Source organism: Anabaena sp. EIM26 (assembly GCF_057568715.1).
In genome coordinates this window covers 5042742-5158084 of record NZ_CM172472.1, presented here as the reverse complement: position 1 = coordinate 5158084, position 115343 = coordinate 5042742, and the positions used below count along the sequence as shown (strand labels likewise).

Annotated in this window: 90 protein-coding genes and 2 pseudogenes (2 of these 92 cut by a window edge); 46 read left to right on the top strand and 46 right to left on the bottom strand. The window is 37.9% G+C overall.

Annotation, left to right across the window (positions count from 1 at the left end; translation table 11 throughout):
* Together AC012T_RS22440 and AC012T_RS22435 are read left to right on the top strand one after the other, a co-directional pair.
* Positions 1-2639: the 3' portion of a PAS domain S-box protein gene (locus AC012T_RS22440; RefSeq protein WP_487060905.1), read on the top strand. 556 nt of this gene lie to the left of the window's left edge; the window shows 2639 of its 3195 coding nt (coding positions 557-3195); the start codon falls outside the window, past its left edge; its stop codon occupies positions 2637-2639.
* On the top strand, positions 2632-2823 hold the full coding sequence (locus tag AC012T_RS22435) for a hypothetical protein (protein ID WP_487060903.1): 192 nt from the start codon (positions 2632-2634) through the stop codon (positions 2821-2823). The genes AC012T_RS22440 and AC012T_RS22435 overlap by 8 nt, the downstream gene beginning before the upstream one ends.
* Before the next feature lie 99 nt (positions 2824-2922).
* Here the strand turns inward: AC012T_RS22435 and rnhA are convergent, their stop codons facing one another.
* Positions 2923-3831, bottom strand: coding sequence for a ribonuclease HI (rnhA, locus tag AC012T_RS22430; RefSeq protein WP_487060901.1), 909 nt, complete (start codon positions 3829-3831; stop codon positions 2923-2925).
* Between the two features lie 560 nt (positions 3832-4391).
* Here rnhA and AC012T_RS22425 point away from each other — a divergent pair.
* The 3 genes from AC012T_RS22425 (at position 4392) to AC012T_RS22415 (ending at position 6825) form a co-directional block, all read left to right on the top strand.
* A complete protein-coding gene (locus tag AC012T_RS22425; RefSeq protein ID WP_487060899.1) occupies positions 4392-4949 on the top strand; it encodes a DUF5131 family protein in 558 nt (185 codons plus the stop codon).
* A 207-nt stretch (positions 4950-5156) separates the two neighbouring features.
* Positions 5157-5396, top strand: a complete 240-nt coding sequence (locus AC012T_RS22420; RefSeq protein WP_487060897.1) for a hypothetical protein — start codon at positions 5157-5159, stop codon at positions 5394-5396.
* Positions 5397-5523: 127 nt separating this feature from the next.
* Complete coding sequence (locus AC012T_RS22415; RefSeq protein ID WP_487060895.1) at positions 5524-6825, top strand: hypothetical protein; 1302 nt, start codon at positions 5524-5526, stop codon at positions 6823-6825.
* A 67-nt stretch (positions 6826-6892) separates the two neighbouring features.
* On the opposite strand, the gene AC012T_RS22410 is transcribed toward AC012T_RS22415, so the two are convergent.
* Positions 6893-7144, bottom strand: a complete 252-nt coding sequence (locus AC012T_RS22410; RefSeq protein WP_487060893.1) for a DUF4926 domain-containing protein — start codon at positions 7142-7144, stop codon at positions 6893-6895.
* Positions 7145-7166: 22 nt separating this feature from the next.
* Positions 7167-7904 carry a DUF6883 domain-containing protein gene (locus AC012T_RS22405; RefSeq protein ID WP_487060891.1) on the bottom strand — a complete coding sequence of 246 codons (738 nt, stop codon included), beginning with the start codon at positions 7902-7904 and terminating at the stop codon, positions 7167-7169.
* Between the two features lie 150 nt (positions 7905-8054).
* Here AC012T_RS22405 and ileS point away from each other — a divergent pair, with 150 nt between their 5' ends.
* Positions 8055-10937: an isoleucine--tRNA ligase gene (ileS, locus tag AC012T_RS22400; protein WP_487060889.1), complete on the top strand. Its 2883-nt coding sequence runs from the start codon at positions 8055-8057 to the stop codon at positions 10935-10937.
* An 87-nt stretch (positions 10938-11024) separates the two neighbouring features.
* Complete coding sequence (locus tag AC012T_RS22395) at positions 11025-11630, top strand: Uma2 family endonuclease (protein ID WP_487060887.1); 606 nt, start codon at positions 11025-11027, stop codon at positions 11628-11630.
* A 230-nt stretch (positions 11631-11860) separates the two neighbouring features.
* On the opposite strand, the gene AC012T_RS22390 is transcribed toward AC012T_RS22395, so the two are convergent.
* From AC012T_RS22390 to AC012T_RS22370, 5 genes are all read right to left on the bottom strand, one after another.
* On the bottom strand, positions 11861-12745 hold the full coding sequence (locus tag AC012T_RS22390; RefSeq protein ID WP_487060885.1) for a ParA family protein: 885 nt from the start codon (positions 12743-12745) through the stop codon (positions 11861-11863).
* A 186-nt stretch (positions 12746-12931) separates the two neighbouring features.
* Positions 12932-15586: a DNA translocase FtsK gene (locus AC012T_RS22385; RefSeq protein ID WP_487060883.1), complete on the bottom strand. Its 2655-nt coding sequence runs from the start codon at positions 15584-15586 to the stop codon at positions 12932-12934.
* Positions 15587-15617: 31 nt separating this feature from the next.
* A complete protein-coding gene (locus tag AC012T_RS22380; RefSeq protein ID WP_487060881.1) occupies positions 15618-17672 on the bottom strand; it encodes a P-loop NTPase family protein in 2055 nt (684 codons plus the stop codon).
* Positions 17673-17730: 58 nt separating this feature from the next.
* The gene (locus AC012T_RS22375) at positions 17731-18579 is read right to left on the bottom strand and encodes a transcription factor RcaD (protein ID WP_487060879.1); all 849 of its coding nucleotides are present in this window, start codon (positions 18577-18579) and stop codon (positions 17731-17733) included.
* 244 nt (positions 18580-18823) lie between these two features.
* Complete coding sequence (locus AC012T_RS22370) at positions 18824-19771, bottom strand: glycosyltransferase family 2 protein (RefSeq protein ID WP_487060877.1); 948 nt, start codon at positions 19769-19771, stop codon at positions 18824-18826.
* A gap of 246 nt (positions 19772-20017) precedes the next feature.
* Here AC012T_RS22370 and AC012T_RS22365 point away from each other — a divergent pair, with 246 nt between their 5' ends.
* A complete protein-coding gene (locus AC012T_RS22365) occupies positions 20018-21232 on the top strand; it encodes a glycosyltransferase family 4 protein (RefSeq protein ID WP_487060875.1) in 1215 nt (404 codons plus the stop codon).
* A gap of 593 nt (positions 21233-21825) precedes the next feature.
* Positions 21826-22995, top strand: a complete 1170-nt coding sequence (locus AC012T_RS22360) for a helix-turn-helix domain-containing protein (protein ID WP_487060873.1) — start codon at positions 21826-21828, stop codon at positions 22993-22995.
* A gap of 819 nt (positions 22996-23814) precedes the next feature.
* Here AC012T_RS22360 and AC012T_RS22355 read toward each other — a convergent pair.
* Positions 23815-24195, bottom strand: a complete 381-nt coding sequence (locus tag AC012T_RS22355) for a hypothetical protein (protein WP_015215626.1) — start codon at positions 24193-24195, stop codon at positions 23815-23817.
* A gap of 488 nt (positions 24196-24683) precedes the next feature.
* Between AC012T_RS22355 and AC012T_RS22350 the strand changes: the two genes are divergently transcribed.
* Positions 24684-25916, top strand: a complete 1233-nt coding sequence (locus tag AC012T_RS22350) for a glycoside hydrolase family 10-like protein (protein ID WP_487060871.1) — start codon at positions 24684-24686, stop codon at positions 25914-25916.
* Positions 25917-26021: 105 nt separating this feature from the next.
* Here AC012T_RS22350 and AC012T_RS22345 read toward each other — a convergent pair whose 3' ends face one another.
* Together AC012T_RS22345 and AC012T_RS22340 are read right to left on the bottom strand one after the other, a co-directional pair.
* Complete coding sequence (locus AC012T_RS22345) at positions 26022-27518, bottom strand: site-2 protease family protein (protein ID WP_487060870.1); 1497 nt, start codon at positions 27516-27518, stop codon at positions 26022-26024.
* 346 nt (positions 27519-27864) lie between these two features.
* Positions 27865-30468 carry a PAS domain-containing sensor histidine kinase gene (locus AC012T_RS22340; protein WP_487060869.1) on the bottom strand — a complete coding sequence of 868 codons (2604 nt, stop codon included), beginning with the start codon at positions 30466-30468 and terminating at the stop codon, positions 27865-27867.
* A 500-nt stretch (positions 30469-30968) separates the two neighbouring features.
* On the opposite strand from AC012T_RS22340, the gene AC012T_RS22335 reads away from it, so the two are divergent.
* Positions 30969-32279 carry an efflux RND transporter periplasmic adaptor subunit gene (locus AC012T_RS22335; RefSeq protein WP_487060868.1) on the top strand — a complete coding sequence of 437 codons (1311 nt, stop codon included), beginning with the start codon at positions 30969-30971 and terminating at the stop codon, positions 32277-32279.
* Between the two features lie 79 nt (positions 32280-32358).
* Positions 32359-35526 (top strand): efflux RND transporter permease subunit, encoded by a 3168-nt coding sequence (locus AC012T_RS22330; RefSeq protein WP_487066696.1) that lies wholly within the window; start codon positions 32359-32361, stop codon positions 35524-35526.
* 48 nt (positions 35527-35574) lie between these two features.
* Here AC012T_RS22330 and AC012T_RS22325 read toward each other — a convergent pair whose 3' ends face one another.
* Positions 35575-36405 carry a Uma2 family endonuclease gene (locus tag AC012T_RS22325; protein WP_487060867.1) on the bottom strand — a complete coding sequence of 277 codons (831 nt, stop codon included), beginning with the start codon at positions 36403-36405 and terminating at the stop codon, positions 35575-35577.
* A gap of 515 nt (positions 36406-36920) precedes the next feature.
* Here AC012T_RS22325 and AC012T_RS22320 point away from each other — a divergent pair.
* Positions 36921-37304 carry a hypothetical protein gene (locus AC012T_RS22320; RefSeq protein WP_487060866.1) on the top strand — a complete coding sequence of 128 codons (384 nt, stop codon included), beginning with the start codon at positions 36921-36923 and terminating at the stop codon, positions 37302-37304.
* 9 nt (positions 37305-37313) lie between these two features.
* Positions 37314-38882, top strand: a complete 1569-nt coding sequence (locus AC012T_RS22315; protein ID WP_487060865.1) for a caspase, EACC1-associated type — start codon at positions 37314-37316, stop codon at positions 38880-38882.
* A 112-nt stretch (positions 38883-38994) separates the two neighbouring features.
* On the opposite strand, the gene AC012T_RS22310 is transcribed toward AC012T_RS22315, so the two are convergent.
* On the bottom strand, positions 38995-39762 hold the full coding sequence (locus tag AC012T_RS22310; RefSeq protein WP_487060864.1) for a transposase: 768 nt from the start codon (positions 39760-39762) through the stop codon (positions 38995-38997).
* 48 nt (positions 39763-39810) lie between these two features.
* Between AC012T_RS22310 and AC012T_RS22305 the strand changes: the two genes are divergently transcribed.
* A complete protein-coding gene (locus AC012T_RS22305; protein WP_487060863.1) occupies positions 39811-40119 on the top strand; it encodes a FitA-like ribbon-helix-helix domain-containing protein in 309 nt (102 codons plus the stop codon).
* A gap of 321 nt (positions 40120-40440) precedes the next feature.
* Here the strand turns inward: AC012T_RS22305 and AC012T_RS22300 are convergent, their stop codons facing one another.
* Positions 40441-41028 (bottom strand): Uma2 family endonuclease, encoded by a 588-nt coding sequence (locus AC012T_RS22300; protein WP_487060862.1) that lies wholly within the window; start codon positions 41026-41028, stop codon positions 40441-40443.
* A gap of 534 nt (positions 41029-41562) precedes the next feature.
* Here AC012T_RS22300 and AC012T_RS22295 point away from each other — a divergent pair.
* From AC012T_RS22295 to AC012T_RS22265, 7 genes are all read left to right on the top strand, one after another.
* Entirely contained in the window at positions 41563-41736 is a 174-nt protein-coding gene (locus AC012T_RS22295) for a hypothetical protein (RefSeq protein ID WP_487060861.1), read from the top strand.
* A 33-nt stretch (positions 41737-41769) separates the two neighbouring features.
* Entirely contained in the window at positions 41770-42042 is a 273-nt protein-coding gene (locus AC012T_RS22290; RefSeq protein ID WP_487060860.1) for a hypothetical protein, read from the top strand.
* 322 nt (positions 42043-42364) lie between these two features.
* Positions 42365-43795 carry a dihydrolipoyl dehydrogenase gene (gene lpdA, locus AC012T_RS22285; protein ID WP_487060859.1) on the top strand — a complete coding sequence of 477 codons (1431 nt, stop codon included), beginning with the start codon at positions 42365-42367 and terminating at the stop codon, positions 43793-43795.
* A 127-nt stretch (positions 43796-43922) separates the two neighbouring features.
* On the top strand, positions 43923-44807 hold the full coding sequence (trpC, locus tag AC012T_RS22280; RefSeq protein ID WP_487060858.1) for an indole-3-glycerol phosphate synthase TrpC: 885 nt from the start codon (positions 43923-43925) through the stop codon (positions 44805-44807).
* A 35-nt stretch (positions 44808-44842) separates the two neighbouring features.
* Positions 44843-45055 (top strand): hypothetical protein, encoded by a 213-nt coding sequence (locus tag AC012T_RS22275; protein WP_487060857.1) that lies wholly within the window; start codon positions 44843-44845, stop codon positions 45053-45055.
* Positions 45056-45166: 111 nt separating this feature from the next.
* Entirely contained in the window at positions 45167-45415 is a 249-nt protein-coding gene (locus AC012T_RS22270; RefSeq protein WP_487060856.1) for a DUF5340 domain-containing protein, read from the top strand.
* Between the two features lie 233 nt (positions 45416-45648).
* Positions 45649-46800: a pyridoxal-phosphate-dependent aminotransferase family protein gene (locus tag AC012T_RS22265; RefSeq protein WP_487060855.1), complete on the top strand. Its 1152-nt coding sequence runs from the start codon at positions 45649-45651 to the stop codon at positions 46798-46800.
* Between the two features lie 49 nt (positions 46801-46849).
* On the opposite strand, the gene AC012T_RS22260 is transcribed toward AC012T_RS22265, so the two are convergent.
* The 6 genes from AC012T_RS22260 to AC012T_RS22235 form a co-directional block, all read right to left on the bottom strand.
* Positions 46850-47059, bottom strand: coding sequence for a hypothetical protein (locus tag AC012T_RS22260; protein WP_487060854.1), 210 nt, complete (start codon positions 47057-47059; stop codon positions 46850-46852).
* Positions 47060-47250: 191 nt separating this feature from the next.
* Positions 47251-47478 (bottom strand): DUF2949 domain-containing protein, encoded by a 228-nt coding sequence (locus AC012T_RS22255; RefSeq protein WP_042465138.1) that lies wholly within the window; start codon positions 47476-47478, stop codon positions 47251-47253.
* 515 nt (positions 47479-47993) lie between these two features.
* Entirely contained in the window at positions 47994-48521 is a 528-nt protein-coding gene (locus AC012T_RS22250) for a DUF192 domain-containing protein (RefSeq protein WP_487060853.1), read from the bottom strand.
* 302 nt (positions 48522-48823) lie between these two features.
* Positions 48824-50467: an acetolactate synthase large subunit gene (locus AC012T_RS22245; RefSeq protein ID WP_487060852.1), complete on the bottom strand. Its 1644-nt coding sequence runs from the start codon at positions 50465-50467 to the stop codon at positions 48824-48826.
* Between the two features lie 105 nt (positions 50468-50572).
* A complete protein-coding gene (locus tag AC012T_RS22240; RefSeq protein ID WP_487060851.1) occupies positions 50573-51940 on the bottom strand; it encodes an NAD-dependent succinate-semialdehyde dehydrogenase in 1368 nt (455 codons plus the stop codon).
* Positions 51941-52085: 145 nt separating this feature from the next.
* Complete coding sequence (locus tag AC012T_RS22235) at positions 52086-53705, bottom strand: adenylate/guanylate cyclase domain-containing protein (RefSeq protein ID WP_487060850.1); 1620 nt, start codon at positions 53703-53705, stop codon at positions 52086-52088.
* A 918-nt stretch (positions 53706-54623) separates the two neighbouring features.
* Between AC012T_RS22235 and AC012T_RS22230 the strand changes: the two genes are divergently transcribed.
* Complete coding sequence (locus tag AC012T_RS22230; RefSeq protein WP_487060849.1) at positions 54624-56153, top strand: VanZ family protein; 1530 nt, start codon at positions 54624-54626, stop codon at positions 56151-56153.
* Positions 56154-56177: 24 nt separating this feature from the next.
* On the opposite strand, the gene ylqF is transcribed toward AC012T_RS22230, so the two are convergent.
* The 4 genes from ylqF to AC012T_RS22210 form a co-directional block, all read right to left on the bottom strand.
* Entirely contained in the window at positions 56178-57059 is an 882-nt protein-coding gene (ylqF, locus tag AC012T_RS22225) for a ribosome biogenesis GTPase YlqF (RefSeq protein ID WP_438889169.1), read from the bottom strand.
* A gap of 29 nt (positions 57060-57088) precedes the next feature.
* Complete coding sequence (locus AC012T_RS22220; RefSeq protein WP_487060848.1) at positions 57089-57460, bottom strand: VOC family protein; 372 nt, start codon at positions 57458-57460, stop codon at positions 57089-57091.
* 111 nt (positions 57461-57571) lie between these two features.
* Positions 57572-58306 (bottom strand): Uma2 family endonuclease, encoded by a 735-nt coding sequence (locus AC012T_RS22215; protein WP_487060847.1) that lies wholly within the window; start codon positions 58304-58306, stop codon positions 57572-57574.
* Positions 58307-58387: 81 nt separating this feature from the next.
* Positions 58388-59194, bottom strand: a complete 807-nt coding sequence (locus AC012T_RS22210) for an ADP-ribosylglycohydrolase family protein (RefSeq protein WP_487060846.1) — start codon at positions 59192-59194, stop codon at positions 58388-58390.
* A gap of 887 nt (positions 59195-60081) precedes the next feature.
* On the opposite strand from AC012T_RS22210, the gene AC012T_RS22205 reads away from it, so the two are divergent.
* Positions 60082-61164 (top strand): class I fructose-bisphosphate aldolase, encoded by a 1083-nt coding sequence (locus tag AC012T_RS22205; RefSeq protein WP_487060845.1) that lies wholly within the window; start codon positions 60082-60084, stop codon positions 61162-61164.
* A 155-nt stretch (positions 61165-61319) separates the two neighbouring features.
* Here AC012T_RS22205 and AC012T_RS22200 read toward each other — a convergent pair whose 3' ends face one another.
* Both AC012T_RS22200 and AC012T_RS22195 read right to left on the bottom strand, forming a co-directional pair.
* Positions 61320-62315, bottom strand: a complete 996-nt coding sequence (locus tag AC012T_RS22200; RefSeq protein ID WP_487060844.1) for a serine/threonine protein kinase — start codon at positions 62313-62315, stop codon at positions 61320-61322.
* A gap of 177 nt (positions 62316-62492) precedes the next feature.
* Positions 62493-63380, bottom strand: coding sequence for an alpha/beta fold hydrolase (locus AC012T_RS22195; protein ID WP_487060843.1), 888 nt, complete (start codon positions 63378-63380; stop codon positions 62493-62495).
* Positions 63381-63573: 193 nt separating this feature from the next.
* Here AC012T_RS22195 and AC012T_RS22190 point away from each other — a divergent pair, with 193 nt between their 5' ends.
* Positions 63574-65103 (top strand): S-layer homology domain-containing protein, encoded by a 1530-nt coding sequence (locus AC012T_RS22190; RefSeq protein ID WP_487060842.1) that lies wholly within the window; start codon positions 63574-63576, stop codon positions 65101-65103.
* Positions 65104-65195: 92 nt separating this feature from the next.
* Here AC012T_RS22190 and AC012T_RS22185 read toward each other — a convergent pair whose 3' ends face one another.
* Positions 65196-66203, bottom strand: coding sequence for a mechanosensitive ion channel family protein (locus AC012T_RS22185; RefSeq protein ID WP_487060841.1), 1008 nt, complete (start codon positions 66201-66203; stop codon positions 65196-65198).
* A 517-nt stretch (positions 66204-66720) separates the two neighbouring features.
* Here AC012T_RS22185 and AC012T_RS22180 point away from each other — a divergent pair.
* The 3 genes from AC012T_RS22180 (at position 66721) to AC012T_RS22170 (ending at position 73888) form a co-directional block, all read left to right on the top strand.
* Complete coding sequence (locus tag AC012T_RS22180) at positions 66721-67638, top strand: histone deacetylase family protein (protein WP_487060840.1); 918 nt, start codon at positions 66721-66723, stop codon at positions 67636-67638.
* Between the two features lie 105 nt (positions 67639-67743).
* Positions 67744-72066 carry an AAA domain-containing protein gene (locus AC012T_RS22175; RefSeq protein WP_487060839.1) on the top strand — a complete coding sequence of 1441 codons (4323 nt, stop codon included), beginning with the start codon at positions 67744-67746 and terminating at the stop codon, positions 72064-72066.
* Positions 72044-73888, top strand: a complete 1845-nt coding sequence (locus tag AC012T_RS22170) for a phospholipase D-like domain-containing protein (RefSeq protein ID WP_487060838.1) — start codon at positions 72044-72046, stop codon at positions 73886-73888. Before AC012T_RS22175 ends, AC012T_RS22170 begins: the two co-directional genes overlap by 23 nt.
* Here AC012T_RS22170 and AC012T_RS22165 read toward each other — a convergent pair.
* Complete coding sequence (locus AC012T_RS22165; protein WP_487060837.1) at positions 73885-74580, bottom strand: C40 family peptidase; 696 nt, start codon at positions 74578-74580, stop codon at positions 73885-73887. The two genes, AC012T_RS22170 and AC012T_RS22165, sit on opposite strands and share 4 nt — an antisense overlap.
* Before the next feature lie 575 nt (positions 74581-75155).
* Here AC012T_RS22165 and AC012T_RS22160 point away from each other — a divergent pair.
* On the top strand, positions 75156-76094 hold the full coding sequence (locus AC012T_RS22160; RefSeq protein ID WP_487060836.1) for a serine hydrolase: 939 nt from the start codon (positions 75156-75158) through the stop codon (positions 76092-76094).
* A gap of 70 nt (positions 76095-76164) precedes the next feature.
* On the opposite strand, the pseudogene AC012T_RS22155 reads toward AC012T_RS22160, so the two are convergent.
* Positions 76165-76533 (bottom strand): annotated as a pseudogene (locus AC012T_RS22155) (DUF4351 domain-containing protein); the annotation flags it as partial.
* Between the two features lie 192 nt (positions 76534-76725).
* On the opposite strand from AC012T_RS22155, the gene AC012T_RS22150 reads away from it, so the two are divergent.
* From AC012T_RS22150 to AC012T_RS22140, 3 genes are read left to right on the top strand one after another with little or no spacing between them, the layout of a single operon-like run.
* Positions 76726-79101: a dynamin family protein gene (locus AC012T_RS22150; RefSeq protein WP_487060835.1), complete on the top strand. Its 2376-nt coding sequence runs from the start codon at positions 76726-76728 to the stop codon at positions 79099-79101.
* On the top strand, positions 79098-80159 hold the full coding sequence (locus AC012T_RS22145) for a diguanylate cyclase regulator RdcB family protein (protein ID WP_487060834.1): 1062 nt from the start codon (positions 79098-79100) through the stop codon (positions 80157-80159). The genes AC012T_RS22150 and AC012T_RS22145 overlap by 4 nt, the downstream gene beginning before the upstream one ends.
* A gap of 1 nt (position 80160) precedes the next feature.
* A complete protein-coding gene (locus AC012T_RS22140) occupies positions 80161-81168 on the top strand; it encodes a patatin-like phospholipase family protein (RefSeq protein WP_487060833.1) in 1008 nt (335 codons plus the stop codon).
* Between the two features lie 187 nt (positions 81169-81355).
* Here the strand turns inward: AC012T_RS22140 and dmeF are convergent, their stop codons facing one another.
* The 4 genes from dmeF to AC012T_RS22120 all read right to left on the bottom strand — a co-directional run bounded on the left by dmeF (position 81356) and on the right by AC012T_RS22120 (position 84597).
* Entirely contained in the window at positions 81356-82297 is a 942-nt protein-coding gene (gene dmeF, locus AC012T_RS22135) for a CDF family Co(II)/Ni(II) efflux transporter DmeF (protein ID WP_487060832.1), read from the bottom strand.
* 144 nt (positions 82298-82441) lie between these two features.
* Positions 82442-82798: a type II toxin-antitoxin system PemK/MazF family toxin gene (locus AC012T_RS22130; protein ID WP_015215750.1), complete on the bottom strand. Its 357-nt coding sequence runs from the start codon at positions 82796-82798 to the stop codon at positions 82442-82444.
* Positions 82795-83070 carry a ribbon-helix-helix domain-containing protein gene (locus AC012T_RS22125; RefSeq protein WP_015215751.1) on the bottom strand — a complete coding sequence of 92 codons (276 nt, stop codon included), beginning with the start codon at positions 83068-83070 and terminating at the stop codon, positions 82795-82797. Before AC012T_RS22125 ends, AC012T_RS22130 begins: the two co-directional genes overlap by 4 nt.
* Before the next feature lie 414 nt (positions 83071-83484).
* Positions 83485-84597 (bottom strand): acyltransferase family protein, encoded by a 1113-nt coding sequence (locus AC012T_RS22120; protein ID WP_487060831.1) that lies wholly within the window; start codon positions 84595-84597, stop codon positions 83485-83487.
* 446 nt (positions 84598-85043) lie between these two features.
* Between AC012T_RS22120 and AC012T_RS22115 the strand changes: the two genes are divergently transcribed.
* A complete protein-coding gene (locus AC012T_RS22115) occupies positions 85044-88250 on the top strand; it encodes a phosphorylase b kinase regulatory subunit alpha/beta (RefSeq protein ID WP_487060830.1) in 3207 nt (1068 codons plus the stop codon).
* 41 nt (positions 88251-88291) lie between these two features.
* Complete coding sequence (locus AC012T_RS22110; protein ID WP_487060829.1) at positions 88292-88669, top strand: GxxExxY protein; 378 nt, start codon at positions 88292-88294, stop codon at positions 88667-88669.
* A gap of 47 nt (positions 88670-88716) precedes the next feature.
* Here the strand turns inward: AC012T_RS22110 and AC012T_RS22105 are convergent, their stop codons facing one another.
* Positions 88717-89019: a YkvA family protein gene (locus tag AC012T_RS22105; protein ID WP_487060828.1), complete on the bottom strand. Its 303-nt coding sequence runs from the start codon at positions 89017-89019 to the stop codon at positions 88717-88719.
* A 219-nt stretch (positions 89020-89238) separates the two neighbouring features.
* Here AC012T_RS22105 and AC012T_RS22100 point away from each other — a divergent pair, with 219 nt between their 5' ends.
* The 3 genes from AC012T_RS22100 (at position 89239) to AC012T_RS22090 (ending at position 91282) form a co-directional block, all read left to right on the top strand.
* The gene (locus AC012T_RS22100) at positions 89239-90024 is read left to right on the top strand and encodes a MotA/TolQ/ExbB proton channel family protein (protein WP_487060827.1); all 786 of its coding nucleotides are present in this window, start codon (positions 89239-89241) and stop codon (positions 90022-90024) included.
* On the top strand, positions 90014-90670 hold the full coding sequence (locus tag AC012T_RS22095) for an ExbD/TolR family protein (RefSeq protein WP_487060826.1): 657 nt from the start codon (positions 90014-90016) through the stop codon (positions 90668-90670). The genes AC012T_RS22100 and AC012T_RS22095 overlap by 11 nt, the downstream gene beginning before the upstream one ends.
* Positions 90671-90919: 249 nt before the next feature.
* Positions 90920-91282 (top strand): phage holin family protein, encoded by a 363-nt coding sequence (locus AC012T_RS22090; RefSeq protein WP_438892681.1) that lies wholly within the window; start codon positions 90920-90922, stop codon positions 91280-91282.
* Positions 91283-91335: 53 nt separating this feature from the next.
* Here the strand turns inward: AC012T_RS22090 and psb29 are convergent, their stop codons facing one another.
* Positions 91336-92043: a photosystem II biogenesis protein Psp29 gene (gene psb29 / locus AC012T_RS22085; protein ID WP_487060825.1), complete on the bottom strand. Its 708-nt coding sequence runs from the start codon at positions 92041-92043 to the stop codon at positions 91336-91338.
* Positions 92044-92259: 216 nt separating this feature from the next.
* On the opposite strand from psb29, the gene AC012T_RS22080 reads away from it, so the two are divergent.
* On the top strand, positions 92260-92856 hold the full coding sequence (locus AC012T_RS22080) for a CpcT/CpeT family chromophore lyase (RefSeq protein ID WP_487060824.1): 597 nt from the start codon (positions 92260-92262) through the stop codon (positions 92854-92856).
* A 152-nt stretch (positions 92857-93008) separates the two neighbouring features.
* On the opposite strand, the pseudogene AC012T_RS22075 reads toward AC012T_RS22080, so the two are convergent.
* Both AC012T_RS22075 and hemF read right to left on the bottom strand, forming a co-directional pair.
* Positions 93009-93353 (bottom strand): annotated as a pseudogene (locus AC012T_RS22075) (STAS domain-containing protein); the annotation flags it as partial.
* 285 nt (positions 93354-93638) lie between these two features.
* On the bottom strand, positions 93639-94685 hold the full coding sequence (hemF, locus tag AC012T_RS22070) for an oxygen-dependent coproporphyrinogen oxidase (protein WP_487060823.1): 1047 nt from the start codon (positions 94683-94685) through the stop codon (positions 93639-93641).
* A gap of 327 nt (positions 94686-95012) precedes the next feature.
* Here hemF and AC012T_RS22065 point away from each other — a divergent pair, with 327 nt between their 5' ends.
* The 8 genes from AC012T_RS22065 (at position 95013) to AC012T_RS22030 (ending at position 104810) form a co-directional block, all read left to right on the top strand.
* On the top strand, positions 95013-95525 hold the full coding sequence (locus AC012T_RS22065) for an SRPBCC family protein (protein ID WP_487060822.1): 513 nt from the start codon (positions 95013-95015) through the stop codon (positions 95523-95525).
* 126 nt (positions 95526-95651) lie between these two features.
* Positions 95652-96722: an Mrp/NBP35 family ATP-binding protein gene (locus tag AC012T_RS22060; protein ID WP_487060821.1), complete on the top strand. Its 1071-nt coding sequence runs from the start codon at positions 95652-95654 to the stop codon at positions 96720-96722.
* Between the two features lie 78 nt (positions 96723-96800).
* Positions 96801-98114, top strand: coding sequence for a rod shape-determining protein RodA (rodA, locus tag AC012T_RS22055; RefSeq protein ID WP_487060820.1), 1314 nt, complete (start codon positions 96801-96803; stop codon positions 98112-98114).
* An 81-nt stretch (positions 98115-98195) separates the two neighbouring features.
* Positions 98196-98390, top strand: a complete 195-nt coding sequence (locus AC012T_RS22050) for an NAD(P)H dehydrogenase subunit NdhS (RefSeq protein ID WP_015215765.1) — start codon at positions 98196-98198, stop codon at positions 98388-98390.
* An 83-nt stretch (positions 98391-98473) separates the two neighbouring features.
* The gene (locus AC012T_RS22045) at positions 98474-99130 is read left to right on the top strand and encodes an HAS-barrel domain-containing protein (RefSeq protein ID WP_487060819.1); all 657 of its coding nucleotides are present in this window, start codon (positions 98474-98476) and stop codon (positions 99128-99130) included.
* A gap of 629 nt (positions 99131-99759) precedes the next feature.
* Positions 99760-102021 carry a cation:proton antiporter gene (locus AC012T_RS22040; RefSeq protein ID WP_487060818.1) on the top strand — a complete coding sequence of 754 codons (2262 nt, stop codon included), beginning with the start codon at positions 99760-99762 and terminating at the stop codon, positions 102019-102021.
* A gap of 380 nt (positions 102022-102401) precedes the next feature.
* Positions 102402-103337, top strand: a complete 936-nt coding sequence (locus AC012T_RS22035; protein WP_487060817.1) for a UDP-glucuronic acid decarboxylase family protein — start codon at positions 102402-102404, stop codon at positions 103335-103337.
* A gap of 81 nt (positions 103338-103418) precedes the next feature.
* Positions 103419-104810 (top strand): UDP-glucose dehydrogenase family protein, encoded by a 1392-nt coding sequence (locus AC012T_RS22030; protein WP_487060816.1) that lies wholly within the window; start codon positions 103419-103421, stop codon positions 104808-104810.
* A 117-nt stretch (positions 104811-104927) separates the two neighbouring features.
* Here AC012T_RS22030 and AC012T_RS22025 read toward each other — a convergent pair whose 3' ends face one another.
* From AC012T_RS22025 to AC012T_RS21985, 9 genes are all read right to left on the bottom strand, one after another.
* Positions 104928-105722: an LmeA family phospholipid-binding protein gene (locus AC012T_RS22025; protein ID WP_487060815.1), complete on the bottom strand. Its 795-nt coding sequence runs from the start codon at positions 105720-105722 to the stop codon at positions 104928-104930.
* A gap of 422 nt (positions 105723-106144) precedes the next feature.
* Positions 106145-108367 carry a GumC family protein gene (locus AC012T_RS22020; RefSeq protein WP_487060814.1) on the bottom strand — a complete coding sequence of 741 codons (2223 nt, stop codon included), beginning with the start codon at positions 108365-108367 and terminating at the stop codon, positions 106145-106147.
* Positions 108368-108768: 401 nt separating this feature from the next.
* Positions 108769-109347, bottom strand: a complete 579-nt coding sequence (locus tag AC012T_RS22015; protein ID WP_487060813.1) for a WcaF family extracellular polysaccharide biosynthesis acetyltransferase — start codon at positions 109345-109347, stop codon at positions 108769-108771.
* Positions 109334-109930, bottom strand: a complete 597-nt coding sequence (locus AC012T_RS22010) for a YdcF family protein (protein ID WP_487060812.1) — start codon at positions 109928-109930, stop codon at positions 109334-109336. Before AC012T_RS22010 ends, AC012T_RS22015 begins: the two co-directional genes overlap by 14 nt.
* A gap of 50 nt (positions 109931-109980) precedes the next feature.
* Positions 109981-111159, bottom strand: a complete 1179-nt coding sequence (locus tag AC012T_RS22005; RefSeq protein WP_487060811.1) for a glycosyltransferase — start codon at positions 111157-111159, stop codon at positions 109981-109983.
* A gap of 21 nt (positions 111160-111180) precedes the next feature.
* Positions 111181-112638, bottom strand: coding sequence for an O-antigen polymerase (locus AC012T_RS22000; protein ID WP_487060810.1), 1458 nt, complete (start codon positions 112636-112638; stop codon positions 111181-111183).
* 217 nt (positions 112639-112855) lie between these two features.
* Positions 112856-114028: a glycosyltransferase family 4 protein gene (locus tag AC012T_RS21995; protein ID WP_487060809.1), complete on the bottom strand. Its 1173-nt coding sequence runs from the start codon at positions 114026-114028 to the stop codon at positions 112856-112858.
* Positions 114029-114121: 93 nt separating this feature from the next.
* Positions 114122-115237: a glycosyltransferase family 4 protein gene (locus AC012T_RS21990; RefSeq protein WP_487060808.1), complete on the bottom strand. Its 1116-nt coding sequence runs from the start codon at positions 115235-115237 to the stop codon at positions 114122-114124.
* Between the two features lie 5 nt (positions 115238-115242).
* Positions 115243-115343 carry the end of a glycosyltransferase family 4 protein gene (locus AC012T_RS21985; protein ID WP_487060807.1) on the bottom strand. Its footprint extends 1129 nt past the window's final position, so 101 of the gene's 1230 nt are visible here — the last part of the coding sequence; its start codon lies beyond the right edge, outside the window; it ends in the stop codon at positions 115243-115245.

Genomic DNA, 115343 nt, shown 5'->3' with positions numbered 1-115343 from the left:
ATGTAATTGGTTTATATCACAATTCTGCAACCAATATACTTTGGTTATTATTAAATATTGATCCACAAATATCTGAACAGCAAAAGTTAGAGCGTTTAGTTTGCACTTTCAGCAATATCACCCCAGAAAAACAAGCTCAAGAAGCATTGCGAGAGAGTGAAGCACGATTCACTTTAGCTGTAGAAGGAACTGCTGTTGGCATTTGGGATTGGGATTTACTAACAGGAAAAGTCTATCTGTCGCCTAGTTGGAAAAGCATTTTGGGATATGCAAATCAAGAATTGCCTAATACTATGGAAACATGGCAACAATGCATTCATCCAGATGATAGTCAACAGGTAATGTCGATTTTACGCGACTATCTAGAGAATAAAATCCCTACCTATGAAGTGGAGTTTCGTACCCGACATAAAGATGGTTCTTATCGTTGGGTTTCAGTACGGGGCGCAGCACTAAGAAACGAATCAGGACTACCTTATCGCCTCAGTGGTTCCCATACAGATATTACTGAACGAAAACAAACAGAAGTAGCATTGCAAAAAAGTGCAGAACGAGAAAAAGCATTAGCAATAGCAATTCGGAGAATGCGACAAACATTAGATATCAAAACCATTTTTGCCGCTACCACCTCAGAATTAAGGCAAGTTATCCATTGCGATCGAGTTGTTGTTTATGGTTTTAATTCTGACTGGAGTGGAGAATTCGTTGCTGAATCTGTAGGTATGGGCTGGATTTCTTTATGGGAAGAACAAAATAGTAATCCCCAACTACAGAAAAATTTACTATCAAATGAAAGGTGTATAGTTAGAGATTTTAATAGTAAAAATGAAGATAATGATGCTAATAAAAATTCAGTATTAGTCCAAGATACTTATCTCCAACAAACCCAAGGTGGTATTTATAGCGAAGGAACGAGTTACCGAATTGTAGAAGATATTTATCAAGCAGGATTTGATGATTGTTATATCCAACTCTTAGAGCAATTTCAAGCTAGAGCTTATATTATTGTGCCGATTTTCTCTAGCAACAAACTTTGGGGTTTATTGGCAATTTATCAAAATTCTGTTCCCCGACAATGGCAGGAATCCGAGGTTAATATAGTCGTACAAATTGGTAATCAATTGGGAGTTGCACTGCAACAAGCTGAATTACTAGAACGGACTCAAAAACAATCAATAGCACTGCAACAAGCTCTGTTAGATGCTGATGCTGCAAACCTCGCTAAATCAGAATTTTTGGCGAATATGAGCCATGAATTGAGAACTCCACTGAATGCTATTCTTGGTTTTACACATATCTTGAGCAATGACAATTCTTTATCTACAGAACATCAAGAAGAGATAGGAATTATTAATCGGGCTGGCGAACATTTGCTGACACTAATTAATGACATTCTCGAAATGTCTAAAATTGAGGCAGGTAGAACCATACTCAACGAAAACAGCTTTAATTTAATAGTATTTCTAGAAAATTTACAAAAAATGTTGCACTTAAAAGCTGAATCTAAAGGGTTGCAACTCATTTTTAATTATGATCAATCTCTACCGCTCTATGTGCGTACTGATGAAGGTAAATTGCGGCAAATTTTGCTCAATTTATTAGGAAATGCCATTAAATTTACAGCTAAGGGTAGTGTTGAGTTGAGAGTCAAAGCTAGATTTTTGCAGCAAAAAGAAAATCTCGAAAGTGAAAGATTTGCTAACTCTTACAAAATTAGTTTTGAAGTAGAAGATACTGGACATGGTATTGCAACCGAAGAAATTAACTTAATATTTGAACCTTTTAAACAAACAGTAAAAGGTATCCAATATCAACAAGGTACGGGATTAGGTTTAGCTATTAGTCGCAAATATGTACAGCTAATGGGAGGAGATATTCAAGTTAGCAGTCGTCCAGGTTTGGGCAGTTTATTTCTGTTTGAAATTCCAATTGACGAAGCTGGTGCTAACGAAATTCCCATCCACAAGCTAAATTGTAAACCTATCTCTTTAGCACCTAATCAACCAGAGTACCGCATTTTAATTGCTGATGATGTCAAAGATAGCCGTTTATTATTAGCTAAGTTGTTAAGAGGAGTAGGTTTTAGTATTCGTGAATGTGAAAATGGACAAGAGGCAGTTAATGATTGGCAGAATTGGCAACCGCATCTAATTTTTATGGATATGCGAATGCCTGTGATGGATGGTTTTTTAGCTACACAACAAATTAAAGCTACACCACAAGGTCAAGCTACTAAAATTGTGGCTTTAACTGCCAGTGCTTTTGAAGAAAATCGCCAAACTATTTTAGCTTCTGGTTGTGATGATTTTGTGGCTAAACCTTTCCGAGAGGAAATTTTATTAGAGAAGATTAGCCAGCACATAGGAGTGCAATATATATATGCAAATGATGACGGTGTTGACTCTCGTCATCAAGAAAAAGTTTCAGAAGCACAAGTAGTTTTACTTTTATTAAAAATGTCGAGTGAATGGCGGCAGCATTTAAATCTTGCTGCTTCTCAATGTAGTGATGAAAGTGTTTTAGAATTAATTACACAAATAACTCCAGAAAATCAGGTTTTAGCTACTACTCTGAGGGAATTAGCACTAAATTTTCAATTCAAAAAAATCATGCAATTAACTCAGATTAATAATGAGTAAAATATCTGCAATTAGCTTTCTTCAAAAAGATATTGTCATAGTTGAAGAAACACCGGATAATTTACGGTTTTTATCCAAAATTCTCATTGAGAAAGGTTATTATGTTCGCAAAGCATTAGATGGACAAATAGCAATAGCAGCTAAATCAGTTTTGGATTTACTTGCTTCTGCATCAAAGTGGTGATTAATTACAGTAGATTGCAGATAAATCAGTTGCAGAATCTAAATTCTAAGCCAGAGATCAAGGCAGTTTCACTTCTGACTCCTAACTCCGGCTATATCTTCAGTCAGCTTCATTTTCTACTTGATCACCTCGTTCTAATTCCCAAAGAATTTGATTACCTTCACGTCTTACCCGTGAAACTATCCAATTGCGCCAACGCCACTGGTCTCCTCGACTGGTGACGGCACTGGCGTGGACATCCATCAGGTCTGCTAGTTCTGAACTGGTGATTAAGTAGCCTTTTTCAGAAATTTCGTCAGCAATCCGCAGAGTTTCAACCAAGTTGCGAAGTTGTAAAACTCTCATTTCAGAAGGTTTTTCATCGGTTGTAGTTGCAGCTGATGCTGTAGATGGTTCCATAGTGGTTGTGTCTGATGGAAAAGTACTGCTTTCGGGAATGTTTTTGTTAATTTTTGTAGAGTTTATTGCAGAATCAGATCCTTTTATTACATTTAGTTCCTTCGTATTGGGTAAAGTTTGGTAAACATTTTCAGAGGATAATTGTTGAAGAGATGGGATTTTGCCGCTGGCAAAGGAGCGAGCAATCACATCACAACGTTCGTTACCTATGTTACCAGAATGTCCGCGCACGTGTTGCCATTTTACGAGTCGGCTGTTGAGTTGGTCGAGGGTTTCTAAAAGGTCTTGGTTTTGGACTGGGTTTCCATCTGACTTTTTCCAGCCTTTCTTTTTCCAGCCTGGCATCCATTTGGTAACGGAGTTGATCAGATATTCGCTATCGGTGTAGAGGGTGATGGGTTGAGTTTGTCCAGATGTTTCCAGAAATTCCAAGGCTGCGATCGCAGCTTGCATTTCCATTTTATTATTGGTGGTATGGCTTGATGCATCTCCCATTTCGTGAATTGAGCCATCTTGGAAGTAGACAACCACACCCCAACCTCCGGGTCCAGGGTTGCCGGTGCAAGCACCATCTGTATATATGCTTTGAATTATGGGTTGAGTAGACATGGTAATAGTATGGAATCGCAGAGAAGATAAAGGATTTAGTCAATAATATCCAGGCTATTATACTGACAATCACTCCAGTTAGAATGCTGATGTCAAAGGTGGGGGTGATAATATGGCGGTTCTCGGTTGAGTGAGACACCTGCGATCGCATACAGCGCTTAGTAGGAACCCAATACTTGTCGATTAAGATCAAAAAATGAAACTAAGTAGCCTGGGTTGTTCGCTTTCTTCGTTGCGAAGTCATGGAACAAAACCCAACATTTACAGGCATTTGTTGTGTTTCACTATCGTTCAATCCAACCTACAAAAATTGATGATCGTAGTTTGATTGTTAAGTTTACAAATAATGAAATCAGAAAATTTAATATTAGTACTAGCCCTTTCAAGGTGACTAACGAATATAAGTTGTTTCATTGGTTCGATCTTGAATCTTCCTATCAGATTTTGGTTTTTCTAAAGGTTGGAACTACCAATCTTCGCAGGGTTAGCGCATCTCAAACCCTATTGACAGAGGAATTACAGTAGAATGGCGTACTCCTAGTAGAATCTTTGTTAATTTCATGAGTGATCTTTTCCATGAAAAAGTACCTTTAAACTTTATTCAAAAGGTATTTAAAGTGATTCATGCTACGCCTCATAATATATATCAGATATTAACAAAAAGACCTGAAAGATTAGTTAAATTAGCATCACATTTAGAATTTCATAAAAATATCTGGTTAGGTGTATCAGTGGAAAATCAAAGTTATGTTTATCGTATTGATTTACTTCGTCAAGTTCCTACAAATGTGCGTTTTCTTTCCTGTGAACCATTGTTAGGTTCATTAAATCTTGACCTCACAAATATTGATTGGGTCATTGTTGGTGGAGAATCTGGTCAAAAACATCGTCCAATGAATATTGAATGGGCTGAAGACATTCGTGACCAATGTCAAAAAGCAGAAGTTGCATTTTTCTTTAAGCAAATTGGTGGTAGAACTTCTAAAGCTGGTGGTAAGTTATTAGATGGTAGAATATGGGATGAAATGCCAGAAGCTTGGCAAGAGCATCAAAAAAAATGGGGTCAATCTCCACGAAAATTAGCATTAAAAAAAGAAGATTTGCAACTTACTGCTTAGGTAGAAATGTAACTTTAACAGAATCTGCAAAGGTATTTTTTCTTCGTTCATTAATAGGTGGTTCTGTAGTACAAAACACAATTTTATTTAAAATAAATTTACAGTTAATAAAAAATAAAGTTTTCTTATGAAAGATAAAATATTTGTGATAAAATTAATCTAGTTTTATCAACTTACCAAATTTTTTGATAATGGCGACAAAAAACTATGACTAATCTCTTACAACAAGCTTATGCTGTCGTCTCACGGCTACCTGAAGATGAACAGAATGAAATTGCTCAAATGATTTTCCAGCAATTATCACAGCGTCAACAACTACTGCATTCAAAGAATATAGATTTTATGCAATTTGCTGGTATTGCGAATGCTGAAGAAACTCTACTTTTACAAAACCTCGAACATGAGACTGAAGAACAAAGATTACTAGGAGTAGGTTGGGTTGAATGAAATGAAACCCAACATTAAATTTAAAATACCAATGGTTGATGTTGGGTTTCGTTCCTCAACCCAACCTACATTTGCTACATTTACCAGAATATGATATGGTAATTTGCATTCTTTAAATATGCAGTTTATGTTAGATAATATTGTTGAACTGAGATTAGGAATTAAACCCAACTTAAATGAAAGTAGAAATACTAGCAATGGAAGTACCAGAAATATTATTTGTACATTTAAAGGAGCAGGTGGCAGTATTTCTACATTTGAAAATCGAGTAGGAGATACTACTTACAGTGGGATTATTCCTTTTCAGAAAATTATTGATAATGAATATATCGATAAATCAATAACTCATAATCTATTAGCTTTACAAAATGGTAATGTCTTAGATTTAGGTTGGACGCAAGTTTATAATCATCAAACATATTTGCCTAATAAAATTAGATATAAAATTGATGATAATTATTTGCAATGGGATGATTTAGCATCAGAACTAGAAAGCATAGATGAACAATTAACGCTGAGTTTATATTTTGATATATCCAGAATTAATATCAGTAATTACCAACTTATTCAAATCAGGGAAGAATCGTATTTAAATATAGTTATTAATCCGATTTCATTTGAAATAAAAGAAGAAGTTTATTGGCTTCCAGAAGCAGGAAAAGCTTTACAATTTCCAAGATATGAAGATCCAGAAAGTAATTTTGGTTTTTATGGAAATGATCAACTTTATCCCATACCCAAAAGAATATTAGATGTTGTTTGTAAAGACTATAGTGCTAATACTTTATATTCTACAGATACACCTGAATATGAAATTGGTGATGCTTCAGTTAAAAGAGTTATGTTAGCTTTAGAAAAACTAGAAAATATCACAGCTTATCCCACAGGTGAAAATAGTATTGCTGATATTAAATTCAAATGGGATTTAATTGTGAAAGTCCATGACAAAAATTATCCATTACAAATTAAATCTAGTAAATCTCAAGCTCAAGAAGATTGGCAAATATACAAGGAATTATGGTCAGATAGACAAATTCCATTTCTTCCCGCTATTGTCTGGACAAATTTCGCTTCATCAATAAATGCAATAGCAAAACAATTTGCTCAATTATTTGATGTGGAGTTTAAAAAAGAATTACCCATAGTTAATACTATCAATAGTCAAATAGTTAAAAATAAAAATCAGATACCTGAACATATTGATGAAGTTGGGACTGGAAAAAAAGCACATAAATATTTATTGAAAGCATTGTTTGAAGCTGCTGAAAAAGGAACTTGGAATAAAGCAGTTGAAGATTTATTACAGGAAATTGTTGATAGAGAAAAAAATCCAGCCTATCAGTTAATTAATCATTGTCGCACAATTGTAAAAGCGCGAACTCTTCAAGCTGAATCACTGGAAAATCAGGAACAGAATCAACAAGATTAAAAATTGTGGTTAACTTATGTTTTAGATATTAGATTGGGTTTAGGAAAGAAACCCAACCCACAATTACTTACGCTGTAACCATTTCTGGCACTAAATTAGGGGATGCTGGCTCAAAATGTAACACCATAATTTGCTCTGGACGCAACCCAACAGATTCATAGGTTTGTCCATTACTATCACTAAATTCTACTTCAAACGCAGCACCATCAGCTAATAATTCGACTATTGTACCAACTTGACCACGCAGCAAGTTATATTCAGGTAAATCAACTGTGAGTGCTACTACATCTAGTAGAACGGGTGCAAGAATTTTGCTCATTTTTTATAATCTCCAGGTATTTTTATAATAAAGGATAGCAGGATGTTAATCTTGGAATATCAGAACCAGATTTAATAATCCAACCAGTGCGAATAGTTGCACTTCTATTTTGCCATTCCAGAGTAAAGTCTAGTGTGTAGCGTTGTCCATATTCATCATACCTATTCAAGCTAACTTCTTGAGTTTTGACTTTTTGCAAAATAATCTGGCGCAATTCTTCAGCATTTTCAGCAGTTATACCCAAAATTGATGAAAAGAGACGGGCTTTATCCTTTCCTGTAGAATGATCTCGATTTAGGGAGTAGTCACGCAATTTACGAATGTCAACAACTGCTTTGTCAGCATTGGGCAATAGATTTGAGTTTAATCTGATAATTTCTTCCAAATTGATGCCTCTTTCTTCAAAAATCTGCCTTGACTCAGGGTCTTGCATAAACACAGAGGCAAAAGCCTTGTATAATCTATTGGGATCGAATTTTACTTCTTTCCACAATTCCTCATTTTTTTCAGTTCCAAGAATATCTGCTAACCCCTGATAAAATTCCAATTCATCAATCTCTTTCTGTTTGGCAACGGCAAGATTACCGTCTTTGATATCCTGTTTCATTGCCATGCGTGTTTTTTCAATCTCTTCCTGGAGATGCTGTTTTTCATCTGCTTCGGTAGCTTTATTCAAGCTCTCAAGAGATTGATTAAGATAAAGCATTTTTTGTAAAAGTGCTTTCAGTTTTTCCTCTGGATTTATCATAGTTGTTAACATTTTCATGTATTAGCGGGTTAACTTTATCATAGATTAAGGCTGCATTGCTTAGATATCCCTTTCAATATGAGCAAAAGAGAGAATTTTGGTTTTCATGCCTATCTCTTATAATTGATCAAATAACTGCAAACATATCTTAGGCTTGAAACTGTGACTGAACCCGGACAATACAAAGATACCGTCAACTTACCCAAGACTAACTTCGATATGCGGGCAAACGCCATTAAGCGGGAACCCGAAATCCAAAAATTCTGGGCAGAAAACAACATTTATTCTCGCCTGTCTGAAGAAAACCCCGGCGAATTATTTATACTGCACGATGGGCCTCCCTATGCTAACGGTCAGTTGCATATTGGTCATGCCTTAAATAAGATTCTCAAAGATATTATTAACCGCTACCAATTGCTAAAAGGTCGTAAAATTCGCTACGTTCCTGGCTGGGATTGTCACGGATTACCGATTGAGTTGAAAGTTCTGCAAAATATGAAACAGGCAGAACGGCAAAATCTCACTCCTTTGCAATTGCGACAAAAAGCGAAAGAGTTCGCATTGAAGACGGTTGATGAACAACGAGAAAGCTTTAAACGGTATGGGATTTGGGGTGATTGGGATAATCCTTATTTGACTTTAAAGCCTGAATATGAAGCCGCGCAAATTGGCGTTTTTGGGGAGATGTTCCTCAAGGGTTATATCTATCGCGGTTTAAAGCCTGTACATTGGAGTCCTAGTTCTAAAACGGCTTTAGCAGAAGCAGAGTTAGAATATCCAGAAGGTCACGTTTCTAGGAGTATTTACGCTGCTTTCCCGGTGGTGAAGGTTGCGGAAAAACTAAAATCGGTTTTAGATCCATTCCTGCCGTATTTGGGCGTGGCTGTGTGGACAACTACGCCTTGGACAATTCCCGGTAATTTGGCTGTGGCTGTGAATGGGGCGTTGGAATATGCGGTGGTGGAAGTAAAACCCAAAGACGCAGAGACACAGAGAGGATGCAAGTATCTGATCGTGGCGGCTGAGTTGGTGGAAAGATTGGCTGTGGTTTTGGATGCTGAGTTGACGGTGAAGGTGCGTTTCTCTGGTAAGGATTTGGAAGGGACTATTTACCGTCATCCTTTGTTTGACCGTGAAAGTCCGGTGGTGGTTGGTGGTGATTATATCACTACTGAGTCGGGGACTGGGTTGGTACATACTGCGCCTGGTCATGGTCAGGAGGACTACATTGTTGGTCAGCGTTACGGTTTGCCGATTCTTGCCCCTGTTGATGATAGTGGTAATTTCACTGATGAGGCTGGTAAGTTTGCTGGCTTAAATGTTTTGGGTGAGGGTAATCAAGCGATTATTGATGCTTTGACGGAAGCGGGTTCTCTGTTGAAGGAGGAAGCTTATCCTCACAAGTATCCTTATGATTGGAGAACGAAGAAACCGACGATTTTCCGCGCTACGGAACAATGGTTTGCTTCTGTGGCTGGTTTTCGAGAAGATGCTTTAAAAGCGATCGCATCTGTGCGTTGGATTCCCGCTCAAGGTGAAAACCGCATCACCCCTATGATAGCGGAAAGATCCGATTGGTGTATCTCTCGTCAGCGTTCTTGGGGTGTTCCTATTCCGGTGTTTTATGATGAAGCAACTGGGGAAGTTTTGCTGAATGCGGACACTATTAACCACGTTCAATCTATCATTGCTGAGAAAGGTTCTGACGCTTGGTGGGAGTTGTCGGTTGAGGAGTTGTTACCAGAACAATACCTCAATAATGGCAAGACTTACCGCAGAGGTACTGACACGATGGATGTCTGGTTTGATTCTGGTTCTTCTTGGGCAGCAGTGGCGAAGCAAAGACCAGAGTTATGCTATCCTGTAGATATGTATTTGGAAGGTTCTGACCAACACCGGGGATGGTTTCAATCTTCTCTTTTAACCAGTGTCGCGGTTAATGGCATTGCACCTTACAAAACTGTTCTCACTCATGGTTTCGTCTTGGATGAAAATGGACGGAAAATGAGTAAGTCGGTGGGTAATGTGGTTGATCCTCAGTTGATGATTCAAGGTGGTAGTAATCAAAAACAACAACCTGCTTATGGTGCGGATGTTTTGCGGTTGTGGGTTTCTTCGGTTGATTATTCTGGTGATGTGCGGTTGGGTAATAACATCATCAAGCAATTAGCTGATGTAAGAAATAAGATTCGTAATACGGCACGGTTTTTGTTGGGTAGTTTGCATGATTTTGATCCTCAAAAGGATGCTGTAGCTTTTGATGATTTACCCGATTTGGATAAGTATATGTTACACCGCATTCGTGAGGTGTTTAATGAGGTGACGGAAGCTTTTGATAGTTTCCAGTTTTTCCGCTTTTTCCAAACGGTGCAGAATTTCTGTGTTGTGGATTTGTCGAATTTCTATTTAGATGTTGCCAAGGATAGATTGTATATCAGTTCTGCTGATGCTTTCCGTCGTCGCAGTTGTCAAACGGTGTTACAGATTGCTTTGGAGAATTTAGCCAGAGCGATCGCACCCGTTTTATGTCATACTGCTGAAGATATCTGGCAATTTATACCCTACAAAACAGCTTATAAGTCAGTGTTTGAGGCTGGTTGGGTGCAGGTAAATGAGGAATGGGAAAATGAAGATTTAGCCGAATTTTGGGATACTTTGCGTACACTCCGCAACGATGTTAACAAGGTTTTAGAACAAGCGCGGATAGAAAAATTAATCGGTTCTTCCCTAGAAGCGAAAGCTGTGATTCATATCCCTCACGAACAGTTAAACGATGCTATCAAAGCCTTTAACCCTGTTAGCGGTAACGGTATTGATGAACTGCGGTATTTATTGCTGACTTCCCAAGTGGAAATTTTAGACTCTGCTGAGGGACTCCAAGGATTGAAATATACCGCACAGACAGAAGACTGGACTATAGGCATAGTAAATGCAGATGGTCAGAAATGCGATCGCTGTTGGAACTATTCTACCCATGTTGGCGAATCTGCGGAACACCCCCTATTGTGTGAACGTTGTGTTCCCGCATTAGCTGGGGAATTTTAATATCATGTAGGGGTAGGGGTTTAGCAGTGCTAAACCCTTACCAAAGAGTCAGTTTTTCTGATTATACATACTACAAAAATCAAAACTATGAATACACAAACACCCGTAGTTACAGAAATCTTACCAATGGTGCTGAAAATGCAACCAAATATCATCATGACTGATGATCAATTTTTTGATTTCTGTCAATTAAATCGTGATTTTAGAATTGAACGTAACCATCTTAGAGATTTATTGATTATGTCCCCTACAGGTTCAGAAACAGAAGAACGCAATTTCAATTTAATTGTTCAGCTAGGTATTTGGACAAAGCAAGATAGTACAGGAGTAGGTTTTGGTTCTAGTGGTGGTTTTACCTTACCGAATGGTGCAGTGCGTTCTCCTGATGCAGCATGGATAAAAAAAGCCAGATGGGAAGCGGTACCAGTAGAACAAAGAAAGAAATTTGCACCTATTTGTCCTGATTTTGTTGTTGAATTGCGTTCAGAAACAGATAGTTTAAAAACATTACAAGAAAAGATGCAAGAGTATATTGAAAATGGTGTTAAATTAGGTTGGTTACTTGATAGAAAACAACGGAAAGTATTTATTTATCGTCCTGATCAACTTGTGGAAGAATTAGATAATCCAAAAACATTAAATGGTGAAGATATTTTACCGGGATTTGTTTTAGATTTAAGAGAAATTTGGTGATAAATTATAGCATTTCCTACTCTAATGAAGTACAAAATTATCTGCATACCTCTGCGTTTAATTCTTGATATAGCGTTTCTTCATCATATGAAGGTACATCATAGCCCCCTCATCGCTTGCGGGGAGGGGGTTGGGGGTGGGGTTCTTGTATCTCACTCAACCGAGAAACGCTATATCATATCTTCAATCTTAACAGAGATATTTAATCAAACGTCTCTTTAATTTTAACCTTACAACTTCTGCAACAATTCCTGAGTTAACTGCATAAAAGCCTTAGAACCAGCAGTATTTGGACTCAGCAAAGAAACAGGCATAAAACTATCAACAGCCTTAGCCACATTCACATCAACCGGAATTTGTGCTTTACAGATTTTCTCAACACCAAAATCTTCGACAACCCGGTGCATTACCTGTTTATAATATCTACCATTCAGTAAATTAGAACTGTACATACTAAAGACAATTCCCAACATTTTGATATCTATCTTTGTTTCATGTTCATGACTATCTTTTAATTGGGCAATACGTCTTTCTAACAATTGAATTCCCACCACAGACAACGGTTCTGGTTTAGCTGGGAGAATATAAAAATCACTTGTAGCTAAAGCACTACGAGTCATGAGATTATAACCAGGGGCGCAATCTAAGAGAATAAAATCATATTCATCACGCACAGGTTTGAGAATATCTCTAATTAAAACTCTTTCAAAGCGATTCCAAATAGTTTCAAAGTCATTTTCACCCAAAGCTACAGATTGATTATGTAGCATTTCCGAAACAACAAATTCATCATATAAGTCAATATCACCCGGTAACATATCCAACCCTGGGAGATTACAAACTTGGGGATAAACAATATCATGAATCGTCAATTTAGCATTAGGATCAGGGTTAATAATTTCATCTATTAAATACCTAAAAGTTTTTCTTTGTTTGCGACGTTTAGCAAACTCTACAGGTGACATAACACTGAGTGTGGCACTAATTTGACTATCTAAATCTAAAATAAGTACCTTTTTTCCGTGATTTTTGGCTAAACAAGTAGCGATATTGACCGTAAGCGTAGTTTTACCCACACCACCTTTCATATTTGCAGTTGCAATTACATATCCCATTGGTTAATTCCTCTGCTGACGCTTTCTCATTGAGGTAGCGTACATATTATCTAATAGATTTCAACTTTTGCTAATTTTAGTCTTTTGGAAGATGTGAAAAAGTTATTTTAGCAATATCTGGTCGCTAAAACCTTGGTAGAGAAGTTGTCTGCAACGTCTCTACATTCTTTCTTAGAGATGTTCTATCTAAACTGAAGGTATCCTAATTGTCTGCGCTAACAAGCTTTGTAAACGATGGGATTGAGCGCCGGCTAGGTAAATTAAATCACCTTTACCTAGCAAATAAGCCGCTGTTGTTTGCTTTCCTCCTAACACAATGCTGGAATCTGCTTCGCTGGAGGTACGCAAAGCGATTCTTCCGGGTAAATTTGCGCGAATAATTGGGGTGACAATACCTGCTTCTGGACGTTGGGTGGCAATAATGAGATGTATTCCTGCTGCTCTTGCCATTGCGCCTAAACGTTTGATACTTTGTTCTAATGTTGTGCGAATGTCTTTTTCTGCCATAAAGTCGGCATATTCATCAAAAATGCAGACTATTCGAGGTAAAGGTGAGGAAGAACGCTGATTATAGGTTGTTAAGTCTGCACATTTAGCTTTTTCAAATTTTTGGTAGCGAGATTCCATTTCTATAACTAATTCTTCCATTAGTTCTATCGCGCGATCGCTATCCTTGACAATCGGTGCATATAACCACGACATTTGTTCAAACTCTGGAAATGTCACCCGTTTGGGGTCAACTAGGGCAATTTTGAGATGTTGGGGAGAATGGCGATAGAGTAGACTGAGGAGGAGCGATCGCAAAAACTCACTTTTACCGCTTCCTGTTGTTCCACCCACCAAAAAGTGGCAAGTATTAGGATCAGATAAATCAGCTTCTAACAAATTACCATCAATACCTATTCCCACAGCAATTTTTACAGGTGCGGTTGCTGGTAAAAACTGTTTTTGAATATAATCTTCAAATTTTGCAATTTGCCTATCTTGACGGGGTAAATCAACACTCACATAACCAGCTTGGGGAGCAATAAAAGGTGGATATTCTAACCCCAAATGCACTTGTAAATCAGCCGATAATCTCAGAATTGAACTAACTTTTACACCCAAATTAGGCTTAAGTTTTACACGAATAAAAGCTGGACTAACAGCAGCACCATGATAATCTACACCAACACCAAAAGATTGCAGAGTTGCAACTAAAGTTTCCCCTATTACATCAGCATTAACATTTGGTAAACTCTCCCCTCTTTTTAAGGGGGGTTGGGGGGGATCTGATTCCACATCTGTAACTAAAGATTCCCCTGTTTCATCAGCATTAATAGTTGACGTAGTTATCAACTGATCACATATATCTATCATTGTCTCTATACATTGACTGAGAGTAGCACCAGGATTAAAAAATGTCTGACACTTTTGTTGTTGAGGGCAAATTTCACATAAATAAGGTTGAGTTGTAGCTGGTGGTGGGTTAGGATTTGGAGATTCCCAACTCAACCATTGTTGCATTTGTAATAATTTATGGGGAATTAATTGATGAACCGTATTTTCTAATTGTTCCCAAGAATATTTATATTCTTTAAATTCTGGTAAAACACAATAAACAGCAGTATCAACAGGTGTTTTTTTCTTCTCCCATAACATATAACTATAGAGAGAAACTTGAGCTAATTGTGCTGATGGATCTACAGGTTGATAGGTTTTAAATTCCACCATACAAAGGCGTTTGAGTTCAAAATTAAAAACTAAACAATCAAATTCACCTCTTACTAATTGTTTTGTGCTATCAGGTAAATTAAAATAATGTTCTAAATTGCGTTCTTCATTAATAAAAGTATTTCTAATAACTGTATCAGCACTACAATAGCGGCGATTAATTACCAGTAATTCCGTTAATTGTTTAATAAGTCCTCGTATTCCTTGCCAAACTTGCAATAAAGCAGGTGCTTTATTAGAATCTTGACTGATAGTATCTTGTAAATAAGGGAAAAATTTAACTTGGTAGAATATTTGTTGAATTTCTGAGGCTATTTCATCTACATTTATCCTGCTTGCATCTGGGTTGAATAAAGATTTAATTTTTGGCTCAATCAGAAGTAATTTTATAAAATCATCTGCTAATTTATGAAAAGCGTTACCAACTCCTGATACTACATTTTTAGGAAAGAATATTGCTTTATCACCAAATTTATGGTTAAGGTAAAATAAACGGGGACACTCAAAAGCAACTCTGATTTTAGTAGGAGTTAAAGAAGAGTTTTCAGATTTATGATTTACCATATTAAATATATTACTGATAGCATCAGGGTTAGATATTTCAAGTAAGCGACGATGAACAGCAGCTAGATAAACTGTATCCATTGCTGCATAGTTTAGTTGTTTTTGAGTCAGAGGACGTTTTCCCCAGTCGCTTGTTCCTTCTTCTGCATCTACATTAGAAAAGTGGCAGAGTTCAGCAGCTAAGGTTTTTAGTTTTAAATTGGTAGTTTGTAAAACTTTACGTTTGATTTTTTGGGCTAATTTTAAAGTACAGGTAACATTTTGGGCTTGAGTTTTTCCCAGATATTTTAAATCAAAACCTGCACTATGAAATACTTTTTCAATTTGCGGATTAACCATGATTTGGTTAATAAAATATTCTGTTAAATCAGGTTTATCTAACACATCAAAAAGGTAAGCAAATTCACCTGTGGAATCTGTAGGATCAGCCAATGCCTGAATTAGTGCTAATTTGGGATTATGAGTTTTCCAATCAGCAATTTCTGTATCTAGCCATAGGGTTTTAGATAAGGCTAGTTGAGATATTTGATTGTAGATTTCAGTAGCTTCTGTCAAGTAGTGCATTGGCTGATAATTTCATAAAAGACAAGTAGATTTAAGCAACTAAACAAATTAATTGATCTGGCACTTTAGCTTTTGGGTTAATCAGCTTCACTTTCCTTTCCTGACACAATAGATCAATTAAATGTTGAATATCAGTTTCTTTTGTATCAGAAAACTGATTAGAAGCCTGTGAAATCAAAGTAGGTACTCCCATATAACCTTGGGTTGTAACTAGATTTAATAAAAACTCTTTAACAGGTCTTAAATCTTTCCTGCCATTTCCAGTTGTACTTGGTGGTTTATCTGGTTTAGAAACAATACCTAAATCCTGTAATAAATTACATTTATGCAAAATCTCAGATTCACGCATTAAAGTTTCTAGTCTTTGTAAATTAATCGTTTTACCACTAATTACTAATTCTTGAGACTTGGCAGAATTTACTAAACTTTGGTATGTTGCCAAGTAGTGAATAGAAGACAGACTTGGTTTAATATGAACGTGATTAGTATTTGTGAATATCTGTCTATAAAGTTGATTTCCTGCCAGGTTTGGTTTTCCTAAATCCCCACCACGAATTAAGTACATAGTTTGACAAAGATTTTTTTTAATTACTGTTTGGCAAGCATTCATTATATGAAAAAAGCTATTCATACTTGAATCTTCTGTCCATACTATTCCTACTCTTTCTTGTTTACCAGAATGCTGATAACTCAAGGAATAAGTAGAATGAATTCCGCTTAAAAGTTTAGGTTTAACTCCCTGCATTTGTAAGGCAGATAGAGATTGTTGTAACATCAGAATTAAATCAGATGATGACAACAAAGATATTTTGGTAATTTTTTCCTGAGTTTTGTTATGTTCTTTCAGCCATAGTAATTGAAATTCTGCTTGAGTATCTGGAGGTGGAGAAATAGGAATTATAGGTTTTGGTTTATTGACTATGGGCTTTGGCTTTTCAGTTAATAGCGAAATTTTATATTGCTGATATTCTTCACGACCTAAAACTAATGTGTTTCTAGGCATGGTTTTACCACTCGGAAAGTTTGTGTCTAGAATTTGCTTATTTAAAGGAAAAATATCAGACTCAGGTCTAGGATTGGCTAGTTGATGTAATGGCTTAAGTTGATAAGCCCAAAGAGCTTCTGCTTGTTCTATGTTAATACGTTTTAACTGAATTGTTTTATGTATTCCTGCTTTATCGGCTGGAAGAATCCGGTCAAAATGCCGTTTCAATGTATCTGTAATAACGCTGATAATCACTAAGAAATTTTTGAGATTATCCCCGTGAATTGTTGTGTTGACATTGAAAAAAGGTTGTATATCCAAGAAACCTTCTGGTAACTGGGGCATAGTATCTAAATTATCAAAACATAAAACTATTGGTTGTGTTTGTGTAGATATTCTGCCAAAGTTAGCCAAAATATTTTTCGCTGCATCTTCTGTATCAATACAGTTTTTTACCTTGATTGCTTTCATTGACTCTTCACTTAAGTCATCTCCGCGCAGCCATTCGCAAGCCAAATCATATAATTCTGGATTTGCGAGATCGTGCAGAACTCCAAAAAAGATATCAGGATTATAAATACCTGCTTTTTTATAAGTATCCTTGAGATGTTTAATAAATTTTTGACGATTGCTTTGTAGTGCTTCCCAAAAATTATCATTAAATATTCTTTGTTTTATATCACTTCTTGTAAATGCCGATAAACTTTTGAGCCACAACATTAACTGTGATTCTTGTTCACCTTCGGGAACTTGAATTAAACTATCAAGGGTATGCCGCAAAATATGCCGCCATATATTACTACTATCAGCCCAGTTGCAGAGAATATAGGCGAAAAAGGCTTTGGGGTTAAGAGTACGCTTGAGACGGCCTAGTAAATAACTTTTACCCGAACCAGAATCACCAGCTAATAAAACTGTACGACTACGATGATCTTTACCTACTAAGTCAAGTACGTTTTCAATATCTATTATTGCCTCTTTGTGAATTGACTCAACCATTAGTGTCGAATTTTGCTCGTCAGCCCAAAAATTAGTAGGCTTTAAATTGATAACGTCAAAAGGGTTGACCTCACGTTTAATGATGTTGTTAATGTCTATCATAGATAATACTGAATGAAAGGGCGAACTAATGGGAGGAATAGAAATAGCTGTAATATTCTTAATTGACAGTGAGAAAGAACAATTGACCACCTATATTTTGAGGAATTCCCGCGTCAATTTGTTCTGGTGTGTAAGCACTAACTTCTTGCAATGAACTCAAATCAATTTTGTCAATTCTTTGTAACCGATACAAAGCCTGATCTAATTCATCCCGTGACATGGGAGGTTGTAACTTTTGCCGTAAATGGAAAATTGGTAAATAATTTTCTGTACCCAGTTCCCTATCTAATTTCTCAATAATTTGTAAAATTTCTTCATCACTGGGATTGATAATAGTGTCTAAACCTAACTGTTCACTGGTAGGTAGTGGAGCAGAAACTTGTTCTGGCTTAACCCGCAAATTCTTCCGCAAAAAGCGCAGATAATTACCAAGCAACTCCAAACTAATAACAGGGTTAGCACCTTGATTGGGAATATATTCATCCCGCAAAAACTCAATCCCTCTTTCCGTCAGCCAAACCTCAGCTTTGATTCTTTGAATTTTGATTTCTGCTGATATTAAACCCCGTTCACTCAAGCTTTTCAATATCTCGGCGCGTTCCGCAGCTTTCAGAGAAGTGATTTCACTGGGGGCGATTTTAGCAGTGGCTTTACTGAGTTTATCCAACACCTTACGCTCTTTGTCGGTGATAGGTAACTCGGCTGGGTCTAGTTTCAATAGAGCCTGACCAGGAGGTAAAATTTTAACTGTAGCAATCTCACGTGAATAGTCTACCAGTTCGCGATCGCCTAAATCTCTACAAATTTTGTCTTTTCCCTTAAAAGAGCTAAAAGTGCTAGTCAAGCCAGCACGATAGTTGGGACATCCCAACAGCTTTAAAATGAACTTTAACTCATTTGTATCCATAGGAGTAATCTAGCTGTATATTAACCATGACTACTCTAGCGTGAATGCAAAAAAATTGATACACATCTATGATAGTAACTACAATTAGTAGTATTGCTTATTAGATACCACTCTAACTATCATAGAACTTACGCAAAACAGAACGGAAGTAGGGGTAATTCATGAATTACCCTTACTCAATAATCAGGTTTTGAACTCAATCTTGCGTAAATCCTCGTAAGTCCTAATAGTTTAAAATCTGAATCTACCCCCGCAATTGGCGCACAAAATTAAACCCCCAACCTCTTAACCCAAGAGGTAAAATAGATAAACCTAAACCAGTCCAAGCCTTAGCAGCAGAACAAGACTTACCAGCCAAAACTAACTCTCTTCCCTTTTGCGTTTCACCCTTTTCAATCAAACGCAAACCTAAAAACAACTGAGATTCGGCTAAACGATTTTTCCTAATTTTCTCTAATTTCTCAAATTCAAACTTATAACTTTCTAAATAGCGGATTTTATCATACAAATAAGGAATAGCCCGATTAATACCTTGCTGTTCTGCATGAACCCGATATTCCATTAATAACTCTGGTAAATAATAACCCTTCTTCCCAGCTACAGCTAACCGTACAAATAAATCATTATCTTCACAATTTTGCCAATTAGGCATCATAAAACCTAATTCTTGCAAAGTTTGACGGCGAAACAAAGTCGCCCCAATTTGAAAACTTTGGCGTACAAATACAACTTCCAATAAATTATCTACCATACCTGCTGGTAAATTCTTCCTACCCCAACGGTGAGAATTTTCTTGAGTTGCTTCCTCATCTCGAATGTTATTAATATCAATTATCCAATGGTCTGTACCCACAAAATCTACACTAGAATCTTTTTCTAAAATTGCCGAAGTTCGTGATAAAAATTCAGGTGTTAAACGATCATCATCATCAAATTTAATAAAATATGTACCACTGGCCGCATCAAAGCCAGAACGCATATTATTACTTTTGCCAATATTTTGCGGATGACGAATATATTTAATACGGTTATCTGTGTATTTTGACATTAATTCTGGTGTGTCATCACTAGAACCGTCATCACAAATAATTAACTCAAAATCTTGCTCAGATTGATTGAGGACACTTTCAATTGCGTAAGGTAGGAGTTGAACGCGATTAAAAGTAGGGATACAAACAGTAATTTTAGCCATAAATTTTAAAAATAGATTTTTTTACTTTATTAATTAATAGTTTTTTGTAACAATTGGCTTGGATCAGATTATTAGGAGTGAGAACTTGGGGTTTGACAACATTATTAGCAAAAATGTAAATACCGCAAGATTGCGTGTCACAAATCCTTTGTTTGAGCAAAATGACATCAAGTCTCAATTCAAAGCTATTGTAGTATATTATGTTATTGCTTTACTCAGTAAAATACTAAACTTCACGTCACGTTTATGAAAATCCTTATGCTATCTTCAACCTTTCCCTATCCAGCAACACGGGGGGGAACGCAGGTAAGAACCTTTAATTTACTGAAGTACCTTAGTCAACGCCATCATATTACTTTAGTAACTCAGCGTGAGTCTGATGTCACAGATTCAGAAATAGCAGATTTACGAAATTGCGTAGATAACCTAGTCATTTTTGAACGTCCCCCAGATAGGGGAACAACAGCAGGATTAGTAGAAAAAATCCAGAGGTTGGGTACGTTTTTGCTAAAAGGAACACCCCCAAGTGTCCTCAATCGTTACTCAGTCGAGATGCAAGAGTGGGTTGATAACTTTGTTGAGGCTGGTAAATGTGATGTCATTACCTGTGAACATAGCGTCAATGAAATTTATATTCGTCCCCATTTTCAAAAGTATATAAAAACCCTTGTTAATGTTCATAGTTCGGTTTATGGGACTTGTTTAAATCAATTGGCGACTGGTACATCTGAAAATAAATTTAGAGATAAAATTAATCTGCCTTTATTGCGCCGTTATGAGCAAAGTTATTGTGCAAAATTCTCGAATATTGTAGTTACTACAGCAGAAGATAAGCAACAACTGCAACAGTTTAACTCTAACGCTGGAATAGCTGTTATTCCCAATGGTGTAGACTTAGTTACCTTTCCTAATCGTCCCTCTGATCCAGGAGGAAATCGAATAATTTTCATCGGGGCAATGGATAATCTAGCTAATATTGATTCTGTCTGTTTTTTCAGCAATGAAGTATTACCAGAAATCCAAAAAAAATATCCAGCTACAACATTTGATATTGTCGGTTCTCGTCCTGTAACAGAAGTTTTAGCACTTAAAGAAAAACCAGGTATTAATGTGGTTGGACGTGTACCTTCAATGGCAGAATATTTGCATAAATCGACAATTTGTGTTGTCCCTATGCGGACAGGATTTGGTATAAAAAATAAAACTCTAGAAGCGATGGCTGCGGGTATACCGATAGTTGGGAGCGATCGCGGTTTAGAAGGACTAACTGTAGATGCTCAAACAACCCCACTACGCGCATTACGCGCCAATCAACCCGCAGAATACATAGCTGCTATTTCTCAACTTTTTGAACAACCAGAACTCCGATTTCAACTCTCTGTTAACGCTAGACAACTAGTAGAAACAGAATTCACTTGGGAAATTGCCGGTCAACACTATGAACAAATCTGCCAGGGATAATTTTTAAGTATTATTACGCAGATATAACTTCAATTTTTAAAATTCAGCCGAGAATCTTTGAATCTTGTTTACTCATATGTGTAAGAGAACTCCACAACCGTCCTTGTATTATTATCGGGCAAGATGCCCGCACCACAAGAAATTTTGGGATATTTTTGTAATTGGAGAACTCTAAGGGGTCTGGCTCATCCATATTTAAATTCGGTCGATGCCTATTCTCATACCACTGCATGGAAGTAAGCTATGTAATTAATTTTTGTATGCTATCTTTCCTTTCGGCATTATTTCTTCAGTTTACTTATGATAAATTTACACTTATTGGAGGCAGTACACGGGTAATTTTTTATTAAAATTAACCTAAGTTTCATTAGATGTAGATAAAAATCCCTAACTATAGAACTTCTCTATCAAGGTTTCGGATAACGCATATTTAATTTTCACCGCTATGTCTATAGCTTCTCCCATTCTAGGAAAGAGATTTTATCTCTAACTTAGATTCACATACTTAATCAATTTCCGCAAATGTGACCACTTTGGCTACTTAGAGTATTTGATTAAACCTCTGTCAGCACCAAGTAGGAATGTAAGATCAGGTGAATATACAAAAATTTGTCCAACGCGCAGAAATATTAAACAACCGTTTAGCAGATTTGTACCAGACCGCTAGTGTATTGCCTTTTATTCCCTCTGATCTGCTACCAGAAGCGTTTAAAGACCTATACAGCACCTCAAAAATGGTACAGCTAGCAGTTGAGGAACTTTATCAACAAAATGAAGAACTCATCGAAACACGCAACTTGTTGGAAACAGAACGCCAACACTACCAAGATTTGTTTGAATTTGCACCAGATGCCTATTTAGTCACTAATCCAAAAGGTATCATCAAACAAGCCAACACAGCGGCAGCGCACTTATTCAATATTTCTTCCAATTTTCTAGTTGGTAAACCAATAATTAGTTTCATCAACCGAGAACAACACCTGTACTTTTATGATGAACTGCTCCAAATATCCAAATCCTCAAAAGTCCGAAAATTATTATTACCTTTCAAACCACGAGATGGTGATAATTTTAATGCTTCTGTAACAGTGAAAGCCCTCTCCAATAAGCATAAAAAACTTACTACTTATTACTGGTTAATACGTAAAACTTATGAGCATCAGCAAGAACAATCAACAACTCTTGATAATCACATTGACTTAATTGAAAATCGTCCTGTACATAAATATTCTCAAGGAGACGCTATTCCCCTCTACTCAGAATTAATTTGGTATGTGCGTCAGGGTTTAGTAAAGCTCAATACATTTTGTGAAACAGGTAAAGAAGTGCTGACGGGTTTAGCAACGGCAGGAATGGTTTTTGGCTCTACTATGACATCTCTATCCATTTACCAAGCTACAGCCCTGAAAGATGTGGAATTAGTCTCAATCCACATATTAGAAATCAACGTTTTGCCCAACCTAAGTCACATCCTGCTACCCAAGATTCAACAGCGATTACAACAAACAGAATCTTTTTTATTCATTGCTGGCAGAGGACGAGTACAGGACAGATTACAGCATTTATTAGAACTTTTAAAAGATCAACTTGGGGAACCAGTACCAGAAGGAACCCGGATCACTTTTCGCTTCACTCATGAAGAGATTGCTAGTGCTTGCTGCACCACTAGAGTCACAATTACAAGACTACTCAGTCAATTACAAAAACAAGGGTTTATTAGTTTTGATACTAAAAAACATATTATTGTCAAAAATTCGCCTTAATTAATTTGGTAAGTAGGTGAGCAGAATCAGTAACCCAAACTAAAACCCTTTTTCACCTGAGTTCGACAGAGAACTCCATAAAAAACATGATCCAATAAAGTAGGGGTAATTCATGAATTACCCCTACTTTCGCGGGGGACAAGCTTTAGGGGAATGATATTAAAACAGGATCAATCATTCTATGGAATTCTCACATAAGATAATTTGTGGAAAACTCGCCCCCAGTAAGAGTCTCAAACCCTTATTCTTTCGCTCTTAAAAATCATAACTCCGTTCGCGTAGCGTCTCCGAACTCTGAAATCCGTTCGCGTAGCGTCTCCAAAGGAGAAACTCCGAACTCCGAACTCAGGTTTTTCCCCCTGCTTCCTGTCTCCTGTAAAGAAATTGGGGCGCTCCTCAACGCCCCATCTATGCAATCAAATCTAGTGTTAGCCAATCATCCGAGGTTTTGGCAATTTGGCAGACAAAATTTTTCCGTTACCGTTTTAATGGAAATATCAACAAAGAGAATGAAACAGTTAAGGATAATTCAGAGGGAAAGATTGCCGTCTGCCCTCAGAACTTACACTTAGTCGCCAGTTGTTGATGAAGCACTGTACAACACCCCTAATGTTGCAGCAGTTCATTGATAACGCTTTGCCGTCGCTTCACCACAACTGGCTAAAAATCCCACAGGAAACATATAAATATTTAAGCAGTTCATCCAATGGATACCTCGATTTTTTGAGTAAAGAACTGAATGGTATTGATGACCATTTTTTTGCTTGGCATTGTTTGATTTTGCAAAAAAACTGAAAAACACTTGATATTCATCATTTCTTAATCGCGCAGCATTTGGGATATGATCCTATCCGCTTGTAATCGCTGATAAGTTAAACGGATAATGTTTGCCGCATCAAATAAACCACGGACATAGCAAGCAAAACCCAAGGCATCCAACAACATTAAGGTAGTTACACCTTCTCTTGCTAGGGATGAAATAAATTCTGTAACTCCTGGAGCGCTTGTATCTATTGGCATGGTTGCCAACAAGAAACGTATACAATCAGCTGAGACAATAGTTCCTTCTAATTCTTTGCTATCCGTCGCTAGACGAACAATACCCACCATAATTTGATTTGGTGTCATGCCTTCTTCCATGAGAAGGACAAATAAAGATGCCAGATTATCTGGGGTGTGTTTGTCGAGTTTGATATTCATCATGCTTACATATTTACGTGTAACAATAAACGTAAATTTTTTTGCATATCCGGAAAAATTAGGCAAATTTTTTACTGTCTAGAAGTGAAACGGCTTAGTAATCGGTTTGACAACAATTACTGAGTCAAGGAAAGAAACGGACGTAACTACTAATACTGAAGATATGTTTTTGCTCAAATTAAACTATCAGTGTATTTAAGTAGTCGGACAAAATTAAATTCACTCGTTGAGAGAGGTAATAGGGAATAGGGAACAGGGAATATAAAAATCAGTTGAGTAAGTTCTGTAAGTTTGTACTTTTTACCATATATACTGCAAACGGTTGAAAATTGGACTTATGTCATACTGAGCATAACGTAGTGCAGCGAAGTATCTCGGAGATTCTTCACTTCGTTCAGAATGACACTTTTAACCCGTTTTTAGTATCAGGCAACTTCTTAGCAGTTATGCCAGTCTGTAACTAGAGCTTTTTAGTGTGCTTGTAGGCAATGAGTGAAAATTTTCTCAGGTGGAATGTGCGACAACGGATAAAATCAGGGTTGTTTGCGGCTATGGTTGTGCTGAGTATGGTAGTTGTGGTGATGCTATCTTTACCCTTGAAAGCTCAGACGGCTATTCCCCAGCGGACAACATCAGAATTAAGGGGAGTATGGTTAACCAATATTGATAGTGATGTTTTATTTGAGAGCCAACGCTTGCAGAAATCTCTACAACGCTTAGATGATCTTAACTTTAATACAGTTTATCCCGCTGTTTGGAATTGGGGTTATACACTTTATCCTAGCAAAGTTGCAGCTAAAGTAACTGGTAAATCCGTTGATCCCACACCGGGTTTACAAAAGCGGGATATGCTCAAAGAGATTGTCAGCGAGGGACATAAACAAGGCTTAACGGTTATTCCCTGGTTTGAATTTGGCTTTATGGCTCCTGCTGATTCTTTGTTAGCTAAAAATCGTCCCCAATGGCTCACTAACCGCAGTGACGGTACTAAAATTGTTAAAGAAGGTACGCATGAGCGTGTTTGGCTCAGTCCCTTTCGTCCAGATGTCCAAAGTTTTATTCAAGACTTAATTGTAGAAATAGTCAAAAATTATGATATTGACGGTATTCAATTTGATGACCATTTCGGTTTACCATCAGAATTAGGATATGATGCCTACACTATAGGATTATACAAAAAAGAACATGGTGGGAAAGCGCCCTCCAAAAACCCCAAAGATCCAGAATGGGTAAGGTGGAGAGCTAATAAAATCACCGATTTTATGAAGCGGGTATTTATAGCAATTAAAGCTAATAAAAAAGATTGTTTAGTTTCCGTTGCGCCTAATCCCCAACGTTTCTCTTATGAATACTTTTTAGCAGATTGGCAGAAATGGGAAAGAATGGGATTAGTTGAAGATCTAGTTTTGCAGATATATCGCAATGATTTAAATGTGTTTATCAGCGAATTAGAATACCCAGAAGTGAAAGCTGCAAAAAGCCATATTCCTGTCAGCATTGGCATATTGAGCGGCTTGAAAAATAGATCAGTTCCCATGCAACAGATTAAAACACAAGTAGAGAAAGTGCGCGATCGCAATTTTGCCGGAGTTTCCTTCTTCTTCTATGAAACCCTCTGGAACCTCAGCCAAGAAACAGCCTCAGAACGTCAAGCTGGTTTCCGGCAAATCTTCCCCAAACCCGCAGGTTATCCTAACTTGCTAACAGGCTGGAAACCATAGGGATTTGGGAGATAGGGAGATGGGATAATATTTATCTTTCTCCTGACTCCTGAATCCTAACTCCTGACTCCTGACTCCTGACTCCTGACTCCTGAACTCCTTCTTCTATCCTATTCCCAAACGTCCAGCTAAAGAGGGCGTTAAAGGTAAAAGAGTGCTAATCATCAAGAATAGAGCTAAAAGACCTAAAGCGGCTCTAGCATCATCCGGTTCAGTAACTTCATTTAAACTGGGGCGTTCTGCATCCCTTTGTAAAAAGAAAATGACGATCGCCCAGTACATCGCTAGAGTATTACCCAGAGACACCAATGCCAGCAAAGCTAAAGTCGCAAACGTAGCCCTTCCTGCGGTTTTGCGTCCATAAATTGCCTGCACAATGCGCCCCCCATCTAATTGTCCAGCAGGCATTAAGTTTAAAGCCGTAATCACCAACCCCAACCAACCAATGATCACTAGAGGATGGACATTTACTAAAGGCGCTTTTACAGCCGCACCTAGCACAACCCGCGCCAAGCTACCCACCAAAATCGAGCCTTGGAAAAACTGATTTGGCAACTGAAATAAACTACCTGGGTGGGAAAGCAACAAGCCTGTCACCAACATCAGCAAAGAAACAATACCGCCAAAAGCTGGCCCTGCTACAGCAATATCAAATAACGCCTTGCGATTAGGTAAAAGAGATTCAAATCTGGTAATTGCCCCAAAAGAGCCAATTTGTACAGCGGGTAGAAAAAACGGTAAACTCAAACGGACTTGGTGACGTTTTGCTAATAACCAATGACCAATTTCATGGGCTATTAAAATTGTACATATGCCCAAACCAATAGGTAAAGCTTCAGGAAAACGTGATGGGCTGGAGAATAAATCAAAATTCAGTAATAAACCTGATGCTTCTAGACTGGTAGCAATAGTTGCCACTAACAAAATCACTGCAAATACCTTTTGGGGTAACTGCATGGGACGTGGATCATTGCGACTAGGCAAAACAATCATCACAGGTTTACCGTCTGTGTTTTCAACTAAAAATAGGCGATATTTATCACCCAAACGTCCCTGTAAACTTTTAGTGAGACGGTTGTGAACTTCTTCTGGTTCTCCCCGTAAATTACCTTTGAAAATTGCTCCTTCTTGATAAGGAATAGTTTCGGTAGCAAAAAATGTGTCAATACCAAAAATACCTTTAATTGTATGCAAATCTTCCTCTGGTATTGTCATTTCCTCTGGTTTCAGTTCTGCAACTACTGCTGAATTGTTGCCATTTTTTGTGGAATTTGCTGCTTGGGAGGTTTCAGCCGCTAGTCTTTCTGTGGCTCGTTGCTTGATAATGGCATCTTGACCAGCATCGCGTAACTGTTTACCCAAGAAAATATACACCCCAGTTGAAGCTACCAGCAACAACAATACACCCGCTATATTGATGTAAATACCAGCGGCAAAGCAGCCAAAGAACAGCAGCCAAGGAGCCATCAATACTACCGACTGTAACCAGGCTAAGATTCCCAGCTTACCGAAGGGTTTGGCACGATAAAAGCCCCAACCCAAAATGCCGAAAGCGACTAGCACAACTGCCGCAATTATAGGAGTTTCTGATGAAGTAAACATCTTTAAACCTTTGTTATTGAGACCGAAGCTCGTACAAGTCCGGTTTTGTAAATACGATTAATCACTAATATCTTACGCAGGTTGTAGTTTACCAAAATAATGCTGTTATTTGCAGCCAATCACAATAAATTGACAAATTTAGCGTTTTATGGTTAAGATTTTGCCACATTGGGCAATTGTCACCCAAATAGGTGTCATGTTAATTATATATAAAAATTATGGAAAATTTCACCAAAAAGTATCTTATTTGTGTGTTGGTATTTGGTCAGGATTCAGGATACAGAATGTTTGATATAACAGGGAACAGAAGAGAAAAATATTCTTCTGATTCCTGACTCCTGAATTTTTACGCTATTTGAGTCATAGGAATTTCAATCACAAATTCTGCTCCTTTGCCAAGGGTGGAATAACAATATAAATTACCTTGATGTTTATCTACTATAATTTGGTAACTAATAGAAAGTCCCAAACCTGTACCTTTACCTACATCCTTTGTCGTAAAAAATGGGTCAAATAATTTGGGAATAATTTCCGCAGGAATTCCTAGACCATTATCAAATATCCTGATAGCTAATCGGTGATTATTAATTTGTTCAGTAACAATATGAATTTTTCTGTTTTTATTAACTAGGTCTGCATTTTCTAAAGCATCAATAGCATTACTCAAAATGTTCATAAAGACCTGATTGAGTTGACCTGGATAACATTGAATTAATGGCAAATCGCCGTAATTTTTAATTATCTCTATTTCCGAATAATTGGGTTTGGATTTTAGGCGATTTTGCAGAATCATCAAAGTACTATCAATGCCTTCATGAATATTTACTTCCTTAATTTCTGATTCATCTAAACGAGAAAAATTACGCAATGAAAGGACAATTTCTCGAATGCGATCAGTGCCTACACTCATGGAATTGAGAATTTTGATAACGTCTAATTTGATAAAATCTAATTCTATATTTTCGATTTTTTCTTGAATTTCTTCTGGTGCTTCAGGGAAGTATTTTTGATATAATTCGACCAATTTTAATAAGTCTTTAACATATTCATTTGCTGGTGAAAGATTGCCATGAATAAAATTAACTGGATTGTTTATTTCATGAGCAATACCAGCAACCATATTTCCCAGTGATGACATTTTTTCACTATGAATAAGTTTAATTTGTGTTTGTTTGAGATCCAGTAGAGTTTTTTCTAAATTTTGGGTCTGCTGTTGTAACATTATTTCTGCTTTTTTTCGTTCTGTAATATTTGTAGCTACTCCTAAAATTTGCTTAACTTGACCATTGCTTTGACGATAGAAAATGGTATCTCGACTATATAACCAGCACCATTCACTATTTACATTTTTCATGCGATATTCAATTTCTAAAATTTCTCCATCTTGAGCATTAATAAACCTTTGCCAATGTTCTATAACTTTTTCCCTATCTTCTGGATGGATAATGGAAGACATGAAATCTGCATCAATTTTTTCCATTTCTTGATTAGAGTAACCAAGGAAATCACTAATTGCTTGATTGGTATAAACGTTACGTTGTTCTTCTAAGTCGAAAATATAGAGAAGATTGGGAGAAGAATCGGTAATACGTTGAATGAAATGCTGACTTGCTTGGAGTGCTTCTTCAGCTTGCTTGCGTTCTGTAATATTCAGAGTTGTCCCCACTAGTCTATAAATTCTACCATCACTGTCTTTCAAAGGATTGAGCGTAGTCATCCACCATGTCTGCTCATTTTTAATAGTGAGTAATTCTTCATAGCTGATGCTTGTACCAGATTCTATACAATTTTGGTAGCGTTGACGTACTATTACAGCTTCTACTTCTCCATGTAGATATTCTGGCTTTTTGCCCATAATATCTGCTTGACTTATTCCTGATAATTTTTCTCCTGTAGAATTCCAACCTGCAAAGCAAAAATCATCATTATCTAGAACATCAACGACAAATATAACTTGTGAAATACCTTCATAAATATTGCGGAGGAATTCTTCCTTTTCTTGTAATTGTGCCTCTGCTTGTTTGAGTTCGGTGATGTCAAATAGACAGCCATACCAGAGGATTCCATTATCGGTTTGACGTTCTGGTTTAGCTATTGCCTTTACCCATTTTTTCTGCTTGTTAGGGGTTGTGATACGCCACTCAGTCTGATAGTTTTCTAGGGTTTGAGCAGACTGAAACATTACTGCTTTAATGTTATTAATATCATCAGGATGAGTAGAATTAAATATCAGTGATTCATCTTTCTGAATCTGTTCTGGTTCTAATCCTAAGAGTTCTCGACATCCTGAAGACACATAGGGAAAAGACATTTCGCCATCGGGTGATAAACGAAATTCATACATCATTCCTGGTACATTATCTGCCAATCTCTGTAACCGAGCTTCACTCTGACGCAAAGCGGTTGTACGTTCATTTATTTTAGCTTCTAATTCTTCATAACGTCTTTCACTATCTGCTAAGGCTATTTCTGCTTGTTTGCGAGTGGTAATTACCTCTGTAAACATGATAATGCCACCGATTTCATTGGCTGTTTGATACCAAGGATGTATTTCCCATTTCACCCATTCAATTGTGCCATCAGCACGGGAAAAACTATCCTCTTCACATTTTTCAAATGTACCTGCTAAACAGCGTTGGTGAATTTCTTGCCAATACTGGGGAAGATTGGGTAAAATTTCATAGTGACTGCGGCCGATAATTTCTTCATCGCCTAAGCCATAGTCTTCTCGCCAGCGCCGACTTGCTAATACATAATGCATTTGACAGTCAAAGATAGCGATCGCAGCTGGTGTATATTCCATGAATAAGTCTATCTGTTCATAGTTATACTTCACAGGAGTTGAGAATTGAGTCTGAGTCAAATTTGCAACTCTTTTACGTAGTTCTACTACTTCTTGTTGCAGAGAGTCATACGTACTTTTATCTACAGTGATAAAATCGCTAGTCATTGTCGTTTCGCTTGCCTATCCAGGGTCTGAAATTGACTTTATAGCAGGAGTCAGGAGTCAGAATTCAGGACTAAAACCCTTTTTTAGCAAGATTTTCATCATTTGGTTGATGTCCTAACCACCCTATCCGTTTCTATAATTCTATAGTTCCCAATCATTACCAGCAAAAAGCATGATTGGCATCATCTTTATATCTGATCTCTTTTAAACTTGTTAGTGCGGTGCGTGAGATAGAGAAAATCTCTTGTGTGCTAAATTATCTGGTTTGATGCACCCTACAAGAGCTAAAATCCATAATTTATATTTGATAGATTTTCTCAATGGGTAAGTCCTATAATTAACCTTCCGGTAGATTGTAAAAAATTATAAATCTTGTATATTGAGATGAGCTAACACATAAATTTTTTTAGTACCTCATGCTAAATGAGGAATTTCAAAATCAATATAATACAGTTCCAGATAGAGTTTTAAATATTCCCTCCTTCAACTTTCTATCAGCTATGACATCTCCTGAGCCTCAAACTGATTTTGAAGATATTCCTCAGCCATCATTTGAGCCACCGCCACAATCAAGACGGTGGCTACGCTTATTGTTAGCTCTAGTCTTAGTAATTGGGGGTGGAACGGCTATAGCTTGGAAGTTGCTAACTCCTAACCAAAATCCAGCCGCAGCTAATGCTCAACCCCCAGCAGTAAAAGTCAAACTATCGACAGTGCAAACAGGCACAGTTGAAGATACGACAGAATATATTGCCAGTCTAGAATCTAGACGCTCAGTCAATCTCCAACCCAGAATTCAGGGTCAAGTTGCCCAAATATTTGTCAGATCAGGAGATCCTGTCGTAGCTGGTGCAGCCATTATGCAAATAGATGCCAGACAGCAACAAGCCGCAGTGAATAGTTTGTCTGCTGCTGGTCAAGCTTCTCAGGCACAACTAGAAAATGCTCGCGCTACCCTCAAATCTCTGCAAGCAGAACGTCTCGCTAATGTTGCTGATGTGCGCTTAAATCAGCAGGATTACGATCGCTACTCTGAATTAGCCGCACAAGGAGCAGTGTCTCGTCAAACTAAAGATCAATATGCCAATAGACTGGCTACAGCAAAAGCCCAACTAGGGGCGATAGATTCTCGAATTCAAGCCCAGCAAGCTACCATATCTCAGGCAGAAAAATCCTTACTCCAAGCTGATGCCAATGTTAGACAACAACAAGTAGAACTTCAGTATTACAAAATTACTGCTCCCTTTAATGGTACTGTCGGCGATGTCCCTGTTAAAGTAGGTGATTTTGTCAGTAATTCCACACCATTAGCTACCATTACTCAAAATCGACCTTTAGAAGTTAAAATCCCTGTTCCCTTAGAAAGAGGTTCCCAATTACGTCAGGGATTACCAGTAGAATTAATTAACGCCCAAGGTCAAACCCTGGGTACTACCGAAGTATTTTTTATCTCTCCCAGTATCAATAATAATTCCCAATCAATACTCGTTAAAGCACTTTATAACAATTCCGCAGGTCAACTACGGGCAGATCAATTAATTCGAGCCAGAGTGATTTGGGATCAACGTTCTGGAGTTTTGATTCCCACAACAGCCGTATCTCGGATAGCCGGAGAAAACTTTGTGTTTGTAGCCCAAACAGAAAAATCTCCTGAAGGTGCTTCCCAATTAATAGCCAAGCAAAAGCGAGTGAAGCTAGGCAATATCAAAGGTAATGATTACCAAGTAATTGAAGGGCTAAAAGCAGATGAAAAACTAATCGTCTCCGGAATCCAAAACCTCAGAGATGGACTACCGATAATGCCTGAGTGATTGATTGGGAAGATTAGAAAGATACTCTCTTCACTACTGAACTCCTGACTACTGACTACTCGCTTTCAATTACGAATTAATTATGGTTGATTTCTTTATTAAGCGACCTGTTTTTACCAGTGTCTGCGCTATTATCATTTTGCTGTTAGGTGCAATCAGTATTCCGACTTTGCCCACAGCACAGTATCCAGAGATTAGTCCGACGCAGATTATTGTCAATTCTAATTATGTTGGTGCTAGTGCAGAAATTGTGGAAAGCACGGTTACAACTGTCTTAGAACGTCAGATTAATGGTGTCGAAGGCATTAAATACATGACTTCGAGTAGTAGTAATGATGGCAGTAGCAACATTACTGTCACATTTGATGCTTCGCGGGATAAAGATATTGCCGCCGTTGAGGTACAAAACCGCGTTTCTTTGGCTGAACCGCAGTTACCAGAGTCTGTAAAGCAAACAGGAGTTACTGTCAGTAAGCAGTCGAACAATATCCTGTTGGCGATGGGTTTATATAGTGATAATCAAGAATTTGATACTGTATTTTTAAGTAATTACGCTGATTTGTATTTAGCAGATGCTCTAAAACGCATCAAAGGTGTAAGTGAGGCGCGGATTTTTGGTGAACGCCTCTATGCAATGCGTCTGTGGCTTGATCCTAATAAACTTGCTAGTCGCAACTTAACTACTCAAGATGTTGTTGATGCCATCAATGAACAAAACTTACAGGTGGGTGCGGGGCAAATTGGACAGCAGCCAGCACCAGATGGGCAGATGTATCAAATTGACTTGAGGGCGGTTAGTAGACTGACAGAACCGGAGGAGTTTAACAATTTAGTGATTAAAACTGCTGCTGATGGTAGTTTGATCAAGTTGAAAGATGTAGGTAGAGCAGAACTTGGCGCTCAAAACTATAGCTCATTTCTCCGATTTAAGGCTAATGAAGGTGTAGGGATAGGGATTTTTCCGACACCGGGAAGTAATGTCTTGGACGTTGCTAGGTCAGTGAAAAAGGAAATGGTGAGACTTTCTCAAAGCTTTCCACCAGGGATGAAGTATCAAGTGGCATTTGACACCACTACGATTGTAGAAGAGTCCTTAGCGGAAGTGGTGAAGACGCTATTAGAAGCGATCGCTCTTGTTATTCTTGTTATCTTTATTTTCTTACAAGATTGGCGCATTACTTTAATTCCTGTCATCACTATTCCCCTGGCTTTAATTGGTACTTTCGCCTTCGTTAAAGCCTTTGGCTTTTCTATCAACACCTTAACCATGTTCGGTTTAACCCTAGCAACAGGGATGGTAGTTGATGACGCGATTATCGTAGTTGAAGATATCTCCCGCTTAATTCAAGAAAAGGGAGTATCACCCCGAAAAGCCGCATCCGCAGCTATGCATGAACTGACTGGAGCGGTAATTGCTACCTCTTTGGTACTGATGGCTGTGTTTGTACCTGTAGCATTTTTCCCAGGTTCCACTGGACAAATTTATCAACAATTTGCCCTCACAATTGCCTTTTCTATTGTCATCTCCACCTTTTTAGCTTTAACTCTCACACCTTCTCTGGCGGCGTTGCTGTTGCGTCCTCGACCCCAACCCAGAGGCATTTTCGGCTGGGTATTTGGTCGAATCAACTGGTTTTTAGATGCCATGCAGCGGGGATATGCGCGATCTGTCAGATTTTTGACCAAAATAAAAGCGATTGTTGCGATCGCATTTATTGGTTTATTAGGTATTACGGCTTGGCTGTACATGACCGTACCATCATCATTTCTACCTGACGAAGACCAAGGTTATTTCATCACCATCATTCAAGGGCCAGAAGGTTCTTCACTTGAATACACCAGCAACGTCATGAGTAAGGTAGAAGCCGAAATCCTGAAATTGCCAGAAATTACAGGTACTTTTGCCATTGGTGGCTTTAGTTTTAGTGGGAATACTGCTAATAGCGGCGTAATTTTCTCTACTCTCAAATCCTGGGACGAACGCACCAAACCAAATCAAACGGTACAAGCCCTAATTGGTCAATTAGCACAAACATTCTCAGGAATTACCGAAGCCAGCGTTTTTCCAGTTAATCCCCCCGCAATTCGCGGTTTAGGCAGTTTTAGTGGTTTTCAGTTTCAGTTACAAGACATATCCGGCACTAACAGCTTAAATTCTATGCTGGGAACTGTCGGTCAATTTATGATGCGCGGTAATCAGACTCCAGGATTACAAGCTGTATTTAGCACCTTTAAAGCCAATACACCCCAAATTTTAATTGAGGTAGACCGGAATAAAGCTAAATCTCTGCAAGTTTCCATTGAAGATATCTTCACAACCCTACAAAGTTACTTGGGTTCCAGATATGTCAACGACTTTAATTTTCTATCTCGCACATATCGGGTATATATCCAAGCAGATGCTCAGTTTCGCTCAAACCCAAATGATATCAATTCATTATATGTGCGTTCTGACAATGATCAGATGATTCCTCTCAGTAGTTTAGTCAAATTGACTCCTACAACCGGAGCGCAAACAATCAATCACTACAACTTATTACGCTCAATTGAAATTAACGGTTCTCCGGCTCCTGGTTTTAGTTCTGGACAAGCAACTAAAGCTATGGAACAACTAGCAAAAGAGATTTTACCCACGAGTATGGGATATGAATGGTCGGGTATTGTCGCCGAGGAAAAAGAATCAGGTGGACAAGCACCTCTCATTTTTGCTTTGGGCTTAGTTTTTGTCTTTTTAGTATTAGCGGCACAGTATGAAAACTATGTAGATCCTTTGATTATTTTGCTTGCAGTTCCTCTAGCTATTATGGGAGCTTTAGCATCGCAATCACTACGGGGTTTAAGTAATGATGTATTTTGCCAAGTAGGGTTAGTAATGTTAATTGGTTTAGCAAGTAAAAACGCAATTCTAATTGTAGAATTTGCCAATCAATTACGAGAACAACAAGGTTTATCAATTACTAAAGCCGCAGTAGAAGCAGCACAAGGGCGTTTACGTCCAATTTTGATGACTGCCTTTTCAACTCTTTTGGGTATTTTCCCTTTGGTAACTGCAACAGGTGCAGGTGCAGCAAGTCGTCAATCTCTAGGTACTGCTGTGTTTGGAGGTATGTTTGTTGCGACTTTTTTAAGTTTGTTTATTGTGCCAATTTTGTATATTATCATTGGGACAATTCGCCAGCGTTTGCAACCTGCTCATAAGTATCCACTTTTAGAAGTGCGTGAAGATGGGAAAGTTTCATCAAGATAGCATTCATTCCCAGTCTATGACTGGGAATTAGAGAATAAGAGATTACATCTAATCTAAATCAGGTTCAACACCAAGCGATCGTAATTGGGCAATTAATCTTTCTGTTTTCTGCCTTTCTTGTTCAGCTTTCTGCCTTTCTTGTTCAGCTTTCTGCCTTTCTTGTTCAGCTTTCTGCCTTTCTTGTTCAGCTTTCTGCCTTTCCTGTTCAGCTTTTTGTCTTTCTCTTTCTGTACTGGTTAATATCCAATTACCATCTTGATCATACCAACGTAACCAAGGCATTTCCACATTTTTATAAGTGCCTTGCCACACCCCTAAACCTAATTCTATTTCTGAAATCCAAACCCGATCATCTGATAAATTTATTTCAGCATAACGAGCGCCCTTTAACTGAAACATTCTAAATTCAGATTTATAACGGTCAAAGATGGCGTAGTAGGGTATTCTTAAAATTTGTTCATAAACTTCCCATTTACCGGGAGGTTTTTCAACATCCCTTAATGATTGCCCTAAGTCTTCTTTTTCTGTTCCAGGTGAGAGTAATTCAACTATAATATGAGGGCTTACTCCTTCTTGCCACACCACATAACTTAATCTTAAATCTCTATTTTCGTACAGATATGGTACACCTAAAACTCCAAACCAATCTGGGCGTTTATACCATGAAGGATGACGCAAATCATAGTAAAGATTCAGATCACTGCCTGTAAATATCTCTTGAGTGGGATAATTTGGTGGACGGAATGTTTCTGCTAACAATTGTGGTTGCAATAAATGAAATTGATCTGGCAAGCCTGGTTCCTCCGGGTCTTCGCTAGGAAGATCATACATTGTTGGTAATGTTTCTTTAGGGGAAAGTGGCGGATCTGTTTGATACATTCTTGACAATCCTAAAGATAGAATTTCTATCCTCATTATATTATGTATACTAAAAACGGTTTGAAAATCAATACTATTGCCAATTTTCCTAAATAGGTCTTGAACCCAATGAAATCGTGACGATATCAATAGGGTTTCAGGGTTTTGGCAATAGTATTGAAAATGTCATTCTGAACGAAGTGAAGAATCTCCGAGATACTTCTCTGCACTACGTTACGCTCAGTATGACATAAGTTCAGTTTTCACCCGTTTGCAGTATAGAAATATGATTCGTTTAGAAAATGGTAGCGATTGTTTTTGATGTTAGATATTGCTGGGGAGAAAGTCTTATTTATTGAGAATGTATAAGAATCAAATTTTTTCAATTATGAATTGACCGATCAGCTATCATAGCTCCTGTAAGGGAAAAATTCGTACTTCGCTCTAAAAAATGGGCAAAAATTACCTTATTAACGCAATTTATCAGGCTGATATTGGTATAATAATGAGCAAATTTGAAATAACAGCCTGGTAGTATGTCGGACACATCCAATTTTAAAATTACCATTGCCTTCACTGATTCAGACTTAGACAACGAGGAAAAAAATCAGGAAGTGCAGAAGCTACTGAGTCAAATGCAGAAGCTAGATGAAGTAGAAGAAGTTAACCGCGTTATTGACCCCAACCCACCAGAAGGAAACAAAGCTGGAGGGGGTTTTTTACCTGGACTGCTAACGACACAAGTAAACCCTGCTAATTTTTTGAAATTGTTCGGATTTTTGGCAGAACGTTTGGGTAACAAACCGATTAAACTCAATGTTAAAGCCCCAGATGGTCGGGAAATCAATGTCGAAGCCAGTAGTAAAGAAGAATTTGATTTTGCTTGGCAAAAAGCACAAGATTTTATTAACAACAAATAAGGCTGGATAATGGCGAGAATTGCACTACTGATAGGGGTAAGTGAATATCAACCAGGCTTAAATAACTTGGCTGGGGCTGTAAAAGATGTGGAAGCAATGCAGCGAGTTTTACAGCATCCAGAAATGGGTGGTTTTGCTGAGGGTGAAATTATAGTCATGCAAAATCCCCAAAGACAGGATATGGAAAATGCTATTGAAAAGCTTTTTGCTAACCGTCAAAAAGATGATTTATTGCTGCTTTATTTCTCTGGTCATGGAATTACAGATGATAGTGGTAATTTATATTTAACTAATAGCGAAACTCGCAAATATGGTAATGGTGATTTAGTCATAACTAGTGCTACTGCTGCCAGTTCAATACATAAATTCATGGACAGAAGCCGTTCTCAGCGACAGGTAATTATTCTGGATGCTTGCTTTAGTGGTGCTTTTGCCGAAGGGATGAAAGCAAAAGATGATAGTAGTGTTAACATTAATCAGCAATTGGGAGGAAAAGGTAGGGCAGTTTTGACTTCTTCCTCTTCTAGCGAATATTCCTTTGAACAAACAGGAGAAGAATTATCAGTTTATACCCGTTACATTGTTAATGGTATTGAAACTGGAGCGGCTGACACTGATAATGATGGCGTGATTTCTGTTGATGAATTGCATGAATTTGCACGAAAAAAAGTGCAGGAAGCAGCACCAGCGATGAGTCCCAAGATTTATGCTGTGGAAGAAGGATTCAAAATTAAGGTAGCAAAAGCACCTATTGGCAATCCAAAATTGAAGTATCGCAAAGAAGTAGAAAAATATTTAGGTGATGGTAAAATTTCAACTATTGGTAATCGAATTTTAAAACGTCATCAAAATGAATTAGGTTTATCAGATGATGAAGTTAAACAAATACAGGATGAAGTTCTAAAACCTTATCGTATATACCAAGCTAATTTGAAAGAGTATGAAGAAGCTTTGCAAGAGGCTGTACAGCATGAAGTAAATCTCACCCAAGTTAGATTAGATGAGTTAAAACATTTCCAGCAACTTTTAAAACTCAGAGATGAGGATGTAAAACCAATTCAGGATAGGTTAATTTCGTCTCCAAATAATACCTCAGAGGAAAAGAAAACTTCTAGCAGTGAAGATGACCTTAGCTCAGAAAAAGGCATAGACTATACTAAACTGCGTGACTTACTCAAAGCAGGTAACTGGAAAGATGCAGACTATGAAACATATCTGGTAATGTTAAAGGCTGTAGGCCGTGAGAAAGGCGACTGGATTAGGAACGAAGAACTTTTAAACTTTCCTTGTACTGATCTTCGCACAATTGACAAACTATGGGTAAAATATAGCAATGGTCAATTTGGCTTCAGCATCCAAAAGGAAATTTACTTGAGCGTCGGTGGCATAGCTGACGGCAAGTATTATGAAGAAGCCTGGATAAAATTTAAAGAAAAGGTGGGATGGACAGTGGAAGGAAAGTGGGTGGATAAAGTTTATACAATGAAGTCACCCAAAGGACACATACCTACCTTAGGTCTACCTACCTACAATATAAGGTATACCTTCCTTGTACAACCTTTTGAATGTTTTGAATGATACCTTCCATCCTTTTGTTAGACTTCTCTCGCATCGAGACTTGTAAACTGTAACATCTAAGGCTTTCCGAGATTCGTAAATATTTATTACAGCCCCCTTTCCCACGCTAGAATCAGCATTTGCGAATTTCGTTACCTGGCACGGCAGAGAAAAAGCTATTTGCGTGGATAAATTTTTCTGCTACCTCCTGCACCTCCGTACTTTCCGTTACCTTTTGCTTATCCCAAGGTAAACTCATCTGTCCTGGAGACTTCTTGCTTTTACCGCTTTTCTTCATTGACGGCAAAAACCGACTTCCCCAGTGGTTTCTTTTTTCTGGTTTGGCCTTTGGTTTATACTTCTTGCAAAACTGCCGATATTTAGCTGCACATTCTTCCAGAGTTCTCCCCAATTGCAAAAATGCCGGATGCCATTGAGTGATACCATCATTACTCAAGCGGTCATGAGTGCCGTAATTGCTAAAGTCATAAAAAAATCCTTGCTGTATTCCTGCTGCTTTCGGGTTAGCGTGAATATAGCGCAAAGTATTTAAGGCACGACGATAATCTGTATTTTCAAAACCTGTACTGTGATATCGCTTTTCCCAAAAATGACCTGTACGGTTCAGCATTCGATTAAAACACATAGCAGTGTACCAGTTTAACCAGTGCATAACTTTTGGTAATTCTTCTGGTTGTTTTGGTTCTAGGAGATAATGAACATGATTACTCATAATGCACAGTGCATAGAGTTTAAAACCATACTTTTGTTGTGCTTTTTTAATCGCATAAAGAAACACTTCCCGACATTCTAACCGTGTAAGTCGAAATTCACGGTTATTGCAACGGGTAGTAATGTGATAACAGAAACCTGGTTGTAAATTGCGTTTTGGACGAGACATTGAAAAATGCTATTTTTTTAAATAAACAAAACAAATGTATCAAAAAATATGAAAATAATTATAGATAACCTAGAACCCAACTTAGTCGAAAAACTCAAATATCAAGCAGAACAAAATGGACGCACTCTAGAAACTGAGTTAAAACTTATTTTAACACAAGCTGCTGCACAAATTCAGCAAGAATATTTTCATCAACAAACATTACTTCCCCTAGAAAAATTAGCAGCGCAGGTAAAGGAGTCCTTAGATAATACAGGATATGATTCCCATGAGAAAATTATTGATTTAATTCAAGATGTGAAAAGAGAAATGGCTGAGGAACATTTATTAAAAGCACAGCATCAAAATGAGTCATGATATCCCGCAACGTTTATTTTTAGACACTAATATTTATATTATTGGCATTGCGAATCAGAATAGTTTATGACTTACGCAAGTGTCACACTTAACATCTATTTTATGGTGCGTCAGATATCAAATATCTGTTTATTTGCAGGATTTATAAAGTTTGACGCACCCTACTGAATATGCCAATTCGTAAGTCCTGTAATTATGAAATAAAAATATTAGAATCAGTTGGTTTCCTACAACCTTTATCTGTAGAAATTATCATTTCAGAAGAGTTATTGGATCAGATTTTACGAGTATCTAAACGTTATAAGTATTTGGAATAAATTTTTATTTCTCACTCATAAACTCAATGAATTGAGATACAGCATCATATTGATCAGGAATTGCTAAAAACCGTAACAATGACTCCTTATCCAAATCTGGTAAAAAGCGACTGCGGTTAACTTCTTCATATTCAAAAACAGCATTTAAACTAAAAATTTGGATTTTATTATTTCTCCAAAACCAAACTTCTGGAACTCGCTTAGGTTTATATAATTCAGTTCTCTTAATTGTGCCACTACTAACTATAATTTCAATTACAATGTCAGGAACTTCTTTATTAGTGCCAATACAATAAGACTCATCCGGTGTTCCCGAAGCATAACCAGATTCTTCTAAAGTAAAACCACCCCTACCATAAAACCGAATCCCCTTATGTCTCATGTACGCTTCTAATAAATAAGAAAGCGTTTTTTTTACATATTCATGTTTATCACCAATAGGAGACATAATTTCCAGCACCCCTGCTAAATATGCCAATTTCACGGCATGATTTTCTTGTAACTGCACCTCAATAGTCTTAAACTGTTGCCAAGAAACACCAGGTACAGTTACCAGTTTTTCCTCTTCCTGTTCTAAAAGTGGAATTTTCATAGAAAAAATTGCCAAACTTTTTATTACTTAATTATACTCTATTGTAGTAGGTTAGTTTAAATCAAGATACACCAAATTAATTTTTTTGATAATGTTAAGGTAAAGAAAAACTATGTAAAAATATGAGTAACCAAATCACAATTACTGGGAGCATCCCAAATGTGTAAGTTTACTGTCATGCTGAATGAAGCGAAGCGCAATGAAGCATCTCGCGAGATTCTAAAGCCTACGGCACGCTGCGCGAACGCTTCACTCCGTTCCGTATGGCTAACGCCACACTATGCCTACGGCACACTACGTGAACGTGAACAGAATGACAATTTGTAATGTTTTTGCAAAATTGGGATGCTCCCCAATTACTCTACCAGATGACGTTTATTGGAACACTTAGCACGTTTAGCAAACCGTGATTTAGCAAGCATCTTAGTTGATACTATCCAATTTTCTATTCCACCTATTAGCTTGGAAGCAGCAACCCTTTAAACCGTATCAACACTTTCTGATGAGCAAGTTTTAGCTTTGACAGAATTGCAAATGAAACCTGAAGAAGATAGCCGTTTGAGTGAGTTGCTAGACAGACAACAAGCTGGTATTTTCACAGAGTTAGAACATTCTGAATTACAAGCACTAATGAAAATTTATCAAGAAGGGCTATTGCGGAAATCTACTGCATTGAGCGAAGCTGTAAAACGTGGGTGGGTTAATTAAAGAGTTAGGTGCGTGATTTCCAGGAGAGAAATAATGAGCTTTTCAATTGAGCGTGTTTTAAGTGAAATTGATCAGTTGACTCTAGTAGAACAGATGCAGGTATTAGAGCATTTGGTGAAGCAGATGAAGCAATCTGTAGAAGCTGTTGCGGTAACTCCAAAAACTAAGTATAAGGTAACTGATTTTTATGGCATAGCTCCCAATTTACTAGCGGGAATGGATGCCCAAGAATGGGTAAATCAGTTGCGGAATGAGTGGGAAGAACGCGAAATACAGCCATTGCTGCTGGTTGTGAGGCGTTTTTGACGAATGATGTGGCTTTAAAACGGGTAAAGGAGTTGAGAGTTTTGACTATGGTTGAGTTGGAAGTTTAAAAAATGATGAGCAAATCTAAGTCCTTGATTAATATTCCCGTTACTCTAAATATTCAACACATCCGCTGTACCAAAACTCAAAAATATTGGAAAATCCGCTAAAATTGCACAGTGTGATGAAAAACCCATTATCAAAATATAACTATAATTTTACCCAGTCATCCTCATTCTGAACAATAACGCATCGGCTGAAATGTTGCCACAGAGGGGATATACAGTTAAAACAAGTAGGCTAAAAAAACGGGGAGACTAACGTGAGTTCTGAATTTGATTACGATTTAGTGATTATCGGCGCGGGTGTAGGTGGACATGGCGCAGCCCTACACGCTGTTAACTACGGTCTGAAAACAGCGATTATCGAAGCAGCAGATATGGGTGGAACCTGTGTCAACCGGGGCTGTATTCCCTCTAAGGCGCTGCTGGCGGCTTCTGGAAGAGTGCGGGAGTTACGCAACGCCCACCACCTGAAATCTTTGGGAATTCAAATTGGTAATGTAGAATTTGATCGGCAAGCGATCGCTAATCATGCCGATAATCTTGTTTCTAAAATTCAAGGTGATTTAACCAACAGCCTCAAACGCTTGGGAGTCGATATCATTCGCGGTTGGGGAAAAATCGCCGGGACGCAAAAAGTCACCGTCACTACAGACAAAGGTGAAAAAACCATCACCGCCCAAGATATCATTCTTTCCCCCGGTTCTGTTCCCTTCGTTCCCCCCGGAATTGAAGTAGACGGTAAAACAGTTTTTACCAGCGACCAAGGGGTAAAATTAGAATCCCTACCCAAGTGGATAGCAATTATTGGTAGTGGTTACATCGGCTTAGAATTTTCTGATATCTACACCGCTTTGGGCTGTGAAGTCACCATGATTGAAGCCCTAGATGTATTAATGCCAGGATTTGACCGCGACATTGCTAAACTGGCAGAACGGGTTTTAATTACTCCCCGCGATATTGAAACCAAAGTAGGAATCTACGCGAAAAAGATTATTCCTGGTTCTCCAGTCGTGATTGAGTTAGCAAACTTCCAAACTAAAGAAGATTTAGAAGTTTTAGAAGTAGATGCTTGCTTAGTAGCTACAGGACGCATTCCCGCTACCAAAAATCTCGGTTTAGATGCTGTGGGTGTGGAACTGGATAAACGGAATTTCATCCCTGTTAACGACAGTATGGCGGTACTATCAGCAGGTGAAGTTGTCCCCCACCTCTGGGCTATTGGTGACGCAAATGGGAAGATGATGCTGGCACACGCGGCTTCTGGTCAAGGTATCATTGCTGTCGAAAATATCCTTGGTAGAGACAAAAAAGTAGACTATCGCAGCATTCCCGCAGCCGCTTTCACTCACCCAGAAGTTAGTTATGTGGGTTTAACAGAAACAGCAGCCCAAGAATTGGGTTTAACTGAAGGATTTGAAATTGCTACCAGTAAGAGTTATTTCAAAGGTAATTCTAAAGCTTTAGCAGAAAACGAAGCTGATGGTATCGCTAAAGTGATTTATCGTAAAGATACAGGTGAAGTCTTAGGTGTGCATATTTTCGGATTACACGCATCAGATTTAATTCACGAAGCCTCAGCCGCAGTTGCTAACCGGCAAACTGTGCAGAACCTCGCCTACTTAGTCCACGCCCATCCTACACTATCAGAAGTACTGGATGAAGCTTATAAAAGAGCGATCGCAAGTTAGAAGAAGGTGACAGGGAACAGGTGACAGGTGACAGCAGAAAGAAGTAAGAAAGATAAATATTTCTCCCCCTGCACCCTGCGCCCTGCGCCCTGCGCCCTGCCCCCTGTTCCCTATTCCCTGTTCAAAAATGCAAATTCGTCGTCGTTCACCTAGTCAGGCTATTGATATTTCTATATTGCGCTATCAGATAGCTATGCCAGATTCCACACCAAATAATATTTTAGAGGAAATTGTTTGGCAAAAAGAAATAGAAGTTGAGCAAATGCGGGAAAAGCAGCCTTTGGCAGAACTGCATAAAAAAATCCTTTCTGCACCTCCAACCCGTGATTTTATCGCCGCACTTCGTCAAGGTAAAACCAAACCTGCATTAATTGCTGAAGTTAAAAAAGCTTCTCCTAGTAAGGGCGTTTTATGTGCAGATTTTGATCCCGTAGAAATAGCCAAATCCTATCAAGCAGGTGGTGCTAGTTGTCTTTCTGTCCTCACAGATAAGAAGTTTTTTCAAGGTAGTTTTGAAAACTTATGTTTGGTTCGTGCTGCCGTAGATTTGCCAATACTATGTAAGGAATTTATCATTTATCCTTATCAAATGTATTTGGCACGAATTAATGGCGCAGATGCAGTTTTATTAATTGCGGCAATTCTCAGCGATCAAGATTTACAATACTTTGTCAAAATTGCTAACAAGCTAAAAATGGTACCTTTGATAGAAGTCCATAGTTTAGAAGAACTTGACCGAGTTTTAGCCTTAGATGGTGTTTCTTTAGTCGGTATCAATAATCGCAATCTAGAAGATTTTTCTGTTGACTTACAAACCACCTGTCAACTACTGAAAGAAAGAGGTAGTCAATTGCAGGAAAAAAATATTCTCGTAGTCAGTGAATCAGGACTTCATCACCCAGAGGATATAAGTGTAGTAGAAACAGCAGGTGCATCAGCTGTACTCATTGGTGAATCTTTGGTAAAACAACCAGATCCAAAATTGGCGATTACTAATCTTTTTGGTAAATAACAGGGGGCAGGAGTCAGGAGTTCGGAGTTTCTCCTATGCCTACGGCACGGCTTCGCCGAACGGAGACGCTACGCGAACGGAGTTCGGAGTTCGGAGTCAGGAGTCAGGAGTCAGGAGTCAGGAGTCAGGAGTCAGGAGTCAGGAGTCAGGAGTCAGGAGTCAGGAGTCAGGAGGAAGAAGGAAGAAGGAAGAAGGAAGAAGGAAGAAGGAAGAAAAATAAAATATTCCCAATGACCAATGACCAATGACCAATGACTAATCACCCATTACCAATTACCAAAATTTGTTTCCTGTGTAACAATTTATTTAGAAGAGATCAACTCTGAATTAGACAAAATCTAAGATTTTAAATTAACTTCATGGAGCAACTTCCTTTACCTGCACCTATCCATTACGAACTTATACTTCAACTTTTAGAAAAGCAAACCATGAATGCAGTGAGTCAGAACTCAGATTTACGGCATCAGGTCAGTCAGCTAATTGTTACCCTGCGGAAAGCTGCATCACAACAAAAGCGACTGGAAGAAAATTGTCAAGCCTCTGCTGTTACGGTTGACCACCGTTGGTCACTTAATCATCATGGCGAAAAAGTCATCACTCCAGATTAATACCTACTGAATATGTCACTCTCTCAGCTACCATAAATTGATGACAGGTTTGGTTTCAAACCCACTCAGGTGGCCTTTGCTTCTTCGGTAAGACGTGTAGCGTCTTGCCTGTGTAGCTTTGATTAATCATCGCTGGGAGCAAGATGTGAGTAGATGAATATCTAATAATTTGCCATCAGATTTAACCATTCTCACACAATTTTGACTTTTATTTGAGTTTTAGGATAGAGATAATGGACGACAAGTTGATGTTGATGATTCCTGGCCCCACTCCGGTTCCAGAAGCGGCTTTACTGGCATTAGCCAAGCATCCTATTGGACACCGCACCAGTGAATTCAGCAACATGATGGGTGAGGTGACTCAAAACCTCAAATGGCTACATCAGACTGAAAGTGATGTGCTAATGCTGAATGTTAGCGGTACTGGTGCGGTGGAAGCGGGAATGATTAATTTTCTTTCTCCAGGCGATCGCATTTTAGTTGGTTCTAATGGTAAATTTGGTGAACGTTGGGTAGAAGTTGGTCAAGCTTTTGGGCTAAATGTCGAAGCTATCACCGCAGAATGGGGACAACCCTTAGACCCAGATAAGTTTGCTGAAAAGTTGCAAGCAGACACCAACAAGGAAATCAAAGCTGTCATTATTACCCACAGCGAAACTTCCACAGGTGTAATTAATGATTTGGCAACTATCAACAGCCATGTGAAAGCACATGGAGAAGCCTTAATTATTGTTGATGCTGTCACCAGCTTGGGTGCTTACAATGTACCTGTTGATGCTTTAGGTTTAGATGTAGTCGCTTCCGGTTCCCAAAAAGGCTACATGATACCCCCCGGTTTAGGATTTGTGTCTGTTAGTCCCAAAGCGTGGGAAGCTTACAAAACTGCGAAATTGCCAAAATACTATTTAGATTTAGGTAAATATCGCAAAGCTACTGCTAAAAATACAACTCCTTTTACTCCCCCAGTTAACTTAATGGTGGCACTACACACCACTTTGGGGATGATGAAAAAAGAAGGCTTGGAATCAATCTTTACTCGTCACGAACGGCAAAAAAATGCTACTCGTGCAGCAATGAAGGCTTTAAATCTACCATTGTTTGCAGCGGATGAATGTGCCAGTCCAGCAATTACAGCCGTAGCAACCCCAGGAATAGAAGCGGATAAAATTCGGTCATTGATGAAAAAGCGCTTTGATATTGCTTTAGCTGGTGGTCAAGACCATCTGAGTAATAAGATTTTCCGAATTGGTCACTTGGGTTTTGTGAGCGATCGCGATATCCTCAGCTGTATAGCCTCACTAGAAGTAGTTCTCTTAGAACTCGGCCATGAAAACTTCAATTCTGGTGCAGGTGTAGCCGCAGCAGCAAGAGTTTTTGGACAATAGTCATTGGGCATTGGGCATTGGGCATTGGGCATTGGGCATTGGGAAGATTTTATTTTTCTTCCTTCTTCCTTCTGACTCCTGACTCCTGACTCCGAACTCCTGACTCCTGACTCCGAACTCCTGACTCCTGACTCCTAACAACAAAAGGGCGAGTTGTTTGATTAACTCGCCCTTTTATTTTGAATGTCAATAAGTAAAAACGCTCAAAGTAAATTTCTCCATCTATCAAACTTTGCACAAGGCAGAGTCGATTTGACATACCTCAATTCTCCTGAAGTAGCTCAACCGTTCCACATTTAATTTGCATACAGTCATACCATTTTAGATTTTGGATTTTAGATTTTGGATTGGAATTCCTTTTTATATCTGAATTCTGTAGATCCATCTGTCGCCATTATTCTTCTTTTTTGGTATTACTAGCAATGGATTTTTAAATTTTGAATTCCTTACTTATGCCGTTTCTAGCCAATCATAAATTTGTTCTAACTGCTCTAGAGTAATCAACCCATACTGCCAAAGAATCATAGTTAAAGAACCTGGGTCTTGCTCACGGTGACGCAGCGCTACAGCGAGGGAAGCAGCGGAAATTGCCAAATCTTCTTGGAGAAAATTAATCAAACGAGAATATCTTGATGGTGCCATTTTTATCTCACCTCCTTGGGTAGAGTGTATTATCATATATCGTTTCCTCTTTTCTTAGCGATCTAAAGCCAGTATTTTATGTGTCACTATGCTGTGACTTGATAAATAATTCAGCACAGTTTGTTTATTATTCCTCTCAGAGCAAATTAGATTAATGGTTCTGAGAGTTTTTGCAAAAAAGTAACTTTCATCCGGCTTGTTTAACTAAATCTGAAAGTAGCGCTAACTCCTAGTCAAATTTGCTTCATCCTGTTTACTTCGTTGTGCTTGATGTAATTACACATCGAGTAAAAAAGATTCCATGCCCTATACTCCTCTATTGATGACTATTTACACTTATGTCAAAGGGAGGATTTTTCCAACTAAACTCTGAAGCCGGGATTTTAGTTGGAAAGTAAGCAAGGTTGATGTTATTAGCACTACAGCTAAATATTAACCTCTTAACTATTATTGTTACTATTCTACGGAATAGTTTTTTTACAAAAAATCTTCATCAAAACTTGATGAATTTTTCATAAAGTAAACAGATTATGAGGATAACAGATAACTAATTACTCAGAAGCACCAGACTTTAAGAATTTAATTTTGACCTGATCGTTTATCTGTAAGCCTAATTCGGTAGCTCGTCCTGCCCTAAGTTCAATTACTTGGTCTATTGGTACATTAGGCCCATAGGTGGGGCAAGGCTGACTATTACAAGGAGGTGCAGCAGTTTGAATATACTTTATTACCCCATTATGGAGAAAGACCATATCCAAAGATACAGGTACATTCATCATCCAGAATTTGACTGGTTGTGCTGAAGGAAAAACAAACAACATCCCTCGGTCATCTGGTAAAGCTGGTCGATACATCAACCCCATCATCTGCTGTTCGGGTGTTTCTGCTACTTCTAACTTTATTTTTGTCCCCTTGGGAAGAGTCGCTTCAGCAGAAATTGGCAAATTTTGACCTTTAGGTGTTGATGTTTGAATTTGGGAACCTGATGTCACAGTAGGAGGTTTAGCTGTGGTTGCTGGAGAACAACCCATCAGTAAGACACTCAGCAATATAGGAAACAAACTTAGCCGACGCAACATAAGTAATTCAAATTTTACTCAATGGTTCAAGCGATTTCCTGTAAATTCAAGACACATTGTTTGAATAATTACGATTTTTGTGATTTAGATTTTGATTTTACAGAAATTTCAGGAAAATAGCCCGCTATTTTAAATTATTTTTTGTAGTAAAATTCCCTAGAAAAAATCCCACCCCTGTTGAGGATGGGAAGTTTAACAGGATTCTAAGCAAAAAGGTGGTGAAATCCTTGATTTACCGTAGGGGCAATTCATGAATTGCCCCTACAGGGTTTCCCCAGCCTCGACTCGACTGTATGACATCACTAAATATCACAATGTAAGTCATCAGCTTTTTGAGTAAAGCGACGGTTCTCTCGATAATCTACGCGACAATCGATCACAGCAGGTACATCTTGAATTAGAGCTTCTTTAAGCACAGGAATTAAATCAGTTGCAGATTCAACTCGATAGCCTTTTAATCCCATACTTTCTGCGAATTTAACAAAATCAGGATTGCCAAAATGCACAAAAGCCGAGTTACCTTTACCAAATTGATTTTCCTGTTTCCACTCAATTAAACCATAGCCACCATCATTAAAAATTAAAGTGACAAAGGGTGTACCTACACGCAAAGCTGTTTCTAATTCTTGGCAATTCATCATAAATCCACCATCACCGGTTGCAGCGACAACTTTACGATTAGGATTGACAAGTTTTGCGGCTAAAGCTCCAGGAATTGCGATTCCCATAGCAGCAAATCCATTAGAAATAATGCAAGTATTAGGACTATGGCAATGATAATGTCTTGCCATCCACATTTTATGTGCGCCAACATCGGAAATAACAATATCATCTGGTCCCATTACTTGTCGCAAATCATAAATTAGTTTTTGCGGTTTAATCGGGAAGCCTTCATCATGGGCGTATTCTTCGTAATCAGCGCGAATATTAGAACGTAAGCTAATGGCGTAAGGGTTTGGTTTACCTTGTCTGTCTGCTAATTTTAAGATTTCATTGAGGGAATCAGAAATATCCCCGACAATTTCTACTTTGGGAATATAACTACTATCAATTTCTGCGGAAGTTGCAGCTATATGTATAATGGGAATTTTGCCTTCAGGATTCCATTTTTTGGGAGAAAATTCGATTAAATCGTAGCCAATTGCGATGACTAAATCTGTATTATCAAAGCCGCAGGTAATAAAATCTCGTTGTTGTAATCCCACTGACCACAATGCTAAGGGATGGGTGTAGGGAATTACGCCTTTGCCCATGAAAGTATTGACAACGGGAATATTCATCTGGGTGGCAAATTGCGTGACGGCATCACTAGATTGGGCGCGAATTGCGCCATTGCCTACTAAGATGATGGGGTTCACGGCTTGAGAAATTGCGGCGGCGGCGGCACGAATGCTGGCAAAAGAGGCATAGGTTTTTTCGCTATTATCTTTATGCAGAGGTTTGCCTTCGACGGGCATAGCGGCAATATTTTCTGGTAAGTCGATGTGAACTGCACCGGGTTTTTCGGTTTGCGATCGCTTGAATGCCTTTCTCACGACTTCTGGTGTGATACTTGGTCTGACAATCTGCTTGTTCCATTTGGTGACTGGTGCAAACATCGCTACCAAATCCAAGTATTGATGGGATTCGATGTGCATTCTATCTGTTCCCACCTGTCCTGTAATTGCCACTAAAGGCGCACCATCTAGGTTAGCGTCTGCTACACCTGTCATTAAATTAGTTGCCCCAGGGCCAAGAGTGGAAAGACAAACTCCCGCTTTTCCTGTTAAACGTCCATAAACATCTGCCATGAATGCTGCACCCTGTTCATGACGAGTTGTAATAAATTTAATGGATGAATTTTTTAAGGCTTCTAAAACATGGAGATTTTCTTCACCTGGAAGTCCAAAAACATATTGCACTCCTTCATTTTCTAAGCACTGTACTAATAATTCTGCCGTATTCATTTGATTTCCTCAAAAATAATAAATAAGTCTTGGAACTGGGGAAGATGAGGAAGAATATTTATCTTTACTTCTTTCTGTCACCTGTCACCTGTTCCCTGTCACCTGTTACTTCACCCAAACAGTCTTGATATTCACAAATTCGTGTATGCCTTGAATGCTCAATTCTCGTCCGTATCCAGAACGCTTAATACCACCGAAAGGTAGGCGGGGGTCGGATTTGACCATGCTGTTAATAAATACTGCACCTGCTTCAATTTCTTGAATCAAGCGATCGCTTTCTTGTTGGTTGTTTGTCCAGGCACTTGCACCTAAACCAAAGGGACTATCATTAGCTAATTTAATGGCAGCGTCGATATCAGGAACCCGGAATAACAACGCTACTGGGCCAAAAAATTCTTCTTGAGCGATCGCTGTATCTACTGGGATATCTATGATAATAGTTGGCGGATAAAAGTTGCCAGGAGAATCTGCTACGCGATTTCCACCGATGAGGACTTTACCACCGCTTTTCACAGCAGTTTTGACTTGTTTGTCTAAATCCTCCAGAATATCGACAGTTGCCAATGGGCCTAAATCGGTATCTGGTAGCATGGGATCGCCAACTTTTAGCGCCTGAAATTTTTCTAACAGTAGTTTTTCAAATTTATCAGCTACTGCTTCGGCGACAATAAAGCGTTTAGCGGCAATACAAGATTGCCCACTATTTAACATTCTGGCTGTGACTGCGGTGGTAACTGCTGTTTCTAAATCTGCACTTTCTAAAACGATAAAGGGATCGCTTCCCCCCAATTCCAAGACGGTTTTTTTGATTTGTTTGCCACAGGCCGCAGCTAGAGATGCACCTGCTGGTTCACTTCCCGTCAAAGTAGCAGCTTTTACGCGGTCATCAGCCATTAAATCGGCAACTTGAGCAGCACCGATTAACAGAGTTTGAAATGCACCTGCTGGAAAACCTGCACGGTGGAGAATATCTGCTATTGCCAAGGCACACTGGGGGACATTGGAAGCGTGTTTGAGTAAGCCGACATTGCCTGCCATTAGTGCTGGTGCAGCAAAACGGAAAACTTGCCAAAAGGGGAAGTTCCAAGGCATGACAGCCAAAATTATCCCTAATGGTTGATAGCGGATGAAACTATGACTAGCATCGGTTTTGACTGTGACATCAGCCATAAAACCAGGTGCATTTTCGGCATAATAGCGACAGACAAAGGCGCATTTTTCCACTTCTGCGATCGCAGCTTTCAATGGTTTACCCATTTCCAGGGTCATTAATTTACCAAAATCTGCCTTTTCTTGTTCTAAAATTATTGCTGCTTGTTGCAACCAGTGCGATCGCTCAGTAAAACTCGTTTTTTGATACTTTTCAAAAGCCTGCTGTGCCAAATCTAGTTTAGCGGTGATTTCTCCATCACTCAGCGGCTCAAAGGTTTTGAGAGTTTCCCCGGTAGCGGGATTAATGGTGGCTATAGCCATGACCTGACCTCCCGTTTAAAAATAGCTTGAGGTAGCTTCCTAGTGTTACACAGATTAATCACCAAAGCTATATCAAAATTTTAACCCTATTGTGTAATTCCCCATGTCTCTATAGCCTGGCGATGTATACGAATTACGAATTAATTTAATTCATTTTTGTCTGATAAACCTTAATGAAACGATTAATACCTTTAAAACGATAATCTCCCATTTCCTGAAACTCCGAGCATTGTGAAAGCATATTATAAGTAACTTCACTAATCACACATTCACCAGTAGGACAGATTGGTTCCATTCTGGCTGCTACATTTATTGTCGTTCCTAATGCTGTATAGTCTACCCTTTGAGAACTACCAACATCACCCACAACAGCTTTACCACTATTAATAGCAATGCGTAATTGTAGAGGTTCATCCCAAAAATTATTAGCATTGAGATTTTGCAAACGATTCAGCATTCCCTTAGCCGCTGCAACAGCAAGATCGGCATGATCTGGTTGTGGTTCTGGAGCGCCGAAAAATGCCATAATGCAATCCCCAATATACTTATCTAAAGTACCACCATAAGCAAATACTTCTTGTAGCATTTCCTCAAATAAATTGTTTAATAATTCAGCAATCTCTGTGGGTGTAAGTCGTTCAGAAATAGCAGTAAATCCCACCAAATCAGCAAACAAAATACTGATTTCACTTTCAGCAGGAGCCAACCGTCCATTCTTCATACCTCTAACTGATATCAACTGCTTTACCACTGCTGGAGAATGATACCGTTCTAGACGGTGACGAATCACCTCTTCAGTTCTGAGTTTATCTACCAATAACCAACGTTGAACACTAGAAGCAACAATATTTGCTAAAGCTGAAAAAAAGCTCAGTTCTTCCTCCCCTTCTTCTTCCCAGCGGGAAGAATAAAGTTTACCGTCGGCATAGAGAACACCAACCACCTTATTTTCATCCCATAAAGGTACTGCCATGACACTCATAATACCTTTAAATAAAATACTAGATTCACCAGAAAAGCGTTCATCGCTTTGAGTATCAGCACTTTGAATAGCCACTTTATCAGTAAACACTCTTTGGCAAATACTGCGACTAATCCAGTTGCCATTAGATAGTAAAGTTTGCTGTTGAGAAATATCCTTAGTTGCCGAATTTATTAAATCTAAATAACCAGAACCATCAACATCAATTAATAATGCCAATCGTTCTATACCATCTATATAACGAAAAACCACCTCTTGAACTTGAAAAAAAATCTCTTCAATAGATGCTGCTGCACAGAGATTTTTAGCTATATCTACCAAATCTTTCAGGCGGGCAATAACTTTATCTTTATTATTGTTAATATCATGAATATCACTAGCTTTTATCCATTGTTGTTGGAGTTCTTCAACATTCCTCAAAATAGTTATTTGCTGACTATTAGGTTCTGTAATTGGTACATATTGAACGGGTAAAAGTGAATCAGCTAATGAAAACATAACTGTCAATCTGACATTACCCAACCAAATAACATCTCCGTCACTCAACTCTTGGACTGAGGTAACAGGTGTTAGATTTACTTGTGTCCCATTTTTACTACCCATATCCTCGATAACCCACTTATCATCAATAGTTTTGGTTATGCGGGCGTGTTTACGGGAAACTCCCCCAAAAGGTAAAAACAAGTCGCATTCTGGCAAACGACCGATAATAAATACATCTTGATTTACTGAAACCGAAGTCTCAGTATTACCCTCTGTTAGGAGTAGTATGAGTTCTGTCATGGGTGTAATACATTTATACGGGCAGTTAGGAACACAAGTATTAAATCTAACTTTTTTTTCAGAACTTTTACACATCAGATATCAGACATAGGGATTAACCAGGCTGATTGGTGTAAGTTATAACATTACCTTGTCTTTATGACACTGTTAACGGCATTGCGACAAGTATCGCCGTATTAAATATTACAATACTACAAAAGTAATAATTTTATAGCGTGGGTATTACCTAGGAGCAAATCAGCAGGGGATAACCTACTCTCAGCCAGCTACAACCCTTTATCTCTGTAGACGTAGCAGGAAGCAGCTTTTTTCCAGCAAGACAGTCCTTTTTTTGCCTTGGTTGAAAAAAAATGGAGTAACTATTGTTAGTTAGTTGACCATGTTATTACATAAATCAATAATATAAAAAAGTTGTGACAATTAATTATAGTTAAATAAAACTTCCAGTATTTATTACCAGCTTATAGCCAGTATTTTTTGTAATTAAAACTACAAAAATGATTTTTTTTGAATGTAGTTTAATTCAAAGATGCTGGCATTGGATAATATGTAAGAATTCAGGATACAGAATGTTTGATCTAGCAGGGAACTCATAAAGGAAGAGAAAAATTTTATTCTTTCTTTTTTTTCCTGACTCCTGAATTCTTACGATAATATTTATTTATCATAGAGGTTCACGACCACTTTATCTACCTGAAAAACACTGCACAACAACTTATATTTGCAGTCAGTCAATTAAAATGTGTTACTTATGACAATACTTTTATCAAAATACATTCACTCTATAATGATGGGGCTATACAAACAAGGACTACCTCTCCAGACTCTCAATATTTAAACCCACACAAGTGGACTTAGTTTGTATGGTTCTAGAATTTTATTCTGTGAAGCTGTTTAGAAATTGGTGAAGATATTATTATGGCTCAAGATGAAAATCAAAAACATTTCTGGTCAAAATTATATCTAGTGAATTTGCTGCTTGTATTATTTAGTATTTTGGTAGTATCTGTAGCTACACTTTACCCCTTTAATTTTTCATTACCTCAGAGTTTTTCTACATCTGAATTTTTTGCTAGTTTTAACAATGCCAGTTCTTTCCAAGATCAGGTAAATAATGTTTTATTATTTATGCCTTTGGGTTTTTGTTGTGCCAATTTTCTACAGAAATTGAAAATCAAACCAGGATTAAAAATTTTCATTGTTTTCTTGCTGAGTTCTGGTTTATCTTCAACGGTTGAAGTTTTACAAATATTTATTTCTTCAAGAACTCCAACCCCAGCAGATATTATCAATAATACGATTGGAGGATGTTTGGGTTTTGCAGTTTTTTATATCTGGAATTATCAAAGTCTAAGTAAAAGATTCTCACAAATTCAAGCTGGTAGTTCGAGACAATTAAATCAACGAATCACGGGCTTAATTGCAGCTTATGTATTTTTTATTTTACTGATTTCATTTATCTGGCAAAGTACAACAAATTTAAGTAATTGGGATTTAAATTATCCGTTGATACTTGGTAATGAAAGGACAGGAGATAGACCTTGGCAAGGATATATTTTGGAACTTTATATTACTGATAGAGCAATATCAAATCATGAAGTAGAAAAAGGCTTAAATAATGCTAATTACTTTCAAAATATTAGTGATTCTCTTTTAGCTAGTTATCAATTAAATGGTCAATGTTGTGGTCAAGAGAAACAAGGAAATTCACCAAAACTATTATGGAAAGGAAAACCTACAAATATACGAGAAGGTAAAGGCATTTTTTTGAGTTCTAGCCAGTGGTTACAAACAGCCAAGCCTGTAAAAAATATCAGTAAAAATATCAGTAAAAAGTCTGAATTTACTCTGAGTACTACTCTTGCAACTGACAATATTCAACAAACGGGTTCAGGACGGATAATTTCTATTTCTAATAATTCTTTGCGGCGTAATTTGACAATTTTACAACAGCATGATTCTCTAGAATTAAGGTTAAGAACACCAATTACTGGGGAAAATGGTACAGATTTACAATTGATAGTTCCCAATGTTTTTACAGACAAGGAATTTCACCAAATTCTCATCACATATTCTAAAGGAACCATTCAAGTCTATATCGACAATAAACAACGTTCTTACTCTTTCAATTTACTAGAGTTGATTCCCTTCCATCAAAAAGTATTTTATTACGCTCTGACTTTTATTCCGTTAGGTGCAGTTTTAGCTTTGCTGAGTCTTTTTGCCAAAAATAGGGTGATATTATCTCAGATATTAGTTCCTAGTGGCATTTTATTACCCTCAGTCATTTTGGAAGTTATTTTGATAAATGAAAGTGATAAAAGCCTCAGTTGGAAAAACATTTTCTTAGGAATATTATTTACATCAGGAACAATGCTAATTTTGAAAATGCGAGCAAGTAGCTTAAAAGTTAGGAGTTCGGAGTTCGGAGTTCGGAGTTCGGAGTGAAAGTTACTTAATAATCTATTGTCATTATTGAGGTGGCACTTCTAAGGGTATACTGCCTAACAGTCCTTTGCGAAAATCGGTGATGAGAGTTCTTGCAGCACGTTCTACATCTCCTTTGTAGCGATGTTCTGCTAAGACTTGCAAATATTCTTCACCTGTATGGATAATGGAGTCAACTTCGTAGCGTGAAAGTAAGGGGTGTGCTGGTAATAAATGAGGGTGGGTTTCTTGAAGTTGGTTGACGATATCTACAAATGCTGCGGCTATGAGTTGATTATCGTAAGAGGCTTCACCAATATCATCACAAATGGCTAATTTAACGGCTGCGTCTTGATTTTCCATTCTGGAGGGAATGACACCGGGAGCATCTAGTAGTTGTAATTGATCGGAAATTCTTACCCAACGCAGTTGACGAGTGACTCCAGGACGCGCTTCACTAGCAACTACTCGCTTTCCTAAGAGACGGTTGATTAATGCTGATTTACCAACGTTGGGAAAACCTATGACGACAGCACGGACTGCGCGGGGTAACATTCCTCGATCTTTTCTGCGTTGATTAAGTGCTATTCCTGCGGCTTGTGCGGCTTTGGTGATAGCTGTGATACCTTGACCGTGTTGAGCGTTGGTAAAGTAGGGGATTTGTTCTTGGTTTTTAAACCAGTCTGTCCAGTGCGATCGCACTTGTGGCAATATCATATCTAATCGGTTAATCACCAATATCCTTGACTTATCCCCCACCCATTCATTCATTTGCGGATGGTTTGTAGCTAAGGGAATACGAGCATCTCTCACTTCTAAAATCACATCTACCCGTTTTAGCTGTTCTTTGAGATTTTTTTCAGCTTTGGCAATGTGACCGGGATACCATTGAATCAGATTTAATTTGTAGTTTTGAGTTATTGACATTGAGGAATTGGGGAATAATTATTTGTCAGTTACCGATGATGAGATTGATGTAAAATTAAGCGGTTGCCGTCGGGGTCATAGGCATAAACTTCTTGACCGTGGGAAGCGCTGGAAATGTCTCCTGGAGGGGGATAGCCTAAAGATTTTAGGTGAGTTATGGCATTTTCTAAATTACTCACTTCTAAACACAAACTGAGCGGACTTTTAGTATTTACTGCAAATTCTACTTCATTATCTTTTTTGGGTTTAAAAATACCTAAGCTGAAGTTTGAAATTTGAAACTCAGCATAAACATTGGGAATGAGATTTTTTGGTTCTTGTTCTAGTAGCTGAATATAAAAATTCACCAAATTATCAAAATTAATCGTGGCAATAGTGATGGATATATCATTATATTGCATATTTATTTTTAGGGACATCCAAAATTCAGGAGTCAGGAGTTCGGAGTTCGGAGTCAGGAGTTAGAAAGAAGAAGGAGTTAGGAGGGAGAGTGAGAAAGGATCTAAAAGGATCTAAATTGTATCTGGGTCAATTCCTAATTCTCGCAGTTTTGCTGCTAAACGTTCCGATTTTTGTTTTTCTTGTTCAGCAAATTCTTCAGGAGTGAGGATGATTAATCCTTCATTTGTAAAATAGCGCAATTTATTTTCATGAATACCTAAATATAAACTTAACTGCTGACTCCACAACCAACCTTGATTGTTAGATTCTAGAGGTTGATAAGTACCACCAACCAAAATAAAACCAGCCAATTCTAAATTATTGGGATCAAACCAAAAATATTCGGGGGTGCGAAAAATATCTTGATAAATTTGTTTTTTTAACCCTTTATCAATTGATACGCTTGCATCTGAAATTAATTCAATAATTATATTAGGATATTTACCATCTTCTTGCCAAACAACCCAACTTTTACGAGGATGGCGTTCTGCATTTTTGACTACAAAAAAATCTGGGCCACGAAAGTCTTCTGATTTAGGCTGACGGGAACTATAATAAACTGTTAAATTACCAGAAGCATAAAAATCATTACGGTTTCCCCACCACAATTCTAAACATTGTAAAAGCAGAATTATCTGGCGTAAATGTGAATCACTTTCTAATGGTGGTTCATTACTTTCTAAATCCTTGGTCGGAAAAATTACATCTCTTGGGAGTTCAAAATCTAATGGTGGTTCATCACTATATAAGTCTCCAGTTGGAACAATTAAATCTTGTGGGAGTTCAAAATCTTGGGAGATAGACATAGCGGTAAATTGGAAGATAATCTAATTTTAGAGTAGCACGGAGAATTTACAAATTTTAAAATCCGTACTTATCAGTATACCCTATGCGTAATATTGAGACATAAATTTATCAGTAATAGTCCAGAGATGATCATCTAATTTAGTGAAAATCCATTCTGCAATATCTTCTGGAACACCACTATAAAATGGTTCGGCAATACTACCTGTAATACAAGCAATAGTCCCACTGTCTCCACCTATAGAAATAGCGTTACGAATTGCATCTTCAAAATCAGTTGATTCTAAAAAAGCAATAATTGCTTGAGGAACAGAACCTTGACAAGACATATCATATTCATAATCAGGTCTAATTTCGTCTAAGGTTTGTTCTAAGTTATAACCAAAAGTCTTTTGGATATAGGATTTGATGGTAGTTTTATCATGGCCAGTACGGGCTAAAAAGATAGATGCGGCTGTTGCTTGTGCGCCTTTAATACCTTCAGGATGGTCATGAGTGACTTCGGCACAATGTTTTGCTTCTTCTAATACGATATCTAGGTTATCAAATGCAGATGCTATTGGACTAACCCGCATAGCTGAACCGTTACCCCAACTGTTGTACGGTTCGGTACTACCGGAATCTGCCCATTTCATAAAGTGATTACCATAATTAGCATGGGGATATTCGCCGTAATAAGATTTAAATTGCTGAATATATTGGAATTTATCAATATACTTAGTTTTGTCAGGGAATTCGTCTGCGTTGAGAATAACTTCTGCCACTGCCAGGGTTAATACTGTATCATCTGTGAAATGACATCTATCATCGAAAAGGGGAAAGTCCTTGGTTTTGATATTGTTAAACTCATAGATTGAGCCAATAATATCACCTGCGATCGCACCCAGCATACTTAATCTCCAAGCTGTAATAATATTTAAGTTAGTTTTTCCAGATTGATATACTGCAAACGGTTGAAAATTGAACTTATGTCATACTGAGCGTAACGTAGTGTAGCGAAGTATCTCGGAGATTCTTCACTTCGATCAGAATGACACTTTTAACCCGTTTTTAGTATAACAGCGTCTCTGGTTCTCTTTTCCCAGAATGCTGACTCTTAACTAGTAAAACATTACCTCCGGACTAATGCACCTGCAAATTCCCTGACTGAATAGGTGCAATATACACTAAATACTTCTCACTCAGGATTTGCTTCATCAACACGTTTAACCGGAATTTCTGCACTAAAAATTACTCCGGCTTGCGTATTTTCTCTTGTGCTTCTCCTGGTATTTTATAACGAGTCGTAGCAGGTAAGAATACCATAATATCTGTTTGTTTTACAAGCATTTGACTAGCAAGTAAAATATTAAAATATACCTTTGGAGGTATTTCTTTAAGAGTATGTTTGAAAAGTTTAGGGACGTATAATTTGTCATTCTGAGTGGAGTCTTACGCAACGAAGAATCTGGAGTTTAGCCGACATACTGAGATGCTACGTTCCTCAGCATGACATGGAAGGAGACTTTTCAAACACCCTCTAACGGTTTGGGTAAAAATTCCAGAAAATTGCTGCTTTTTTCCTATTCAAAGAATATGGATTAAATATAGATGCAGAGGGGCTTCCCGCAGGTTACTGCAAAGATGTAAAGGAAGCAGGAAGAATTATATATGTCTATAGATAGTAGGCAAAATTATAATTCAATATACCAAATAGTATTAGTGTCTAAAGAATAAATTTTCCTGCTGTACAGGTTAAAAAATAGACCTTGACACCATCAAAAATCACTTAAATTCCATGACTACAACTCTTTTAGAAGCTAATTCCATTGAGTCATTGCTGGGCAAGGAAGCTGAAGAACTACTGACATATAAAGCCAAGGTTTCCTCAGATTTGCTACATTTGCCCGGTGCGGATTTTATAGATAGAGTTTGGCTAAATAGCGATCGCACTCCGCGTGTCTTGAAAAACCTACAACAAATCTATTCTACAGGAAGATTGGCCAATACAGGCTATCTCTCTATTCTCCCTGTAGACCAAGGAATTGAACACTCAGCCGGGGCTTCATTTGCACCTAATCCTATTTATTTTGACCCGGAAAACATTATCAAGTTAGCAATAGAAGCAGGTTGTAATGCTGTCGCTACCACCGTGGGGGTATTAGGCAATGTTGCCCGCAAATATGCCCACAAAATTCCTTTTATTGCCAAAATCAATCACAATGAATTGTTGACTTATCCCAACCAATCTAACCAAATTATGTTTGCTGATGTTTGGCAAGCTTGGCATTTGGGTGCAACAGCAGTAGGGGCAACAATTTATTTTGGTTCAGAAGAATCTAGCCGCCAAATTCAGGAAGTCGGTCATGCTTTTAAAAATGCCCATGAATTGGGTATGGCAACAGTACTTTGGTGTTATCTGAGAAATAACAATTTTAAACAAGACCAAGATTATCATTTAGCTGCTGATTTAACTGGACAAGCTAATCATTTGGGTGTAAGTCTTGAAGCTGATATCATTAAACAAAAATTACCAGAATGCAATAATGGTTATGGGGCAATTGCGAAAGCGACTGGTAACAGTTATGGTAAAACTGATGAGCGAGTTTACACAGAATTAACAACAAATAACCCTATAGATTTAACTCGTTATCAAGTATTAAATTGCTACGCTGGACGAGTAGGATTAATTAATTCTGGTGGTGCTTCTGGTAAAAATGATTTTGCGGAAGCTGTACGAACTGCTGTAATTAATAAACGTGCTGGAGGTACAGGTTTAATTTCTGGAAGGAAGACTTTTCAGCGTCCATTTGCGGAAGGAGTCAAGCTGTTTCACGCTATTCAAGATGTTTATTTATCTCCTGATGTGACTATAGCTTAAGGGAACAAAAAAAATAAATTACCCAAAAATTGTAGGGTGGGTTAGCGACAGCGTAACCCACCATTAAATAGGTTGGCGTTAAAAATTGTCGTTGGGATAAGGCAGGGGGCAGGGGAGAAATATCAATTACCAATCACCAATTACCAATCACCCAGTTAATTATTTTTGGGGAAATTGTCTATTTTCATTGAATTAGCAGCACCACCAGGTTGAGAAACCATTAAATTTGTTCCCAGTATAGCTAAAATACCCATAGCAGCTAATCCTAATATAATTATATTTTTTCTCTGATGTATTGCGGCAAATAAATTATCTAGTTTTTTACCAGAAGCAAGCACCTGAATTGGTTTTAGTGCTTCTAAAGCATCCGCAGCATTAGGATAACGACGCTTGGAATTAGGTTCTACCATTTTCTTTAACCATAGTCCAAAACTCAGACTAATATGGGGAATTAATTTCTGAAAATTAATGCGATATTTATCATCAATTAATTTTCCGATATCCGCAGCACTAGTATTAGTGAGTAAACAAATTAATGTTGCACCTAAACTATATAAATCTGAAGCTTGGGTTAACACATAACCAAGTTGTTCTTCTGGTGGCATAAAGCCAGGACTACCTGCGACCAAAGTACTTAACTCTGTTTTTCCATCTTGTAAACGTGCTAAACCAAAATCAACTAGATAAACATTTAATTGCTGATCTACCAAAATATTTTCTGGTTTGATATCTCGATGAATTATACCAGGACACTGCTGTTGTAAATAAACTAAAATTTCTAAAATAGACAAAGCAATTTGCTTGATTTCTTCAGGGTGAAAGCAGCGTTTTAATCCTAATGATGGAGCATTTTTATATTCTTGTACTAGGTAAAAAAATCCTGGTTTTACAAAAGAATCTATATAATGAGGGATGCCGGGATGATTCAATTGTTGCAAAAGTTCAATTTCTTGTTCATAAGCTTTTACTCCAGACCAATCAGCAGTCATATTTGCAAAACAGAATTCTTTAATAACTACTTTTTGTTGAGATTTTAGATGATTGGCTAAATAAGTAATGCGTCCTCCTTCTGGGTTACGTCCTAATTCTCGAATTACTTGATACCCAACTTTAGAAAAATCGGCATCATGATTTACATCAAACTCCATCATAGAACACACATAATGTGGATTTTGTCAAGATGCAATTGAAAGAAAGTACCCTATCCTAGCTGAGTAGGAATTAGGTAATCGGTAATCTTTGACTCTAATTACTAAATACCAATTACCAATTACCAATCCCAGACTTTTTAGCTGTGTTTTACCCTTTTTCTGGCTGTGAGTGCGAAATTATCCCTTTTGCGCTAACCAATCGACAATTTGAGTATTGACAACATCTGGAATTTCATCATGGGGACGATGACCGGCTCCAGGAATAGGTACAATTTTAATATCTTGGCCATTTTCTCGCGCCTCTTCGTAAATTTTAGCCCCGGTGATGGGTGTCCAAGGATCATCAGCACCCCAAATTACTAGTAAAGGCAATTTTACCTTCGGCAATAATTCATCGGGCGTAGGCCCAGGTGGTGCTGTGAGGATGGAAGCGAAAACTTGTTGTGCGCCTGGATCACAGGATGGTGTATAAAGTAAATCGACTAGTTCATCTGTGACTGCATTGCGATCGCTATATACTTGATATAATGTCCGGCGAATTTGCGATTTTTGGCGAATGCGGTTGAAGACGAATTTACCAGTCATTTGGTTAGCGACTAACTTATTAAAAGTCCCCATGACAATTCTGAGAACTGGGTTCAATTCGTGGGGACGGTGACTCAATCCACCCGCAGAGTTGATTAACACACCCCCAGAGGCAATTTCAGGATATTCTGCCAGCACAATTAAACTCAAAAGTGCGCCAATGGAATTGCCGATAAATACAGCAGGTTCTTGGATATGTGCAGTCCAGAAATCTTTTAATAGTTCTACCCACACGTCCATGCTATATTCAATAGCTGCTTTATCAGAACCACCAAACCCCAATAAATCCACAGCAAATACCCGATAACCAGCATCAACTAAAACAGGGATATTTTTGCGCCAGTGACCAATAGAAGCGCCAAAGCCGTGAATTAGTACCAAAGGCTGACCGCTACCCATCACAGTATATTGAATTTTGTAATCTCGCCAAGTCCAAAGCTGTTTTTCTAATGTTGGTGACTGCTGGATTGATATCGTCATTAGTAAAGATTCCTAAAGTATTATTTCTTTATGGTAATACTCCTAGCATTCTCGACAAAACATTATGGAAAAAGCTATATATGGCGTACACTATCACCTGTAAGTTTCACCTAGATCAAAAAATTAATCAGTTAAGTAAGCTGATTGCTCACTTAACATTCTAGGTGAATAGATACGGTGTAATACAAATACCATGATTCTAAGTAAATTAACTCATTTTAGGAAAGTAGCTATTGCCGCAGTCTCTATCATAGCGTTGTCGCCAACACATTCTACTTTGGCAGCATCAGATTTATCTGCTACAGTCCCATCAGAGTTTAGTAATTATAATCAGCAGCTTTTAACACAAAAAACTATTGGTGAGGAAGTAGATACAGATAGTACAACAAATATTCCCAAGGAAACTGTAACTACTACTACTTCTGTCAAAAGGGAAAAGTCAGGTTTTACTTTGGCTATTTGGCAACCCGGTGGGACAATTTCCGAAGTAATTGCCCGCGTTTCTATTCAGGGTAAGCATGGCAATAAATATTACAAAGAAAGATTTTTAGGTGACTATAAATATAAAATCAAACAAAAGGCCAAGTTTATAAATGGGTTTAAATTAGGCGATCGCATCATCGTTAGATTGTATGATAACAGCAACCGCTTTATTGGCTACACACAATTTGCGTGTTTACCCGGTCACACGGCAATAAACTTGATTTTATCTGCCAACCCGCAAGAATATCAAGTAGTTCGTGTTTTTTATGGTGTTGATGACAATGAAGATAGCATTGTTGACACCAATACCACCAGCTACGATTACTTCACCCAAGTTAGTAACCAAAAAGCTACTTTCCTCAAAAGTTCAGAAAATATCAATATTACCCAGTACCAAGCCGCAGGATTTGCCAAAGTTGCCACAACTGGCGTTTATCCTATATCGTTTACCGAAGGTGAATTTGCTTTAGCTGGTAAATCCATTAACATCGTTGATTCTAACTTAGCCAAAGCCTTAACCGCTGTTCCTGGTAGTTTGGTGCAGTTAACTCAACTCAGCAACAACTCCACATATCAACTCAGTAAATTGTTGAGTAAATATCGTCAAGTAGGTGTTGCTAAAGATATCCAAGTATCATTTTCTGATATTTCCAAAGATTACTGGGCTAAAGATTATATCGCCGAATTGGCCGCAATGGAAATTATCGACGGTTTCCCTGATGGTACATTCCGCCCTAACGCACCAGTGACACGCGCCCAATTAGCAGCCCTATTGCAAAAAATCTTTATTAAAAGTAAAGTCAGAAATGCGATCGCATTTAGAGATATACCCAAAGGATATTGGGCTGAAAATGCCATCCGCGAAACCTATGAAATGGGCTTTTTCACCACCCTCGGCAGCAAAAACTTCAACCCCACACAAAAGCTCACCCGTCTAGATATTTTGATAACCTTAGCCAAGGGATTAAATTATCAATTCACCGGTTCTACAAAAGATATCTTATCAATTTATAGCGATGCCTCTAGCATCCAAAGCGAACACCGTAATTTAATAGCCGCAATAACACAAAATGGTGTAGTCGTCAACTATCCCAACAAAAAATTGCTGAATGGTAAAAAAGTTGCCACCAGAGCAGAAGTCTGTGCATTACTATATAGAGCTATGGTTAGTGCTGGAGAAGTAGCAGATTTTGCCTCAAAATACACAATCAAACCAATAGTCAAAGACGAAAATCGGTAAAGTGATGAAGATAGCCATTTACACAAAAGCTAACAAGTACAGAAATTAAAAATCTGAATTGTATTTACCGAATAACTTGCGTATTAGTTAATTTAACTATTGTGCATATAAACATCTCTGACAGGAAAAGGAATTTGAATTCCTTCTAGCTGATAGCGCTTATGCAACTTCTTCACAAACAGATGTTTACCAATTCTCTGGTCAAAAAACTCACTTACACGCATATAAAGAGTAAAATCAATACTAAAATCATTAAAAGTGTGAAATCTCACATATGGTTCATTCTCCATTAAATTCGGTGCAATTTCTTGCATCACTTCCTTAGCAACTTCCACAGTCACACTTTCCACTAATTCCAAATCACTATCGTAACTAACACCCACATTGATGGTTAAAGTAATTTCTTTAGCGGGAAGATGATAATTCGTAAAAATAGCCGAAGCCAACTTAGAATTAGGGACAATAATCACATTATTTGAAATTTCCTTAATCGTCGTATTTCGCCATGTAATATCCGTAATATAACCTTGATTACCATCATCTAATTTCACATAATCACCAGTTCTTACTTGGTTAGAAATAATTAAGTAAAAACCAGAAAATAAATTTGCCAATGTGTCTTGTAGTGCTAAACCTACCGCTAAACCTCCAATTCCTAATGTCGTTATTATAGGTGTAATTTGAATACCTACGGTTTGTAAAAGGATTAATGTCCCTAAAATTAAAACCGAAATTTTAGCGAGATTAGACAGTAGTGATGCCGGAACTCCTTCCGTTTTGCGAATCGCTAAACTCACAAAACCAGATGTTAATCTAGCTAAGACTAAAGTCACTGAATACAGCAAAATTATGGTGAGTATTTTTTGCAGAACATTAGCAATATCTGGCTTGAGAGGAGAACTGAGAATAGCCCAAAAAAAGCCTGCAATTACAAACCATATAAACGTCATTCTGTGCAGCGATTGAAATATAATTTCACTGCCAGGAATTTGTCTATTAGCAACAAACATTTTTAGTTTTTTGAAAAAAACTTTTTCACCAATTAATCCAGCAAGTAATCCAGCTAGAATCAATCCAAGGGGTATAATCCATTCGATCATAATTGATTGAGAATTGAGAACTTAAAATTAAGATAACAGCAATAGTATAATTATGTTCGCCAAATTTTACCTTCCTACTTTCCAGAAAATCTATGAATATGCTGTTTCAGCAAAGTAATTTATATTTCCAAGACTTACGCATTGACAAAATCTATCAAATATGGATTATGAATTTTATCTTTTATAGGGTGTGGTTCAGCAAGCTCACCAACCACGTCAGACCTGATAATTGAGCATCTAACAGATTGTCTCTATCTGACGCACCGCACTAATATGCGATTCCAAAAGCCTGAAATTAGGCAATTTCCTTTAAATTACTGTATGGTAGTAGACTATTGAAAAAAAGATATGGTACATTATTCTTCGGTAAAAAACTTACATAAAAAGCTATTTTTGTAATTTTTAAGATCAATAAATTATTTTTATATTAATAACAATCTACCCTCAGACTGATATTTTCCACTTATATTGACTAAATTGTTTACCTAAAAATATATCGGTGTAACTCACCTTAGTAATGGATTTACCAATAGTTTACCATCTAGATTATATCGCTCCTTTACCCCCAGGGCATCGTTTCCCGATGTCTAAATTTCGGCAACTACATGAATTGCTGTTAGCTGACAGAGTAGCACATCCAGAACAGTTTCACATTCCTGAACGTCCACAAACAGAATTAATTGAATTAGTTCACACCCCCAACTATGTGCAAGCTTACTGTCAAGGAACCTTAGAACCCAAAGCACAGCGACGCATTGGTTTACCTTGGAGTCCAGCTTTGGTAAATCGTACCTGCGTGGCTTTAGGTGGGACAATACTAACGGCTCAATTAGCAATAAATCATGGTTTAGCTTGTAATACTGCTGGTGGAACTCATCATGCTTTTCCTAATTATGGATCTGGGTTTTGTATTTTCAACGACTTAGCAGTTGCTTCCCGCGTTATCCAAAAATTAGGGCTTGCTAAAAACATTTTAATTGTCGATTTAGATGTACATCAAGGAGATGGAACAGCCTTTATTTTTCAAAATGACAACAGCGTTTTTACCTTTTCTATGCACTGTGAAGACAACTTCCCTGGGACAAAACAAAAAAGTGATTTAGATATTCCCTTACCATTAGGAATGGAAGATGACGCTTATTTACAAACATTAGCGAATTATCTACCAGACCTATTATCACAAATAAAACCAGATTTAGTATTTTATGATGCAGGAGTTGATACCCACATAGAAGATAAACTAGGTAAACTATCCCTAACAGACACAGGTATTTTTCGGCGCGAAATGCAAGTTTTAAGTACCTGTATCAGTGCTGGTTATCCCGTCGCTTGCGTTATTGGTGGTGGTTATGCAGATGATATGAGATCTCTAGTTTGGAGACACTCCCTATTACATCGAGCCGCCAGTCAAACCTATCACCAATTTCATCTTTAACCCCAAAAAAACAAACTCCTCTCTGCGCTACGCCAGTTGCTTTAAGTCGGCAGAGCCGCCCAACACACTGGCTCCTCTGCATGAAAAAAAAATCCAGGAGCATTCATGCCAACTTTACCAAACAATCAAAAATCAGAAACCTGGGGATACACCTTATTAAATTCGACAATTGATAGTTTAATTCGCAACTTTGAAGGTCAATCAACAGTAGAATTATACCCCGAATTTCGTGAACGGCGAGAACGCGCCCATGAATTAATATTTGAATGTGTGGGTAAAAAACCTTGCTTGTTTTATATTCGTCGTCAGGGTTCTGGAAAAGATCCAGGAGAAGAAATTTGGGACTTAACAATAGCTACAGATGAAAATGAATTTGAATTACCAAAAAGACTTAAAGAACTTAGAAAAACTTTAGGATTTAGAGCAGCAGTTCAAAAAAATGGAACTGGCGGTTTAAAGATTCTTTCAGCTTATTTACTACAACCTTCACGAGGGCAAGGTGATGGCTATGCGCTACCTTTACGCTTACAATTAGTTCCTAATCATCATCATCCCTCCGCTATTCCACCAAAGGTATTAGCAAAAATAGCAACTATGCCAGTTTGTGGTCATCATGTACCCACAGAAGAACAACTACAAGCATGGAAAGCATTTTTAAAAGTTGAAGAGCGCATCGCTAAAGCACGTCAATTTTGTGTAGTTTTTATTAATTATCAATACAGTGCTAATAAAAAACAAATCGCTTTTGAAATAAATTTGAACTCAGCGACTCTTGATGGTTCCGAAGAAAATTATTTAGATGTAGAAAATTTTTGGGAACGAGTAAAACAGGCAAAAAATCAAGATATCAAATTTTCTGACACCGTTCCTAGCGAAAGAAATCGTCGCAGTAGTCGTCAATTAGGAACCATTGAAAAAATTGATCAAAAATATAATATTATTCACATTAGATTAGAACGCGACTTGGTTGAATATATAGCAGCAGGTAATTATCAACTTCCTGGAAATGGATATTTATTCTTTGATGCTGCTGGTGATATAAAACAAATTGAACGCAAAGAAAAAGCCTTAGAACAATTAAGACAAGGACGCACTCAAAATCCCTATTTAGGTAACTTCTTATTTGATGCTTCTCAAGCCAGATCTATTAAAAAAACCGTCAAACTTAAAGCCCAAGATTTGTTATTGTCTGCTGCAAATCCAGGTCAAAAAGCATCTGTAGAGAAGGTATTAGCCGCAGATGATTTAGTTTTGATTCAAGGGCCACCAGGTACAGGTAAAACTACAGTAATTGCTGAAATTTGCTATCAAGTAGCCCTGCGGGGTGGACGCACATTAATTACTTCTCAAGCTAATTTAGCAGTCGATAACGCTTTAAGCAGATTAGTTCATAACCCTGTAATTCGGGCTGTACGCAAGGGAAGAGCCGAAAAAGTTGGAGAAGAAGGACAGCCTTTTTTAGAAGATCAAGTAATTGGCAGATGGTTAGAAAATACCGCTACTGACTGTGAAAATAATCTCGCTCAACGTCAGGAAAATATAAAAATATTTACTCAATTATTAGCATCATCAGAGCGTTTCACAGCTTATATTAAATTCGAGGAAGAATTTAATCAAAAACAAAATGAATCAAGAGCAGAAAAAGAAAATTTACAGGAAATCTGTCAAACTCAAGAAATAGCTTATAATGAAATATTAGCAAATCAAAATACAATTGAATCCCTAAAAATTGGATTAAAAAATCTACTAAAAAATGTACCAATAAACTGGGATTCAGCAGAAGTTAAAGATTTTTTACCCTGTCTGCAACCATATACAAAAGATCATACTCAAGTAGAAAGTTTCCGTGAAAATGTTTGTCAAGCTATTAAGTATGTAGATGAACTTGGCTTTGTTCGTCCTGCGCGTGGTGCATTTGGGTTAGCTGCTTGGTTACGTGAAACAGTAGCAACTGAGATTGATGAATTTAAAAAAGCATTCAGTGATGCTAATGATGTGATTATAGCTATGTCAGAATTAACTACATTAGTAGAAGCTTTCAAAAAAGATTCCATATATTTGCATCAATTACAAACAGAGTATCAGCAATTTCTAAATAAGGATAAAAGTCTACAACCAACAATTCAACTATGGGAAAATCGCAAGCGAGAAATTGATTATATTATCGAAGCAGTTATCGAATGGAAATCTACAGCTTATAAAAATCTATATCAAGTTGTGAAAAATTGTCAGCAATCAGATTTACCATTAACAGATAACATGGTAGATTTACCACTAGGTTTATTAATGTTTGCTAATAATTTAAAATTACCACTTGTCCCCAAAAATTATAAAATTAGCTTACCAGATTGGAAATTATTGACAAAAGCAATATCGTATGAAATTCAAGGTAACTTCACAGATAGACGAGGTAAACAGCATAGTTTTAGTTATTTCTTACAGGAAAATTTTAGTCAAATTCCTTTAGTTTTATCAAAAAGTGATCGCACTCAATGGCAGGTAACATATCAAGAATTAAATGATTATCAACTCCTTACCTCTAAACAGCGTAAATCTTTGGTTGAAAATACCCAATCTTTTTTAACTAAACTGCAAAGAACATATGGTGCAGCTTATGAATTAGATAATATCCACTCTACTCTTACCCAAATTACACAAGAACTACTAGATATAATTCTAGCAAATTCTCGTCAATGTGTTGCAAAAATTAAAACAGAAGCTGAACAACAGCTAAATATTTTACAAAAACAGCAAGAAAAATTAAATGAACTGCCAAATAATGGCATTACCCAAGAACAAATATTTGCGACTCAATCTCAAGTAGAAAAAGCTAGTCAAGATGCTAATTTACAACTTGCCAGAGTTGTGATTATGTTGGAAGAACTTAACAAAAATCCAAATACACCTGCTAAATTGCGTAATCTAACCGAAAAATATCTCGCTAAACAATCAAATATTTGGGAACAACATCAAGAATTTTCCAAACAACTCAAAATTTGGGAGAGTAATGTAATTCAACTTGAAACATTGATTTCATCATTAGAACCAATTGCGATTTTAGAGATGATTCAAAATTTATTACATGAGGAATTAATTAAACTCAAAAAAGACACGAAAACGGCTCAAAAGAAACTTGATAAATCACAAACTAAGCTCAATGAACTAGAACAGCAATTGCAACTACATATACCAGATTATTTAATTATAGAGCGAAATTGGTGGCAAATAGTATGGCAAGAAATACCTGACAAATTTAAGGGTAAAAATACTGAAAGTGATTTATTCAATCTAGAATTTTTAAACTTAATCAAAGACAAGTTTGATATTTGGCAACAACAATTAAAAAATGAAGAAAATTATTTGCAAAGATATCAAAATTTTGTCCAAGATTGGATTACAAAACTACGTCAACCATCAGAACGCGATAGTAACGATTTGAGACGAATTTATTTAGATAATGCTAACGTCGTTGGTATCACCTGTGTTCAAGCTGCAAATTATAATTTTTCTGAAGAATTTCAATCTTTTGATGTTGTTATTATTGATGAAGTTAGTAAATGCACTCCCCCAGAGTTATTAATTCCCGCTTTGAAGGGTAAAAAATTAGTCATGGTTGGAGATCATCGACAATTACCACCCATGCTTGATACTAGCACCGTTGAAGAAGTTGCCCAAAAAATTGGCAATACCAGAGAAGAATTACAATTTTTAGAAGAATCATTATTTAAAAGTCAGTTTGAAACTGCTGATAATAGCATCAAACAAATGCTAAATACCCAATATAGAATGCACCCCAATATCATGGGAGCAATAAATCAATTTTATGATGGTAAATTAGAATGTGGGATTTTAGAACCTGACAGCAAACGCGCTCATAATCTAGCAGGGGAAATAATTAAACCAGAACATCATTTAATTTGGGTGAAAATGCCTAGAGAAAATGAATTTCAAGAAGAACGTCTGGGAACTTCATTTTTTAATATCCGAGAAATTGATGTCATAGAAAATATCTGTCAGCAGTTTGAAAATGTGTGGAGTTATAAAGTTGCTAATGGTGAACCCAAAAAAGAAATAGCCGTAATTACATTTTATGGTTCTCAACTCAGAAAAATTGATGAACGTTTACAATCTGAGCTTTTCCCTTCACTGCAAATTAGAACAGGTACAGTTGACAGATTTCAAGGAATGGAAAGACCAGTTGTAATTGTGAGTATGGTGCGTAATAATCATCAAGGAGATGTGGGATTTGCTAAAAAACCAGAACGAGTGAATGTAGCTTTTTCCCGCGCTCAAGAATTATTGGTAATTGTTGGTTGTCATGATTTATTTACCAGTAAATCAGGGACAGTTGGTGGTATGTATTCGGAAGTGGCTAATATTGTCAGTCGTCATGGAGGTTTTATTGATGTTTCTCACGTATGCGGCTAAACCTATTGATGACAATCTCAGAAATTTGGTAGAAAAAATTGAAGCGCAAAGTGCTAATCTATCAGTTTTAGCTGCGCGTCAATTACGCTATAGTCTGCGTCAAAATACTGTGGAATTAACCATCAAAGAACCACGACAATTTAATGTACTTGAAGAATTTATAATCCGCGCTGGTATTGAGTTTGATCCTGCACCAACAGCAGATGAATTAGCATCTGTACTTGGGCTTGATGCTGTATTTGTCAAAAGTACAATTTCCACTCTTCAATCATTACAAACTTTAGCCGTAACATCACCAATTACAGTTACAACAGAAGGACGGTTATTTTATGAAAAAGGAACTGTACCTCAACCACCATATGCTGTCCAGATTTATGCTATTACTGACTTTTTAGGTGGGAATATTACCTTTCAGTCTGAATCTTTAAGTGATGTCACTATAAAATTACCTGATTTAGCAACTTTTGTAAATATTGAAAATAAAATCAACAATATTTCTTCTTTAGCACTTGAACAAATACAGCAAATTCTTCAAGATTCAAATTTGGCGTTTCATTTACCAGAAGAGGGTAAAATAGTTACTGCTTTTAAGGTGATACCACCAACTCAAATTTTTTGGAAGACTGTATCCTTATTTGTTATTTTTGATGCTTTAGAAGATAAATTGAGTATTCAACTCAGAAGAGGAAAGCAAATTTTAGAAGCGGCATCAAATTGGCTAGAATTGCTACTAAATCAAGGTAAAATATCTTTGCCAGCATTATGTGAAGTATCAGACCAAACCATCAATTTTGAGCGTCAAGCAACTCTGAATCAGAAAAATAAAGAAATAGAATCTAGACTAGAAAAGATTCGCCAAGAGACGCTAGAAACCTCACATAAAGCAGGTACAGCGGTGCAGTTAAGAGATGGAGAAATTACTCAAACTTTTTTAGAGGTTTTGAATTCTGCAAAAAATCAAATTCTCTTTTATTATCCTTTTATAAGTCAGGCTGTTGTCGATGATAAATTTTTAACTCTGCTTCAAAAATTAGTTAATGGTGGTGTTGGGATTTTAATCGGTTATGGAATTGCACGACGAGAAGAAGATGAAGAAAGGCAAATACCACCCGAATTTAAAGCGAAATTACAAGCAATAAAAACTCTGGAAGGTTTACCAGGTGTACAGGTTTTTTGGTTAGGAAATTCTCATATAAAAGAGGTTATAGTTGATCAAAAAATTCATCTTTGCGGTTGTTATCATCAGCTTTTTTATCGTGGTGGTTATTTACCAACAGGTGAGTCAGTTTATAAAGTCACAATTCCTGAACTTGTTCAAGAAGCATATCAATTTTTTGATCATCGCTATCAAAATCATGCCCAACAACTATGGAAAAATGCTTTACAAAATCGTGATGTCGAATTAGCTATAGAAGTCCTCTGCATTTGGGGTGCGCTGGGTATGGAAGATATGGGAATTACAGAAATAGAAGCAAATAACTGGCTGGAACTTGTACCGATTTGGTTAAATGTGGTAATTCAGAGACTAAGGACAAAAATTTTACCTGCTGGGTTACAAACTGCATTGGTGTTGTTAAATAAGTTTTCTGGTGAAGAAATATTTATTGATTTATTGGTTCAGGGATGGCGTAGAGTGATTAGTAATATTGCTAGTCAAAATCCTCAAACTGCTGTTGACTTATTCAGCAATGGTGTATGGGAACAGTTTTTGCGTCTCCAAATAGTCCAACCAAAGGAGTCGCTAGATACCTTTCTATTGTCCCAAAATGAAACTCAAAAGCCAGCTAAAAAGAAAATTGCCAAGAAGCTGGAACGGGGTTAATTCTGCGGTTTGTAACACTTGACAACTCTACCAGCACCGCGCAATTGTTTATAATAAGCCTGACTAACTTGATCTCCTTGTTCCGACAGTTGATCAATACCAATGCCATTCCGTCCTTGTTCTTTTCCTGAACTATGAATATAACAACTATCACCCAAATATAGACCTACGTGGGTTGCTTTTTGGGGAGTTCCAAAAAATATTAAATCCCCTGGTTGTAATTCAGTCAAATCAATTGGTTGAGTAAAATCTTCTTGCTGATAAGCATCTCTCGGTAGCCAAATACCTACAGATTTAAATGCTGCTTGCATTAAACCAGAACAGTCATAATTGGGTGCAACTGTACCACCCCAAAGGTAATAATTATCTTCTTCCTTTGCTGCTTGAGTAAAAGTGATAACTGCGGGTATGCGTTGTTGAATTTCTGCCGCTGAGATGAATTGGGGTTGATATATTGTTTCTGTTGGTTGGATAAATTGCAAATCTTGAACAGATAACCATCCGGGATAGTCGTCTTCACGCAAACAAACTGCAACTGCTGTATCTTGATGGTTTGATGTTAATCGTAAATGTCTTCCTGTTGCGGCTTGAGTTGCCAAGCGTTTGCATTCAGGAGAATCATATATATTTAGGTCAATATTGCAGTAATATTCTTCTGTTGGGGAATGGGGAATTAGTAAGTTTAAAGACATAGGTAAATATGGTTTAGATAAAAAAGAATATTGTCTGAATCAGGATTTCCATGATTTAAGGATTTACAGGATCATGCAATAATCATTCTGTTTAATTCCTAAAGCTTTATTTTGTCTGAATCAGGATTTTCCGAATTTAAGGATTTACAGGATCATGCAATAAGCATTTTGTTTAATTCCTCAATCTTTATTTTGTCTGAATCAGGATTTTCCGAATTTAAGGATTTACAGGATAATACAATAAGCATTCTGTTTAATTCCTCAATCTTTATTTTGTCTGAATCAGGATTTTCCGAATTTAAGGATTTACAGGATCATGCAATAAGCCTTCTGTTTAATTCCTCAATCTTTATTTTGTCTGAATCAGGATTTTCCGAATTTAAGGATTTACAGGATAATACAATAAGCATTCTGTTTAATTCCTCAATCCTCATTCCGAACAACATATTGTTAATCTTTAAATCCTGTAAATCCTGATTTATCCTAATTATAGTTACTATCTCGGTAATTATACAGGTAATGATAGGATTGAGCGAGAAACTAGACTCCTGATAGCATAAGGACATTATTTACAAATGGTTTTTTTTAATAAAGACGAACAACTAGAAAATCTCGGTAATGAAATTTTAGAGGCAACTTGGTCTAATTTTGCAAGTTTAGCTCGAAACCAAATTGCTTTAACTTGGGTTGTCTATGATCCTCCTGTACTTGTAAATACAGGTGGTGCTTTAACTCCTGATGCTTTTTGGAATCATCCGGTGCGAGGATTTAGTTATCGTGGTGTAGAACGTATCTATCCTGCTAGTGTGGTGAAGTTGTTTTATTTAGTAGCGGTTCATGAATGGCTAGGAAAGGGAATGACTCAGACTTCCAAGGAATTGGAGCGAGCTTTGCGGGATATGATTGTTGATTCTAGTAATGATGCTACTAGTTTAATTGTCGATATTCTCAGCGGGACTACTTCTGGAGCAGAGTTACCCGCTGGACCTTTTGAAACGTGGAAATATCAACGCAATATTATTAATCGCTATTACCAGTCTTTGGGGTGGGAGGAAATGGGGACGATTAATGTCTGTCAAAAAACTTGGGGAGATGGTCCCTATGGACGGGAAAGGGCATTTTATGGGGAGATGTTTGAAAATAGGAATATGCTGACTGCCAATGCTGCGGCGAGGTTATTGCATAGTATCGTGGGTGGGGTAGCTGTGTCGAGTGTGCGATCGCAATCCATGATGTCTTTACTCAAACGCAGTATTAAGGCTGATGAGTTACCCCAAGATGTCGAAGAAGACCAAGTTACAGGCTTTATAGGCGGTGGATTACCGGAAAATAGTCAAATCTGGTCAAAAGCTGGCTGGACAAGTTCAGTGCGACACGATGCAGCTTATATTGAATTACCAGATCAGCATCCTTATCTATTAGTGGTATTTACAGAAGGGAAAGCACAAGCCAAAAGCCGAGAAATTTTACCGTTTGTTTCTAGGAAAATTGCGGAAGCGGTTAGCAATTTATAAACATGATACGAGTTGTGCGTTAACAGAGTTTAACGCACTCTACCAGATCAGCAATTTCATCAAAAATACTTTAATCCTTAACACCTGCTAACCAAGCCTGTAAATCAGCCAAACTCTTAAAATCTAACAATGCTTCGCTCAAATCTTCCATAACAGGTAATGGTAAAGCAGAAATTGAAGCTCTTATTTCGACCGATAATTCACCAAACCGCTTAGTCAAGAGTCGGTTAACTAGATTAACTGTTGCTTGTTCTACTCCTTCTTCCCGTCCTTCTTCTCGTCCTTCTTCCCGTCCTTCTTCTCGTCCTTCTTCCCGTCCTTCTTCTTTGATTTCCCGATAAACTCGCGTTTCTTTGAGTGTAATTCCTAACATAGATTCTACCTCCCTGCGGCTGAGTTGTTCAAACTTGTATACCATGATCGTCGTGATCATCAGTATACGAGTTATGTGTTAACTGAGTACAACTTTTGTTAGCATATTTACACTTTAATAGTATTATTTACTTGTATGTACAGACAACAACAATAAATGCCCAAAAGCGTAGTTTCCGTATTTTTACTGTTTGTACAATCCTTTGCGTCAAGGGAAAATCTACTGTAGTGGATTTAATCAGGTGCGGAGTACAAGCCGATGGATTCTCAAACGCTGAAGCCGAATGTCCAAGATTTGCAAAGTGATGTTATTGACCTATTAGAGCAAATCAGTTTGCTGATGAATCGTGCTAGTACAGCATTGAATTCTGATGTTTCTAGTCAGAAATATGCAGACTTTGAGCAGCAAGTAAAGCAGGAAGTTGAAAAAGTCAAGAATCTTGAGTTAAGAATGGCAATTGTAGCACCGATGAAAGCGGGTAAGTCAACTATCACAAACGCCATTATCGGACAGGATATTTTACCAAGTCGCAATTCTGCCATGACGACGCTTCCCACAGAAATTAGTTTTGATGCTGGGTTGCAAGAACCAATTTTAACCCTACATAAAGAAATAGTAGACGTTTTTCAAGAGACTTTATTGGCTTTGCAGAAGCAAATTAATGAGATGGGAATTGAAAAAGCACAAGAAAAGCTGGCTCAATATCCTCATTTACAAGAAATGCCAAAATTGATTCAAAATGCTTTAGTAGAATCAGTTCCTCACAAATCGGAAGGACGCAAAAATATTGCTCTCACCTTAACAAGTTTAAATGATATTGTCCGGTTGTGCAGTATTATTTGTCCCAGTGTAGATCCACTTCAATCTTTAACAGAAGTTCCCCGGATTCATACTCCTTTTCGGCTTTCTCAAACAAATCAGCAATCAGAAACTTTAGGTAAATTAGTAATTGTAGATACTCCTGGACCAAATGAAGCAGGGGAAAATCTGCGACTTCAAGCTGTAGTTACTGAACAACTTCGCAAAAGTTCAATGGTGTTGATAGTTTTGGATTTCACACAATTGAAAAATGAAGCCGCAGAGAAAGTGAGAGAAGATGTTGAGAGGGTAATAAAACTAAGAGGTAAAGAAAGTTTATATGTCTTAATTAATAAAGTGGATCAGCGTCGAGATGGTGACATGAAACCGGATGAGGTACAAAAGTTTGTTGCTGCTGAATTTGGTATTGGTGACGTTGGTAATATAAATAGAGTATTTGAAATATCAGCTAGACGTGCTTTTACTTCTGCTAATTTTTTAATGGAATTACAACAAAATCCAGATGTTAAAGTTAGTGAATTGAAAACATCACGTTCTCTTGCTCAAGAAGTATTTGGTATTGATTGGGAAGAAGAATTAGAGGAAACAACAGTAGAAGAGTTAAAAAATAAAGCTGAAAGATTATGGAAAAAGTCAGGATTTGATCCTTTTTTAAATGGTGCTATTAATGCTTTGATGGCGGAAGCTGCACCACGTTGTATAGTATCTGCACTCAAAATTTCTGTTGCTCGACTGGCAGAACTACAAGATGATGTACAACTTCGCAAAAGTGCTATGGCACAAGATGAAGAGAAAGTTAAATTTGAAGTTACAGCACTAGAAACAGATTTGCAATCACTAGAAGATTGTCGTCAACGATTACAGGAAGTAGATAATATTAAAACTAACCTCTATCAACAACTTAATAAAATATTGGAAACTCTAAAGCAAAAGGCTACTGTTAGTCTTGAAGGTTCTTTTATTGAAGAAGAATATCAACGGGCAGATTTAGTAAAAAAAGGGGGTATGGTAGCAACCAATTTTTTTAATTTGATTTCTAAACGATTCAATTCTCAGATCAAGCCAACAGTTAGTGGTGTAATTGAATTTAATAGTTTGAGAGAAGCGGAAGATTTTGCAGAACAAGCTATAGCTTATCCTAAACAAAAAATAGATATGCTACTAGATGATGTGCGTGAACAAGTAAGAAAGATAACTGAAAAATCTCGACTTAAATTAACAAATTTTTTGATACAAGAAACTCAGCCTATTATTGACCGAGCGCGTCAACGATTAAATGAAGCTTTTGAGATAAATTTATCATTACCAACATTAACTATTGATTCTGAGGATATTGATTTTGGTAAAGTACGAGTTAAAAGTGATAGTAGATTAATAGATCAGGGATATGAAACTAAGGTAGTTGAAAAAAGAAAATTTACACATTGGTTTTTTTTAGTTCCCAAAAAAGAAACAATTAGAGTTAAACGTCCTGATAAAAAGGAGGATTATTATACTGTTTCCCTCCCAGAGATAATTGATAAAGCTAATGAATCCATTGAGCAAAGCGTCAAAAATATCAAACATGGCATTAATCAATATTTAGATGAGGATTTTAAACAGCGAGTTTCTATATTTTTTAATGATCTTGATATTTACTTGAGTAACTACCGTGAAAGTTTGATCCAATCACAGCAGGATCAAAAATTACAAGTTGAGGAAAAAGAGAAATTAGTTACTGAACTTGATTATTTATTTTCAGAAGCAAAGGAAAAAGCTAAAAAAACAGATGCTCGTTTAGAATATGCAGGTGATTTAATAAGGAATAAGCAATGAGTAATCTTTTCTATCCTCATGACTCAAACAGGTTGAAACAAAATACAGGTTTTACAAATCCATCAACTCAAACACTAGAACAACTCCAAAAACGAGTTCCTTGTGTGGGAGATAAAGCCATAATTGACCTAATAAATGGCATCAAAATTAATAAAGATATCGTCCGCTATCGCAAAAATAGAGGCTGGTTTGGAAAACTAATTTCTCAACTAGATGGAAGTGATCATAAACGCCAAATTTTGTTAGATGGTAACTTAATAGCAGGACAAGAAGCACTATCTAACTGGGTTTTAGAACTTACAGACTCCTTAAAAATTAGTCAAATTGCGCTCGAAATTACTCAAAACTCATTATTAGAAGCTCGTGATGCTATTCGTAATCAAAAACAAAGATTGCAAACACAAGAAAACGCAATCATTCAACTGAGTGAACAATTTAATCAATTAGCTCAACAAGTCGGTACAAGACTGAATAATCTTGAATCACGAGTGCGTAAATTAGAAGTACGAGTTGCTGCTAATGAAGATTTAGATCATATAGTCACCGCTTGGGCTGCTGGACAAACTTATACAAAACTACCTTGGGCTGTACAAATTGCATTATTAGCGCGAGAAGTATTCAGCAGTTCTGTAATTATGTATGAATTAGAAACAGGAGATAAAGACCGTTTTCGGCAATTATTAGTAAATAAAATTCTCGCTCATCATAAACAATTACCTAGCAGTTTTTTCGGACTTGGCGATTTATTAGATCAATCTTGGGCTACAATGACAAATGATGATAGAGAATTAACTGCTGGTTTATTAGAAATTCGTTCAATTCCCCAAGAAAGATTAACAAATATACCCCATTTATTTGTTATTGGCACAACTTTGGAACTAGCAACACTTCCCGAAGAAGTTAGACCAAATAAACCTGCTCAAAGTGCTATTCATCTCTGTCGTCATCAAATTGATAGTATTTCCCGCACCACCGACGCACGGGAATTTATCACCACTATTGTTGAAGAAACAGCAAATGATTGTTTAGCAATAATTAGTAATATCTCTAATCAATAATATGAAAACCGCTAACCCTACATTTGGACTTGTACTCACTGGTGGAGGTGCAAAAGGAGCATATCAAGCCGGTGCATTAAAATATATTGCTGAAATTGGTTTAGTTCCCCACATTATTGCAGGAACAAGCATAGGCGCTCTTAATGGTGCTGTTTTATCATCCTATCGCCCCTTTCCTCAAGCAGTACAGCACCTAAATCAATTTTGGGAAGAATTAGCTGGCGCGAAGATTTTACGCCCCAACACGGGTACAATTCTCCGCACATTGAGTTACACTGCTCAAACTTTTATTCCCACATTTCGGGAATGGATGCTTCATTTTGTGCTAGAACAAGGATTATTACAAGATTCTAGCGCCATTTTTGACCCTGCACCTATTGAGCAACTATTAAGAGAAACAATCAATCCCAGCAACCTGATAAATGGAATTGAATTATGGGTGACAGTATTTCCATCTTTGAAAATTCCCGGTTTAGGTTACGATTGGTTAATTGATTTTGTCCGCGCCCGCACAGGAACAGATGCTCACTGGCTTTGTGTACAAGATTTTAGAGATGATGAAACCTTATACAATTTACTTTTAGCTAGTGCTGCACTTCCTTTAGCATTTCCTAGTCGAGAAGTAAATGGAAAATCTTATGTTGATGGTGGTTTAGCTGATAACGTCCCTTTAAGAGCTTTAGTTGCGCGTGGTTGTACTCATGCAATTATTATTCATCTTAATAATGGAGTAACTTGGAATCGTCATGATTTTGCAGAACAAACCATCATTGAAATTAAACCAGAACAGCCAATTAATAAATCAGAAATGCCAATTATCGGCTTAATTGATAGTTGGTTAGATTTCAGTTATGAACGTATAACAGAACTGAAACAGCGTGGATATGAAGATGCAAAACGTTGTTTAACTCCCATTATTCAAACTTTTACCACGGTAAAAGAACAGCGTCAATCTCATAATAGATTAGTTAAATCAACAGAACGGTTATTCAACGACCTTCCCCTGTAAAAAATACCTATTTTTTTGAAAATACGCTACTTATCTGGGATGAAATGAGTTGTTGTCAAATTGCTTGGAGCAATAATCATACAATTCCTACGGAGCGCTGTGCGATGCCTTCGGCGAGCGCAGCTATCGCATCTCCTAAAACAATATAGACTTGAAACTATTATGACCTACAGCAGCAGCGACCATTTTAAACGGCTTGAACATCTACACAAGGTTCCCCGTGGCAATGATTAACTTCCACAGATACATGAGCTAGAGAGGGAATATCTTTAAGTAAGTTTTTATAATATTCTGGTGTTTGCGGGTAATGAGTAACCAGGGAAATTGTAGCTGCCAAATGATGCTGACTCACATACCAAATATGCAAATCTGTAACCCGATTATCAGCGTCTTCTTCAATAGCATTGACAATAGCTAACTTTGTTGGTTTATCAATTGCTCCATCTAGCAAAATTGCACCAGTGTCACGCACCAAACCATAAGACCATTTTCCAATCACAGCTGCCCCAACAAATCCCATTACTGCATCCATCCAAACCCAACCCAGAAACTTACCAGCGAATAAAGCAATAATGGCAAAAACAGAAGTTAGTGCATCTGCTAAAACATGAATATAAGCAGCACGAAGATTATGATCATGGTGGTCATGATGATCGTAATCATGTTCATGGTGATGATCATCTTGCAACAAAAAAGCACTGGCTATATTAACAACTAACCCAATGATAGCAACACCAATTGCTTCATTAAACTGAATAGTTTGAGGCTGAAAAAAACGTCCCAGCGATTCAAGTCCCATCACAAAAGCGATGACAGCCAGTGCAACTGCACTTGTAAAACCTCCAAGCACACTGACCTTTCCGGTTCCAAAAGTATATTTAGGGTTGTTTGCGTGACTCCGCGCATATTGATAGGCAAAAATCGTAATTCCAAAGGCAGCAACATGGGTTGACATATGCCAACCATCAGCAAGCAAAGCCATTGAACCAAACATAGTTCCAGCTAAAATCTCAGCCGCCATCGTTAATGCTGTCAGCAGCATCACTATTTTGGTGTTTCTCTCTGCATGATTTTGGTCAACAGAAAAATCGTGAGAATGCTGCCATTCTTCAAGGGTATGGATGTGCATAGAAATTTTTACACTCCTTTCGTGAATATATAAAGCTTACAGCGATTTTTTGGGAATTTTTGTTTCCATCTCATGTCAATACTGTACTGTGAAATACGGTGATTAGCACCCTGATTCAGCTAAATAAACCCACATTTAAATTGATTAATCTTCTTCCAAACTTGGTAAATCTAAAGCAATCACTAAAGCCTGTGCCAAATGTGCCATTACCACTGGAGAAAGTACCCCTCTGAGACGTAAAAAACGGGTTTTAGACAACACTCGCACCTGATCTGCCATAGCGATTGAATCTTTCCTCAATCCGCCATCAGGTGCTAAGATTAAAACTTGAGTAGGGTAAACTCTCTTGCCGTCTTGATAAGTGGTACATGGTACAGCTAAAACCACTGGGCTAGATAGATTAATCACGTCACGACTGACTATAATTACGGGGCGAGTTCCTCCCTGTTCTGAACCTTCTGTCATTTCTAGACGCGCATCATACACTTCACCCCTTCTCATCTTGGCGATTCCCCTAGCTGCAACGCCTCCCATTGCGCTGGTGCAAATTCTATCTCCATTTTTAAGACTTCTGCTTGATAATCAGGGTCTTTCGCCATTTCTGCCAAAGCAGCATCAATTTCCGCTCTTTTCTGTGCTGCTAATTCCCGCTTCAAAGCCTGCACCACAAAATCATTCCTACTTTTGGCTTTTCCCTCCAGCACTGCTTTATCTGTAGCTTCTAGCAGTTCTTTTGGGATTGTTAACGTCGTGCGAATGGTTTCTGCTTTCATGGCGCGTTCTAGACTGTGATGTCTGAAGTGATGCTTTATATGATATCGTGTTGAGCATCAATTAGTAAGTGTAAGTTGGTCAGAAATAATTTCTACATTTAGACATCAGAGTTCAGCAATCAACAGGGGCTTAGTTACTTCAATATCAATACTATTTTTTTCTCATGCCATCTGAATCATACCCATCCTTTCCCTGAGCATTTTAGAGGGTGTTTGAAAAGTCTCCTTCCATGTCATGCTGAGGAACGTAGCATCTCAGTATGTGGGCTAAACTCCATATTCTTCGTTGCGTAAGACTTCACATGGCTAACGCCACGCTATGCCTACGGCACACTACGCGAACGCGAACAGAATGACAAATTATACGTCCCTAAACTTTTCAAACATGCTCTTAGACTAAAGTTTTTTAATTAATTAAACTGCTTTATTTTGTATTTTTTCTATCAATGACTTTCCAATATTTATCCCTCTCTTTTCGATGAGATTTTCTGTGATTACGGCAATTTTATACGTTAAAATAGTTGTGATTATAAAACACATAATCAATAATAGATTTGCTGGTAAAAAAGACTTGAAATAACCATAAATTATTCTGGAGAAATCCCATGCAAATAAGAAATGGAATATATATACAGAAAAGGATACTTTGCCTAAATTCATCAAAGCTGGATAATTGAGAAAATTCTTTTTTGAAGACAAAGCATATAAAAAAATAAAAGATAAGCCCGATATAAATGGTATGATAGCGCCCTCAAAAGGGATACTTAGTTGAAACATTAACATCATGGAAATAGCAGTAAATAAAATAAAAAGAATAATATCAATCTGCCAAGTTAAATGTTTTAGTAATTGATTTTTATCTATAAAAAATAAAGTGATACCTAAAAAGAAAACTGGCAATTGATTAATAAGATTATTATAAAAAAATGAATCATTATCAGACGAAAATCCAGTGCTTTTTTGAAACATCAATTGAAATATAATATTTATGAACAGCATGATGAATGGGAATATTAAATATAAAACATTTTTTCTGATAGTGATTTTATTAAATACGGTAAATATCAAGGGGAAAATGAGATAAAATGACATTTCCGTACCGATAGACCAACCCCCAGGAACTATATTGTTATTGGCTGGCAGATAAAATCCATGTAAAAATAAGAAATTGGTAAAAAGATTCATGAAATTATATTTACTGTCAATTGTTAAAGCTCCTGAATCAATATACAGTTTCATGCTACTCCAAAGCATATAAAAAAATATTGCTGTGTAATACAGAGGTGCTATTCTAAAAAATCTACGAATAACAAACTTGAGCAACTTCAAGTATTCCCCTTTATGTCTTGCCATTGAAAGACACAAGGTATAGGCAGAAATAATAAAAAACAATTGCACACCCATTGGTCCATATTTTGAAAAATATAGTAATGGTAATGATATTCCTTGAATGCTTTGGCTAGTGTGAACCAAAATAACTAATAGGACAGCAATTCCTTTTAAAGCATCAATATGTTTGAGTTTCATTAGATTTAATAATTTACTATCACAGTAGGAAGATATTTAATATAAGTCGTAATTAAGTTTTATAAAGGTGATTGAGAAAGAGCCACAAAACTTGCCGTTTGTTAGTTGCTCTCTACTTAAACTCCCAGCATTAGTTAAATTTAAGATTTCATTAGAATCCCCAATAGCTTTTGTATCACATCTAACATATGAGATTGATTGCAAATGATCTAATTTATCAGAAAATGCTATGTATCTTCCAAATTGTGATTAAAATTGGGGTAGAAATAGTTTTTTGGTACTGAATTAAGTAGGAAAATTCCCTACTATCTCATATTTAGTAAAAATAGGACTCTTAGTAGCTAGTGTTAATCTTGCTACTATTGGAAAAAGCCCTTCCGTATCGAATTACATCATTTACCTCGCTTTGACAAGGTTGAATTTCCCAAACAATTCCCAAGCAACTTATGAAAACATCCACAGCATTGCAAACTCGTCTCGATCTATACTACCAGCAAATTAAGACGATTATTCTTGCTCGTCAAAATCCCATTACAGGTTTACTTCCTGCGAGTACGGCAATTACCGCTCATGGTGATTATACTGATGCTTGGGTAAGAGATAATGTCTACAGCATTTTAGCTGTTTGGGGTTTAGCACTGGCATATCGTAAACTAGACAACGATGATGGACGCACCTACGAACTCCAGCACAGTGTTGTCAAGTTGATGCGTGGTTTGCTGTTTGCGATGATGCGACAAGCACATAAAGTAGAAACATTTAAACATACCCAATCTCTACTAGATGGACTGCACGCCAAGTACAACACTACTACTGGTGATATTGTAGTTGGTGATGATGAATGGGGACATTTGCAACTTGATGCTACATCAATATTTTTACTGATGTTGGCGCAAATGACCGCTGGGGGATTATCAATTATTTATACACTTGATGAAGTTAATTTTGTCCAGAATTTAGTTTATTATATTGGTCGAGCTTACCGCACTCCAGACTTTGGCATTTGGGAAAGAGGAAATAAAATTAATCATGGTAGTGCGGAATTAAATGCTAGTTCTGTAGGCATGGCTAAAGCAGCTTTAGAAGCTATCAATGGACTAAATTTATTTGGTATACATGGAAGTCAAACTTCAGTAATCCATGTATTACCAGATGAAATTGCTAGAGCCAGAATTACCTTAGAGTCTTTATTACCGAGAGAATCAGGTTCTAAAGAAGTTGATGCAGCGCTGTTGAGTATTATAAGTTATCCTGCTTTTGCTGTGGAAGATGTGCAATTGTATGAACGAACTTTTAATAAAATTATTACCAAACTGGCAGGTAAATACGGCTGTAAACGTTTTCTCCGTGATGGACATCAAACTGTTTTAGAAGATACCCAACGCTTACATTACGAACCTGGGGAATTAAAGCAATTTGAAAACATTGAATGTGAATGGCCTTTGTTTTTTACTTATTTAGTTCTTGATGGATTATTTCGAGGTGAACAAGAACAAGTTAAAAAATATCAAGCATTATTAGAATCATTACTTATAGAAAGTGATGAAATGTGGCTATTACCAGAACTTTATTATGTTCCTGCTGAAAACGTCGAAGCAGAAAAATTAAACCCACAAACTCAACCCCGTTTACCTAATGAAAATGTCCCCTTAGTGTGGGCGCAAAGTTTATATTTTCTCGGTCAAATGTTGAGTGAAGGATTAATAGCTGTAGGAGAACTAGATCCTTTAGGTAGACATTTATGTATAAATAAAAAACGTGAAGCGTTAATTCAAATTGCCTTATTAGCAGAAGATGAAGAATTACAAGCAAAGCTAGAAGTGCATGGAATAGAAACCCAAACTCCTACCCAAGTTGAACCAATTCAAGTTAGAAAAGCTGGGGATCTTTCCCACATTTTTACGCAAATTGGTCGTAATGATAAACTTGGTTTAACTGGTCGCCCGGTCAGACGTTTGCGGAGTTTAACCACATCAAGAATTTTTAGAATTTGTGGAGAAACAGTTGTATTTTTACCGTCTTTTTTAGATTCTCAGCAATTTTATTTAACACTTGATTACCATTTTTTGGTAGATCAACTTAAAAGTGAATTAGCTTATATTCAGAAATATTGGAGTGACTTAGGTCGTCCGACTCTGACTTTGATGTTAACTCATACTATGTTAGAAATTGGTTCTGAAGCATTATTAGAACTAATGCAAGAACTTAAAGATGGTGTTTGTAACGGTGTCCAAGTAAAATTAGGTCGAATAAATCAATTGATGCTCACAGCAGGTATCCAAACAATTGATTTTATTCCAGATGAGGAATTTTCCCAATCAGTGGTTAAAAATGCTAGTATCCGCTGCTATTATCTAGCTCATCATCCTGGAAAAAATTGGCGCTTAGGACATACTCAAGAATTCCAAATGGAATGTGAAACTAACTTGAGATCATTGTTAGTGCATTTGCGTTCGTCAGAAAATATTTATGAACAAATTGAGTTATTGCAAACTTTAAAACGGTTACAGGGTTTAGAATTTGACACGGGATATGGTGGCCCTGGACGACCGGTAAAGGTGGGAGATTTGTTGGATGAGATTTACACTAAAGCCGGTGATTTAGGTCTGTGGGCAGTGGTGCGACGGGCTGCGGGTTTACGCCAAATGGTGGATATTGGCTTATCTGATGCGGTAACAAGTATAGTGGTACGAGGTAAGCAAATTGCTGTGGGTAGGGCTTATAGTGAGGCTTCCTTAATGGTTGTACCCATGTCTCACCATGAAATTGCGGAAAAAATTAATAACTTCTGTCGTGAGGATATCCGCGATCGCGTTTTAACGCAAGAGATTTTGATTTATCTGGGTGTATTAATTAAATCAGAACCAGAATTATTTCAAGGACTGCTCACCCTCAGAGTCGGTTATCTCATTCTCTTAATTACCAGCGAAATAGCTCAGGAATTGCGTGTTACTCAAGATGAAGCTTATGATTACTTAATGCAACTTTCACCTTTTGAAGTAAAAATTCGCCTGCATAAAGTACTAACCGGATATACTGGTGTGAGTGGTTTATTGCGTCAACAAGAATCATTACACGTCAAGCAAAAAGAAAGTGATATCGCTTGGGTAGTGTTACCAGCAATTAGCGAAGAAATCGCAGTTTCTCCAGAAAATTGGCGCAGATTTCGCCAAGCAGAAGGCGCAATCAACCGTGTTCCTAAAGACTTTTTTAAACAAGTCTGGCTATTAATGCAACATTGCAAAGGTTTAGTCATTGGCGATAAATTAGAACGGCGTAATCGCTTAGATAGTGAAGTGATGTTGTCTGAAATGACAGCAGGAGAAAGAAATTTTGCTTTGCTAGTTGAACATTTACTCAATAAAATTGAAGCTCCAGAATATCGCCAAGTTAATGCAGAAGCCTTGATGGAATTAGCGGCAATAGTCGCTAATAATCCCAGCTTGCAAATTGAAGAATATATAGTTTTAGATGTATTAATCGGTCACGCAGTGCGGTTAGCGTGGTTGGAAAATCATCCCCATCGGAGTCATCATTATGATGAAGATAAAGGTTTGGCATGGCCACATTTTTACAACACTTCTCCTCAAGATTGCGCTAATTATATTTTGAAGGCGTTTAGGTTCTTGATAGAGTTTGGAGAAGATGTTTAAACGCAGAGGAACACAGAGGTAAGCGCAAAGGAACGCGGAGAATGCAAGAGAATGAGTTGAGTGGGTTGATTATTGGTTGTGCGATGAGGGTACATACTGCGTTGGGGCCTGGGTTGTTAGAGTCAGCTTATGAGCAATGTTTAGACTATGAACTCAAAAAAGCCAATCTCAATATTGGTAGACAAATTCCTGTCCCGTTGATTTACGAAAATGTCAAATTAGATTGTGCTTATCGGTTAGATTTGCTAGTCGAAAACAAAATCATCGTCGAAGTTAAAGCAGTAGAATCCTTAAACCCAATTCACTCTGTTCAACTTCTCACATATCTCAAACTAGCCAAATGCAAACTAGGACTCCTCATCAACTTTAACGTCCTCCACCTCAAAGATGGCATCAAACGCGTAGCTAACAACCTCTAACTCCGCGTCCCTCTGCGTTAACCTCCGCGTTCCTCTGCGTTAAAAACTTACTTCACAGAAACAGCATCAACATCAACGGTGTTGTCTGTAGATGTTGACTCGTTGGTGCTAGTTTCTACATTGCCTTTTTTGGCTTTCCAACCGTCAATTACTAATCCAGAAACTTCCGAAACTAGTAATGTTAAAAGCAAGACATCATCAATTTGTCCAATAACGGGTATAAAGTCGGGAGCAATATCAATAGGGCTAATCAGATAAGCTATCGTGCCGAAAATCACCCACCAACGATATTTAGGATTACGAAGTGTGTTCCGATACCAGCTATAAAGCGATTGAATTGAGAAGTTCATATTTTTAACCTCCGGTTATTTTTATTTTGGCAAATTCTGCTTTAAACTCCCGGTGGGAATAACCGTCCTAGTGTGTATAGAAGATGGTACTACTAAGAAGTCGTTAAACTACTTACCTAGCGATAGAGTAGATGAGTGGTGTGGCAATGGTGCATTAGTCTCTAAAATTAAAATGCTTCGGCATTGTTGCTCTAGTAATGGAGGGAGGAAACCTACACAGTGGATATTTTAGATCTTTTTGATAAGGGCGGCCCAGCAATGTGGCCTTTGCTGGTGCTGTCAGTTCTATCTGTAAGTGTCATTTTCGAGCGCCTATGGTTCTGGTTGCGGATTTTGATGCAGGAAAAGGAAATCGTTGAGCGCGTCCTTGATGCTGCGACTGAGAATTGGGAAATAGCTACGGAAATTGCCGAAAGAGCTACTGATCAGCCGATTGGACGTTTTCTCTATGCACCGCTACGTTTACAAAGAGGTGATGCAGAAACCTTTCGACTGGCTTTGGAATCAACTGCGGCTGAAGAAGTAGCCGGGATGCGACGAGGCGAAAAACTTTTAGAATCTGTGATTGCTCTCTCTCCGCTGTTAGGATTGTTGGGTACGGTTTTAGGTTTGATTCAGTCTTTGCGCTCAATTCGCATTGGTGATTTGGGTACTGAATCGACCGCTGGGGTAACTACTGGGATTGGGGAATCTCTGATTAGTACCGCCGCCGGCTTAATAGTTGCGATCGCAACTTTGGTATTTTATCGCCTGTTTCAGAGTTTTGTTGTCAACCAAGTCAAGGTTTTTAACAAAGCCGGCAATGATTTAGAGTTACTTTATCGCCAGTCTCCTCCTGATCCTCACAAAAGTACATCAGGAATAGCACGGGATACTGGCAGAGAAAGCTTTAATTCACCCCGCAAGCGCGGGAAAAGCAAGTTTACCGCTCCTGAATCCCCAACAGAGAATACGGCTCAGAATCCCAACCCTAACTCGGCACAAGAGCTAGAAAATGAAAGTTAACTTACATACACCCATTGAAGAAGTCCAAATTCAAATCATCCCGTTAATTGATGTCGTTTTTTGTATCCTGACTTTTTTTCTGTTAGCAGCGTTGCAATTTACTAGGCAACAAGCAATTAATGTTGATTTACCCAAAGCCAGCACAGGTTCAACTTCTGCTGCTAGTTCACAGAGCAAAAGTGACATTTTACCTGTAACTATTGATGCTGTTGGTCAAACTTACATCGAAAAAGATCCTGTTAGAAAAGATGAATTAGAGTCACGTTTAAGGCAGTATGTCGCAGCAAATCCTAATGGTATTTTAGTGCTGAATGCATCACGCACAGCCACTTATAATGATGTTATTCAAACATTAGATTTGCTCAGACAAGTCGGAGGAAATCGTGTCTCTTTGGGAATTATTCCCGGACCATCTCAATCATTCACGAATTCACCAATTCCATCTTTTGTGCCAAGCATACCTAATACGGTGCCAATTCCAGGTACTGATACACAAGGTAATTTTACCCCTTCCTTGCCCTCAGCCCCTCCATTTCCTAGCAATGGAGAAGGAATAAATCCTGGTATTTCGCCCACAGTTCCCAACAATAGTGTACCCCAAATGCCTGAAGCACCGGGAGTCAGCAATTCTACACCTAAAAGGTAAAACTAATTCTGTAAAAGTTTTAGCTTTAAAATCCCCCAAACCCTCTTCAATAATATGGGCTTGGGGGATTTTGAGTTTTTATTAATATCAGGAAAAACAGGATAAACCTAAAGACATCTAAAATAAATTCCCGTCAGAGAAAGAATCTCTGCTAATTTATAAATAATTGGTTAAGCTACAAAGATTTTACTATCAATAGACTAAGTAATTTATCGCCAATTGCCATCTTACGTTTCAAGGGTTGCGGCAATGAATATTGTGACACTGTTAATTGTTTGGATAGTCACTTCTATCAGCTTGTGGATTATTAGTAAATTGCCTTTAGGAGTTGAAATTGATACTCCTGGAAAAGCCGTCTTTTCCGCAGCAATTCTGGGTATTATCACAGCATTAGTTAGACCAGTTTTAAGTTTTGTATTTACGATACCAAATTTAGTCACCTTTGACTTATTATCTGGTATCTTTACTTTCATGATTGCCGTTGCTTGCTTTAGTATTGCTGCCTGGTTAGTGGAAGGTTTTCGCTTACGTTATGGCATTTGGAGTGCGGTACTAGGAGCTTTTACACTCACTATTATCAACAATCTACTCTACAAATTACTGGGTGTTTAAATAATTCGTAATTCGTAATTGTTAATTACGAATTACGAATTAACAATTACGAATTATTCATTGGTACTAGGAGGAGTTACTGGAGTGCTGGCTTGTTGTTGACGCTGATCGCGTTTTTTCCGATCAGCTGAGAGTATATCTGCCATTACTATCAGTGCTTGCGCCATCTTATCTAGATTAGAACGGTATAGATCTAAATCCTTACTAAGTTTATCTTCCGATAAATGCAATCCTTGAGCGATCGCTTTTAGTGCCTCATTGCGTTGTTTTTCATCTTTGACAAGTTCTGGATCTGCCAGTTCCAATAATGAGAACAGACCAATGGCAAACAAGCGACTATATTTAAAGTTAGGATTATGTGCGATCGCTTGCAGTTGAGCTTGCAAATCAGCATCTTTATCTAGGTGAGTAGTTTGGCTAACCCAATCAATTAAATCCTTCACTGGCAAACTTTGAGCTATAGCTTGCAATCTAGTCGCATCTTGTCGATAGCGTTGCTGATCCTGCTCTACAGACTGACATAAGGCATTGAAAATAGATTCTTGATCTCGTTCCGGTAGATAGCCTTGCATGAAGCGGTCAAAGGTTGTGACAACGCCCAAGGCATAAATTGGATTGTAACTATAATCAACATTGACTGACAGCAGATGCATTTCCACCATCAACTCTTCTACTACCCGACGGTAAATAGTATTGATTGGACGGGTATGAAGATTATAGAAAGTTCGCTTTGTATCAGAGACTGTACGGACGTTATTCACAAAGAAAATGTTAAGGGCGACGTATTCTTATTTTGTCGTTTAAAGGCTACTTTGCCAAGTTATAAAAAAAGTCTGAACACCAGTAAAGCCCAGCATGACCTAAGCCATCGTGAAAATAGCAGATCAGAATCTGATTGGGTAAACGCAGAGGAAAAGAATAATTCCTAATACGCCATGCCCTAATTTATAATTAGCTTTGATAATACGCCCTATTTTATGAGCTTATCACCACCGTTAATAGCTTTAGGTCATTATCTAGCTGGGGAATTCAACAATCAGGAACAGGCTATGGCTGAGTCTGTTTGGTATGTTCACCTGCGTCTATGGCAACGACCAGTTAATCTTTTCCCTGAAGACAGTATCACCTTATTTGCCGAACAAGCAAATGTTGTCAATCTCAATCAACCTTACCGCCAAAGAATCATGAGATTGCAGCAGAGATCTGAGTCTTTGCAAGTGCAGTACTATATGCCTAAAGATCCCGCCGCTTTGAAAGGGGCGGGAAATAATCCCACTTTACTGAATTCATTAACATCCGATCAGCTAGATTTGTTACCAGGCTGTATTCTTTCTGTTACTCAAGAAACACTAGCTCCCCACATCTATCGGTTTAGAGCTTCTCCATCTCCAGGAAATATCTGTAGTTTTGCTTATCTTGGTAACAAGATACAAGTTTCCTTGGGTTTTGAGGCTACTGAAACAGCATTTCTCAGTTACGACAAAGGAATTGATTCAGAAAGTGGGAAAGCCACATGGGGCGCAGTTGTTGGGCCTTATCGTTACACCAAGGTAGAAGCGTATAATCTAGCATGAGCCGACCATTATGCATTCATTAATTAGAGATAAGGCCAAAAAGATCATTAAGCAGATTGCGGATTTAAACCAGAAGGATTGTTGGGTTCTTCATTGCTTTCATGCTCATGGTTTAAACTCTGATTTTCGTTTTTGACTGGTGAATTGGGTAATATGGTTTCTAAAGCTTCTTCTTCAGTTTCAAAAATTTCAAATACCGTATCCATCATTGTCACTTCAAAAACCAGCTTGGCATCTGGGTGGACATTACAAATGCGGAAACTGCCTTTAACCTTATCAGCATCGCGCATCCCAGCAACCAAAGATGTGAGACCAGAACTATCAATAAAATCTACTTGTCCCAGGTTCACAACTACATGACGACTTAATTTAGAAATACACTCCTGTAACTTTAGACGAAATTGCCAAGCGCTAGTGATGTCTAGACGATCTGTTGGTTTCAAGACAATCACAGTATTACCATCTTGGGTTTTGTAGATTTTTTGATCTATATTCACTGTACCTATCCGTTATATTGCTGTTAATTAACTTTTGTTTACTTCATGTTTCAGTGGGTGAAGTAGGACTAAGAAATCTCCACGTCGAAATTATCTATATTGCTATTTTTTCAACCCATAAGTAATAATTTTGCCGGGTAGACAGTACTTAATGCTTCAAAGCGAGTGCTGAGTAAATTAATAGGACAAGAGAATATACATATATGTAAAATCTCACAATACCAAAGTCCTAATATACTTCACTATGGATTAATATTGGGAAATTTACTCAGCCCACAGCGATCGCTAAAGTTGATTTAGTTTCCAGTTTATCCAATCTTGAGGCTTGAGGAAAGTTTCATACAGTTCAGCTTCAGGAGAATTGGGTTCTGGTTGATAGCCATATTCCCAGCGGACTAGCGGTGGTAGGGACATAAGAATAGATTCAGTGCGGCCATTGGTTTGTAGTCCAAAAATTGTCCCCCGATCATAAACCAAGTTAAATTCTACATACCTGCCCCGACGATATAGTTGAAAATTGCGTTGGCGATCGCCATATTCCATCCCATGTCGCCGTTCTACAATCGGTACATAAGCTGGCAAAAAGGCTCCACCACAGTCTTGCACAAAAGCAAACAATTCTTCCCAACTGCGTGGCTCTGGTGTACCTACTTTATCACTGTATGCTGCTGCTTGCCCATGGTGATTAGTGCCACCATATAACTGACTCTGACTATGTTGATAATCAAAGAATAGACCGCCAACACCCCTTGTCTCATTCCGATGCTTGAGGTAAAAATATTCATCACACCAGCGTTTGAACACTTCATAATACTCTGGATTGTGTTGATCACAAGCCTGTTTGAGTGTTTTATGCAAATGAACCGCATCTTCGGCAAAAGGGTAATAAGGTGTCAAATCAACACCACCACCAAACCACCAGACTGGCCCTGCTTCAAAATAGCGATAATTCAGATGGACTGTAGGTACATAGGGATTACGTGGATGTAACACCATTGAAGTGCCAGTTACATAAAAGCTGTGTCCTTCTGCATCAGGACGTTGAGCTAAAATGGAAGGAGGCAGGCTATCCCCCCAAACTTCAGAAAAACCCACACCTGCTTGTTCAAATATTGCACCATCACGTAAAATCCGTGATCTTCCCCCACCACCTTCTGGGCGTTCCCAGCCATCTTCCTTAAATTTACCGACACCATCCAGCTTTTCCAGCCCTTGACTGATTTTGTCTTGTAACTGTTGCATAAACTGACGAACCCTAACCTTACCGTCAGTTGGTGGTAAAAATGCGGATGATTCTGCTGCTACGTCTGGGGTTTGTGATTTGGTCAACATAGATTCCCGAACCTAAAATTACAATTTTCAAAAAGCTACAAATTTTTAACCTAAAAATTTGCCAGCCATGATAGCCAAAACTGCTTTTCTTTACTTTTCAAGCCATGATAGAGCAATTGACTAAAGTTATTGTCCCTCAAATGAGTATAGGCTTGTATATTCATTAAGTTTATTTGCAATTTTAACTGGAAAAATTCTGGTACAGACACCAGATCATAAACAATTTAGTCTACAAAGCAACTACTTTGCTGTATGGTATCTGTGGTAAATAGAGAGTTTGACTACAATTTTCCCTGATGCCAGAGTATAGCTAGGAGGATTAGGACAGTGCAAGGTTGGTTATCCCAATTCATCCACCGCAAACGTCGTCGGGTTTGTGCTTCTCTGGTACGGACATATCGGGAGCTTAGTTACGCTTCTGTAGATGAACTGTGGCAAAAGGTGGTTGACTTAACAGATGTCTCTTGGCATCCATTACTCAAAAGTACAAATGTTCCCTATGGACTAGTCCCCAAACCAGGCTTGATTTTTCAAGCAATGACAAGGTTTTGGCCAATTCCCATTATGATTTTTGTAGAAAAAGTTAATCCTAAGCAAATGCTCAGTATCCGCGTTTTAGCATTTCCTGGAATTGAAGAAAGGGTGACATACCAAGTAGAATCGACTGTCTGTGGATCTTATTTATCTTATTCTGTAATTTTACGAGGCTGGTTATCTCCACTCATTTGGTTCTTATCTCGTCCTTATGTAGACAGAGTAGCGCGTTCTCTAATAGAAGCAGTAGAAGCAGTAAAAACTCCACCTTTACAACGTAAGCTCGAAGGGTGGGATTGGCTTTAAAAGTTATACAATTTTAGATTTTAGATTTGGGATTTTGAACACTGATGTCCTAAGAAAGTTAAGATTCAAGTAGAAGTCAATGAAAATTTTTTAAGCTTTATATAAAGCGGCAACGGTAAACACGCTATGTATGATGTCCTAGATTCCCAGTCAGTCCTAGATATATTGCGACCGGTCGAAGATCCAGAGCTTCGCAAAAGTCTGGTAGAACTGAATATGATTCGCAATGTGAAAATTGACAGTGGTAAGGTTAGCTTTACTTTGGTGTTGACTACTCCCGCTTGTCCTTTGAGAGAATTTATTGTCGAAGATTGTAAAAAGGCTGTTAAACAACTACCAGGCGTTACAGATATCAGCGTAGAAGTGACAGCAGAAACACCCCAGCAAAAAAGCTTACCTGACCGCACTGGGGTTCCGGGGGTGAAAAATATTATTGCTGTTTCTAGCGGCAAAGGTGGTGTTGGTAAAAGTACAGTGGCTGTAAATGTAGCAGTGGCGCTGGCACAAACAGGGGCAAAAGTTGGCTTACTGGATGCTGACATTTACGGGCCTAATGACCCCACAATGCTAGGTTTGGCTGATGCTCAAATTGCTGTGCGCTCTACAGAAACCGGGGAAGTTTTAGAACCCTTGTTTAATCATGGGGTTAAGTTGGTTTCAATGGGCTTTTTGATTGACCGAGATCAGCCAGTGATTTGGCGTGGTCCCATGTTGAACGGCATAATTCGTCAGTTTCTTTATCAGGTGCAGTGGGGAGAACTGGATTATTTAATTGTGGATATGCCTCCAGGAACTGGAGATGCCCAGTTAACTCTCACCCAATCTGTACCAATGTCAGGCGCAGTGATTGTCACGACTCCGCAAACTGTAGCACTTTTAGATTCACGCAAGGGTTTGCGGATGTTCCAACAGTTGGGTGTTCCAGTATTGGGAATCGTGGAAAATATGAGCTATTTTATTCCCCCAGACCAACCGGATAAGAAATATGACATTTTTGGTTCCGGTGGAGGTTCAAAAACTGCGTCAGAGTTAGGAGTACCACTGTTGGGATGTGTACCTCTAGAAATTTCTACAAGAGTTGGTGGAGATAATGGTGTACCAATAGTGGTTGCCGACCCCGATTCAGCTGCTGCTAAAGCTCTCAAAGCGATCGCTAGAGTGATCGCTGGTAAAGTTTCAGTTGCTGCACTGACATAAGCATTGGTAATTGGTAAAAACTATTACCCATTACCCAATCCCCAATCCACGTTTAACGCTCAAGTTGCTCCTTGCACAATGTTATTAAAACCTTCGCTTCCCAAAATTCGCTGGCAATATTGGATTAAGCCCTGGCAGCAAGTAGATTGGCTATTATTTTTTTTACCTGTTGCTGCCAGTCTTTTTGGCGGTCTGATGATCCTCAGTACAGAACTCAAGCAGCCAGTAACTGACTGGTGGTGGCACTGGTTAGTAGCTGCTATTGGCACACTCATCGCTTTATTTTTGGCTCGTTGCCGCTACGAAAATCTGATTCAGTGGCATTGGATAACTTACGCGCTGACTAATTTCAGTTTAGTGATTGTGATGGTTGCTGGAACTAGTGCCAAAGGCGCACAGCGATGGATTAGCATTGGTGGCTTCAATGTTCAACCTTCAGAATTTGCCAAAATAGGCGTGATCATCACCTTAGCAGCTTTATTACACAGGCGTACAGCTTCTACTCTTGAGAGTGTGTTCCGGATCTTGGCAATCACTGCGGTTCCTTGGGGATTAATATTTTTACAACCAGATTTGGCTACATCTTTAGTATTTGGGTCTATAGTCTTAGGAATGCTTTATTGGGCAAATGCCAATCCTGGTTGGTTGATTCTGATGATTTCCCCCGTGGTGTCGGCAATTTTATTCAGCATATCTTGGCCTTTGTCAGAACCCATAGTGTTGATTAAAGAAATATCTTTTAGTCCCTTGGGTTTAGTTTGGGCAGGTGCTATGGGGATATTAGGTTGGCAAACTCTACCTTGGAAGCGATTTAATATTAGTGCGATCGCTTCCTTTAGCCTCAATATGTTAGGTGGCGAATTAGGGATTTTCGCTTGGAATCATGTACTAAAAGAATATCAAAAAGACAGATTGAGCGTATTTATCAACCCTGAACATGATCCCCTTGGTGCTGGTTATCACCTGATTCAATCGCGTATTGCCATCGGTGCAGGTGAAGTTTGGGGATGGGGTTTGTTTAAAGGGCCAATGACGCAACTAAATTTTGTGCCTGAGCAGCATACAGACTTTATTTTCTCTGCGGTTGGTGAAGAGTTCGGTTTTGTCGGTTGTTTAATAGTACTTTTTGTCTTCTGCTTGATTTGCTTCCGCATACTACACGTAGCTCAAAGCGCCAAAGATAATTTTGGTTCACTGCTGGCTATAGGTGTTTTATCAATGATTGTGTTTCAACTAATTGTGAATGTAGGTATGACTGTCGGTTTAGCACCTGTGGCAGGAATTCCCCTACCTTGGATGAGTTATGGTCGTTCTGCTATGCTGACCAATTTCATTGCTTTAGGAATAGTAGAATCTGTAGCCAACTACCGCCAAAGACAAAAGTATTATTAAATCACTGAATAGGAAATAAATTGACAACTGAACCATCAACTAATATTAAGCTAATAACAGGAACTAAACGAGGGTAAAAACATGATTCTGCCTGGAGCAACTGTTCGCGTCAAAAATCCCGCCGATACATATTATCGGTTTGAAGGACTTGTGCAACGTGTTAGTGATGGCAAAGTAGCTGTATTGTTTGAAGGTGGTAATTGGGATAAAATAATTACTTTCCGCTTGCCAGAATTAGAACCTGTAGACACCACAGCCAAGAAAAAAGGAAAATAGGTGATTGGTGATGGGTAATAGGTGATTGCTAATCAGATGATAATTCTCCACTGTTAACTCAGCACTCGGTACTCAGCACTCCTATGCGTCTACCTTTACCACAGTTTGCAACGGGCGATCGCCATCCTCACCATATCGGGGAGGTGATCGAAACCACAACTACCGAATTTTTGGCACAGTGTTTAGAACCGGAAGATTTGAGTTTTCCACCTATGCCACCTTTTGGTAGTTGGGTTTGTGCTACGGATGAAGAATCTGGCAATCAAGTCTATGCAGTTGTATATCATGCCACAACCATGCCTATTGATTCTGTACACAGGGCTAGGGCATTGGGGTTGTCTTTACAAACCTTGCGTGAGGAACAACCCCAGATATTTGCTATGCTCAGAACTGAATTTCGGGCAGCGATTGTGGGATTTGAGCAGCAGTCACAAAATCTGAGTTATAACCAAGGGGTATATCAATATCTTCCACCCCGTCCGCCCCAAATTCATCAGGCTGTTTATCGGTGTCAACCAGAAGCGATCATTAAATTCACTGAAAAACTAGATTTTTTGCGGACAATACTGTTAATTAATGGTGCGCCAGTAGAATCTTTGGCAGCATCGGCTATTCGTGAAGTTTATCAGTTACGCAAAGCTGACCGAGAATGGCTGATTAAAGCAGGGCGACACTTGAGTATATTGCTGAAAGACGATTATGATCGCTTGCGCTTTATTTTAAGTCAAATCCACCCCTAGCTATCAGTAAACAGTGAACCATTATTAGTGCCTGATCTGTGGTGATTTGAAAGCAAACCATAACAGTAGAGCAATAATTTAGCAATTAATAACTACGCATACAGCGGATTTCTCTGTCAAAAGGTACATATCTAGCGGGCAAGATGCCTACACCACAAGAGTTTTATTATTCAAATTTGTATCTCATTGAAATGAAATCCGCTGTAAATATTTAATTTACTTAATTTAGCCCTTTTTCTACATGATTGAAATCACCGTATTCTTGAACTGTTAAGATTCGCTTTTCCTAACTAGATAGGGCTTGCTTAATAAAGCTAAAACTTAGATATATCAAGAGTTTGAAGGTTAAAAAGGTGAATCAGGTGCAAGGAATAAGCGTTGAAACTGTTCATTTACCTATCGCTTGACCAGATTCAAGACGATTCTTCTCTTCTTCTAATTCTTCCTCCTGACTCCTGAATTCTGACTCCTAGCCCATGACTTACGTCACGCTGCGCGAACATGGATAACTTTTATGCCTAACGGCACGCTACGCGGTAAGCGAAGCTATGCCCGCAGGGCTTTACAGCAAACCCTAGGTAATGAATTTATTTTACAAGCAGATTGCACAGCGATGAATTTGATAACTAATGACTGTTTTACTTATGCCACTAGTGTCACAATTTCTGATTTTGGAAGCATCCTTCCCAGTTTTTGATCAGGGACTAATTGTCCCTTTTTCTATTTTATTAATAGTTATTCTCGTTGTACCTATCTTGTTTGAGCGGCTACGATTACCAACTTTGGTAGGTTTAATTTGCTCTGGAGTAGTACTGGGTCATTCTGGTTGGAGTTTATTCAAGTCTGAATCACCAATTATCAGTTTGCTATCAGATATTGGGTTATTTTATTTAATCTTTATAGGCGGATTTGAATTTAATATCCAACTTTTTCGTCAACAGCAAAGTCGTTCCTTAGTATTTGGTATTTTGAGTTTCAGTTTGCCCCTGATGGTAGGAACATTAGTGGGGAAATTTTTGGGATTTGGTGGGCATACTCCCATTTTAATAGGTTGCTTACTGGGCTCTCACTCCCTTTTGGCATATCCGATTATTAGTCGTTTAGGAGTGGTGAATAACAAGGCTATTATCATGACCATGGGGGCGACAATTTTTACTGATGTTGGCACACTGCTGACATTAGCTGTTTGTGCAGCCAGTTTTCATGGTGGAGCATTCGTATCGGCGCAATTAATGACTGTGTTAGGTTTAGTAATAATTTATGCAAGTGTGGTGCTAGTAGGTTTTGATTGGGCAAGCAGAGAATTTTTCCGGCGGTCTGGAGATGATGAGGTTAACAAGTTTTTATGTGTGTTAATGTCTGTATTTCTCGCTGTGACGATCGCTCAATTAATGGGTTTAGAAAAAATTATTGGCTTTTTCTTCGCAGGTTTGGCGGTAAACGAAGCTGTAGGTGAAGGGCCAGTTAAAGAGAAATTGGCGTTTATTGGCAGTGTGATATTCATTCCCATTTTCTTCGTGATTCTGGGCTTAAAGATTGATTTATCTGCTTTTTTGGGATACAGCACAATTAAATTATTATTTTTAATGTTCGGCGGTTTGATTGTCAGCAAATTTATGGCAGCTTTGTTGGCAAAAGTGATTTACCGCTATAACTGGCAGGAAACTCTGACAATTTGGTCGCTATCAATTCCCCTTGTGGGTACAACATTAGCCGTAGCTTTAGGAGGATATGAATCTGGGTTACTACCATCAGAAGTATTAAATAGTGTGATTGTCTTGGTAGTGATGTCAGCAATTTTGGGGCCTTGGCTGACGAGTCTAGTCGCTGGAGGTGCTGCTGATTTAACTGGCTTATTGGCGGAAGACGCGCAACCAATTAATATGTCTGAGTTGCAAAAACAATCAGTAGAAGGTAATTTTACTATAGTCGTGCCAGTACATAATCCCCAAACGCAAAAACATTTAATTGAGATGGCAGCATTATTGGCTCGTCAGTCTCAGGGAAAAATATTACCATTAGCGATCGCTCATGCTACTGCTCAAATGGATGCACCTCAACTAGAAGCAGCTTGGCAACGAAATGAAAAGTTATTAGCAAAAGCCACAGCACAAAGTCAATTATTAGGAGCAACAGTAGAACCATTACTCAGAATTGATGATGCTTACGCGCCAGGCATCTGTAGAACAGCTCGTGAACAAAAGGCGAATTTAATTATCATGGGTTGGGGAAACCGTACTGGCTTAAGAGCGCGTTTATTGGGGAATATTATTGATAACGTTCTTTGGTCTGCCCATTGTCCAGTAGCGGTGGCACGCTTAGTAGAGTCACCAAAAAGAATTCAGCGTATTCTCGTACCTATAGAAAACTTCATTAATCCCACACTAACAACTTTAAAATTTGCTCAAACCTTAGCAGATGCCAATCAGAGCCAAGTTACTTTGTTGAATGTGTGTGTTAACTTACCTTTTTGGGGTAGCTTGCACGGTTTGTCCCGTAATTACAGCGATAAAAGTACGCCAGGACAAAACATTCCCAAGGAGAAGCAAACTGATTCGAGCGATCGCCACACTAGTTACACGCAAATTGCAGCCAGGCGATCGCACCTCACCCAATTGGTATCTCAATTAGCTGTGCAAAATCCACCAGAAATTCAAATTATCACCCATGAAAATGTTACCCAAGCAATTTTGCAAGCTGCAAGATTGTATGATTTAGTCGTATTACCTTGTATCCGTAATCGTACTAGTCCTGGAGGATTAGCGATGAATGATTTTACAAACCAATTAGCTAGACAACTCACCTGCTCAATCATCATCCTCGGAGAACCACAACACAACCACAAATTATTTTTATCAAATACTTCAGTAACTCAAACAGCTAGTGTTTAAAAATACCACATTAAGTTTGTATTTATTGTCATAAACAATTATATTTGTCAACAACTTTACAAATTATTGAAGATTTGATAAAACATGACTCAAAAGCGCACAATTATTAGAGAATATTTATTAATTTTAAAAAATATCTGTAGGAAAATTACTCAACCAACAAACACACTGTCCAGAAACCTTCATTAGTTATCTATATTTTGTACCAAAGTGAATAATCTAATACATAGGCATCATAGACTCTGGCAGTATCTGTAAAATAACTGAGAAACTATAATAGGCAGGGCGGTTAAAACCGCAGGATTCGTGGCTGGTGAGCTACGTTGAATCACATCCTTCAGGTCTAAAGACACTGAATTTTCCACTTACTGAGTATTTCTATGAGAATTTTGGTGACAGGCGGTGCTGGGTTTATTGGTTCCCATCTGATCGACAGACTAATGGCTGATAGTCATGAGGTTATATGTTTAGATAATTTCTATACAGGGCATAAACGCAATATTCTCAAATGGTTAAACAATCCTCATTTTGAGATGATCCGTCACGACATCACTGAGGGAATTCGGTTAGAAGTGGATCAAATCTATCATTTGGCTTGTCCAGCATCGCCAGTGCATTACCAGTACAACCCCATTAAAACCGTTAAAACTAACGTGATGGGAACACTGAATATGTTGGGATTAGCCAAACGTGTCAAAGCTAGATTTTTGTTAGCTTCTACCAGTGAGGTCTACGGAGATCCAGAAGTTCATCCCCAAACCGAAGATTATCGAGGCAGCGTCAATCCCATTGGTATCCGTTCCTGCTACGACGAAGGCAAAAGAATTGCTGAAACTTTAGCATTTGACTACTACCGAGAAAATAAAGTTGATATTCGGGTAGCCAGAATATTTAACACCTATGGACCCCGAATGTTAGAAAACGATGGTCGGGTAGTAAGCAACTTTATAGTTCAAGCCTTACGAGGTAATCCTTTGACCGTATATGGAGAAGGTACACAAACTCGTAGCTTCTGCTATGTCTCAGACTTAGTTGAAGGACTAATTAAGTTGATGAATGGTGACTACATTGGGCCAGTCAATTTGGGTAATCCCGATGAATACACAATTTTAGAATTGGCGCAAGCTGTGCAGAACTTGGTTAACCCAGATGCACAAATTAAGTTTGAACCCCTACCTTCAGATGATCCCCGTCGTCGTCGTCCCGATATTACCAGAGCCAAGACCTGGTTAAATTGGGAACCTACCATTCCTCTGCAAGATGGTTTAAAACTGGCTGTAGAAGATTTTCGTCAGCGGATGACAAGTAATAATTAGTTAGTAGCCAGTAGTTATTTTTGGAACTATAACTACTGGCTAGTGACCAATGATTAATGAAAAAAAGCAAGGAGCTAAAAAATGCGTGTTTGTGTAATCGGTACGGGTTATGTTGGATTGGTGACAGGCGCTTGTTTGGCTCATATTGGCCATGATGTTGTTTGCATAGATAACAACGAAGAAAAAGTAAAATTAATGAAGTCTGGGCAGTCGCCTATTTTCGAGCCGGGACTCTCGGAAATTATGCAGTCTGCTATTAATAGTGGAAATATTCAATTTTCCTCCGATTTGGCAGCAGGAGTTGCTCACGGTGAAATTCTATTTATTGCGGTGGGAACACCTCCTTTACCTACTGGTGAAAGTGATACCCGCTATGTAGAAGCTGTAGCGCGTGGTATAGGGGCAAATCTCAACGGTGGTTATAAGGTAATTGTTAATAAGTCTACTGTGCCTATCGGTTCTGGTGACTGGGTAAGGATGATTGTTTTAGATGGCATTGCTGAACGCCAAAAAATATTGATACCAGCAGGTGGAACAGCCGTTGAGGAAAAATTACCTGAGATTTCAGCTCAGTTTGATGTTGTTAGTAATCCAGAGTTTCTGCGGGAAGGTTCAGCAGTTTACGATACCTTTAACCCTGACCGGATTGTCTTAGGAAGCAATAGCCAAGAAGCTGTGGGACTGATGAAAGAGCTTTATGCCCCGATTGTGGAACGCAAGTTTGCTGCTGATCAGTCTTTACCTCCTGTACCAGTACTGGTTACAGACCTGAGTTCGGCAGAAATGATTAAGTATGCTGCGAATGCTTTTTTGGCTACTAAGATTAGTTTTATCAACGAAGTTGCTAACATATGCGATCGCGTTGGAGCTGATGTTACCCAAGTGGCAAAAGGTATCGGTTTAGATTCCCGCATTGGAAACAAGTTCTTACAAGCTGGTATTGGTTGGGGTGGTTCTTGTTTCCCCAAAGATGTCTCCGCACTCATTCATACAGCTGATGATTATGGCTATGAAGCACAACTCATGAAAGCTGCGGTGAGTGTGAATGAACGCCAACGTTTGATTGCTTTGGAAAAGCTCCAACAGGCTCTCAAAATTCTCAAAGGTAAAACTGTCGGACTTCTTGGTTTGACCTTCAAACCAGATACTGATGATTTGCGCGATGCTCCAGCACTAAACTTGATTGAACAACTCAACCGACTGGGAGCTAAAGTCAAAGCTTACGACCCCATTATTTCTCAAACAGGTATGCGTCATGGTCTTTCTGGAGTATTGGTAGAAACTGATGCTGAAAGACTAGCTGATGGCTGTGATGCTTTGGTACTCGTTACAGAATGGCAGCAGTTCAACACTTTGGACTATGCAAAAATGGCCAAATTGATGAACCACGCCGTTATGATTGATGGTCGTAACTTCTTAGACCCCGAAGCAATGGTAAGGGCTGGCTTCCAATATGTAGGTGTAGGGCGATGAACTACCCACACTATAGTTGAAGATCCAGAGTTAAATTTGCAATTTCATATCAAAGCGCCGTCTAGAGTCTTGTAGGCGGCGTTTAATTGTTCATTTTAATAACTTAATTTTGAATTTTTATGAACTGCTGGGAATACGTTCTATTTCCGCATAACCACTAAAAATCAATCTTTGTCCTTCAGTTTCTAAACGGTTGAGTCGCATTTTCACTCCGTCGAGGTCAAAGCGGTCTAAATCAACCATGTTGTCCAAAATTTCTACAAGGGCGAGGCTTAAAGTCTGGGAAATTTTTTGTTGTGCTTCTGGAACTTGCTCAAGTTCAATTTTTGGGTCTTTGAAAGAAACCCGCCTTCTTCTTTCAATACTTATACCAAGGGTCATACTCAGGGGTATGAGTTCGCCGTTGTTTAAATCAGCTTGAGCTACAAGGTGCAAACGATTTTCTGGTAATAGCTGTATTTTTACTTCAGTAAAGGAAACTGGTTCTCCACCAGATATTGCCGTCAAAGTTGGTTCCGAAAGGTTCAGTAAGCGCTTTTTAACCAGTTCTGCTTTGAAAGCATCATTGATACCTGCTTCTGATAAAATCACCTGTGCTACCGCTTGAGTGGGTTGCTTGAGGCTAAGTTTGCCACTCAAAACCGAACCGAAGTCAATAGCGACTGCATCGGTTTCAAAAGACATTTCCTCAACTGCGAAGTCTCTACGAATTACTAACCCACGTCCGCTCATTTTAAAGCTATCAATGCTGCCTTGCAACAGTTTGCTGGAGGGATAGCAGCGCACAAAGACTTCTACTGACTCGCTCATGCTAAACAGGTGGCGAATCGTTTGGCTGGCGACTGTGTTGAGCATCCGCTCTCCCCAATCCGTGCCTTTAGGATCTGTTAAACCAGTAAGTCCGCCTAACATCAGATTTTGGGTCTCTAGAAGTTCTTTATATTTTTGTAACAAATTGTGAACAATAGTGCAAGCGATCCCCAGATTTATTGTTCTGATGACTGTGTGCAGGATAACTGATGGATGATAGCTAAATGTGTTGAATGTTACAAAAATAGGGAATAGGGAACAGATAAGAAACTAAAGTTTCAGAGTTTACAAACTCAGTCAAAAAAAAAGATGTTTTTTGGAGGAGAGTTGCACGAAAAAAACAGTGTCATTATTTTAATCTCATGTTTTTATGAGTTTTTCCTATTCCCCGTTCCCTGTTCCCTCTGAATTGTTGTGATGATGAAGAGCAAATGATCAAAGCGATCGCACAAGTTGCAAAGTCAGAATCATATCTTCTCCACTCCGCAAAAATGCGATCGCTACAACAACTCCATAAGCTAAAATTAGGTACGTCTAGCTTCCCTACCAGCGCTGTAATAGTAATTATAACTAGTCAATTTTTTCTTATCTCCATTAGCAACCACGCCTAAGACATTGATAGGAGAATTTCTCAGACTATCCTGAAGCTGCATTAACGCCGACTTATCTGTTTTATCTATCCTCACCACCAACAGCATTCCATCAGTTTGTGGGGCTAGGAGTCTAGCATCAACTAACCCTAACATTGGCGGCACATCATAAATCACCAAATCGAAATTTTGATTAAAGTATTCCATTAATTGCTTCATTTTATCTGATGAGAGCAATCTAGCAGGATCTGGTGGTACAGGTCCTGCTGTAATCACAGATAATGAATTCATTGCAGGTAATTGCTGAATCACCTGTTCAACAGGCATATTAGAAGCTATGACATTACTTAATCCCGATAGATTATGTAAATTTGATAATCTGTGAACCTGAGCGCGGCGTAGATCAGCATCCACAAGTAATACTCGTTTCCCTAATGCAGCAGCTATTTGAGCTAAATGAAAGGAGACTGTAGTTTTTCCATCTCCAGGCATAGTGGAAGAAACAGTTAAAGAGCGAATCGGTTGATCGGAATTAAGTAGCTGAATATTAGCATAAAGAACTTGTAAAGATTCAAAAAATAGTCCTTGTCCGTAGTAATTATCCCCTGTAATTTCCCGACGAAAAAGATTAGAGAACCAATCATTTTTAGTGGAAACATTCCCTAATTGAATTTCTGTTTCTACCCCTTTAATCTTGAGATGAGGAGATTGATAACCTGAGATACTTTTGTCGGTGGGAAGAGTTCCTAAAAAAGGTAGTTTTATCTTCTCCTTCAAGCTTTCGATAGTATGATAGGTATTGTCCATTTTTTCTAGGAGAAAGCCAATACCAATCCCTACAGCTAAACTACTAATCAATCCCATCAACAAATTCCGGGGAATATTTGGAGATAAAGGCAAAACAGATTGATGTGGGGGTTGTATTAATTCCCAGGGAAGTTCTGTTTGAGCTACTTGAATTACGAGATTTTCACGGGTAGCTAAAAAGCGATTGAGACTTTCATTAGCAAGTTGTAAACTACGCTGAATTTCACTATATTGTCTGGCTAAAATTGGTAATTGCTCAAACTTACGCTTTGTTTGCTGTTCTACTCTGGACAATTCTTGACTCTGTACATCTAGTTTCTGAATTAGAGCAGTTACTTCAGCCAATTTGAGACCTACATACCGCTCTTGCTCATCTTCTATCAGGGGTAAGAGGTTTCGCCTTTTTTCTTGTAATGACTCTATGGCTGGGTTATCAGGTTGAAAACGAACTAATTCTCCAGATAGCTGAGATTCTAATTGGCGTAGTTGTGATATTAATTGACTATATATGGGTGCTTCATTTAGTGTTGCCTGCTGTCCTTCTGGTGTTGATAAGCTAATATAACTAGCACGAGCTGTAGCTAATTGTTGATCAATTTCCAGTCTTTGTTCTTCCAACTTTTGAATTTGTGATTCAACTCCACTTGACTGGGTTTCTGGATCAATAAAATTGTATCTTTGCCGAAATATTTGTAGTTTTTGTTGCAATTGATCGACCCGATTTTTGATCGCAGGTAGTTGTTTTTCAACAAATTCAACACCTTGATTTAACTTGGTTTTACGCTTTTCTAAGCTGTAGTCCAAATAAAATGTAGAAATTGTTTTTAATACGAGATCAATTTGTTTGCGATCTTGGCTTTTATAACTTATATCTAGAATTTTAGTCGCACCTAAACGGCGAATAGTTAAATTTCCCACTAGTGAATTATAAGTGATATCAGGATAAGCAAATTGTAATTTTTTTACAACTTCTTTCATTATTTCCTGACTTTTGAGAACCTGAATTTGACTGTCGTAATCTAGATTGGATTTAGAGATACTAGATTCTGGAAGGGGTATTTGTCCTAAGCTGCTATCATTACTAACCGGTTCGACTAAAAGCTGAAAATTGCCTTGATAGATAGTTTCTTCGTTCAGCGTTGAATAAATAACAGTAGCCATAATCACAGAGACAACCCCTGTGATAATTAATGCTCTCCGCTGGAGGACACCCAAGAAGTCTTTTAGACTCCCATCATCATCCTCTGTTTCAAAAGGTGAATAGTTGTGAGATGGCAAGATTTCTGGTGTAATAATTGTCCTACCATTCTCGTTAAAAGTCGGAATTCTACTAGAATTTTGATTGTTCATGGATTTGGATTAGATAATTATTTAGTTAAATATTTTTGGTTTTTACGTTTAGCATTATGTCAAAATAGACATAATTTTTATGAGGATTGTAAACTCTCAAACATCTGCTTACTTAATACTTATTTTTTGTTCAACATGAGATAATTTATTCGACTGCTTTCGTTATGATATTTTTATCAAAATCTAGTAAATGGGAATTTCATCATCTAAATTCTATGCTGTAAGCGTTAGAAGGGTATGAAAATCTGGAATGCGATGACGATAAATAGCGAAGATTGCTTTGTATCCTTCGATGCCAGAAAGATTATGTTCATATTCTACACTCTGGCTGTTCAGTTATCTATACTTAATGAGAAAATATATTTCAAGTCAAAGCGTAATAGCTTATTTGTATATACTATTTATTCTTGTACAGAACTAGGAAAAAAATCTTCTGCTTGTCCTATTCGCCGTTTTTTAACAGGTTGCGCGGGATTACCTGCATAAATAATCATCGGCTCTAAAGATTTTCCAGTCACGCTACCAAGAGCTAAAATTGCTCCCCTTCCCACAGTGACTCCTGGTCCAACCACTGATTTAGCGGCTATCCAACTACTCTCTTCAATATGAATAGGCGCAATCATCAGTTTAAACTCAGGTTGATTCCAGTCATGATTGCCAGTACAAAGATAAACGCCTTGGGATAAACAAACATGATTTTCGATGACTACAGGTGCGAGGTTATCAATCCAAGCATCTTCCCCAATCCAAACATAATTACCAATTATTAAACGCCAAGGAAATTTGACTCGCACCCCCGGCTTTATACGCACACCGTTACCAATGCTGGCTCCAAAAAGTCTCAGTATCCCTACTTTTACGGATGAAATTGGCAACCAATGACTTTTAACTAAAGGTGAACCAAGGAAGTACCACAAAAGTTGCTGAAGGTAGGATGCACCGGGACTATAACTGCCAAGGATGTATTTATCTAGACGCATACAATGGAGAATGAAAACGGGGGTTTAAACTTGCTCCGGTACGACCTGACACAATCCACAATAAAGAGCGTCCACTATCACGAAGAATGTGAAAAATAGATTCTCTGGGTCGTTCAGAGGGAATAGAAATGGGGCTAAAGGTGATGCCTTGACTACCTAACACTAGAGTGGCTATAGTTTTAGCTCTGGGAAGGTGAAAATCCGAGGTAATTAGATAAATATGTTTAATATGGCGGTTGTGGAAATCGTGGACGAGGGTAGTAAAGTTAGTAACTGTATCAACAGCACGGTAGTCAAGGTGAATACGCTCTGTACTAATACCCATTTCTTCAAAAATAGCAAAGGCTTGGGCTGGAAGTATCCCGCTAGAAATCCAGATGTCTAAATTAGGATAATTTTGAGCAAATTGGGCTGTAAATTTTTCTCGTTCTGGTCCTCCACCAAGGGTAAGGGTAGCTTGGGGATGGGGTGCTTGATAAGAGGCGATCGCAATTCTGATAGGGATAATACTCAGAAAAACTATGATAAAACTGGCTAAACTGAGAATCCAATATTTTTTCAGTTGGTAATACAATTGGCTCATGGATAGAATCAATGTGTTTCCAAATCGGTGATGTGATTGGCATTATACTATCACAGCAGATTTTCTTGATTCAGAACATCTAGGTAAGCAGAGGCTAATTGTTTAGCAACTGTTTGCCATGAATAGCGTTGCAGAGACAGTAGACGACCATTTTGACCCATTTGTTCCCGCAATTGGGGATTATTTAAAAGATGAGCGATCGCACTTTTTAAAGATTCTATTTCTCCTTCTACAATTATTCCAGCTTCAGCTGCTGCAATTTCTGGAGCGATTTGTACACCTGGAGTTGTAATAATTGGTAAACCGGACACCATCGCTTCTGCTAAAGCAATACCAAAATTTTCCGAATAAGTTGGCAGTACAAACAAATCAGCACCTTGTAACAACAAATCTTTTTCATACCCACTCACAAACCCGACAAATGTAGTTTGGTTTGTGATATTGACAGATGCGACCATTTTCTGCAAGGATTGAACATAAGTATCTTCTCCAGAACCAGCAATCAGCAAATGGAAGTTCTGTTCTTGTTTCCTTAACTCACCTAATGTTTGAATTAACAGTTCAGGACGTTTTTTGTAGTGTAGACGGGAGAGAAAAAGAATAATCGGAACTTCTTCAGCAATATTATACCGATATTGCAATTGAGATTTAGCGTCACCAATTAATGTTGGCGGCTTTACTCCCAGCGGTAAAACAATTTTTGGCGGCTTTACTCCAAAAGCGATCGCGTCCTCCATTTCACCTACAGACGTACAGTGAATGGCCGCAGCATTATTTAAATTACGTTTTTCAATTAAATAACTGTAAACTTGCTTTTTTAACTGACTTTGTGCCAATGCCCAAGGTGTTAATTGTCCCATAATTCTCACTGTGTATGGAACTTGTTGCCACTGGGCAAAAACAGCAGCACAGCTAGGAAGATAGGAAAATAAATAGTGATTATCTAAAACATCATAATTTTTGATATTTTTCCATAGCCATTGTGTGAATGCAGGAGAAGGTAAAAATGCCTTAATCCGAGCCGCAGGTGGAAAAAACCAAACAGGTAATCCTTGGTATTCTACACATTCAGATAATGGCACATCTAGCAACAGTCCATCATCATCATTAGTAGTAGCAATTTCTACATCAATTCCTTCTGCTCTTAAAGCCCTGACTAAATTCAAGACTACCTGAGTTGGACCACCCAGTTTAGGACTGATTGAAGGAATGATATGTAAAACTTTCATTTTAGAGGATACTCACAATAGTTATTTTCTCTGGTACTGATGATGTAAGCGTTTAATACCCAACAATCCAGGAAAAGTTTTAGCAATAAAAATTAGCCCCACAATTGGTAACATTGATGTAGTGAATACAATCAGACTCCGCATAGAAATCGCTGCTGTAAAAAAGCCCAGTGCATTAACGACTATACCGTAACCAGAAGTGTGGAAAGCTGCTGTACGCGACCACCAATTAGCTAAAATTCCTAAACAAAGGGATGCTAATATCACTGCAAATATACCGCCCATCATGTAGGTTTCGCCAACATAAGTTGCAGAAACTGTCCAACCATCTGCACCTACAACTTCTTCAATTGATGTGCTTAAACCTTCTGGTTTATCAGGCCATAAAACTCTAGGTATCGGTTTGGTTAAAAATACAAACAAAAGTTCAAACCCTAAAAAATCATGTTTATTGGGAAAGGCATCTACTAATAAACCTAGGCTAAATAGGTTGTAGTCAACTGACAGGGTTTCCTGCACTTTTTCACTTGCATAAGCTCCTGTTGATAGATAATTAATGATACCCATCTGTCTAAACCCAAGCATATGACGGGTAGCAAATACCATGACATACCCCATAATAGCTGAAGGAATAGCTACTTTAAACAAAGTTGGACGTTGTAAAGTTAGGAAATATCCAGCCATGAATGTGGCAATATAGGCAGCTAAAACATTGCGAGTTCCTCCCGCGAATCCATAAAACAGAGTAAAGGCAAATATGAAAACAACTAATAACATCTGCCAAAAGCGCAAAGACTGCCGACGGTTAAAAATAATACCTGCCAGGGGTGGTATAACATAGGTGAACAACTTCAACTCAGACAAAAATACTCGCCAGTCACCTAACTTTCCGCGTCCCCAAGGCACAGCAAAGCGCGGACCCAATAGAGATTCAATTAGCTGTACTGGATTAAAATCGACAGATAATAATATATATATGTAAGCTAAAAAAGTTGATAGTAAGAAGATACGAAACAACGTTTTATCAGGGATATTAGCAAAATCAAGCCATTCTGGTGGTGCGGGCTTAAAAAAGTTGATATGACGACCAATTGCTAAACCGCCAAACCCTATCAATAAGACTTCGATAGCTTGGATAGTTTGCTCAGATGTCAAACGCTGATCGAATTTGGGTTGTGGGTATAAAAACTCTATCAGAGTCAAGAAGTAAAGAGCTAATATACAAAGTATATCGGCTCGAAACAAATTGTTCCAACCTCGTCTACTATCAAATAAGATGCTAAGAGCGATCGCCACTCCTACTACAACAGCTACTTGGCTAGCCATGAAACTAGGAGTCATATCTACACTTAAGCGTATAAATGCTAGAGCCAAACCAAAAAGTAATGTGAATGTTCCTGTCCATGTCGCTTTGGCAATGCGTTTTTTGGGATTGGATGGATTTGGTTTTGGATAGTATGGATGGGTGGATATATTCATGAGTAGGAATGATAATCCTATTTGATGGGTAAAAATTGCAAGCGTCAGATTTTCAACTTATTCATGACTTACGCAACTGGCAGATTAGTAGGATGCGTCAGATATATAAATTGGTTATTTTATAATCAACAGATTTTTGACCTTTGACTCACTGTACACGAAACATGAAGTGTGACAATAGCATAAATCCTAATTCTTGAATTACAAAGAGAGATTACTATTTATTTTGACTTAATAATTGCGTTTTACTATAAACTTGGCTGTAGGTATCTACCATCTTTTCTAGAGAAAACTGCTGTTGTATTAATTGATAACCAGCAGTTGCCACAAAATTACGCTCTTGATAATTGATAAAATTATCGAATTCCTTAAATTCACCTTTTTCCGAAATAACAAAACAAACTCCTTGGGGAAACTTTAACTCCTCCGCAAGAGATGATGTGATCACACAGGGTAAAGACCAAGCCATTGCTTCTAATAGTGCAAATGGTAAACCTTCAAAAGCCGCAGGATGAAAAAACCCGTCTGCTGCTGCTAAATATGGTGTTACGTCATTTTGCCAACCCAAACGTTGAATATAATCTTGGGCATTATTCTCTATAATCCATTGATCCCACATAGAAGTTAAGCGACCATCTCCCACCCATAAAAAACGAACAGATGGTATTTTGCGTTTCAGGTGAATAGCCCATTGTAAAAATAGCAGCGGTTGTTTTTGTGCTTCCATTCTTCCCACTGCTACTATCAATAATTCATCTGAATTAATTTTTAGTTGTAACCGAGATTCTTGACGTTTGGCTAAACGTTCTATTTTAGTAGGTACATTAACGCCATTATTAATAACTACTATTTTGGGTAAATCAGAAGTAATTGGAGAAAGAAAAGAAATTAGTTCCTGTCCTCTATTTTCAGAAATTGCTATTAATATACCTCGATATTTTCTTAAAGCTATTTTAGCTATTAGATCCCGCCATTTTCCTAATACTGATCCCAATTTATCCTGAGTTTGAGTAATATGAATAGTTGTCAAAGAAGCAATGGATAAATAATTACACCAAGTGAGTAAATCTAAACCATCTTCTAAATTTTGCTTGTTCAGATGGAGTATATCTGGTTTAAATGCTTGCCACTGAGATATACACTCTTGATTGATTTTAGGAAATAAATGGGTAAAGGATCTTAATTTACGATTGTATGTGTTGATATATGGCGATCGCAACACCTGTCCAAATTCTGCAAATGAGTCAGCTAGTTCATCCATAATCGGATTATCAGAACACCATAACCCCACAACATAGCCTCTTTTAGCCAGTTCTTGTCCCAGATAAATTAAATATAATTCTCCTCCTCCCCGTGAACCTGAACTGCTACTGATAAAAAGAATTCGCATGAAATTAAGCTTAATTGTTTATTGTTAAATTTAGTTAAAAAATACGTTTTTTTAGTATAGGAATCCTATTTAATTATTGAAGGCTGAATCTCCTTACCAGTTAGTTAATTTATGAAAAACCTCAACCCACTGTTGAGCGCCCATAGCTGGGGATATTTCTGCTGCTTTCTTGAGTGATGTTAAACTAGCAGATTTAATTTTATCAGGTTGTTGTAAATAACTCATCAATACTTCTGCTAAAGCCACAACATTGCCATTAGGAAATAAATCTCCGTTTTCTCCTGGTTTAATCAAATCATGTCCAGCACCTACCCCATCAGAACATATTACTGGCAAACCAGAACCAATCGCTTGATTAACTACTACACCCCAACCATCGTAACGACTTGGTAATACAAATAAGTCGGCTGTACGAAAAAAAGCAGGTAAATTTTCAGGAGATTGAAAACCTGCATATTCAATGTTATGCAGAGTTTTTTCAGGTAAATTTTCTAGTAATTGAGGAAGTTCGGCTTCTCTTCCTACCAGCTGTAAACGAACATTTAGACCTGATTCAATGAGATGATTAAATGCTTGCAGCAAAATATCAACTCCTTTCCGCGCTATCATTTGACCACAGAACAAAATAGTCACTGGATTTCCAGGTCTTTGGGGCAAATTTTGACTAAAAGCAGCTAGATCACAATAGTAAGGAATGTTAAAGATCGGTTTATCAGGAAAGCGTTTCTGGTAGTCTTGTTGTGCCTTAGTGCCAATAGCTGCGATCGCACAACAATATTTTAAACTATCGGCTAAGTATTTTTGCAATTTCCCCTTAATCCCTTCTGAACTACCAACCATTTTTTCACCCCAGAAAATACAAGGCACTTTTTTTGCTTGTAGTCTGAGCAAAAGTTGAGTAGGTAGTCTGAGCAAAAGTTGAGTAGTAAGATTCATATAACCATTAAGCACAACCACATCAGCCTCTGTAGAGGATGGAAAATGCCAGTTAAGATGAAATCGGGATAAACCCCAAGCTAAATGGAATCCTGGTAAGATATGTTCATAAGGTTGCAAGGGCTTTTCCGGCCAAGGAGAATCAGCACAAGCAGGTTCTAAATAATAAACTGTTAAATCTATTTCTGCACGGCGAGAAAGTTCAAAAAACAAGTCTCGTTGGTAAGGAGATGGGAGAATAGAATAAAAAACCACCTTGCATTTCAATCTCATGAATTTTATTTAAACTTATTTATTTGTAACAATTGAAACAAATTGGAAATGCTAAAATTTAATGATGAAATTGAATTATTCAACAACCTTTTTAACTGTGAAGGCT

What these genes read in the sequence shown, in the direction of transcription:
- AC012T_RS22395 (WP_487060887.1), top strand. Translation starts at nt 11,025, where the DNA reads ATGAATACACAAACACCCGTAGTTACAGAAATCTTACCAATGGTGCTG.
- AC012T_RS22325 (WP_487060867.1), bottom strand. Translation starts at nt 36,405, where the DNA reads ATGTATCAAACAGATCCGCCACTTTCCCCTAAAGAAACATTACCAACA.
- AC012T_RS22020 (WP_487060814.1), bottom strand. Translation starts at nt 108,367, where the DNA reads ATGAACAATCAAAATTCTAGTAGAATTCCGACTTTTAACGAGAATGGT.
- AC012T_RS22115 (WP_487060830.1), top strand. Translation starts at nt 85,044, where the DNA reads ATGAAAACATCCACAGCATTGCAAACTCGTCTCGATCTATACTACCAG.
- AC012T_RS22340 (WP_487060869.1), bottom strand. Translation starts at nt 30,468, where the DNA reads ATGACTAGCGATTTTATCACTGTAGATAAAAGTACGTATGACTCTCTG.
- AC012T_RS22000 (WP_487060810.1), bottom strand. Translation starts at nt 112,638, where the DNA reads ATGAATATATCCACCCATCCATACTATCCAAAACCAAATCCATCCAAT.
- AC012T_RS22105 (WP_487060828.1), bottom strand. Translation starts at nt 89,019, where the DNA reads ATGAACTTCTCAATTCAATCGCTTTATAGCTGGTATCGGAACACACTT.
- AC012T_RS22150 (WP_487060835.1), top strand. Translation starts at nt 76,726, where the DNA reads ATGGATTCTCAAACGCTGAAGCCGAATGTCCAAGATTTGCAAAGTGAT.
- AC012T_RS22335 (WP_487060868.1), top strand. Translation starts at nt 30,969, where the DNA reads ATGACATCTCCTGAGCCTCAAACTGATTTTGAAGATATTCCTCAGCCA.
- AC012T_RS22265 (WP_487060855.1), top strand. Translation starts at nt 45,649, where the DNA reads ATGGACGACAAGTTGATGTTGATGATTCCTGGCCCCACTCCGGTTCCA.
- AC012T_RS22125 (WP_015215751.1), bottom strand. Translation starts at nt 83,070, where the DNA reads ATGAAAGCAGAAACCATTCGCACGACGTTAACAATCCCAAAAGAACTG.
- AC012T_RS22435 (WP_487060903.1), top strand. Translation starts at nt 2,632, where the DNA reads ATGAGTAAAATATCTGCAATTAGCTTTCTTCAAAAAGATATTGTCATA.
- AC012T_RS22385 (WP_487060883.1), bottom strand. Translation starts at nt 15,586, where the DNA reads ATGCACTACTTGACAGAAGCTACTGAAATCTACAATCAAATATCTCAA.
- AC012T_RS22120 (WP_487060831.1), bottom strand. Translation starts at nt 84,597, where the DNA reads ATGAAACTCAAACATATTGATGCTTTAAAAGGAATTGCTGTCCTATTA.
- AC012T_RS22130 (WP_015215750.1), bottom strand. Translation starts at nt 82,798, where the DNA reads ATGAGAAGGGGTGAAGTGTATGATGCGCGTCTAGAAATGACAGAAGGT.
- AC012T_RS22305 (WP_487060863.1), top strand. Translation starts at nt 39,811, where the DNA reads ATGAAAATAATTATAGATAACCTAGAACCCAACTTAGTCGAAAAACTC.
- AC012T_RS22390 (WP_487060885.1), bottom strand. Translation starts at nt 12,745, where the DNA reads ATGGGATATGTAATTGCAACTGCAAATATGAAAGGTGGTGTGGGTAAA.
- AC012T_RS22080 (WP_487060824.1), top strand. Translation starts at nt 92,260, where the DNA reads ATGAGCTTATCACCACCGTTAATAGCTTTAGGTCATTATCTAGCTGGG.
- AC012T_RS22235 (WP_487060850.1), bottom strand. Translation starts at nt 53,705, where the DNA reads ATGACAGAACTCATACTACTCCTAACAGAGGGTAATACTGAGACTTCG.
- AC012T_RS22215 (WP_487060847.1), bottom strand. Translation starts at nt 58,306, where the DNA reads ATGTCTATCTCCCAAGATTTTGAACTCCCACAAGATTTAATTGTTCCA.
- AC012T_RS22295 (WP_487060861.1), top strand. Translation starts at nt 41,563, where the DNA reads ATGAAACCTGAAGAAGATAGCCGTTTGAGTGAGTTGCTAGACAGACAA.
- AC012T_RS22175 (WP_487060839.1), top strand. Translation starts at nt 67,744, where the DNA reads ATGCCAACTTTACCAAACAATCAAAAATCAGAAACCTGGGGATACACC.
- AC012T_RS22365 (WP_487060875.1), top strand. Translation starts at nt 20,018, where the DNA reads ATGAAAATCCTTATGCTATCTTCAACCTTTCCCTATCCAGCAACACGG.
- AC012T_RS22210 (WP_487060846.1), bottom strand. Translation starts at nt 59,194, where the DNA reads ATGCTGGGTGCGATCGCAGGTGATATTATTGGCTCAATCTATGAGTTT.
- AC012T_RS22030 (WP_487060816.1), top strand. Translation starts at nt 103,419, where the DNA reads ATGCGTGTTTGTGTAATCGGTACGGGTTATGTTGGATTGGTGACAGGC.
- AC012T_RS22245 (WP_487060852.1), bottom strand. Translation starts at nt 50,467, where the DNA reads ATGAATACGGCAGAATTATTAGTACAGTGCTTAGAAAATGAAGGAGTG.
- AC012T_RS22010 (WP_487060812.1), bottom strand. Translation starts at nt 109,930, where the DNA reads ATGAGCCAATTGTATTACCAACTGAAAAAATATTGGATTCTCAGTTTA.
- AC012T_RS22355 (WP_015215626.1), bottom strand. Translation starts at nt 24,195, where the DNA reads ATGAATATCAAACTCGACAAACACACCCCAGATAATCTGGCATCTTTA.
- AC012T_RS22170 (WP_487060838.1), top strand. Translation starts at nt 72,044, where the DNA reads ATGTTTCTCACGTATGCGGCTAAACCTATTGATGACAATCTCAGAAAT.
- AC012T_RS22195 (WP_487060843.1), bottom strand. Translation starts at nt 63,380, where the DNA reads ATGACGATATCAATCCAGCAGTCACCAACATTAGAAAAACAGCTTTGG.
- AC012T_RS22370 (WP_487060877.1), bottom strand. Translation starts at nt 19,771, where the DNA reads ATGGCTAAAATTACTGTTTGTATCCCTACTTTTAATCGCGTTCAACTC.
- rnhA (WP_487060901.1), bottom strand. Translation starts at nt 3,831, where the DNA reads ATGTCTACTCAACCCATAATTCAAAGCATATATACAGATGGTGCTTGC.
- AC012T_RS22415 (WP_487060895.1), top strand. Translation starts at nt 5,524, where the DNA reads ATGTTAGATAATATTGTTGAACTGAGATTAGGAATTAAACCCAACTTA.
- AC012T_RS22260 (WP_487060854.1), bottom strand. Translation starts at nt 47,059, where the DNA reads ATGTCAAATCGACTCTGCCTTGTGCAAAGTTTGATAGATGGAGAAATT.
- AC012T_RS22315 (WP_487060865.1), top strand. Translation starts at nt 37,314, where the DNA reads ATGGCGAGAATTGCACTACTGATAGGGGTAAGTGAATATCAACCAGGC.
- AC012T_RS22180 (WP_487060840.1), top strand. Translation starts at nt 66,721, where the DNA reads ATGGATTTACCAATAGTTTACCATCTAGATTATATCGCTCCTTTACCC.
- AC012T_RS22240 (WP_487060851.1), bottom strand. Translation starts at nt 51,940, where the DNA reads ATGGCTATAGCCACCATTAATCCCGCTACCGGGGAAACTCTCAAAACC.
- AC012T_RS22050 (WP_015215765.1), top strand. Translation starts at nt 98,196, where the DNA reads ATGATTCTGCCTGGAGCAACTGTTCGCGTCAAAAATCCCGCCGATACA.
- AC012T_RS22205 (WP_487060845.1), top strand. Translation starts at nt 60,082, where the DNA reads ATGACTACAACTCTTTTAGAAGCTAATTCCATTGAGTCATTGCTGGGC.
- AC012T_RS22345 (WP_487060870.1), bottom strand. Translation starts at nt 27,518, where the DNA reads ATGTTTACTTCATCAGAAACTCCTATAATTGCGGCAGTTGTGCTAGTC.
- AC012T_RS21990 (WP_487060808.1), bottom strand. Translation starts at nt 115,237, where the DNA reads ATGAGATTGAAATGCAAGGTGGTTTTTTATTCTATTCTCCCATCTCCT.
- AC012T_RS22270 (WP_487060856.1), top strand. Translation starts at nt 45,167, where the DNA reads ATGGAGCAACTTCCTTTACCTGCACCTATCCATTACGAACTTATACTT.
- AC012T_RS22110 (WP_487060829.1), top strand. Translation starts at nt 88,292, where the DNA reads ATGCAAGAGAATGAGTTGAGTGGGTTGATTATTGGTTGTGCGATGAGG.
- AC012T_RS22250 (WP_487060853.1), bottom strand. Translation starts at nt 48,521, where the DNA reads ATGTTGCGTCGGCTAAGTTTGTTTCCTATATTGCTGAGTGTCTTACTG.
- AC012T_RS22040 (WP_487060818.1), top strand. Translation starts at nt 99,760, where the DNA reads ATGACTGTTTTACTTATGCCACTAGTGTCACAATTTCTGATTTTGGAA.
- AC012T_RS22425 (WP_487060899.1), top strand. Translation starts at nt 4,392, where the DNA reads ATGAGTGATCTTTTCCATGAAAAAGTACCTTTAAACTTTATTCAAAAG.
- AC012T_RS22005 (WP_487060811.1), bottom strand. Translation starts at nt 111,159, where the DNA reads ATGAAAGTTTTACATATCATTCCTTCAATCAGTCCTAAACTGGGTGGT.
- ylqF (WP_438889169.1), bottom strand. Translation starts at nt 57,059, where the DNA reads ATGTCAATAACTCAAAACTACAAATTAAATCTGATTCAATGGTATCCC.
- AC012T_RS22375 (WP_487060879.1), bottom strand. Translation starts at nt 18,579, where the DNA reads ATGGATACAAATGAGTTAAAGTTCATTTTAAAGCTGTTGGGATGTCCC.
- AC012T_RS22185 (WP_487060841.1), bottom strand. Translation starts at nt 66,203, where the DNA reads ATGATCGAATGGATTATACCCCTTGGATTGATTCTAGCTGGATTACTT.
- AC012T_RS22320 (WP_487060866.1), top strand. Translation starts at nt 36,921, where the DNA reads ATGTCGGACACATCCAATTTTAAAATTACCATTGCCTTCACTGATTCA.
- AC012T_RS22165 (WP_487060837.1), bottom strand. Translation starts at nt 74,580, where the DNA reads ATGTCTTTAAACTTACTAATTCCCCATTCCCCAACAGAAGAATATTAC.
- AC012T_RS22045 (WP_487060819.1), top strand. Translation starts at nt 98,474, where the DNA reads ATGCGTCTACCTTTACCACAGTTTGCAACGGGCGATCGCCATCCTCAC.
- rodA (WP_487060820.1), top strand. Translation starts at nt 96,801, where the DNA reads ATGTTATTAAAACCTTCGCTTCCCAAAATTCGCTGGCAATATTGGATT.
- AC012T_RS22290 (WP_487060860.1), top strand. Translation starts at nt 41,770, where the DNA reads ATGAGCTTTTCAATTGAGCGTGTTTTAAGTGAAATTGATCAGTTGACT.
- AC012T_RS22380 (WP_487060881.1), bottom strand. Translation starts at nt 17,672, where the DNA reads ATGATAGACATTAACAACATCATTAAACGTGAGGTCAACCCTTTTGAC.
- AC012T_RS22095 (WP_487060826.1), top strand. Translation starts at nt 90,014, where the DNA reads ATGAAAGTTAACTTACATACACCCATTGAAGAAGTCCAAATTCAAATC.
- dmeF (WP_487060832.1), bottom strand. Translation starts at nt 82,297, where the DNA reads ATGCACATCCATACCCTTGAAGAATGGCAGCATTCTCACGATTTTTCT.
- AC012T_RS22310 (WP_487060864.1), bottom strand. Translation starts at nt 39,762, where the DNA reads ATGTCTCGTCCAAAACGCAATTTACAACCAGGTTTCTGTTATCACATT.
- AC012T_RS22160 (WP_487060836.1), top strand. Translation starts at nt 75,156, where the DNA reads ATGGTTTTTTTTAATAAAGACGAACAACTAGAAAATCTCGGTAATGAA.
- AC012T_RS22140 (WP_487060833.1), top strand. Translation starts at nt 80,161, where the DNA reads ATGAAAACCGCTAACCCTACATTTGGACTTGTACTCACTGGTGGAGGT.
- AC012T_RS22300 (WP_487060862.1), bottom strand. Translation starts at nt 41,028, where the DNA reads ATGAAAATTCCACTTTTAGAACAGGAAGAGGAAAAACTGGTAACTGTA.
- AC012T_RS22220 (WP_487060848.1), bottom strand. Translation starts at nt 57,460, where the DNA reads ATGCAATATAATGATATATCCATCACTATTGCCACGATTAATTTTGAT.
- AC012T_RS22145 (WP_487060834.1), top strand. Translation starts at nt 79,098, where the DNA reads ATGAGTAATCTTTTCTATCCTCATGACTCAAACAGGTTGAAACAAAAT.
- AC012T_RS22405 (WP_487060891.1), bottom strand. Translation starts at nt 7,904, where the DNA reads ATGTTAACAACTATGATAAATCCAGAGGAAAAACTGAAAGCACTTTTA.
- AC012T_RS22090 (WP_438892681.1), top strand. Translation starts at nt 90,920, where the DNA reads ATGAATATTGTGACACTGTTAATTGTTTGGATAGTCACTTCTATCAGC.
- AC012T_RS22035 (WP_487060817.1), top strand. Translation starts at nt 102,402, where the DNA reads ATGAGAATTTTGGTGACAGGCGGTGCTGGGTTTATTGGTTCCCATCTG.
- AC012T_RS22275 (WP_487060857.1), top strand. Translation starts at nt 44,843, where the DNA reads ATGCCTACGGCACGGCTTCGCCGAACGGAGACGCTACGCGAACGGAGT.
- AC012T_RS22420 (WP_487060897.1), top strand. Translation starts at nt 5,157, where the DNA reads ATGACTAATCTCTTACAACAAGCTTATGCTGTCGTCTCACGGCTACCT.
- hemF (WP_487060823.1), bottom strand. Translation starts at nt 94,685, where the DNA reads ATGTTGACCAAATCACAAACCCCAGACGTAGCAGCAGAATCATCCGCA.
- AC012T_RS21995 (WP_487060809.1), bottom strand. Translation starts at nt 114,028, where the DNA reads ATGCGAATTCTTTTTATCAGTAGCAGTTCAGGTTCACGGGGAGGAGGA.
- AC012T_RS22060 (WP_487060821.1), top strand. Translation starts at nt 95,652, where the DNA reads ATGTATGATGTCCTAGATTCCCAGTCAGTCCTAGATATATTGCGACCG.
- AC012T_RS22255 (WP_042465138.1), bottom strand. Translation starts at nt 47,478, where the DNA reads ATGATAATACACTCTACCCAAGGAGGTGAGATAAAAATGGCACCATCA.
- AC012T_RS22025 (WP_487060815.1), bottom strand. Translation starts at nt 105,722, where the DNA reads ATGTTAGGCGGACTTACTGGTTTAACAGATCCTAAAGGCACGGATTGG.
- AC012T_RS22015 (WP_487060813.1), bottom strand. Translation starts at nt 109,347, where the DNA reads ATGCGTCTAGATAAATACATCCTTGGCAGTTATAGTCCCGGTGCATCC.
- trpC (WP_487060858.1), top strand. Translation starts at nt 43,923, where the DNA reads ATGCAAATTCGTCGTCGTTCACCTAGTCAGGCTATTGATATTTCTATA.
- AC012T_RS22230 (WP_487060849.1), top strand. Translation starts at nt 54,624, where the DNA reads ATGGCTCAAGATGAAAATCAAAAACATTTCTGGTCAAAATTATATCTA.
- AC012T_RS22350 (WP_487060871.1), top strand. Translation starts at nt 24,684, where the DNA reads ATGAGTGAAAATTTTCTCAGGTGGAATGTGCGACAACGGATAAAATCA.
- AC012T_RS22410 (WP_487060893.1), bottom strand. Translation starts at nt 7,144, where the DNA reads ATGAGCAAAATTCTTGCACCCGTTCTACTAGATGTAGTAGCACTCACA.
- AC012T_RS22190 (WP_487060842.1), top strand. Translation starts at nt 63,574, where the DNA reads ATGATTCTAAGTAAATTAACTCATTTTAGGAAAGTAGCTATTGCCGCA.
- AC012T_RS22200 (WP_487060844.1), bottom strand. Translation starts at nt 62,315, where the DNA reads ATGATGGAGTTTGATGTAAATCATGATGCCGATTTTTCTAAAGTTGGG.